This is a genomic window from Mesorhizobium sp. M6A.T.Ce.TU.016.01.1.1 (assembly GCF_003997065.1).
In the GTDB taxonomy this organism is placed as follows: domain Bacteria; phylum Pseudomonadota; class Alphaproteobacteria; order Rhizobiales; family Rhizobiaceae; genus Mesorhizobium; species Mesorhizobium mediterraneum.
Window position 1 is genome coordinate 35459 of record NZ_RZTJ01000012.1, and the last position, 114452, is coordinate 149910.

Annotated in this window: 107 protein-coding genes, 1 tRNA gene, 2 pseudogenes and 1 riboswitch (1 of these 111 cut by a window edge); of the genes and pseudogenes, 73 read left to right on the plus strand and 37 right to left on the minus strand. The window is 62.3% G+C overall.

Annotation, left to right across the window (positions count from 1 at the left end):
• Positions 1-1052: glycosyltransferase (locus EOC94_RS21010; RefSeq protein WP_127293344.1), on the plus strand; the 1052-nt coding region annotated here is incomplete at its 5' end.
• A 188-nt stretch (positions 1053-1240) separates the two neighbouring features.
• On the plus strand, positions 1241-2608 hold the full coding sequence (locus EOC94_RS21015; protein WP_127293192.1) for a Mur ligase family protein: 1368 nt from the start codon (positions 1241-1243) through the stop codon (positions 2606-2608).
• Here EOC94_RS21015 and EOC94_RS21020 read toward each other — a convergent pair.
• Entirely contained in the window at positions 2577-3887 is a 1311-nt protein-coding gene (locus tag EOC94_RS21020) for a Mur ligase family protein (RefSeq protein ID WP_185928293.1), read from the minus strand. The genes EOC94_RS21015 and EOC94_RS21020 overlap by 32 nt on opposite strands.
• Positions 3888-4150: 263 nt before the next feature.
• Between EOC94_RS21020 and EOC94_RS21025 the strand changes: the two genes are divergently transcribed.
• The 7 genes from EOC94_RS21025 to EOC94_RS21060 all read left to right on the plus strand — a co-directional run bounded on the left by EOC94_RS21025 (position 4151) and on the right by EOC94_RS21060 (position 13571).
• On the plus strand, positions 4151-5239 hold the full coding sequence (locus tag EOC94_RS21025; protein WP_127293196.1) for a hypothetical protein: 1089 nt from the start codon (positions 4151-4153) through the stop codon (positions 5237-5239).
• 35 nt (positions 5240-5274) lie between these two features.
• Positions 5275-6420 (plus strand): hypothetical protein, encoded by a 1146-nt coding sequence (locus tag EOC94_RS21030; RefSeq protein ID WP_127293198.1) that lies wholly within the window; start codon positions 5275-5277, stop codon positions 6418-6420.
• Between the two features lie 24 nt (positions 6421-6444).
• A complete protein-coding gene (locus EOC94_RS21035; RefSeq protein WP_127293200.1) occupies positions 6445-8355 on the plus strand; it encodes an ATP-binding protein in 1911 nt (636 codons plus the stop codon).
• 162 nt (positions 8356-8517) lie between these two features.
• Positions 8518-9822, plus strand: a complete 1305-nt coding sequence (locus tag EOC94_RS21045; protein WP_127293204.1) for a DUF6638 family protein — start codon at positions 8518-8520, stop codon at positions 9820-9822.
• Between the two features lie 51 nt (positions 9823-9873).
• Positions 9874-11016: a DUF2333 family protein gene (locus tag EOC94_RS21050; protein ID WP_127293206.1), complete on the plus strand. Its 1143-nt coding sequence runs from the start codon at positions 9874-9876 to the stop codon at positions 11014-11016.
• A 163-nt stretch (positions 11017-11179) separates the two neighbouring features.
• On the plus strand, positions 11180-11575 hold the full coding sequence (locus tag EOC94_RS21055; RefSeq protein WP_127293208.1) for an ester cyclase: 396 nt from the start codon (positions 11180-11182) through the stop codon (positions 11573-11575).
• Positions 11576-11891: 316 nt separating this feature from the next.
• Entirely contained in the window at positions 11892-13571 is a 1680-nt protein-coding gene (locus EOC94_RS21060) for a formate--tetrahydrofolate ligase (RefSeq protein WP_095484189.1), read from the plus strand.
• 174 nt (positions 13572-13745) lie between these two features.
• Here the strand turns inward: EOC94_RS21060 and EOC94_RS21065 are convergent, their stop codons facing one another.
• Positions 13746-14393, minus strand: coding sequence for a cysteine hydrolase family protein (locus tag EOC94_RS21065; RefSeq protein ID WP_127293210.1), 648 nt, complete (start codon positions 14391-14393; stop codon positions 13746-13748).
• 130 nt (positions 14394-14523) lie between these two features.
• Here EOC94_RS21065 and EOC94_RS21070 point away from each other — a divergent pair, with 130 nt between their 5' ends.
• The 3 genes from EOC94_RS21070 to EOC94_RS21080 all read left to right on the plus strand — a co-directional run bounded on the left by EOC94_RS21070 (position 14524) and on the right by EOC94_RS21080 (position 16618).
• Positions 14524-15513, plus strand: coding sequence for a helix-turn-helix domain-containing protein (locus EOC94_RS21070; protein ID WP_126105231.1), 990 nt, complete (start codon positions 14524-14526; stop codon positions 15511-15513).
• A gap of 113 nt (positions 15514-15626) precedes the next feature.
• Positions 15627-16112, plus strand: a complete 486-nt coding sequence (locus tag EOC94_RS21075) for an antitoxin Xre/MbcA/ParS toxin-binding domain-containing protein (protein WP_127204918.1) — start codon at positions 15627-15629, stop codon at positions 16110-16112.
• On the plus strand, positions 16109-16618 hold the full coding sequence (locus tag EOC94_RS21080) for an RES domain-containing protein (RefSeq protein WP_127204906.1): 510 nt from the start codon (positions 16109-16111) through the stop codon (positions 16616-16618). Before EOC94_RS21075 ends, EOC94_RS21080 begins: the two co-directional genes overlap by 4 nt.
• A gap of 33 nt (positions 16619-16651) precedes the next feature.
• Here the strand turns inward: EOC94_RS21080 and EOC94_RS21085 are convergent, their stop codons facing one another.
• Entirely contained in the window at positions 16652-17209 is a 558-nt protein-coding gene (locus EOC94_RS21085) for a sugar O-acetyltransferase (RefSeq protein ID WP_127293212.1), read from the minus strand.
• A gap of 163 nt (positions 17210-17372) precedes the next feature.
• On the opposite strand from EOC94_RS21085, the gene EOC94_RS21090 reads away from it, so the two are divergent.
• The 6 genes from EOC94_RS21090 to EOC94_RS21115 all read left to right on the plus strand — a co-directional run bounded on the left by EOC94_RS21090 (position 17373) and on the right by EOC94_RS21115 (position 25095).
• Entirely contained in the window at positions 17373-17834 is a 462-nt protein-coding gene (locus EOC94_RS21090; protein WP_127293214.1) for a DUF4126 domain-containing protein, read from the plus strand.
• Positions 17831-19207 carry an FAD-containing oxidoreductase gene (locus EOC94_RS21095; RefSeq protein ID WP_127293216.1) on the plus strand — a complete coding sequence of 459 codons (1377 nt, stop codon included), beginning with the start codon at positions 17831-17833 and terminating at the stop codon, positions 19205-19207. Before EOC94_RS21090 ends, EOC94_RS21095 begins: the two co-directional genes overlap by 4 nt.
• A 150-nt stretch (positions 19208-19357) precedes the next feature.
• Positions 19358-20539 carry an MFS transporter gene (locus tag EOC94_RS21100; protein ID WP_127293218.1) on the plus strand — a complete coding sequence of 394 codons (1182 nt, stop codon included), beginning with the start codon at positions 19358-19360 and terminating at the stop codon, positions 20537-20539.
• A 73-nt stretch (positions 20540-20612) separates the two neighbouring features.
• Entirely contained in the window at positions 20613-21686 is a 1074-nt protein-coding gene (locus EOC94_RS21105; RefSeq protein ID WP_127293220.1) for a succinylglutamate desuccinylase/aspartoacylase family protein, read from the plus strand.
• A 257-nt stretch (positions 21687-21943) separates the two neighbouring features.
• A complete protein-coding gene (locus tag EOC94_RS21110) occupies positions 21944-24133 on the plus strand; it encodes an anthranilate synthase (protein ID WP_127293221.1) in 2190 nt (729 codons plus the stop codon).
• A 47-nt stretch (positions 24134-24180) separates the two neighbouring features.
• On the plus strand, positions 24181-25095 hold the full coding sequence (locus tag EOC94_RS21115; protein ID WP_185928299.1) for a cation diffusion facilitator family transporter: 915 nt from the start codon (positions 24181-24183) through the stop codon (positions 25093-25095).
• A 123-nt stretch (positions 25096-25218) separates the two neighbouring features.
• Here EOC94_RS21115 and EOC94_RS21120 read toward each other — a convergent pair whose 3' ends face one another.
• Together EOC94_RS21120 and EOC94_RS21125 are read right to left on the minus strand one after the other, a co-directional pair.
• A complete protein-coding gene (locus tag EOC94_RS21120) occupies positions 25219-26226 on the minus strand; it encodes a glycosyltransferase family 10 (RefSeq protein WP_245465616.1) in 1008 nt (335 codons plus the stop codon).
• A 158-nt stretch (positions 26227-26384) separates the two neighbouring features.
• Positions 26385-27458 (minus strand): hypothetical protein, encoded by a 1074-nt coding sequence (locus tag EOC94_RS21125; protein ID WP_127293223.1) that lies wholly within the window; start codon positions 27456-27458, stop codon positions 26385-26387.
• 96 nt (positions 27459-27554) lie between these two features.
• Here EOC94_RS21125 and EOC94_RS21130 point away from each other — a divergent pair, with 96 nt between their 5' ends.
• The 9 genes from EOC94_RS21130 to EOC94_RS21180 all read left to right on the plus strand — a co-directional run bounded on the left by EOC94_RS21130 (position 27555) and on the right by EOC94_RS21180 (position 38709).
• The gene (locus EOC94_RS21130; protein WP_127293224.1) at positions 27555-27992 is read left to right on the plus strand and encodes a DsrE family protein; all 438 of its coding nucleotides are present in this window, start codon (positions 27555-27557) and stop codon (positions 27990-27992) included.
• Between the two features lie 72 nt (positions 27993-28064).
• Positions 28065-28865, plus strand: a complete 801-nt coding sequence (locus tag EOC94_RS21135; RefSeq protein ID WP_127293225.1) for an SDR family oxidoreductase — start codon at positions 28065-28067, stop codon at positions 28863-28865.
• 45 nt (positions 28866-28910) lie between these two features.
• Positions 28911-29219: a putative quinol monooxygenase gene (locus EOC94_RS21140; RefSeq protein WP_095484177.1), complete on the plus strand. Its 309-nt coding sequence runs from the start codon at positions 28911-28913 to the stop codon at positions 29217-29219.
• A gap of 71 nt (positions 29220-29290) precedes the next feature.
• Positions 29291-30379: an AbrB family transcriptional regulator gene (locus tag EOC94_RS21145; RefSeq protein ID WP_127293226.1), complete on the plus strand. Its 1089-nt coding sequence runs from the start codon at positions 29291-29293 to the stop codon at positions 30377-30379.
• Positions 30380-30556: 177 nt separating this feature from the next.
• Entirely contained in the window at positions 30557-32668 is a 2112-nt protein-coding gene (locus EOC94_RS21150; protein WP_127293227.1) for a TonB-dependent siderophore receptor, read from the plus strand.
• A 637-nt stretch (positions 32669-33305) separates the two neighbouring features.
• A complete protein-coding gene (gene leuA, locus EOC94_RS21165; protein WP_185928300.1) occupies positions 33306-34982 on the plus strand; it encodes a 2-isopropylmalate synthase in 1677 nt (558 codons plus the stop codon).
• Between the two features lie 193 nt (positions 34983-35175).
• Positions 35176-36954, plus strand: a complete 1779-nt coding sequence (locus tag EOC94_RS21170) for a hypothetical protein (protein WP_127293231.1) — start codon at positions 35176-35178, stop codon at positions 36952-36954.
• A 99-nt stretch (positions 36955-37053) separates the two neighbouring features.
• Complete coding sequence (locus EOC94_RS21175; RefSeq protein ID WP_095484171.1) at positions 37054-37857, plus strand: alpha/beta fold hydrolase; 804 nt, start codon at positions 37054-37056, stop codon at positions 37855-37857.
• Between the two features lie 228 nt (positions 37858-38085).
• The gene (locus tag EOC94_RS21180) at positions 38086-38709 is read left to right on the plus strand and encodes a hypothetical protein (protein WP_095484170.1); all 624 of its coding nucleotides are present in this window, start codon (positions 38086-38088) and stop codon (positions 38707-38709) included.
• Here the strand turns inward: EOC94_RS21180 and EOC94_RS21185 are convergent.
• Positions 38699-39613, minus strand: coding sequence for a metallophosphoesterase (locus tag EOC94_RS21185; RefSeq protein ID WP_095484169.1), 915 nt, complete (start codon positions 39611-39613; stop codon positions 38699-38701). The two genes, EOC94_RS21180 and EOC94_RS21185, sit on opposite strands and share 11 nt — an antisense overlap.
• A gap of 53 nt (positions 39614-39666) precedes the next feature.
• Between EOC94_RS21185 and EOC94_RS21190 the strand changes: the two genes are divergently transcribed.
• A complete protein-coding gene (locus EOC94_RS21190) occupies positions 39667-40167 on the plus strand; it encodes an NUDIX domain-containing protein (protein WP_095484168.1) in 501 nt (166 codons plus the stop codon).
• A 1-nt stretch (position 40168) separates the two neighbouring features.
• On the opposite strand, the gene EOC94_RS21195 is transcribed toward EOC94_RS21190, so the two are convergent.
• Positions 40169-41158 carry a glutathione S-transferase family protein gene (locus EOC94_RS21195; RefSeq protein ID WP_127293233.1) on the minus strand — a complete coding sequence of 330 codons (990 nt, stop codon included), beginning with the start codon at positions 41156-41158 and terminating at the stop codon, positions 40169-40171.
• A 274-nt stretch (positions 41159-41432) separates the two neighbouring features.
• On the opposite strand from EOC94_RS21195, the gene EOC94_RS21200 reads away from it, so the two are divergent.
• The 6 genes from EOC94_RS21200 (at position 41433) to EOC94_RS21225 (ending at position 46166) form a co-directional block, all read left to right on the plus strand.
• Positions 41433-41969: an N-acetyltransferase gene (locus EOC94_RS21200; RefSeq protein WP_095484166.1), complete on the plus strand. Its 537-nt coding sequence runs from the start codon at positions 41433-41435 to the stop codon at positions 41967-41969.
• 69 nt (positions 41970-42038) lie between these two features.
• The gene (locus EOC94_RS21205; protein ID WP_095484255.1) at positions 42039-42800 is read left to right on the plus strand and encodes a 3-hydroxyacyl-CoA dehydrogenase; all 762 of its coding nucleotides are present in this window, start codon (positions 42039-42041) and stop codon (positions 42798-42800) included.
• Between the two features lie 20 nt (positions 42801-42820).
• Positions 42821-43993: a CaiB/BaiF CoA-transferase family protein gene (locus tag EOC94_RS21210; protein ID WP_095484165.1), complete on the plus strand. Its 1173-nt coding sequence runs from the start codon at positions 42821-42823 to the stop codon at positions 43991-43993.
• A 39-nt stretch (positions 43994-44032) separates the two neighbouring features.
• Complete coding sequence (locus EOC94_RS21215) at positions 44033-44812, plus strand: HugZ family protein (protein ID WP_095484164.1); 780 nt, start codon at positions 44033-44035, stop codon at positions 44810-44812.
• Between the two features lie 155 nt (positions 44813-44967).
• A complete protein-coding gene (locus EOC94_RS21220; RefSeq protein WP_123149342.1) occupies positions 44968-45306 on the plus strand; it encodes a metalloregulator ArsR/SmtB family transcription factor in 339 nt (112 codons plus the stop codon).
• A 56-nt stretch (positions 45307-45362) separates the two neighbouring features.
• Positions 45363-46166, plus strand: a complete 804-nt coding sequence (locus EOC94_RS21225) for an RNA methyltransferase (protein ID WP_127293235.1) — start codon at positions 45363-45365, stop codon at positions 46164-46166.
• 29 nt (positions 46167-46195) lie between these two features.
• On the opposite strand, the gene EOC94_RS21230 is transcribed toward EOC94_RS21225, so the two are convergent.
• Both EOC94_RS21230 and EOC94_RS21235 read right to left on the minus strand, forming a co-directional pair.
• A complete protein-coding gene (locus EOC94_RS21230; protein ID WP_127293237.1) occupies positions 46196-47365 on the minus strand; it encodes a hypothetical protein in 1170 nt (389 codons plus the stop codon).
• A gap of 148 nt (positions 47366-47513) precedes the next feature.
• Entirely contained in the window at positions 47514-48095 is a 582-nt protein-coding gene (locus EOC94_RS21235; protein ID WP_126105204.1) for a DUF1134 domain-containing protein, read from the minus strand.
• A 355-nt stretch (positions 48096-48450) separates the two neighbouring features.
• On the opposite strand from EOC94_RS21235, the gene EOC94_RS21240 reads away from it, so the two are divergent.
• Positions 48451-49080: a histidine phosphotransferase family protein gene (locus EOC94_RS21240; protein WP_095484160.1), complete on the plus strand. Its 630-nt coding sequence runs from the start codon at positions 48451-48453 to the stop codon at positions 49078-49080.
• A 246-nt stretch (positions 49081-49326) separates the two neighbouring features.
• Positions 49327-49695, plus strand: coding sequence for a response regulator (locus tag EOC94_RS21245; RefSeq protein WP_095484254.1), 369 nt, complete (start codon positions 49327-49329; stop codon positions 49693-49695).
• Between the two features lie 120 nt (positions 49696-49815).
• Here EOC94_RS21245 and ctrA read toward each other — a convergent pair whose 3' ends face one another.
• Positions 49816-50511 (minus strand): cell cycle two-component system response regulator CtrA, encoded by a 696-nt coding sequence (ctrA, locus tag EOC94_RS21250; protein ID WP_006203583.1) that lies wholly within the window; start codon positions 50509-50511, stop codon positions 49816-49818.
• Positions 50512-50962: 451 nt separating this feature from the next.
• Between ctrA and EOC94_RS21255 the strand changes: the two genes are divergently transcribed.
• Positions 50963-51340, plus strand: coding sequence for a flagellar export protein FliJ (locus tag EOC94_RS21255; RefSeq protein WP_029349790.1), 378 nt, complete (start codon positions 50963-50965; stop codon positions 51338-51340).
• 87 nt (positions 51341-51427) lie between these two features.
• Here the strand turns inward: EOC94_RS21255 and EOC94_RS21260 are convergent, their stop codons facing one another.
• Positions 51428-51826: a helix-turn-helix domain-containing protein gene (locus tag EOC94_RS21260; RefSeq protein WP_095484159.1), complete on the minus strand. Its 399-nt coding sequence runs from the start codon at positions 51824-51826 to the stop codon at positions 51428-51430.
• 92 nt (positions 51827-51918) lie between these two features.
• On the opposite strand from EOC94_RS21260, the gene EOC94_RS21265 reads away from it, so the two are divergent.
• On the plus strand, positions 51919-52845 hold the full coding sequence (locus tag EOC94_RS21265) for an NADP-dependent oxidoreductase (protein ID WP_127293239.1): 927 nt from the start codon (positions 51919-51921) through the stop codon (positions 52843-52845).
• 72 nt (positions 52846-52917) lie between these two features.
• Here the strand turns inward: EOC94_RS21265 and EOC94_RS21270 are convergent, their stop codons facing one another.
• Together EOC94_RS21270 and EOC94_RS34145 are read right to left on the minus strand one after the other, a co-directional pair.
• A complete protein-coding gene (locus tag EOC94_RS21270) occupies positions 52918-53193 on the minus strand; it encodes a DUF1153 domain-containing protein (protein WP_006203587.1) in 276 nt (91 codons plus the stop codon).
• An 85-nt stretch (positions 53194-53278) separates the two neighbouring features.
• On the minus strand, positions 53279-53428 hold the full coding sequence (locus EOC94_RS34145) for a hypothetical protein (protein WP_158302530.1): 150 nt from the start codon (positions 53426-53428) through the stop codon (positions 53279-53281).
• Between the two features lie 36 nt (positions 53429-53464).
• Here EOC94_RS34145 and mnmA point away from each other — a divergent pair, with 36 nt between their 5' ends.
• Positions 53465-54655: a tRNA 2-thiouridine(34) synthase MnmA gene (mnmA, locus tag EOC94_RS21275; protein ID WP_127293241.1), complete on the plus strand. Its 1191-nt coding sequence runs from the start codon at positions 53465-53467 to the stop codon at positions 54653-54655.
• Positions 54656-54670: 15 nt separating this feature from the next.
• Here the strand turns inward: mnmA and EOC94_RS21280 are convergent, their stop codons facing one another.
• Entirely contained in the window at positions 54671-55678 is a 1008-nt protein-coding gene (locus tag EOC94_RS21280) for a Gfo/Idh/MocA family oxidoreductase (protein WP_127203791.1), read from the minus strand.
• Positions 55679-56020: 342 nt separating this feature from the next.
• Between EOC94_RS21280 and EOC94_RS21285 the strand changes: the two genes are divergently transcribed.
• The 4 genes from EOC94_RS21285 to EOC94_RS21300 all read left to right on the plus strand — a co-directional run bounded on the left by EOC94_RS21285 (position 56021) and on the right by EOC94_RS21300 (position 58011).
• A tRNA-Met gene (locus EOC94_RS21285) sits at positions 56021-56097 on the plus strand.
• Between the two features lie 727 nt (positions 56098-56824).
• Positions 56825-56959 (plus strand): hypothetical protein, encoded by a 135-nt coding sequence (locus EOC94_RS35090; RefSeq protein ID WP_281032975.1) that lies wholly within the window; start codon positions 56825-56827, stop codon positions 56957-56959.
• 31 nt (positions 56960-56990) lie between these two features.
• Positions 56991-57569 carry a hypothetical protein gene (locus tag EOC94_RS21295; protein ID WP_127293245.1) on the plus strand — a complete coding sequence of 193 codons (579 nt, stop codon included), beginning with the start codon at positions 56991-56993 and terminating at the stop codon, positions 57567-57569.
• Positions 57570-57651: 82 nt separating this feature from the next.
• Complete coding sequence (locus EOC94_RS21300; protein ID WP_127293247.1) at positions 57652-58011, plus strand: hypothetical protein; 360 nt, start codon at positions 57652-57654, stop codon at positions 58009-58011.
• 41 nt (positions 58012-58052) lie between these two features.
• Here EOC94_RS21300 and EOC94_RS21305 read toward each other — a convergent pair whose 3' ends face one another.
• Together EOC94_RS21305 and EOC94_RS21310 are read right to left on the minus strand one after the other, a co-directional pair.
• Positions 58053-58427 carry a hypothetical protein gene (locus tag EOC94_RS21305; protein ID WP_127293249.1) on the minus strand — a complete coding sequence of 125 codons (375 nt, stop codon included), beginning with the start codon at positions 58425-58427 and terminating at the stop codon, positions 58053-58055.
• A 26-nt stretch (positions 58428-58453) separates the two neighbouring features.
• A complete protein-coding gene (locus tag EOC94_RS21310; RefSeq protein ID WP_127293251.1) occupies positions 58454-58660 on the minus strand; it encodes a hypothetical protein in 207 nt (68 codons plus the stop codon).
• Between the two features lie 298 nt (positions 58661-58958).
• Here EOC94_RS21310 and EOC94_RS21315 point away from each other — a divergent pair, with 298 nt between their 5' ends.
• Positions 58959-59171, plus strand: coding sequence for a hypothetical protein (locus EOC94_RS21315; RefSeq protein ID WP_127293253.1), 213 nt, complete (start codon positions 58959-58961; stop codon positions 59169-59171).
• A gap of 42 nt (positions 59172-59213) precedes the next feature.
• The gene (locus EOC94_RS21320; protein WP_127293255.1) at positions 59214-59729 is read left to right on the plus strand and encodes a hypothetical protein; all 516 of its coding nucleotides are present in this window, start codon (positions 59214-59216) and stop codon (positions 59727-59729) included.
• 113 nt (positions 59730-59842) lie between these two features.
• On the opposite strand, the gene EOC94_RS21325 is transcribed toward EOC94_RS21320, so the two are convergent.
• The 3 genes and pseudogenes from EOC94_RS21325 to EOC94_RS21340 all read right to left on the minus strand — a co-directional run bounded on the left by EOC94_RS21325 (position 59843) and on the right by EOC94_RS21340 (position 61769).
• A complete protein-coding gene (locus EOC94_RS21325) occupies positions 59843-60433 on the minus strand; it encodes a hypothetical protein (RefSeq protein ID WP_127293257.1) in 591 nt (196 codons plus the stop codon).
• Between the two features lie 116 nt (positions 60434-60549).
• Positions 60550-60792, minus strand: a pseudogene (locus tag EOC94_RS21330) (helix-turn-helix domain-containing protein); the annotation flags it as partial.
• A 326-nt stretch (positions 60793-61118) separates the two neighbouring features.
• On the minus strand, positions 61119-61769 hold the full coding sequence (locus tag EOC94_RS21340) for a hydrolase (protein ID WP_127293259.1): 651 nt from the start codon (positions 61767-61769) through the stop codon (positions 61119-61121).
• Between the two features lie 153 nt (positions 61770-61922).
• Between EOC94_RS21340 and EOC94_RS21345 the strand changes: the two genes are divergently transcribed.
• From EOC94_RS21345 to EOC94_RS21360, 4 genes and pseudogenes are all read left to right on the plus strand, one after another.
• Positions 61923-62816: a LysR family transcriptional regulator gene (locus tag EOC94_RS21345; protein ID WP_127293261.1), complete on the plus strand. Its 894-nt coding sequence runs from the start codon at positions 61923-61925 to the stop codon at positions 62814-62816.
• A gap of 271 nt (positions 62817-63087) precedes the next feature.
• A complete protein-coding gene (locus EOC94_RS21350) occupies positions 63088-64023 on the plus strand; it encodes a pirin family protein (protein WP_095484147.1) in 936 nt (311 codons plus the stop codon).
• A 101-nt stretch (positions 64024-64124) separates the two neighbouring features.
• Positions 64125-64287 (plus strand): annotated as a pseudogene (locus EOC94_RS34615) (DUF5996 family protein); the annotation flags it as partial.
• 122 nt (positions 64288-64409) lie between these two features.
• A complete protein-coding gene (locus tag EOC94_RS21360) occupies positions 64410-64760 on the plus strand; it encodes an ethanolamine utilization protein (RefSeq protein ID WP_095484146.1) in 351 nt (116 codons plus the stop codon).
• Between the two features lie 156 nt (positions 64761-64916).
• Here the strand turns inward: EOC94_RS21360 and EOC94_RS21365 are convergent, their stop codons facing one another.
• Positions 64917-65198, minus strand: coding sequence for a hypothetical protein (locus tag EOC94_RS21365; protein ID WP_127293263.1), 282 nt, complete (start codon positions 65196-65198; stop codon positions 64917-64919).
• Positions 65199-65517: 319 nt separating this feature from the next.
• Between EOC94_RS21365 and EOC94_RS21370 the strand changes: the two genes are divergently transcribed.
• The 6 genes from EOC94_RS21370 (at position 65518) to EOC94_RS21395 (ending at position 72082) form a co-directional block, all read left to right on the plus strand.
• Positions 65518-66738, plus strand: a complete 1221-nt coding sequence (locus EOC94_RS21370; protein WP_127293265.1) for a sedoheptulose 7-phosphate cyclase — start codon at positions 65518-65520, stop codon at positions 66736-66738.
• 157 nt (positions 66739-66895) lie between these two features.
• Positions 66896-68125, plus strand: a complete 1230-nt coding sequence (locus EOC94_RS21375; protein WP_127293267.1) for a 6-phospho-beta-glucosidase — start codon at positions 66896-66898, stop codon at positions 68123-68125.
• A complete protein-coding gene (locus EOC94_RS21380; protein WP_127293270.1) occupies positions 68122-69198 on the plus strand; it encodes an ROK family protein in 1077 nt (358 codons plus the stop codon). Before EOC94_RS21375 ends, EOC94_RS21380 begins: the two co-directional genes overlap by 4 nt.
• Entirely contained in the window at positions 69140-70249 is a 1110-nt protein-coding gene (locus tag EOC94_RS21385) for an alcohol dehydrogenase catalytic domain-containing protein (RefSeq protein ID WP_245329793.1), read from the plus strand. Before EOC94_RS21380 ends, EOC94_RS21385 begins: the two co-directional genes overlap by 59 nt.
• Positions 70250-70261: 12 nt before the next feature.
• Positions 70262-71158 carry a TIM barrel protein gene (locus EOC94_RS21390; protein WP_095484141.1) on the plus strand — a complete coding sequence of 299 codons (897 nt, stop codon included), beginning with the start codon at positions 70262-70264 and terminating at the stop codon, positions 71156-71158.
• Between the two features lie 15 nt (positions 71159-71173).
• Entirely contained in the window at positions 71174-72082 is a 909-nt protein-coding gene (locus EOC94_RS21395; protein WP_245465617.1) for a hypothetical protein, read from the plus strand.
• Between the two features lie 29 nt (positions 72083-72111).
• Here EOC94_RS21395 and EOC94_RS21400 read toward each other — a convergent pair whose 3' ends face one another.
• From EOC94_RS21400 to EOC94_RS21420, 5 genes are read right to left on the minus strand one after another with little or no spacing between them, the layout of a single operon-like run.
• Positions 72112-73110 (minus strand): NAD(P)-dependent oxidoreductase, encoded by a 999-nt coding sequence (locus tag EOC94_RS21400; protein ID WP_127293274.1) that lies wholly within the window; start codon positions 73108-73110, stop codon positions 72112-72114.
• Complete coding sequence (locus tag EOC94_RS21405; RefSeq protein ID WP_127293276.1) at positions 73107-73985, minus strand: NAD-dependent epimerase/dehydratase family protein; 879 nt, start codon at positions 73983-73985, stop codon at positions 73107-73109. Before EOC94_RS21405 ends, EOC94_RS21400 begins: the two co-directional genes overlap by 4 nt.
• Positions 73982-74899, minus strand: a complete 918-nt coding sequence (locus EOC94_RS21410; protein ID WP_127293278.1) for a sugar phosphate nucleotidyltransferase — start codon at positions 74897-74899, stop codon at positions 73982-73984. Before EOC94_RS21410 ends, EOC94_RS21405 begins: the two co-directional genes overlap by 4 nt.
• Positions 74896-76089, minus strand: a complete 1194-nt coding sequence (locus EOC94_RS21415; protein ID WP_126105189.1) for a glycosyltransferase — start codon at positions 76087-76089, stop codon at positions 74896-74898. The genes EOC94_RS21410 and EOC94_RS21415 overlap by 4 nt, the downstream gene beginning before the upstream one ends.
• A complete protein-coding gene (locus EOC94_RS21420) occupies positions 76089-76952 on the minus strand; it encodes a class I SAM-dependent methyltransferase (protein WP_245457944.1) in 864 nt (287 codons plus the stop codon). The genes EOC94_RS21415 and EOC94_RS21420 overlap by 1 nt, the downstream gene beginning before the upstream one ends.
• Before the next feature lie 417 nt (positions 76953-77369).
• Between EOC94_RS21420 and EOC94_RS21425 the strand changes: the two genes are divergently transcribed.
• Entirely contained in the window at positions 77370-78329 is a 960-nt protein-coding gene (locus tag EOC94_RS21425) for a DMT family transporter (RefSeq protein ID WP_126105187.1), read from the plus strand.
• A 113-nt stretch (positions 78330-78442) separates the two neighbouring features.
• On the opposite strand, the gene EOC94_RS21430 is transcribed toward EOC94_RS21425, so the two are convergent.
• Positions 78443-79672 carry an ROK family transcriptional regulator gene (locus EOC94_RS21430; protein WP_185928294.1) on the minus strand — a complete coding sequence of 410 codons (1230 nt, stop codon included), beginning with the start codon at positions 79670-79672 and terminating at the stop codon, positions 78443-78445.
• Positions 79673-79781: 109 nt separating this feature from the next.
• Between EOC94_RS21430 and EOC94_RS21435 the strand changes: the two genes are divergently transcribed.
• The 11 genes from EOC94_RS21435 to EOC94_RS21485 all read left to right on the plus strand — a co-directional run bounded on the left by EOC94_RS21435 (position 79782) and on the right by EOC94_RS21485 (position 92643).
• Positions 79782-81047, plus strand: a complete 1266-nt coding sequence (locus tag EOC94_RS21435) for an ABC transporter substrate-binding protein (protein WP_127293280.1) — start codon at positions 79782-79784, stop codon at positions 81045-81047.
• A gap of 61 nt (positions 81048-81108) precedes the next feature.
• The gene (locus EOC94_RS21440; RefSeq protein WP_127293282.1) at positions 81109-82044 is read left to right on the plus strand and encodes a sugar ABC transporter permease; all 936 of its coding nucleotides are present in this window, start codon (positions 81109-81111) and stop codon (positions 82042-82044) included.
• Positions 82037-82939 carry a carbohydrate ABC transporter permease gene (locus EOC94_RS21445; protein WP_127293284.1) on the plus strand — a complete coding sequence of 301 codons (903 nt, stop codon included), beginning with the start codon at positions 82037-82039 and terminating at the stop codon, positions 82937-82939. The genes EOC94_RS21440 and EOC94_RS21445 overlap by 8 nt, the downstream gene beginning before the upstream one ends.
• A 10-nt stretch (positions 82940-82949) precedes the next feature.
• Entirely contained in the window at positions 82950-84047 is a 1098-nt protein-coding gene (gene ugpC / locus EOC94_RS21450; RefSeq protein WP_127293286.1) for a sn-glycerol-3-phosphate ABC transporter ATP-binding protein UgpC, read from the plus strand.
• Between the two features lie 49 nt (positions 84048-84096).
• On the plus strand, positions 84097-84825 hold the full coding sequence (locus EOC94_RS21455; RefSeq protein WP_348627398.1) for an SDR family oxidoreductase: 729 nt from the start codon (positions 84097-84099) through the stop codon (positions 84823-84825).
• A 40-nt stretch (positions 84826-84865) separates the two neighbouring features.
• Positions 84866-85867, plus strand: a complete 1002-nt coding sequence (locus EOC94_RS21460; RefSeq protein WP_095484247.1) for a sugar phosphate isomerase/epimerase family protein — start codon at positions 84866-84868, stop codon at positions 85865-85867.
• The gene (locus EOC94_RS21465) at positions 85864-86676 is read left to right on the plus strand and encodes an SDR family oxidoreductase (RefSeq protein WP_095484126.1); all 813 of its coding nucleotides are present in this window, start codon (positions 85864-85866) and stop codon (positions 86674-86676) included. The genes EOC94_RS21460 and EOC94_RS21465 overlap by 4 nt, the downstream gene beginning before the upstream one ends.
• Before the next feature lie 350 nt (positions 86677-87026).
• Positions 87027-88214 carry a magnesium transporter gene (locus EOC94_RS21470; protein ID WP_095484125.1) on the plus strand — a complete coding sequence of 396 codons (1188 nt, stop codon included), beginning with the start codon at positions 87027-87029 and terminating at the stop codon, positions 88212-88214.
• Positions 88215-88624: 410 nt separating this feature from the next.
• On the plus strand, positions 88625-89899 hold the full coding sequence (locus EOC94_RS21475; RefSeq protein ID WP_127293290.1) for a tetratricopeptide repeat protein: 1275 nt from the start codon (positions 88625-88627) through the stop codon (positions 89897-89899).
• A gap of 95 nt (positions 89900-89994) precedes the next feature.
• Positions 89995-90705 (plus strand): FecR domain-containing protein, encoded by a 711-nt coding sequence (locus EOC94_RS21480; RefSeq protein ID WP_185928296.1) that lies wholly within the window; start codon positions 89995-89997, stop codon positions 90703-90705.
• Between the two features lie 15 nt (positions 90706-90720).
• The gene (locus EOC94_RS21485) at positions 90721-92643 is read left to right on the plus strand and encodes an adenylate/guanylate cyclase domain-containing protein (protein WP_127293294.1); all 1923 of its coding nucleotides are present in this window, start codon (positions 90721-90723) and stop codon (positions 92641-92643) included.
• 165 nt (positions 92644-92808) lie between these two features.
• On the opposite strand, the gene EOC94_RS21495 is transcribed toward EOC94_RS21485, so the two are convergent.
• The 3 genes from EOC94_RS21495 to EOC94_RS21505 all read right to left on the minus strand — a co-directional run bounded on the left by EOC94_RS21495 (position 92809) and on the right by EOC94_RS21505 (position 94643).
• A complete protein-coding gene (locus EOC94_RS21495) occupies positions 92809-93006 on the minus strand; it encodes a hypothetical protein (RefSeq protein ID WP_245465618.1) in 198 nt (65 codons plus the stop codon).
• A gap of 192 nt (positions 93007-93198) precedes the next feature.
• Positions 93199-93708 (minus strand): superoxide dismutase family protein, encoded by a 510-nt coding sequence (locus tag EOC94_RS21500; protein WP_127293296.1) that lies wholly within the window; start codon positions 93706-93708, stop codon positions 93199-93201.
• Positions 93709-93866: 158 nt separating this feature from the next.
• Positions 93867-94643, minus strand: coding sequence for a sulfite exporter TauE/SafE family protein (locus EOC94_RS21505; RefSeq protein ID WP_127293298.1), 777 nt, complete (start codon positions 94641-94643; stop codon positions 93867-93869).
• Between the two features lie 339 nt (positions 94644-94982).
• Positions 94983-95095, plus strand: a riboswitch (TPP riboswitch).
• Between the two features lie 129 nt (positions 95096-95224).
• Here EOC94_RS21505 and EOC94_RS21510 point away from each other — a divergent pair.
• The 5 genes from EOC94_RS21510 (at position 95225) to EOC94_RS21530 (ending at position 100968) form a co-directional block, all read left to right on the plus strand.
• Complete coding sequence (locus EOC94_RS21510; protein WP_185928298.1) at positions 95225-96025, plus strand: ABC transporter permease; 801 nt, start codon at positions 95225-95227, stop codon at positions 96023-96025.
• Positions 96019-96780 (plus strand): ABC transporter ATP-binding protein, encoded by a 762-nt coding sequence (locus EOC94_RS21515; protein ID WP_185928301.1) that lies wholly within the window; start codon positions 96019-96021, stop codon positions 96778-96780. Before EOC94_RS21510 ends, EOC94_RS21515 begins: the two co-directional genes overlap by 7 nt.
• Positions 96777-97790: an ABC transporter substrate-binding protein gene (locus tag EOC94_RS21520; RefSeq protein ID WP_127293302.1), complete on the plus strand. Its 1014-nt coding sequence runs from the start codon at positions 96777-96779 to the stop codon at positions 97788-97790. The genes EOC94_RS21515 and EOC94_RS21520 overlap by 4 nt, the downstream gene beginning before the upstream one ends.
• Positions 97787-99082 (plus strand): LLM class flavin-dependent oxidoreductase, encoded by a 1296-nt coding sequence (locus EOC94_RS21525; RefSeq protein WP_127293304.1) that lies wholly within the window; start codon positions 97787-97789, stop codon positions 99080-99082. The genes EOC94_RS21520 and EOC94_RS21525 overlap by 4 nt, the downstream gene beginning before the upstream one ends.
• A gap of 176 nt (positions 99083-99258) precedes the next feature.
• Positions 99259-100968 carry an ABC transporter ATP-binding protein gene (locus EOC94_RS21530; RefSeq protein WP_127293306.1) on the plus strand — a complete coding sequence of 570 codons (1710 nt, stop codon included), beginning with the start codon at positions 99259-99261 and terminating at the stop codon, positions 100966-100968.
• On the opposite strand, the gene EOC94_RS21535 is transcribed toward EOC94_RS21530, so the two are convergent.
• Positions 100938-102053, minus strand: a complete 1116-nt coding sequence (locus EOC94_RS21535; protein WP_127293308.1) for an AI-2E family transporter — start codon at positions 102051-102053, stop codon at positions 100938-100940. The genes EOC94_RS21530 and EOC94_RS21535 overlap by 31 nt on opposite strands.
• Positions 102054-102579: 526 nt before the next feature.
• Between EOC94_RS21535 and EOC94_RS21540 the strand changes: the two genes are divergently transcribed.
• Positions 102580-103449, plus strand: a complete 870-nt coding sequence (locus EOC94_RS21540; protein WP_127293310.1) for a hypothetical protein — start codon at positions 102580-102582, stop codon at positions 103447-103449.
• A 51-nt stretch (positions 103450-103500) separates the two neighbouring features.
• Here EOC94_RS21540 and EOC94_RS21545 read toward each other — a convergent pair whose 3' ends face one another.
• The 7 genes from EOC94_RS21545 to EOC94_RS21575 all read right to left on the minus strand — a co-directional run.
• Positions 103501-105012, minus strand: coding sequence for an aldehyde dehydrogenase family protein (locus tag EOC94_RS21545; protein WP_127203812.1), 1512 nt, complete (start codon positions 105010-105012; stop codon positions 103501-103503).
• 178 nt (positions 105013-105190) lie between these two features.
• The gene (locus tag EOC94_RS21550; RefSeq protein ID WP_095484112.1) at positions 105191-106465 is read right to left on the minus strand and encodes an RNA polymerase sigma factor; all 1275 of its coding nucleotides are present in this window, start codon (positions 106463-106465) and stop codon (positions 105191-105193) included.
• Positions 106462-106836, minus strand: a complete 375-nt coding sequence (locus tag EOC94_RS21555) for a YciI family protein (RefSeq protein ID WP_095484111.1) — start codon at positions 106834-106836, stop codon at positions 106462-106464. Before EOC94_RS21555 ends, EOC94_RS21550 begins: the two co-directional genes overlap by 4 nt.
• Before the next feature lie 111 nt (positions 106837-106947).
• Positions 106948-108048, minus strand: coding sequence for a DNA topoisomerase IB (locus EOC94_RS21560; protein ID WP_127203815.1), 1101 nt, complete (start codon positions 108046-108048; stop codon positions 106948-106950).
• A gap of 147 nt (positions 108049-108195) precedes the next feature.
• The gene (locus tag EOC94_RS21565; RefSeq protein ID WP_126105166.1) at positions 108196-109080 is read right to left on the minus strand and encodes a transglutaminase family protein; all 885 of its coding nucleotides are present in this window, start codon (positions 109078-109080) and stop codon (positions 108196-108198) included.
• A 2-nt stretch (positions 109081-109082) separates the two neighbouring features.
• Positions 109083-111485 carry a circularly permuted type 2 ATP-grasp protein gene (locus EOC94_RS21570; protein ID WP_127293312.1) on the minus strand — a complete coding sequence of 801 codons (2403 nt, stop codon included), beginning with the start codon at positions 111483-111485 and terminating at the stop codon, positions 109083-109085.
• Between the two features lie 6 nt (positions 111486-111491).
• Positions 111492-114452 carry the 3' portion of a transglutaminase family protein gene (locus tag EOC94_RS21575; RefSeq protein WP_127293314.1) on the minus strand. 417 nt of this gene lie beyond the right edge of the window, so 2961 of the gene's 3378 nt are visible here — the last part of the coding sequence; its start codon lies off the right edge, out of view; it ends in the stop codon at positions 111492-111494.

Consider the following 114452-nt stretch of genomic DNA (forward strand, 5'->3'; position numbering starts at 1 on the left):
CCCCGCCGTCCAACATCCGGCACCGGATCATCGAGGCGGCCCGCGGTCGCGGCCCCTGGCAGAAGCGCAGCGCTCATCCGACCGTGCATTTGATCCCGGCCGACGAACTGGCCGAAGCGGCCGCGATCTGGAAAAATTTCGCGCCCGACCTCGTCGTGGTCGAAGACATCGCGCTTTCGCAATTGCTGGCGTTGGCCCCGGAGCATGGCGGTCGGACCGTCGTCGACCTGCACAACATCGATTCGCGCACGCTGGCGGACCGCATCGGCGCGCTGTCCTTGTGGCAGCGTCTGCGGCGTTTTCGCGAGCATCGGGCCAAGATTGCCCAGGCACGCGAAGCCGATATCCTCGCCGCGAAGACGGCCGACCAGGTCTGGGTCTGCTCCGAAGCGGACCGGGCGACGCTGGCACTGGGACCGGCCCCTGCCCCTGACTTCGTCAAGGTGATCGCCAATCCCATCCCCGACGAGACCGTGCTTTCCCTGCCGATTGCCGACTGGCGATACCAGGAAATCCGCCTCTGCTTTATCGGCCACCTCGGTTACTTCCCCAACATCGACGCGGTCAAGCAGATCGGTCGCAAGATGGTGCCGCGCTTTGCGGCGTCCGGCCGCGACTGGTCGATCACCGTCGCCGGCAAGAACCCGCGGGGAATCGTGCGCCACTACTGCGCTAAGCACGGGCTCAATCTCGTCGAAAACCCACCGCGCCTGCCGGACCTGCTGGCCGCCGCCGGCTATGCGCCGATCCCGCTGAGGTTCGGTGGCGGAACCCGCATCAAGGTGCTGGAGGCGATGGCCGCAGGACTGGTCGTCTGCGCCACGAAAAAGGCCGTCGAGGGGCTCGGCCTGGAAGCAGGCACGCACTTTCTGTCCGGCAGCGATGCCGGCGAGCTTGCCGCGACAATCGTGACCTTCGCCGCAGAGCCGCAAAAGGCCGCTAAGATGGCCGCCGCGGGGCGGGCGTTCGCGCGCGACAGGCATTCCTTCGCGGCGATCGAACGGACGATCCTGCAGGCCGTCGACGACCTGTCGGCGCGGCTGCCGGATTGAGCATCGGCCCTTCCGCAATCCCGCCATCATGCGGCGTTTGTGAAGGCCGGCCGCCAAGCCATAACCTCACATTGGCAACGCCGGTGCAGACTCCCTCTGGCGCAACGTTGCAACGGGCTGTGGACAAGGTAGAAGATGAACGCCTGTCCGGTCGTCCCGCCGGGCCGCAGGGGGGAAGCGTCGACAAGATGGAGCAACTTTCCGCACGAGCAAAACGCCTGCTCGGTCTCGACCGCGCCGGACCTTTGCGATCCAATTTGCGGCGACTGAAGGGCAAATATCGCGTAGCGATGGCGCGCTTGCGCCGTCGACGAACGAAAGCCACCGTGATCGGCATCACCGGCAGTTCGGCCAAGACCACGACGGCGGAGCTTCTGGCTCATATCCTTGAAGGCAGCGGTTCCGTCCACAAATTGACGGTGAGCAACACATTCAACCGGCTGATCGAAAAGCTTTGGCGCTTGCCGCGAAATTCAGCCTATGCGGTGATGGAACTAGGGGTCATGGCCAAGGGGGACATGGCGCGGATGGCTTCGGTTCTGAAACCCGACATCGCCATCATGACGCTGATTGCCGACGAGCACCATTCGGCATTCGGCGGCAGAGCTGCTGTCGCCGCAGAGAAACAGGCGCTGGTCGAGTCGCTGGCACCGGACGGCCTCGCCATCCTGAACGTCGACGATGATCTTATCGCGGCGATGGCACTGAACACCGTTGCGCCGTCCGTGACCTTCGGCCGCTCGGAGCGCGCCCGATACCGCGCATGCGACATTCATGCCGCCTATCCCCAGCGACTGAGCATGACGATACACTGGCCAGGCGGCGCACTTGCGCTCAGGACACGCCTCATCGCCGAACATTTCTGGCTTGCCGTGGCGGCAGCGGCTGCGGCGGCGCTTGAGCTCGGGGTCGATGCCAGGATTATCGCCGAAAGGGTCTCTACCTTCGAGCCGATGCCGACCCGGTGCGGCGTATGGCAGGTGCGTGAGGGGCCGACGTTCTTTGTCGACACGGCGAAGACGCCATTTCATTCGCTCGGGCTGGCCTTCGACATGCTTGGGCATGCCGATGCCGGTTACAAGCGCGTGGTGCTTGGTCATATCGCCGACTATGCCGGCAAGCCGGCAAAGGCCTACGGCAGCGCCTATCGCGCCGCGCGCGCGATTTGCGACCAGATTGTCTTCGTCGGCGAGCATGCCCATCGCTCCGGTGCGGCACAAGAGGATCGCGACAGTGGCCGCTTCCTCGAAATGCGCTCGGTCCGCCAAGTCGCCGAGCACGTCAGGGCCACGCAACGGCCGGACGAAGTCATTCTGGTCAAAGGCTCACGCAATCTGCATCTCGAACGCATAGCCCTTGCCGCAGACCACGATGTTCGCTGCTGGGAGCCGGTTTGCGGATATCCCAGAAGCTGTCTGGAGTGCGGGAAATACCTGATTCCATTCGAGCAACATCGGGAGATACGCGCAGCCGAGAAAGATGAACTGCGCGCGGTACGAAAACGCGCGAGCCTCTGGCGGCGCTTCACGCCCTTCCCGCGTCGTCCTTCAACCTGACTGGGCCGAAGACGTCGTCCATGACCGGCTTGATGTCGCCGACATGCGCGCCGAGCACCAGCAGGAGATCGTCCGCCGTGGCGAGGCTGGCCGCCAGCCGCAGCCCTTCCTCGTAACTGCCGGCGTTGTGGATCCGGGTTTCCGCCACGCCGCAGTTCATCAGACCTGCCTTGAGCAACTCGACAATCTTGGCTGGCGGCCGTCCGCGCCGGAAGATCGGCTCTTCGTAGCATATGAAAATGTCGAATCCCGGCGTGATCGCAGCGGCGACCCGTTCGTAGTTGAACCCTGGGCGATTGCCCCAGCAGCTGACCATGCAAAGACGCCGGCCCGAAACCGGGATTCGGGCCACTGCCGCAACCAAAGCCCGCGTGGCGGGCGGACTGTTGGCCCGGTCAACCACGATCCGGAACGGATACTGGTCAAAAATGTTGAACCGGCTGGGCAAATCTTCTGCCGAATTCGATAGCGAAAGCAGCGCCTCGGCAATGACGGCCAAAGGGACGCCGAGGGCGTCGGCAAGTGCGGCCGCAGCCATTGCGTTGGCTATGTTGTGGCGCAGGGCTCCGTTCATCGAGGAAGGCAGTTGCCAGGCGTCGACGACCAAATGGCGTGCGTCGCCCTGGCGGCGAACGATCCATTCGCGGCCCGCTTCATGTTCGACCACGAAAGCGACGTGACCTCCAGCAATGTGACGCCTGACCAGATCGTCTTGTGTCTCGAAGCCGAACAGCGTGACCCGGCCCGGGCGATATTGCTCCGCCAGCAAACGGCACGACGGGTCATCAGCACCAAGCACGACGCGCCGAGCGGCGTCTGTCACCTTGCGTTTCAGCCTGGCCATATCGGCAACGGTTTCGATGCCGTCCATGCCGATCTGCTCGTCCTGCACGTTGAGCAGTGCCGCCACGTCGCAACGTCCGAGGTAAAGCCCTCGCCGGTTAAGGCCGCCGCGCGCCGTCTCCAGAACCGCGGCGGTCACGTCGGGCCTGGCGAGCACAGTGCGCGCGCCGCTGTAGCCAGCGCGGTCGCCACTCTGGATCATCTGTCTGCCGACATAAATGCCGTCGGTCGTCGTCAGGCCGACGACATGCCCCTGACATTCGAGAATACGTGCCAGCATCCGGCTCGTCGTGCTCTTGCCGACGGAACCGGTGATCATGGCGACGGGCATCCTTGACCGCATCAGGCCACGCACTTGCGCGCGCAGCCGCCGCCGGAATTGTTTCAGTCCATTGCCGAAGTTCAAGGCGCCGCCCAGCCAGGTTCCATGCGCCATTGTCGCGTCGGCTGACCAAATGTCCAGTGGCAGCCTGTCGACCGTGAAGAAACGCGATTGGTTGCTTTGTGACGGCAGATATGCTATTGATTTGGGCATGGTGCTGATTGCGCCAACCACCCGCCGCGAGGCGGGTTTTTTGTTTCAGGCTTCGGCGCCATCCTTTATCGGCCTGCTAATCTTCCACCTTCCCTTCCCCCCATGCCACACATATATTCGCGGCGGTTCGCGACACGAAACAGATGCCGAAGCGGGAGGCCCCTATGGCGACATTGCAGAATTTCGATGCCGAAATTGCCAAGACCAAGCAGGTCGTGCAGGACATGCGCATGAAAATCGAGCAGTCCGGCACGGTGCTCGACACGCTCGCCAAGACCGACAAGAAGATCGGCGACGCCAATTTCGACCTCGAGAACGCCCGCATCGAGGATGTGCTGAAGCAGCAGAAGGTGATGGAAGGCAACATCGCCGACCTGATCATCGGACTGGAGGACGCCACCAACGTCTTCGGCGCCGAATTCGAGAGCATGAAGAACTACACCGGCTGGGAAAGCTTCATCGGCATATTTTCCAGTCAGAGCAAGCAGCGCATGCGCACCGACCGTGTCCGCAACATGTCGCTGGCCGGCAATCTGCAGGAGCTTCTGGCGAAGTCCGATACCATCGTCGGCATCCTCAAGGCGCAGAAGCAGGTTCTCGACCAGCGCTATAAGACCTCCGAGGCCAGCCTGTCGCAGGTGATCGAGCGCCGCAAGACCACCATGTCCAACCTCGAGGCCGTGCAGAAGCGCATCGAGGAGCTCAATCCGATGCTGCTCGACATCGAGAACAAGATCGCCGCCTCGACCAGCCAGAAGGAACGCACGCAGCTTGAAGGCGAGCGTTCGAAACTGGCGACGGAATACAACGAGAAGCAGGCCAAGGAGCAGGAGCTGCTGGCCGAAAGCCAGACGCTGGAGCGCTACACCTCGATGTTCCAGACCTTCGTCGATTCGCTCAACAACCAGATCGCGGCGCAGTCGACGCTGATCAACAAGCTGACCATCGATACCGAGCAGCGCATCGTGCTCTACAAGGCGCTGGAAGACTCGCTGAAGACCGCCGCCCAGCAGGACGTCGCCCACAAGATCAACACGCTTGGCAGCCAGGTCGACAACACCGCCGAGGAGACCATGGCCGGCATTGGTGCTGCCTCGCAGAAGCACATTGGCGATCTCCTTGAAATGCACGAGAAGAACATGGTGGCGACCGCCGACATCCAGCGCCGCAAGAAGCTGGCCGACGATGCCTTTGCCCGCCGCTTCGACGACGTGCTTAAGAAGCACAATGCGGCAAACTACGTGCAGTCGTAATTGCTGCGCTCGCATACCTCCCAAGGGCTGGCTGCATGACCCCCGAAAACGAAGCGGCAACGCGTTATTTCTCGGCGATCACGGCAGCGCTCAGCGGCCTCGAAGTGTTCATGCGCGACGATCGCTCGCCGCTCTACCGGCACGGCATCGTCGCCAAGATCGTTGCTGAATACATCGCGCGGCTCGACAACTCCTTTGCCTGCTGGCGCAACCGGCTGGGTTTCATGGAGACGTTCCGCATTTCGCGCGCCGAAAGCGGCTTTCCGGTTTTCCAGAACCTGCTCGAGCTGGAGAACGACCGCCGCCAGGCCGATACGCGTCTCGCCAACATACCGCTGCCCGACGAGTTGCGCGAGGAAATGGCCGACTTCATCCTGCGCCACAAGCAATTCCCCGAAGCGCTGCAGAAGTCGATGGCCGAGCGGCTCTATCTGGAGGGCGTCAAGAGCGAGACGACCTTCGGACCCTTCACATTGGCGCAGACGGCAAAAGTCTCGGTCAATCCGAAGACGGGGCGGCCTTACTACCTCGTCCATTGGGCCACCTTCGACGGCAGCGCCAACCTGCCGCTGGTCTACATGGTGACGGTCGAGGATTCCTCCGAAGAGATGATCGAGCAGCTTGTCGACCGCAACGGCAAGCTCAACGAGAAGGTCGACATTCCGCTTCCCGTTGAAGGGCTGCTCAATCCCGAGCTTGCCCATCGCTTCGATGACTTCACCGAGAAGAATTCCGCCTACACGCTGTCGCCGGCGACGATCGCCGTCAACCTCGACAAGGACTTCGAGCCGCTCCACCCCAAGCAGCTGCGCCGCGTCGTGCTCGGCCCCTTCTATTCGGCAGGGATCACCGACAACAATTCGACGGTGAGCGAGGTTCTGGCCAAGGTGCGCAAGCCGGAAAACGCCTGGCTGCTGACCTGGACCATCCAGGAGGTTTATTCCAAGGCCGAGAAGCCAGGCCGCAAAGGTCTGTTTTCAAGCGAGAAGACGACGCAGGAATTCTTCATCGACACCGACGATCTGGAGGCCGCGCGGCAAGGCGTGTCGAGCTACGAGAACCACGCGCTGATCCCACACGAAGCCTATCAGGCGCTCTACGCCGCCGGCGAGGCGCAGAAGATCTTTTCTGGCTACAAGGTCCACATCCTGTCCAAAGGACAGGTGATCAGTGACGTCTGACCGTCAAACCGCGGAGCATCCTTCATGGACACCGGCCTGACCACCATTTCGGAAGCGGCAATCGAAAAGCACCGCGCCACCGCGCAGAGCTTCATCACCCGCATCGTCGTGCTGGAGGACCCGTCGCGTGAATCCGGCACCGCACTGGCCGGCACCAACCGCCGCTTCGTCTCGACCGTCTCGGTCGGCTCGGTCAGGCGCACGCGCGAGGTCGAGCTTTCCAAGACAGTCGCCGCCGTCCATCCCGGCGATCAGCTGCTGAGCATTGCGCAGCACATGCTTTTGTTTCGCACCCGGCGCGGGCTGGCGATCGCCCTGGCCATATCAGACGTCTTCGCCGAAGGGTCAGACCTCGAAAGCCTGCAGGCGAAAAACGCCCGCGCGCCGCTCGAAGGCGACGAGGCCGCCACATTCAAGAAGCTGCTGTCGGCCTCGGCCTATATTTCGGCCTTCAGCCTCGCCTCCTACCTGTTCCAGCTGATCGACAGCGACGGCGAGGCGCCGAACGACACGCCCGAGCCGGACTTCTTGTTCGACACGCCCCAGGACGCGGTGAAGTCGATCGTGTCCGGGCTCGACAGGGCGATATCAGGCGCGAAGGACGACGCCGACCTGATGACCCGGGCACGCGCCTTCGCCCGTGTCGCCATCGACGGGCTTTTGGCGCGAAAGGGCCGCTTCGACGGCATCGGCCCGTTCGAGAACGCGCATATCCGTATCGACGTCGACGACTTTACCCTGGATGGCTTCGACGTCGCGCCGGGCAAGCGGTCGAAGCCGCTGGTGATGACCTTCAAGAAGCCCGAAGAGGTTGTCGGCAATCACATCGCCAAGTACCAGTCGGTCAAGCTCGCCAAGATGCTGATGGCTTACGACTTCGAGCGCGAGCTGAACCCGTTCGTCGAGCTTGGCGGCTTCCTGTTCACGTTCATCGGCGACGGCGCGCCCGGCACCGGCAAGACGACGCTGATCCAGATGATCGCCGGTCTCGTCAACGGTTACTGCCAGGTCGCCGGATATCCCTTCGCCTATGAGAATTTCGGCGTCGACCAGATCTCCTCCTACCAGGGCAAATCGGGCCAGAACTGCCGTCAGTTCATCAACAATGTGCTGAACCCGCGCGTCATCGGCTTCGGCACCATCGACGACATCGATCAGGTGGCGGCGCGCCGCTCCGACGATCGCGCCTCGGCCGGCCAGCAGGAAATCACCGGTGTGCTGATGGACGCGTTCGCCGGTGCCGGCACCGTGGTGCGCGGCAACTGCTCCTTTGGCATGTTCTCCAACTACCCCGAAAACGTCGACGACGCGTTGCGCCAGCGCGCCGGCGCCCGCTGGCTGGTCGACGGGCCGCAGAGCCGCGACGACTATATCGACATTTTCGTGCTGCTCGCCGGCAAGAACCACAAGATCCCGCTTGGCGACCACAAGCTCTACGCCGCCCAGGAGATCAAGCGCGCGGTGATGGAAGCCTATGAAGAGCACGAGAAGCCCAGGGAAGACGGGCTGATGAAGGTCTACGAGCGCTACATGAAGGAGAATGGCGCGCCGAAGTCGATGGCCGACATCGGCACCTATCTGCACATGATCAAGGAGGCCGAGCCGCGTTTCACCGGCCGCGCCATCAAGAACGTCACCGACGCGATCAAGATGCGCGCCATGGACATCGAGCTGCCGGACGAATGGTTCGAGAAGCCGGAAGTCTTCATGCACAAGGGTTACGACGACAAGAAGGCGATGATCGAGGAACTGCGTGGGCCGTTCTCGATGGACATGGTCATGCAGGAGGTCAACCGCTACGCCGACTCGGAGTTCCGCTACTCCGACAAGTCCGACGACGCGGCGGTGACCAAGATGATCCGCGACACCCGCCTGCGCGACCGCGCGGTGCGCGAGATCGAGGAGCTGAAGGCCAAGGGGAACTGGAATGCGTGAGGTTCTCCGACGCCCCCTTCTCCCCTTGTGGGAGAAGGTGTCGCCGAAGGCGACGGATGAGGGGTGCTCCAGCTTGGCGCGGATGGCGCTCCGTCCAGCACCCCTCAACCGTCTCGGCACGGCGCGCCGATCCACCTTCTCCCACAAGGGGAGAAGGGATAGATGAGCCCCGCCAAGAAATCCGACCTTTTGCGCGAGAACGAGCTGATCTACGGCCGGCTGTTGACCATCGAGGAGCCGCATCTCATCCAGCGTTATAACAAGGCTTTGGTCGCCTTCGGCCTGAAGCCGACGAAGCTGAAGAGCTTCGACATCGACCGCACCGGCTTCTCGCCGCAGGTGGCCGAGGAATGCGGCGACTACAACTACCTCGACCCCAACGAGATCAACCGCCGTTTCATCATCCTGACGCCGTCGCAGATCGATCTGCCGGTGGTGCACACCGCCTTTTCCAACACCTCGCAGCTGATGTTCGAGTTCATGTCGAAGAACCAGCGCGCCATCGACGCGCTGACCATCAAGGATGTCATCTACGGCGAGATCGAGGATTCGGTCCCAAAAGTCGACGACATCGAGGATCTGCTGTCGATCAACCAGGTCGAGTTCAAGGTGCTGTCGGCGGAGGACGTGCTGGGCAAGGCCGCCGAACTTGGCAAGCTCGTCGACCAGTTGAAGCAGGAGCCGGACGCCTGGCGCGACAACGCCATGCTCACCCGCATGGTGGAGCTTGCCAAGATCTGCGGCGACATCCGCGAGAACGCGCTGGTGCCGGATCAGGTGATCTTTCGCCACAGCGCCTATTGGACCAGCCATTTCGGCGGGCTCTATGTGTTCATCGATCCGGACATGACGACGGTGATCAGCGACCCGGCAGCACCCGGCTTCCGTCGCTCGCGGCCGTGGCAAGTGAGCTACCTCTCGATCAACGATGCCGACAAGGTGTTCAAGTTCCTCGCCGCGACCGGCCGCATCGAACTGCCGCGCGCCTCATGGATCGAAACATCAGGCTATCTCGAACATCGCGCCGAGATGGTGGTGCGCGCGCTGATCCGCGACGCCGAGCCCGATCGCAATCTGACCGACGTCGACAAGGTCTGGCTGCAGACCTGGATCCATGGCCATGCCGACCTGATCACCAGGGACGGCAATTTTCCCTTCCTCAACGCCGCCAAGCGCGAGATCGCTCACCTCGGCCGGCTCAAGATTGAGGACGTCTTCCCGCAGCAGCGTTTCCTGGTGATCCGGGCCAAGCCCGACCATCCCGACGCCTGGCTGACCAACCAGCTGATCTCGGATTTCGTGCCGCAGGATTTCGTCTCGCGTTACGTCTTCAACAAACCAGGCTTCTACAGCGACTATGACGGCTTCAGCGACGCCTGGCGATCGCATGTTGTGGACGTTCTGAAAACCACATATCTGAAAGACAAGGTGGCGTTTCGCACACGCCTCTACGGCCTTACTGATTGAATGCCTAACCTTATCGAATTCTTGGCTGACTGACGAGGGGGTGACATCGCCATGCTTGATCCGATCGTGAATTTCTTCACACGGATTTTCCAGTGGATCGGCCGCGGTATCGGCTTCGCCATCGGTGTGATCCTGTGGCCGTTCATGTGGGCTGGGCGCTGGTACACACAGCGCGGCTGGATCCTGAAGGCGGTGCTCGGCCTCGCTCTGCTCTTGCTGGTCGGCCTCTACGGCTACTTCATCTGGAACACGCAGGTCTGGAGCAATTTCAATCCCGCCTATGCGGAGGCGTATAATTTCACCCAGCCGGCCGGAACCGCCCCGGCGCAGCCCGCTCCTCCTGCCGTCGGGGAAACCGCTGGCGTCGAGGGAGAGGTCAAGACCTGCACAAACTCGGCCATTGTCCAGGTCGCGGCCGATCTCATCGATTTCAACGTCAACGAGAACGCCTGGATCTCGTCGATGATACTCTACAAGCTCGGGTTCTTCGGGATGGACTGGGACCGCACGCCGTTTCTCGACAACAAGGCCTCCTTCCAGCGCGGGGTCAATCAGGCCATCCGGCGCACTGCGGTCGAGCTCGTCGACACACTCGGCCGCGTCCGCGGCACCAGCCAGATCGACCAGAACCTGCAGGATGCGCGCGGCGCGATCACCTTCGACGAGGAAACCTGGTATTTCGGCCTCAGGCCCTTTGGTCCGAAAACCCCGACGCCGAGTTTCTATCGCACGGCGGCGACCAGCCTTCGCGCCTTCAACGACCGGCTGATGAAATGCGAGGTTGTCTTCAACGCGCGCGCCGACAATCTGATGCAGTTCGTCGACCGGATCGCGAGCGACATAGGCTCGACATCGGACATGATCCGCGACCGTTCGCAGAACTTCAACAGCGGCTGGTTCGACACACGCGCTGACGACCGCTTCTGGTTCGCCTATGGCCAGCTCTACGGCTATTACGGCATCCTCACGGCGGCGCATCACGACTTCCAGCAGATCCTCGACAATCGCGGCCTCACACCGCTGTGGACCAGCGTGGAAGGCCAGCTCAAGGCAGCGCTCGCCATACGGCCTTTCATAATCTCCAACGGCCGCGAGGATGGCTGGATCATGCCCACCCACCTCACCACGATGGGATTCTATGTGCTTAGGGTGCGATCGAACCTCGTCGAGGTCAGGTCCGTTCTGGATCGGTGAAGGAAGCCAATAGTGAAAGACGTCTTGGCTTGAAATCACCGCTGCCCCTGGTCGAGATCAGCAACGTGCTGACGCAGTAGGTCGGCTGCGCATCGCGTGGAACCGGAACCTGATCGTCTCGTCGTCGTTCAACCGCTGGGCGGCAGCCAGCGAGGGACATGAGATGGATATCCGGGAAGTTGCTCGAAATTTCTATGCCACGATCGACGCGCAGGACTGGGATAAACTGTCCAGTCTTGTCTCTCCAGATCTCGCCGTTCATCTCGGCAGCGCCAATCCGATCGGCTTCGCTGACTGGCGCAAATCCCTGACCGAGTTCTTTGTTGGATTCCCGGATGGACATCACGTCATCGACGACTATGTCAGCGATGCCGATAAGGTGGTCACGCGCTGTCGCTTTGAGGGCACGCACACCGGCATCTTCCATAGCGTCGAACCGAGCGGAAATCGAGTCTCGGTTGGCGTGATTCACATCGATCGTCTTGAGAACGGCGTCGTGGTCGAACATTTCGGCCAGCTTGACGGCTTGGGGCTGATGCACCAGATCGGCGCATTCTAGCGCAACTACCCGAGGCGCAGGCCGGCGCTCGAACCCTGTCGCATTCGGTGCATTCCGCGGCTGTTTTGAGACGGCAAAACGGCGCGTGCTCTGGCTTCTATACGGCGCGACAACCGGGCGCGAAGACCCGGGACAGATCGCCCGGGAAACAGAACCGCCTTTCTCTAGAGGAAACATAGTTGCATGCAAGTTGACGCCATGGCAGCGACAGGGCTAGAACATGCCCTCGCCTGCAGTGCCGGGCTGTCTCGAACAGGCTTGCGACCACACTGATCAAACCCGTCCCCTCCACCGTCCAATCCAGAGGAAAGCCGCCATGGCCGAAGTGAAGTCCGACATCGAGATCGCGCGCGCCGCCGACAAGAAGCAGATCCAGGAGATTGGCCAGAAGATCGGCATTCCAAGCGAGCATCTTTTGCCTTACGGCCACGACAAGGCGAAGATCTCGGCCGAGTTCATCAAGTCGGTGAAGGCGAACAAGGACGGCAAGCTGATCCTCGTCACCGCCATCAACCCGACGCCGGCCGGCGAAGGCAAGACGACGACGACGGTGGGCCTCGGCGACGGTCTCAACCGCATCGGCAAGAAGGCGATCGTCTGCATCCGCGAGGCCTCGCTCGGGCCGAATTTCGGCGTCAAGGGCGGTGCTGCCGGCGGCGGCTATGCGCAGGTCGTGCCGATGGAAGACATGAACCTCCACTTCACCGGCGATTTCCATGCCATCACCACGGCGCATAATCTGCTTTCGGCGCTGATCGACAACCACATCTACTGGGGCAACGACCTCGGCATCGACAACCGCCGCGTCGTCTGGCGCCGCGTCATGGACATGAACGACCGGGCGCTGCGCGAGATCATCTGCTCGCTCGGCGGCGTCGCCAACGGCTTTCCGCGCGAAGGGGGCTTCGACATCACCGTCGCCTCGGAAGTCATGGCGATCCTGTGCCTCGCCACCGACCTGAAGGACCTGGAAAAGCGCCTCGGCGACATCATCGTCGCCTATCGCCGCGACAAGTCGGCCGTCTACGCCCGCGACCTCAAGGCCGACGGCGCCATGGCCGTGCTGCTCAAGGACGCCATGCAGCCCAACCTGGTGCAGACGCTGGAGAACAACCCAGCCTTCGTTCACGGCGGTCCGTTCGCCAACATCGCGCATGGCTGCAACTCGGTCGTCGCCACCACGACGGCGCTGAAGCTCGCCGACTATGTCGTCACCGAAGCCGGTTTCGGCGCCGATCTCGGCGCCGAAAAATTCTTCGACATCAAGTGCCGCAAGGCCGGCCTGAAGCCGGCGGCAGCCGTCATCGTCGCCACTGTGCGCGCCATGAAGATGAACGGCGGCGTCAAGAAGGAAGATCTCGGCAAGGAGAATGTCGAGGCGGTCAAGAAGGGTTGCGCCAATCTCGGCCGTCACGTCGAGAATATCAGGCAGTTCGGCGTGCCAGCGGTCGTCGCCATCAACCATTTCTACTCCGACACCGACGCTGAAATCCAGGCGATGAAGGACTACGTCGCCTCGATGGGCGAAGAGGCGATCCTTTGCAAGCACTGGGCCCACGGATCGGCCGGCATCGAGGAGCTCGCCAGCAGGGTGGTGGCGCTTGCCGAATCCGGCGCGTCGCAGTTTGCGCCGCTCTATCCCGACGCCATGCCGCTGTTCGAGAAGATCAACACCATCGTCCAGCGCATCTATCGCGGTTCCGAAGCGATCGCCGACAAGTCGGTGCGCGACCAGCTCCACGCCTGGGAGCACGCCGGCTACGGCCACCTGCCGGTCTGCATGGCCAAGACGCAATATTCGTTCTCGACCGACCCGAACCTGCGCGGCGCGCCGACCGGCCACACCGTGCCGGTGCGCGAGGTCAGATTGTCTGCCGGCGCCGGCTTCATCGTCGTTATCTGCGGCGAGGTCATGACCATGCCCGGTCTTCCCAAGGCGCCGTCCTCGGAAAAGATCTTCCTGAACGAGATGGGCCAGATCGAAGGCCTGTTCTGAGATTTTGAAGGCCGGAATGACAAGGGCGCAGCGTCGCTACGGCGCCCTTTTGCTTGCCCGAGACAAATTTCCAATGCATGTCGCCCAAAAGTGCGCAGCGGTTTTGGGATAACGACATGCATAAGAACAAGAACTTAAAGCGCGTCGCATGAATCCTGTCAGGCGCGACGCGCTTTAAGCGGCGCTCCGTGCCAGCGCGCGCTGGTTGGAAGCGTAGATCGTGTCGCGTTCGGGCAGCGTGCCGGTCTTCAGGCAGTCGATCCATTCGGCTGTCTTGAGAACGGCGGCGAAGCGCGACTGCAGGATAACAGTCACCACGCGGTGGATGTCCTCGGCCGAAGCATAGCCGGCGCTGTTGGCATAGGGCACCGAGCCGGTGGCGTCGGACAGGAACTCCACCGCAAAGCCCATGTGGACGGCGTGGATGATGGTCGAGAGATCGCAATTATGCGTCATATAGCCGACGACGGTGATCGTATCGATGGCGTTGGAGCGCAACCAGTCCTCGAGGTCCGTGCCGGTGAAGGCGCTCGGCAAGGTCTTTTCGACGTAATGGTCACGGCTACGCCTTGATATCTCGGGATGCAATTCGGCGCCGTGGCTGCCTTTGGCGAAAATCGGCGACGTTTCTGGCGCCAGCTGCTTGATGACCACGACCTTGACGCCTGCCTCGGCGGCCGCGTCCATCGCTCGTGCCGCGTTGACGACGCTGTCGCGAAACGGCGGATATTGGATGGCGAGGTTGCCGCCGTCATAGTCGTTCTGGATGTCGACGACGACGAGGGCACGGCGTGGCGCCTTGCCTTTGACTGGTTCAGACATCAAATTTTCCTTTCTCGTTTGGCTTCGATTGGTCGAGGATAGGCCTGCTGCCGGATTGCAAAAAGTGTCCCAATTGACATTATTCGAAAGAATTGGGACAATCCGGCTCTAACCCTCATTGGTGCTCCTCATGGCCGATCCGATCGTTGCCGCCATCGCCTTCGATGGCATCAGTCCGTTCCACCTCTCCGTGCCATGCCTTGTATTCGCAGAGGATCGCGCCGCGCTCGGCTTGCCGCGCTTCGACTTCCGCATCTGTGCAATCGAAAGCGGGCCTATCCATACCGAAGCAGGGTTGACCGTGACTGCGCCGCACGGGCTGGGCAGCCTCGATGGCGCAGACATTGTGATCGTCCCAAGCTGGCGAGACCTCGACGATCCGCCACCGGCGTTTCTGGTAGAGGCCCTGCTGCGAGCGCACCGGAACGGCGCATTGATTGTCGGATTGTGCCTCGGCACATTCGCTGTTGCGGCGACAGGACTGCTTTCGGGGCGGCGAGCCGCGACGCATTGGGCCTATACCGAGCAGCTACAGGCGCTTTATCCCGACATGATCGTCGACCCGGACGTGCTTTACATCGACAATGGTGATGTCATGACATCTGCCGGCGTCGCCGCCGGGCTTGACTGCTGTCTCCATATCGTGCGGGCCCGCTACGGCGCGGAGGCGGCTCTTCGGCTTGCTCGGCAGATCGTGCTTTCTCCCCATCGGCAAGGCGGGCAGGCGCAGTTCATAGAACGTCCCATCGCTAGGACCGGCAACGCGGATCGCTTCACACAGGCACTCGACAAGGTGCGCAAAACGCTGGACGAGACGCATAGCCTGGACAGCGTCGCCGCCGCCGCCGGCCTCACCCGCCGGACATTCACGCGCCGCTTTCAAAAATCGATCGGCACCAGCTTCGGCGACTGGCTGATTGACCAGCGCGTCGCGCTGGCACAGCGGCTGCTGGAAGCGACGGAAAAATCGATGGACACGGTTGCCTTCGAAGCCGGGTTCGGCAGCGCCACATCGCTGCGCCAGCACTTCGCGGCGCGGCTCAGAACCACGCCCGCGCAGTACCGGCGAGAGTTCTCTAAGAGCACTCAGGAGGAGCGCGTGGCGTACGCGCCGAGGTGAGGCAATCGCTTCAGGTTTGCGCTGCCTTTCTCTGCTCCCGACCCTACCGTCCTTGAAAAGGCTTGCGTCATCTGTCATATATTAAAGTGACAGATGACGCTAAGAGGCACGCCGTGGCGATGGCATTGGAAAAGACTGCACCAGCAGCAAAAAATAGTGAACTTCAGAAGGTGGCCAGGTTGCTCGGCGGCACTCGCATTCTATCGCGGCACCTCAGGAGCGCATTGGATGCCCATGAGCTGCTTGTGCACGGCCTGCCGGGTTCGGCGCTGGACCATCTCCTTGGGCAGCTCGTCTTCATCCAGAAGACTGATTCGCTCGAGAAGGCCGTCGGCATGAGCTTGCGCACCTACCAGCGCCGTAAGGATGCTCCTTCCAAGCCTCTCAGCCAGGACCAGAGCGGACGAACCTGGAAATTCGCGGAGATCCTGTCGAAAGCGACCGATGTGTTCGGTTCGCAAGCGGAAGCGGAGCAATGGCTGGAGCGCCCGGCGATCGGGCTCGACCAGCGCCGTCCCATCGATCTTCTGGCAACCCCGGCGGGTGTCGAGCTTGTAGAGGACTACCTCGAACGGCTTGAATATGGCGTTTATGCATGACGCCGCTCCCGGCCGCGCTTGGCGGCTCCGACCTCGTTGGCTGGCGTCTCGATCAGGCTGCGTTCGCGCCTACATGGGACAGTGGCGAGGGCGCATACAGGGTCGGCGGACGATGGAACAGCAGGGGCGTGCGCGCAGTCTACTGCTCAATCGATCCTTCGACTGCGATTCTCGAAGTCGCAGTCCATAAGGGCTTCAGGGCGCTCGACACGATCGCGCATGTGATGACCGCGGCGATAATCAGCGATGTCACGGAAGTGCATATCGTCAACCCTGGCGCCGTTCCCAACCCTAATTGGCTGCGTCCGGGCATCCCGAGTTCTGGGCAACAGGCATTCGGCGATGATCTTCTCCAACGACATCGGTTCGTGGTGATTCCGAGCGCGGTGTCCCAGAATAGCTGGAACCTGATCTTCGACGTGAGCGTCGCGAAGGGCGCATATGCCATGAAGATCCAGGAGGCCTTTGCGCTCGACACACGATTGCATCCACCTCCTGCCAAATGACCGGGCTTACCTCGCTCTAATACCCGCTCATGCTCAGCCGCGCCTGACCGACTGCGCCGGGTTGCCGACGACCGTGGTGTTTGGCGGCACGTCGCGAGTCACTACCGCGCCGGCGCCGACAATGGCGCCGTCGCCGATGCTGATCCCGCCGAGGATGATGGCACTGCCGCCGATCCAGGCATTGTCGCCGATCTCGACCGGCTTCGCGATCTCCAGTCCTGCCTGTCGACCCGCCGCCTCCTTGTGATGCTCGGCGCAATAGATCTGCACAATGGGGCCGAGCAGCGTTCCCTTGCCGATGCGGACTGGCGCGGTATCGAGGATGGTGCACCCGGCATTGAGGAAGACGCCGTCGCCGAGAACAATGTTGAAGCCATAGGCGCAGTGGAACGGCGCCTCGATCCGGGCGCCCGGGCCTACTACGCCGAGCAGCGACTTCAGGGCCGGTCCGATGTCGCCGCGCTGCCGGGGCGGCAGCGAATTATGCTCGAACACCGCGTCGCGCGCCATGACCCGCAGCGCCTCCAGCTCTGGATCGAGACAAGTATACCACTCGCCCGCTGCCATTTTTGTGCGCTCGCTTGTGTTCAAGGCGATGTCCTCCTGCCTTGCCATGCTGTTTCAACGTGGTGTCAAAGCACAGTCCATAAAGATCGGGTAACGCCACAGATCGCAGGCCTCTGGTCAAATGCCGCGCCTATGCTAGCCTGCTCTGGCAGGGTTGTCCTGAGCCCGGCCATCGAGGGGATCAATCATGCTGTATATTCTCGCACTCCTGATTGGCGTCGTTGCGGGCCTTCGTACCATGACAGCGCCCGCCGTCGTCGCCTGGGGCGCTTGGCTCGGCTGGCTGCCGGTCGCCGGCACCTGGGCTGCTTTCATGGGTCACTGGGTCGCCGTCGGCATCTTCACCGTCCTTGCCATCGTCGAGCTTGTCGCCGATCAGTTGCCGTCGACGCCGAGCCGCAAGGTGCCGCAGCAGTTCGGCGCGCGCATCGTCTCGGGCGCCTTCACCGGCGCTGTGATCGGCGCGACCGCCGGCGCCACCATCGGCGGCCTGATCGCCGGCGCCATCGGCGCGGTGATCGGCACGCTGGGCGGCGCCGAGCTGCGCAAGCGCCTGGCCATCACCCTCGGCAAGGACCTGCCAGCCGCTCTTATCGAGGACGCGGTGGCAATCACCGGCGGCCTGCTGATCGTGGCGGCAGTGGCATGACGGCAAAGACATTCGACACCATCATCATCGGCGCCGGACAGGCCGGCCCGCCGCTCGCCGGCCGGCTGACGGCGGCCGGCATGAGCGTGGCGCTGATCGAGCGAAAACTGGTCGGCGGCACCTGCGTCAACACCGGCTGCATGCCGACCAAGGCCATGGTGGCCAGCGCCTATGCCGCGCATCTTGCCCGCCGCGCCGCCGACTATGGCGTGACGCTCTCCGGTCCGGTCGGCGTCGATTACAGGGCGATCAAGGCACGCAAGGACAAGGTGTCGAACGACGCCCGCGGCAATCTCGAAAGCTGGATTGCCGGCATGGACCATTGCACGCTTTATCGCGGCCATGCGCGTTTCGAATCCGCCAATACGGTGCGCGTCGGCGACGACCTGCTGAGCGCCGAAAAGATATTCCTCAACACCGGCGGCCGTGCCTCGGTGCCTGACCTGCCGGGCGTCAACGACATATCGTTCCTGACCAACTCGTCGATGATGGATCTCGACGAGCTGCCGCGCCATCTCGTCGTCGTCGGCGGCAGCTACGTCTCGCTCGAATTCGCACAGATGTTCCGCCGCTTCGGCTCGGAGGTCACGGTGATCGAAAAGAGTCCACGGCTGATCGCCCGCGAGGACGACGATGTCTCGGCCGCCATCCTGTCCATCCTCGAAAACGAAGACATCACGGTCCATCTCGGCGCCGACGACATCAGCTTCGCCAGGCAGGGCAATGAGATTGCCGTGACCTTCACCGCCGGCAAGGCGCCGGCGGTTGGCTCGCATGTACTGCTGGCAGTGGGCCGGACGCCCAACACCGACGATCTCGGCCTCGACAAGGCCGGCGTCGAAATCGACAAACGCGGCTTCATTGTCGTCGACGACCAGCTGCGCACCAGCGTGCCCGGCATCTGGGCGATGGGCGACTGCAACGGCAAGGGCGCCTTCACCCACACCTCCTACAATGACTACGAGATCGTCGCCGCCAATCTGCTCGACAACGATCCGCGCAAGGTGAGTGACCGCATCGAGGCCTATGCGCTCTATACCGACCCGCCGCTCGGCCGCTGCGGCATGACCGAGACAGCGGTGAGAAAGTCCGGCCGTCGCGCGCTGGTCGGCCTGCGGCCGATGACCCGCGTCGGCCGCGCCGTCGAGAAAGGCGAGACGCAAGGTTTTATGAAGATCCTGGTCGACGCCGACACCAAGGAAATCCTCGGCTGTTCGGTGCTCGGTCCCGGTGGCGACGAGGCGATCCATTGCGTCCTTGACCTGATGTACGCCAAGGCGCCGGTCAGCACGCTCGCGCGGGCAACCCATATTCACCCCAATGTCTCGGAACTTCTGCCGACCATCGCCCAGGAGCTGAAGCCGCTGGCATAGGCCGCTCTGCATTCACCGCAGGCGGCAAACGCGCAACGCAGTCGCGATCCGCTGTCCATTTTTGCAATGCTGCATTGCAGCAATCGCGCTTGTGCACGGGGCAGCTCTGCCGACAGTCTCAATTTTGAACCGATTCAGTCCGGACCTCCCATGCCCCTGCCGATCCTAGCGCTTGCCATTGCGTCCTTCTGTATCGGCACCACCGAATTCGTCATCATGGGCCTGCTGCCCGAGGTCGCCGCCGACCTCGGCGTCTCGATCCCCTCGGCCGGCCTGCTGGTCACCGGCTATGCGCTCGGCGTCGTCTTCGGCGCGCCGGTGATTGCGGTGGCCACCGCACACATGCCGCGCAAGCCGGTGCTGGTTGGCCTGGCAGTGCTGTTCGTCGTCGGCAACCTATTGTGCGCGATCGCGCCCAATTATTGGCTGCTGATGGCGGCGCGCGTCTTCACCGCTTTCGGTCACGGCGCCTTCTTCGGCATCGGCTCGGTCGTCGCCGCCAGCCTGGTGCCGCGCAACAAGCGGGCCAGCGCCATCGCGCTGATGTTCGCCGGTCTGACCCTGTCCAACATCCTTGGTGTTCCCGGCGGCACAGCACTCGGCGAAGCCTACGGCTGGCGCGCCACCTTCCTGGCCGTGGTCGGGATCGGCCTTATCTCGGTCGCAGCCATTGCCTGGCTGGTGCCCGCCGGCATCACCCAACCGAGCGGCGGCGGCCTGCTTGGCGAGGTGCGCGTGCTCGGCAAGCTGCAGGTTTGGCTGGCGATGCTGATCTCGGCGCTGGCGTCGGCCAGCCTGTTTGCCGTCTTCACCTACATAAAGCCCTATCTCACCGACGTATCCGGCCTGTCGACCGCGACCGTGACCTGGGTGCTGCTGCTATTCGGCGGCGGCATGACCATCGGCAACATCATCGGCGGCAGGCTGGCCGACTGGAAATTGATGCCGACGGTGATCGGCACGCTTTTGATGCTGGCGCTGCTGCTCGCCGGCTTTGCCGAATTCGGCGCCATCGCAGCCGTGGCCGTCTTCATCGTTTTCCTGTGGGGTCTGCTCGTCTTCGTCATCGTGCCGCCTTTGCAGATCCGCGTCGTCGAAGCGGCCTCCGAAGCGCCGAACCTCGCCGCCACGCTGAACCAGGGCGCCTTCAACATCGGCAATGCCGCCGGCGCCTGGGTGGGCGGCGTGGCACTTTCGCTGGGCGTGTCCTATGCCAATCTGCCGCTGGTTGGCGCAGCGCTCGCCCTGATGGCGGTCGCCGTGGCAGTGATGTCGCAGACGTTGGACCGCCAGCTGCTGGTGACGCACCCCGCGCAACAGTTGCGCCCATAGCGCAGCAGACTGGACCAATCGACAGCGTATCGGCGAAAGGGCATGTGTCCGGCCTCTTTCCTGGAGGAGTATCATGCAGAAATCGATCGAGCGCATCGCCGGCGACAGCGAGGGCGTTTCCTACGAATTCCCGACCTTCCGCTTTGACGGCAGCGACAAGGCAGCAACCTCAGCCTATCTGCAGGCCGCGCTGCATGCCGGCGAACTGCCGGGCGTCGTCGCCATCGATGCGCTGATGCCGATGCTCGAAAAGGCCGAAGCGGAAGGCCGCATCAAGGGCAATATCACCGTCGTGCCCCAAGCCAATCCGATCGGCCGCGCCCAGTATCATTTCGGCGAGCATCAGGGCCGTTTCCACTTGGGCACGCGCACCAACTTCAACCGCGGCTTTCCGCTGCTGGCGGCGCCGGACACGACGCTCTTGCCGGACACCACGCTTGGCACGGCCGATCAGCGGCTGAAGACGCGGCTGCTGCAGCTGTCGATCGGCCACGACATCGTGCTCGACCTGCACTGCGACGACGAGGGCCTCGCCTATCTCTATGTCCACACCAGCCTGTGGCCTGAAATGGCGGATTGTGCGGCCGCCATGGGCGTCGACGCGGTGGTGCTGTGGGATGAGGACACCGACGGCACCTTCGAAGGCGCCTCGATCACGCCGTATCTGAACGTCCCCGCCGATGTGGCGCGGTTTGACCGGCGCGTCGCCACCACAGTCGAGTATCGAGGCATGCTCGATGTCGATGGCGCTCTGGCCGCTTCCGATGCCGAAGGGCTCTATCGGCTGCTGGTGGCGCGCGGCGTGATCGTGGATCAGGCCCTGCCCGCGCCTGGCAGCCTTGCCGGCCCCAATTCTTTCACCGGTATCGTCGCACCGCTCGAGAACATCGACATGATGCCAGCGCCCCGGGCGGGTGCGATCCTTTATGACGTGAAGCCCGGCGACCGTGTGGAAAAAGGCGCACTGCTCGCCAGCATAGTCCATGCGCCGGGTGAAGCCGGTGGCCGCACGCAGGTGTTCGCGCCGCAAGCGGGCATCATCCTGACGCGGCGGTCCCGGCGCATCATCCGTGCCGGCGAAGATCTGCTGAAGCTGGTCGGCGACAGGAAGAGCGCCGATGCAAGGTCGGGAACGCTGGAGGATTGAGGGCTCATGCCCTTCTCCATGCCCTCCATTGAATCCAGTTGCGCGGCCGTTCAATCGCCGCTATTGGAATCGCCATGAACATGCGCTCGATCAAGACCGTTTGGTGGTGGGCTCGCTGACAGCGGCCTGTTCGAACGCGTGCGCGTGAAAATAGAAGGTGGCCGCAACGGAATGTCCGGGCGGCCATTTGTTTTTTCAAGCCATGCCCGGGTCCGTTGCCCCAAGACGCTGATACCCAGACGCTGATGGAGACGGCAATGACGACGAAAATTCTGGAGAACGGGGCGGAGCGCTTCGTCACGGCGGGTGGCGTGACGATTACCCGCGAGCGCCACGACCGGCCCTATGAAGGCGCGATCGACGGCTATATCGACGGACTGAATGCGCGCCGCGGCGCCGTGTTTTCCTCGAATTACGAATATCCCGGCCGCTACACGCGCTGGGACACCGCCATCATCGACCCGCCGCTGGTGATCTCGGCGCGCAGCCGCGCCATGCGCATCGAGGCGCTGAACAGCCGAGGCGAGGTGCTTCTGCCGGTGATCGGCAAGGCGCTCGGCGGGCTTGACGACGTGACGATCGCCGAGACGTCGAAGAGACTGATCCGCCTCGATGTGGCCAAGCCTGGCCGTGTCTTCACCGAAGAAGAACGCAGCCGCGTTCCCTCCGTCTTCACCGTGCTGCGCGCCATCACCGCTCTGTTCAAAACGGAGGAAGACGCCAATCTCGGCCTCTATGGCGCCTTCGGCTACGATCTCGCCTTCCAGTTCGATCCGGTCGACTACAAGCTCGAGCGCCAGCAAAGCCAGCGCGACCTGGTGCTGTTCCTGCCCGACGAGATCCTGGTCGTCGACCACTATTCGACCAAGGCCTGGACCGACCGCTACGACTATTCGGGCGAAGGGTTTTCGACCGAGGGATTGCCGCGCGACGAAATCGTCGAGCCGTTCAAGACCGCCGACCGCATCCCGCCGCGCGGCGACCATGAGCCCGGCGAATATGCCAATCTGGTGCGCAAGGCGATGGAGAGTTTCAAGCGCGGCGACCTGTTCGAGGTGGTGCCCGGCCAGATGTTCTATGAGCGCTGCGAAACGCCGCCTTCCGCCATCTCCCGCAAGCTGAAGACCATCAACCCCTCGCCCTATTCCTTCTTCATCAATCTCGGCGAGGGCGAATATCTGATCGGCGCCTCGCCCGAAATGTTCGTGCGCGTCAACGGCCGCCGTGTCGAGACCTGCCCGATCTCCGGCACGATCAAGCGCGGCGACGACGCCATTTCCGATTCGGAGCAGATCCTGAAATTGCTCAATTCGAAGAAGGACGAATCCGAGCTGACCATGTGCTCGGACGTCGACCGCAACGACAAGTCGAGGGTCTGCGACCCAGGCTCGGTGCGCGTCATCGGCCGCCGCCAGATCGAGATGTATTCGCGGCTGATCCACACCGTCGACCACATCGAGGGACGGCTGCGCGAAGGCATGGACGCCTTCGACGCGTTCCTGTCCCATGCCTGGGCGGTCACCGTCACCGGCGCGCCGAAATTATGGGCTATGCGCTTCATCGAGCAGAACGAGAAGAGCCCGCGCGCCTGGTATGGCGGGGCGATCGGCATGGTCAATTTCAACGGTGATATGAACACCGGCCTGACGCTTCGCACCATTCGCATCAAGGACGGCATCGCCGAGGTGCGCGCCGGCGCCACGCTGCTCTTCGACAGCATTCCCGAGGAAGAAGAAGCCGAAACCGAACTGAAGGCATCCGCCATGATCTCCGCCATCCGCGACGCCAAGTCAGGCAATGCCGCCGACACCGAGCGCGCCACCGCGCGCGTCGGCGACGGCGTCAACATCCTGCTCGTCGACCACGAGGACTCCTTCGTCCACACGCTGGCCAATTATTTCCGCCAGACCGGCGCCAATGTCTCGACGGTGCGCACGCCTGTCCCGGACGAAGTCTTCGACCGGCTGAAGCCAAACCTGGTCGTGCTGTCGCCTGGCCCCGGCACGCCGAAGGATTTCGACTGCGCCGCCACCATCAAGCGGGCCCGCGCGCGCGACCTGCCGATCTTCGGCGTCTGCCTCGGCCTGCAGGCGCTGGCTGAAGCCTATGGCGGGGAGCTGCGGCAATTGCACGTGCCGATGCATGGCAAACCGTCGCGCATCCGCGTGTCGAAGCCGGGCATCATCTTTTCCGGCCTGCCCAAGGAGGTGACGGTCGGCCGCTACCACTCGATCTTCGCCGATCCGGTCCGCCTGCCCGACGGCTTCATCGTCACCGCCGAGACGGAGGACGGCGTCATAATGGCCTTCGAGCACAACAAGGAGCCGATCGCCGCGGTGCAGTTCCACCCGGAATCGATCATGACGCTCGGCCACAACGCCGGCATGCGCATCATCGAGAACATCGTTGCGCATCTGCCGCGCAAGGCCAGGGAAAAGGCGGCTTAGCCCGAGGGGTTCGTGTTGGGATTTCTTCCCCAGTGACCACAGCTGAAATCAAGTCGACGGCGAAGAAGAGGGTCGCCAGCCTCGCCTTCTCGTCGATCATCGTCGCTTGCGTCGTGCTCGGCCTGAAGCTGGCGGCCTGGCACGTCACCGGTTCCGTGGCGCTGTATTCGGACGCGCTGGAATCGATCGTCAACGTCATTGCCTCGGCCGCCGCCTATTGGGCGATCCAGGTCAGCTTCAAGCCGGCCGACCAGGATCATCCGTTCGGCCACCACAAGGCCGAATATTTCTCGGCTGTTCTGGAGGGCGTGCTGATCGTGCTGGCAGCCCTTCTGATCCTCAACGAAGTGTGGTGGTACTGGCAGCATCCCGCCCCGCTCGAACAGCCCTGGACCGGCCTCGCAATCAACGGCGTCGCGACGGTGATCAACGCCTTTTGGGCCTGGACGCTGATTCGTGCCGGCCGTGCCGAGAAGTCGCCGGCTCTGGTCGCCGACGGCAGGCACATCATGACCGACGTGGCGACCTCGGTCGGCGTGTTCATTGGCCTGGTCGGCGCCGTGCTGACCGGCTGGCAAATTCTCGACCCGGCACTTGCGGTCATCGTGGCGCTGAACATCCTGTGGCAAGGCTGGCACGTGATCGGCTCGTCGATGAACGGACTGATGGACCGCGCCGTCGACACACAGGAGCACATGCACATCCGCGACGTCATCTCGGCCAATTGCAAGGGCGCGCTGGAGGTTCACGATCTCAAGACACGCATCGCCGGCCGCGCCACCTTCATCGAGTTCCACCTGGTCGTCGATGCCGGCATGTCGGTGGGCGCCAGTCACGTCATTTGCGACCGCATCGAGGACGCGCTGAAGGCGGAAATCCCCTCGGTGCGTGTCACCATCCATGTCGAGCCCGATGACGAGGCAAAACTGCCCAAGGGCACGACGGCCGTGCCGTTCGCGTGAGGCGGCGAACGTCGATGGTCCCTTTCAGGGACGATCGCACATCCTAGGGATTGGTCGCACATCCATCCCTTCCTCATCCCAGGCCTGCGCTCCGCTTTGCGTTCGTTCCGCCCTAACTCAGGCTCAGCTAGGCACTCTCTTCCTCCACTTTCGCAGCCGCGTGCTGATGTAGGCTCGCGGACCAAAAGGCAATGTCGGCCGGCCGGCGGGCCGTTCCTGACCGCGCTCGTCGGTCACCTGATGCACGAATTGCATCAGTCGATAAAACACCGGGGGGTCGCGATCCTGCACGAGGCGGGCGAGTTCGTCAGGTAATGGTTTCGAGCGCCAGGCAAAGTATGCCTCGTATGCCTCGGGCGTCTCGATGAGGTATTTCAGATATGCTGCCAGCTCTGCATAGCTGCTGAAGTCTGCAGCGTTGATGTAGGAGCCGGGCGGGGCGAATTCGTGCACGTTCGATGTGCCCAGATAGATCGGCACTGATCCGGCGTCGAAGGCATCGAACAGCTTTTCCGTGACGTAGTCGGTCTCGGTCGAGTTCTCCAATGCGAGGCAGAATTTGTAGCGGGAGACTGTCTCGATCTTCGTCTTGCGGCCGCGATCGGGGCCTTCGACTGTACTGTTGCGGAAATACCGACCGTACGAATCTATCTTGATGTGTTCGGCTAGGCTCTTCAAGAGATCGAGCCGGCCGCTATAGTTCAAGGGCGCCGATTGGAAGGCTACCACCGGAGCCGCTTCTGTCTTGGCGCCTATAGGCTTTGCGCGCACCGCGTCCCACCACCGGGAATTGGGCAAATAGGGGCACCAAATCTCAGAGCTGCGCTCGTGCGACATCGTGAAGTCGAAGTGCCGCATGAGTTTCTGGTCCTTTATGATTTTGTAGTTTGAGCGGGCTTCCATATACCAGGCTATCCAGTACTGGCCCGGATATCGCCATGCGTCACCAATTTCGCGGAAGTTCGGAATGTGGAAGACGACCGCTGTCGCTTCAGCAATTCTGCGCTTGTCTAGGGTAAATTCGCCCGGCAGATCGCATTGAATAGACGCGACGTCGACGGGCTTGCTGAAAAAAGTCGTGTAGAAGAGGACGAGCGGCTCTTTTTTAGGCACGGCAAGCAATGTGGACATCTCAATACTGCGGCCTGGGCTGTGTAGCCGTCGACGCTAAAGGCAATTGCGTGTTGCTTGAGCCACCCGCGCGACGATGGCGGTTTTGGTCTGATCCTGATTGCATCCAGGTCCTCGTCATATCCCGCCAATCCCCAAACCGAGAAACGGACCCCTAATCAAGGCGTGCAGGCAGATTGCGGCATCGGCTCGAGCCGGTAGACCTTGTCGTCGGATGCGGTCTCGCCTTCGGCCGCCTTCGAGCATAGGTCGACGATCGGCAGGCTGCTGTTGGGATTGGCCAGCATCATCGTGCCGTTGGCGCCGCGGCGCAGATAAATCTCCCTGGCCGCGATGTCGCAGGAAAAGTCGCTCGTCTTCGCGCTCGCCACACAGCGCCACTGGTCCGCTTCGCCTTCACAACTGTAGCTCTGCGTGACCTTGGCAGCCTTGTGGCGCGTGGTGACGGAAACGGCAATGTCGGCACCGCTCGGCCAGCTTGCCGGATCGCCATCCCTAGCGAAGGAGGCCAGTTCGATCGGGCCTCGGAAAACCCGGATAGTCTCGGTAGACTGATCGGGATGCGAGCCAAGATGCGCGGCATCGTAGTCGCGCCCGTAGCAGAAGGGTTGATCCGGCTTCAGCCGCTCGCGCAGCGGCGCTCCCAGCGCCGGATCGATCGGATCGATGCGAGCGAATTCGGCCTTGCAGCTCTGCGCCGGCATGGGGTCGAGCCGAAAGCCGTCGTCTTCTGTGCCGAGGGCCTGCCTGGCGTATTCCTCTTCGCCCAGCTCATCCTCGGCGCCGGCATCGAGATAAAGGTTGCGCTGCACGCCGGAGACGATCAGCCGGCCTTTTTCATCGAGGTTGAGTGAGGCCATGGTGCGGTCGCATTCCATGCCGCAGTGGATCTCGCTCGACTGCGGGTCGCCTCTGCCGCACCAACCGCCGACCCACTCGGGCTTCTTCGCGCCGCGCACCGTCGTGGCCACGAAGCCGTTGTAGCCGGACGGACCGCTACTCGGCTCCTCGTTCGGATGGCTGACCGGATAGCTGCCATAGTAGAAGAAGATCCGTGCCACCTTCTGGTTCGGATGCGCCTTGAGATGTGCGGCGTCATAGACACGCCCGAAACAGGCATCCTTTCCGTCCGGGCTGAGTTCGGTGAGCTTGTCGTCGGCAAGGGCCGTGCCGGCAAGTGCGGCAAGCAAGGCGACACCAAGTCCGGCGCCCATAAAGGTCTTCGACGTCATGTGCCCCTCCTCGCCCGACAGGACGTGGCTTCAACTTATGCTAGGATCGGGGCCGAAGCCACGCAATTTGCGAGGCCGGCACAGGAGGATGAAGCCATGCGACGCCGCGATATTTTCCGCGTAGGCCTTGCCGGAGCCGCCGGCCTTTTCGGGCTGCGCCAGGTCGAAGCGGCGGCTGTGGAAGAGGAAAGGCAAAAGGTCGCCTACCACCTCAGCGATCTCGACAAGGTCGGTTTTGTGCTGGGCAACATCAAGAACCACTATGACGGTACCGGCGGCAAGGTCGACATCGTGCTGGTCGTGCATGGACCGGCACTCGCCGCTTTCAAGTCGAAGAGCGCGTCGGCTGGCATTGCCAGCCGTTTTTCCGGCCTCGTTCGCGACGGGCTGACCCCGCATGCTTGCGCCAACACAATGCACGGCATGGATGTTGCGCTCACCGATCTGCTCGATGGCTTCCATGCCGCCGAGACCGGCGGCGTCGTCAAGCTCGCCGAATTGCAGCGCCAAGGCTACGCCTATTTGCGGCCGTGAGCCTCTACGGACTTGAACGCGAGGACTGCGACGGCCTACGAAGAGTAAGTAGAGTCGCTCGGAGGAATAGACGTGCCAGCCACCACAACCAGCCTTGGCCCCCCCACCTTGGTCGTCCCCGACCTCGCCGGCAAGGCGGTGCTGATCACCGGCGCTTCGACAGGCATCGGGGCCGCACTTGCACTGGCTTATGCCGCGCAGAAATGTCGTGTTGCGCTGCATTACAATTCAAGTCGGGCGGCTGCCGAAAACCTGGCCGGGACCATCCGCAACGGCGGCGACGAAGTATTCCTCGTCCAGGGCGATTTCTCGATCCCCGCCGATGTCGAGCGCGTCGTCGAGGACAGCGCGCAACACTTCGGCCGGCTCGATGGCCTCGTCAACAATGCCGGCGGCATGCTCGGCCGCGTGCCTTATGCCGAGCTGACCGAAGCGCATTACGACGCGGTGATGGACCTCAACGCGCGCTCCGTGCTGACTGCCTCGCGCAAGGCGATGCCATGGCTGAAGCGCCAGGGCGGCTTCATCGTCAACACCTCGTCGATCGCCGCGCGCAATGGCGCCGGCGGCGGCGCCGGCCTTTACGGATCGGCCAAGGCCTTCGTCTCCAATGTGACGCGCGGCATGGCCAAGGAACTGATCGGCTTCAACATCCGCGTCAACGCGGTGGCGCCGGGCACCATCGCGACGCCTTTCCATGAGCGCTATTCGACCGACGAGCAGATGAAAGGCATGGTGGCTACCATTCCACAGGGCCGCGCCGGCACGCCCGAGGACTGCGTCGGCGCCTATCTGTTCCTCTCGTCCGCTCTGTTAAGCGGTTACATCACCGGCCAGGTGATCGAGGTGAATGGTGGCCAGTTGATGCCGTGAGCGGCGACCTGCATACTTGTCGCGGAAGCCAACGGAGAATCTGCAATGTACGGTCTGATCGGCAAGATGCGGGCGACGCGCGGCCAGCGCGACGCAATGATGGACGTTCTGCTTGCCAGCACCGGCTCCATGCCGGGCTGCCTGAGCTACATCATCGCCACCGATCCGGCCGATGCCGACGCAATCTGGGTGACCGAGGTGTGGACCGACCAGGCAAGCCACAAGGCTTCGCTGCAACTGCCGGAAGTCCAGGCAGCGATCGCCAAGGCGCGGCCGATCATCGCCGGCTTCGAATTCCAGGTCGAGACCCAGCCCGTAGGCGGCTTCGGCCTGCCCGCCGTCAAAACCGCCTGACGCCTGAGAGCGGACGCATTTTTCGCCATCGCGGGGTTCGCATCTCCCCGCTTCAGGTCTAAGACCGAAAAATGGATTCCCTGCCAGACCAGCCGACCGTCGAACGCATGGCGCGGATGCCCAAAGCCTGGCAGTGGCTGGCCCTCCTGATCTTCTCGATCCTCTTTGCCGGTGCGCTGGAATTCGCCGCCTTGCCGGCGGCGCTGCTGATCGGGCCGATGCTGGCGGCGATCCTGGCCGGCACCAACGGCGCCACGGTGCGTGTGCCGCGCCCTTCGTTCGGCGCCGCCCAGGCGATCATCGGCTGCCTTGTCGCCGGCTCGATCTCTGCCGACATCTTCCCGGTCTTCTACAAGGAATGGCCGCTGTTCCTCGGCACCGTGGTGGCGACCGTCGCGGCATCCAGCCTGCTCGGCTGGCTGATCAGCCGCTGGCGTATCCTGCCCGGCACCACCGCGGTCTGGGGCTCATCGCCGGGCGCGGCCACTGCCATGGTGCTGATGGCCGGCGCCTTCGGAGCCGACCAGCGCCTCGTCGCCTTCATGCAATATCTGCGCGTCATCTTCGTCTCGATGACTGCGGCGATTGTCGCAAAGATGTGGGTCGACACATCGGGCATCGAGATCCCGGCCATCATCTGGTTCCCGCCGATTGATCCAATGGCCTTTGCCGCGACACTTGGCGTGGCGCTCGTCGGCAGCCTCATCGGAAAGCTGCTCAGGCTGCCGTCACCCTTCTTCCTCGGCACCTTCGTTTTCGGCACCGCGGTGCATCTAGGATTAGGCGTGACGATGCAGTTGCCGCCCTGGCTGCTCGCCCTCGGCTATACGATGATCGGCTGGACCATCGGCCTGAATTTCACCAGGGCGATTCTGCGGCACGCGACGCGGGCGCTGCCGCAGATCGTTGGCTCGATCATCATTCTCATCGCCTTCTGTGGCGGCCTCGGCTTCATGATCAGCCATGTGCTCGGCATCGATCCGCTGACCGCCTACCTGGCGACCAGCCCCGGCGGCATGGACAGCGTCGCCATCATCGCCGCCGCCGCACAGCACGTCGACATCTCCTTCGTCATGGCGCTGCAATCGGCCCGCTTCCTCGTCGTGCTGCTGATCGGACCGAGGCTGGCGCGGCTGGTGGCGCGAAGTCTGAGGGAATAAGGACCTGCCGCGTCTTCCCCGGTATTCGTAGTCGGCTTCACCAAAACCGGACGAGTTTTTGCGACCCGGCGACAGCACCGGCCAGCCCGAGCGCGAGCCGCAAAAAATACTTGACTCAAATACTCAAATTTGAGAGCGCGGGACCGCAATCCTGTACCGAACAGTGGAGACGAGTTGATGCGGACGCGACCGACGACATGGCGCTTGGGGATATCATTGCTGGGCAGCGCTGCGATGCTCAGCCAGTTCGGGCCGGCTCGCGCTCAGGACGGCGGAAACATCACCGTCCTCGATAAAATATTGGTGGACGCCGAGAGCGACGAGATTCTGCTGCAAGATGGCTATGTCGCCAAGAAGGACCGCATCGGCACCAAGACCGACACGCCGATCGTCAGGATTCCGCAGGCCGTTTCGGTGGTGACGCAGAAGCAGATCGAGGACCAGAAGCCGCGCACGCTGAACGAATCGCTCGGCTATACAGCCAGCGCCAACCCCAACAGCTTCGGCTTCGACACCCGTTACGACGCCTTCTTCCTGCGTGGCTTCCAAGCCTTCTACAATGGCATGTTTCGCGATGGGCTGCGCCAGTACAATGGGCCCTCGGCATGGTTCAAGACTGAGCCTTACGGCATCGAAGGCGTCACCATCCTGAAAGGTCCCGCATCTTCCCTTTATGGCGTCAGCGGTCCGGGCGGCATCGTCAACGTCGTCACCAAGCGCCCCAAGGAGGAGCAGTACCGCGAAGTCGAAATGCTCATGGGCGAGCATAACCGCTTCCAGGCCGGGCTTGACGCATCCGGTCCGGTGAACGAGGACGGCAGCATCCTCTATCGCTTCACCAGCCTCGGCCGCAACAGCGATACCGACCTGCCCGGCTACCCCGACGACAAGATCTATCTGGCGCCGGCGGTCACCTTCAAGCCGGACGAGGACACCAAGCTCACTATTCTCGGTGAATATTCGAAATCCGTCACCGGCGGCACGGCTGCGTTCTACAATCCGACCTATGGCAATCTGTCGAACGTCTACGAGGGCGATCCCGCCTGGAACGACTTCGACCAGACCCAGGGCCGCATCGGCTACGAGTTCGAGCACCGTTTCAACGACGTGCTGACGGTTCGGCAGAACCTGCGCTACAACGCTGTCGACGCGGACATCGAATACAGCGGCAATTATTCGATCGGCCAGGATCAGCCGCTGCAGCGCTACTGGGGCCACTATACCGAGGACATTAAGAACTTCGTCGTCGACAACATGGCGCAGTTCGAGTTCGACACCGGGCCGGTCAAGCACACTGCGGTAGCCGGCATCGACTACGCCTGGTCGGACTATGATGCTGGTAGCGGGTTGTCCTACGTTTCCATCGACGACATCAAGGCCGCTCCGGTCCCCTACGTCGGCGGGCAGGAGATGAACCAGGTCGGCGTCTATTTGCAGGACCAGATGGAGTGGAACGATTTCACCCTGTTCGCCAGCGGTCGCTACGACTGGGTCGACACCACTTCCACCGCCGCCGACTTCACCAAGTCCAAGCAGGATGACAGCGCCTTCTCCGGCCGGCTTGCCCTGTCCTACCAGACGGAATGGGGCATCACGCCCTATGTCAACTATTCGACGTCGTTCTCGCCCAACATCGGTTTCGTCTATGATGACGTCAACAGCGACATCACCCGCGTCGCCCGCCCGACCAAAGCGACGCAGAAGGAAATCGGCGTCAAATACGAGATTCCGGATTACAACGCGACCATCAGCGCCGCCCTGTTCGACATCGACCAGAAGGATGGCGTCGTGTTCGATGCCTCGACCGGTATCAACAAGCAGCGTCAGCTCGACCTGAATTCGCGCGGCATCGAACTGGAAGCCAATGCCTCGCTCGACAACGGCTTCAGCGTCATCGCCTCTTACACCTATCTGCGCGTGAAAATCGAACGCGGCGCCGAGGGAACCGTGGGCAAGGAACTGTCGGCGACGCCAAATCACATCCTGTCGCTCTGGGGACACTACCAGTTCGAGAACGGCACGCTGGAGGGCCTGGGGCTGGGCACGGGCGTTCGCGTCGCCAGCAGCAGCTACGGCGATGACACCAACACTTTCAAGAACGAGGCGCGCGCCTTCGTCGACGCCTCCCTCTCCTATGATTTCGGCTACCGCAATCCCGACCTCGAAGGCGTGAAGCTGCAGGTCAACGCCAAGAACCTGTTCGATAATCAGAGGACCATCTGCTCGGCCGGCTATTGCTATCGCGACGAGGGCCGCTCGCTATTCGCCAGCTTGCGCTATCGCTTTTGATGTCCATCGTCGCCGGCGCAGTCCTGCAGTGCCGGCCTCGCGCCCGTGCCGATAAAGCCAGGTAATGTCGATGATCTCCCCCGTGGCGAGCGGATTCCGGTCTTCGGAACCGTCGACTTCGACAAATGCCTCGGCACGTGTTGACGGCGAAACATTCGCTCTGGACACGCAGGCAGAACGCCGTGATCTCTTTGGTGACGGCGGAGCACGCCAGGACGCTGCCCACTGGACGCCGCCCACTTGCCTCTCCTTGGCCGCTCCTATATGAGAACCACCATGACTATCCGCGCCTCCTCCGTCGCTTCCCGTCAGACCGGCTTTGCTGGCGAGACCGTGCGCGCGCTTGCTTCCACCCTGCTGCTTCTCGGCCTTATCGGCGATCGCCGGGTTCGCTGAAGGAGCGCCCGGCGGTCGAACCGCCGCTCACGCGCACGCTCCTTGGCCAGTCTCAAAATTGGCAAGTCACATCAAGCGAATGAACATCTGATAAAGGCGCCGCTCGGCACCAAATCCGTCTGAAGGCGGATCCCGCGAGCCGCCGGGAGAGACGACAATGAACGCACGAGAAGAAATCCACGCAGATAGTGGGGAGATGGGCAAGCATGCCGCAGAGGCCATGCCAGAGGCAGGTCGGGGCATGCCAGAGGCAGCCCGGAAATACCAACCTTACCCGACCGTCGGCCTCACCGACCGGATTTGGCCGTCGAAGGTCATCGACAAGGCGCCGATCTGGTGCTCGGTCGACCTGCGCGACGGCAATCAGGCACTGATCGACCCGATGGGCCACGAGCGCAAGGCGCGCATGTTCGCCCTGCTCCTCGACATGGGCTTCAAGGAAATCGAGATCGGCTTCCCGTCGGCCTCGCAGACCGATTTCGATTTTGCCCGCTGGTGCATCGAAGAGGGCAATGTATCAGCCGACGTCTCGCTGCAGGTGCTGGTGCAGTGCCGGCCGGAACTGATCACCCGCACCTTCGAGGCGCTGCAGGGCGCCACCAACCCGATCGTGCATTTCTACAATTCGACCAGCGAATTGCAGCGCCGCGTCGTCTTCGAGAAGGATGTCGCCGGCATCAGGCGGATCGCCACTGATGCGGCCAAGATAATCACCGACATGGCGGCCAAGGCTGGCGGCGGCTACCGTTTCGAATATTCACCGGAGAGTTTTACCGGCACCGAGCTCGAAGTGGCGCTGGAAATCTGCAACGCCGTCACCGAGATCGTGAAGCCGACGGTAGAAAACAAGCTGATCATCAACCTGCCGTCCACGGTCGAGATGTCGACACCCAACATCTATGCCGATCGTATCGAATGGATGTGTCGCAACCTCGACAACCGCGAGAACCTGCTCATTTCGCTGCATCCGCACAACGACCGCGGCACCGGCATCGCCACCACAGAACTTGGCCTGATGGCGGGCGCGGACCGCGTCGAAGGCACGCTGTTCGGCAATGGCGAACGCACCGGCAATGTCGACATCGTCACGCTGGCGCTCAACATGTTCACGCAAGGCGTCGATCCCAAGCTCGATTGCTCCGACATCAACCGGATGAAGGACGTCTACGAATATTCGAACCAGTTGAAGATCCCAGAGCGTCATCCCTATGTCGGCGAGCTCGTCTACACGGCGTTTTCCGGCTCGCACCAGGATGCCATCAACAAGGGCATGAAGGCGTTGCGCAAGGCCAACACGCCGTACTGGGAAGTCCCCTATCTGCCCATCGACCCGGCCGATGTCGGGCGCAACTACGAGGCGATCATCCGCATCAACTCGCAGTCCGGCAAGGGCGGCATAGCCTATGTGCTGCAGGCGGACTACGGCCTCAACCTGCCGCGCAACCTGCAGATCGAGTTCAGCCAGGCGATCCAGGCGATCACCGACGCCGAAGGCAAGGAGGTGCCGGTCAAGCGCATCTACGAGCGCTTTCTCGACACCTATGTCGACCAGCCCGGCGCGCGGCTGAAGTTCCTCGACCACCACACCTATCCGGACATCGAGACCAAGGGCCGGCGTGCGGTAGAGGCGGTCATCCTCGACAGCGGCAAGGAGGTGACGATATCAGGCTCCGGGACTGGGCCGATCGACGGCTTCGTCGACGCGCTGTCGCGCCATGTCGGCGTGCCGATGTCGGTGCTCGACTATTCGGAGCACTCCATGCAGCGCGGCTCGAATGCCTCGGCCATCTCCTATGTCGAGATGGAGCACCCCGACGGCAAGCTGTTCGGCGCCGGCATCAACACCAACATCGTGGCCGCTTCGCTGGAAGCCGTGGTTTCCGCCGCCAACCGCATCATCGGCCGAAAGGTCGACTAGACAAGCGTCGAAAGCTCACAGCTGGAGCAAGATGAACCAAGATGGTATCATCTTGCTCCGGTCTTTCGCACCATTAACCACCGGAGAATTATCCGGTGGGGTACGCGATCGCATAATGGATGCATGCTTGTATGGCAGTGCAGGCTCTATATGATTGCGTCTTAACCTGTGCCGACTTCGAAAGGATCGACACTTGCAGCATGCCACGCCTGCCGCCCCCGCAGTGCGCGAGACGTTGGAACGATTGCTAGCCAGCGAAACGTTCGGACGATCCGAGCGAGCGCGTAAACTGCTTCGCTATCTGGTCGAGCGCGAGCAGGCAGGCGAAGCCGACAAGCTCAAGGGCTTTTCCATCGCGATGGATGTTTTCGGCAAGGACGGCGATTTCGATCCGTCGACCGACGCCGTCGTGCGGGTGCAGGCGGGCAGGCTCCGCGAGCTTCTGCAGCATTACTTCGCCAATGAGGGTGTTGCCGAGCCGATCCGCATCGCCATTCCGCGTGGCGGCTATGTTCCATCCTATGAACTCAACGCGATCCGCCTGCCGCTCGAGCCGGCGCCGGAGGAACACGCCGAGGCGGCGGCCACCTTGTCGGGATCGCTCGAAGAACCAGGTATGGCCGCTCGTGCCGCATCGTTGATGTCCCCTGTCGTTCGCGAGCCGGCGCCCTCGCTGCTGCGCCATCTCCAGTTCTTCTGGTTGGCGATCGCTCTGGTCATCGCCATGCTGGGAGTGCTGATCCTTCGTCAGGGAAGCGGCGCATTGCTGGCGGGAAGCGATACCGCGTCGACGATCGAAAACGCAGTGGCAACCGGCAGCATTGCGCCATGGGCTCCGATTGAAACCCTTCCGCTCGTCTACATTGCAGTGAAAGCCGACAGCGCCGAGGCTGCCCGCGTCGCGGCATCGCTGCGCGCCGGCCTCAGCGGCTTCGATACGGTCAACTTCATCGGTCGGGACGCCGACGGCCCGCCCGATCCGGTCACCGATGCAATCAGCTTCGTATTCGATGTCTTGCCGGGACCAACGGCAGGCGATGTCACCCTGGAGCTTCAAAGCGTGGCGACCGGACGGGTCCTGCTGTCACGCAATTTGACTGCCGCCGACAGCACACCCACCACCGTCGAGGACAGTGTCGCCGGCATTTTGAGTTCGGCCATTCCCGCCTCGGGCACGATCTACAACTATATCGAACAGAGCGGCCTTCAAACCGGCCTGACGGAATGTCTGCTGCTCAACGACAAATACTATCTCGACCAGGGCGCCAAAACCCATGAGGCTGCCTATCGCTGTCTCGAAAACCTGGTCAATCGGGATGCGAAATCGTCGCTCGTCTATTCGGAACTCGCGGCCCTGCATCTCGAGACGGCGACAGATCACTACGCCTATCCAGCCGGTGCAACGATCGAACAGGCGCTGTCGCTTGCCCGTCGCGCCGTGCAGATGGGGCCGACCAGCCCTTATGCGCACCGTGCCTATGGCTATCTCAATTCCCGCCTCGGCAATTCGGAGGAATCGATCCGCTGGATGCATAAGGCCTACGAACTCAACCCTTACGATCTCAGCATGGCGGCAGCTTACGCCTATGGGCTGATTTTCGCCGGTAGGTACAGGGAGGGAACACCGATCCTTGCGCACGCCGCCGAAACCTCCAGCGCCCATCCGACCTGGTGGGACTACGGGCTTTTCGTCGGCCAGTTCATGACGGGCGATATGAACAAGGCCGCGCTTGCCAGCGAGGCGTTGCAAGCGACGCCGACGAAATCGCACTATCTGGCTGCGCGGCTGATCGGCGCGAAGGCAGCCGGCCGCGATCAACTGGCGCACGAACTCGTGAACCAGATGACTGTCAAATTCCCGAAATTCGCTGCCGATCCGCGCGCGACCTTTGTCGAGAGGCGATACCCCGCCGATCTGACCGATCGGCTGGTCGAGGCCTTGCGTGCCGCCGGGCTCGGCAACGCCAGCTAGAAAATTGCACGGCAGATCGCAAAAATTTTACTGGCCATCGTCTTGGACAAGGCGCAATCCAGCCACAATTCGCAATTCGCATAAAAACCATAAATTTTCATGATTTCATCCCTTTACACTGCCGAACGGGGCGCCGGCCCGAGGACAGTTGTCTTCCTGCATGGCTTCGGCGGCTGCCACGACGACTGGCACGAGGTGATTTCGACACTGGCGTTTGGTTCACGGACGCTGGCCTACGATCTTCCGGGCCATGGGCTATCCCTCGATTTCCCGGGTGGCGGTCCGGCCAAGGCGGCCGCTCGGGCCGTTCTTGCGGATCTCGCCGCGCGCAGAATTAAGAGGGTGCATCTCGTCGGCCATTCTATGGGCGGAGCGGCGGCAGTGCTGATGGCATTGGCCGAACCCGAAAGGATAGCGTCGCTGACGCTTCTGGCGCCGGGCGGTTTTGGGACTGAGATCAATGGGCCGCTGTTGCGCCGTTATGCCGCCGCTGCCGGCAAGAGTGAAGTCCGCGCCTGCCTCGCCGCCATGTCCGGACCGCAAAGCCTGCCCTCGGAGCGCATCGTGGATGTTCTTGGCGAAATGCGTGCCCGTCCCGGCCAGTTGCAGAAACTTGTCGACATCGCTGCAGCCATGACCAGGGGCGATCGGCAGGGCGTCATCCCGCGCGAACGGCTCGAAACGCTTGATATGCCGGTGATGGTGGTTTGGGGGATAGATGACGCGGTGCTGCCCTTCACCCAGGCAGACGGTATGCCGACGCATTTCCACCTGCACCACGTGTTGGAGGCTGGCCATATGCTGATCGAGGAAGCGCCCGGCCTGATCGCCGAGATCGTCCGCCGCAATATGAAACGCCGCAGCAGGCCGTTTCGTCCGAAATCCGCCGCCGCGGCGAACTGATCCGCCCCTGCCAAAGCGCGGCTTCCAGCCTGGTTTGTCCGCTCAATGCATGTCGCCCAAAAGTGCGTTGCGGTTTTGGGATAACGACATGCATAAAAACAGGACTTTAATGCGCGTCGCATGAACCCTTTCAGACGCGACGCGCTTTAGACGCCTATCGATCACACAAGTGCATTTTGCCAACGGCTGTGTTAATTCGATGTTAACCAAACCCGCGAGGCAACGCCGATGAAGGACGCAGGCGAGAACATCACACAGATCGATCAGTCGCGAAAACTGTCCGATGCCATCCGCGACGTGAAGAACGCCTTCGCCGACCGCGACGACGTCGTGGTCGACATGCGCGAGGCGCATCGCATGCGGCTCGATTTGCTTGCCGCCGAACTCGCGCCCATCTTTGCCGACGTGCCCGCCGACATGGACAATTTCGACTTCGCCGTCTCGTCCGGGCTGCAGCCGCGCCTGTGGATCGACGCCGTCAGCCATGTCGCCATGGGACGCGACCGCCGCACCTATCGCTTCCTCAGGGATACGCGCATCGGCCGCGTGGTGCTCGCCGAATCGACCGAGATGAAACCGGTTGCCGATCAGGTGACGCGCTACGTCGCGGAGCGTGTCGTCGAACGCCAGAGAATGATGGAAGGCGGGGTCGAGCAGGCTGTCGCCGGACTGAAACGTGCCTTGGTCCCTGAAGCCGAGCCGCCGCTGCAATCCGTCCGGCGCGGCAAGGGTTGGTCGGCCTTCCTCTCCGGTCTCGGCCTGATCGCCGCCGGCGCCTTGGTCGGACTGGCTGTATCGATCGTGTTGTTCTGGGACCGCCTCGTTGCGATGGGACTGAGCTTCAGGCCATAGCGTTCGCGCCAAGTTCCAGAATCTCCAGGTCGGAAGGCGGGATGGCCGGGCCGGTCAGGCCGCGTCGCGTCAGCCTGATCCGCCAGTTGTCCTTTTCGCCATCGATCTCCAACAGATTATATTGCGCCGCTGGGTGCCTGCCGCCTGGCGCCTGCCCTGCGGCGGCGACGCCGACCACCGGAATTTTGGCGCCGCGCCCGCCGATGAAGAACAGCGTCGGCTCGTGCGAGTGGCCGTGCAGCACAAGCTCGGCCCCGTGCCGCTGAACGAGCTTGTGGAAGCGGGCAATGCCAAACAGCCGCTTGGGCTGCGAAACGGCGCCGCGCACCGGCGGATGGTGGATCATGATCACCCGGAACAGCCCGCGCTTGGCGGTGGCATCGAGCACTACGCGCAGCCTTTCCGCCTGATCCTCCAGAAAGAAGCCGTTGGCCATGAACGGAGCCGTGGCCCGCGCCGTCGTCACACCGATCAGCGCGACGTTGCCACGCACGCGCAGATAGGGAAAGGCGTCGCGGTCTACCGGCGTATTGACGCCGTCGCCGGTCATCCACGCCGTCCACGACCGGCAGGCCTTGTCGAAGGCGCCAGGCACATAGGCGTCGTGGTTTCCCGGAACGACCGACACATCATCGGGAGAACCCAGCGTCTCCAGCCAGTGCTTGCCCATCTCGATCTCACCGTCGAGCGCCAGATTGACCAGATCGCCGGTGACCGCAAGGTGATCCGGTGCGCTCGCCTTGATATCGGCGACGATGGTGTCGATGACGGCATCGCGCATGTGGCGGCGGCGGTTGCGCTGCCAGTTGACGTAACCGACCACCCGCTTGGAGGCGAGATCGCGATAGGTTACACCGGGGAGCGGTCCCAGATGGATATCGGAAATATGCGCGAGCCTGAACATCCTCCCTTCATAAGCGACGCGCGCGCTGCTTTCCACCCACGGTTTCGTGGGTGATGACGCGGCCCGAACCGAAGCAGGCCTTCCGCCAGACCGGCTGGCCGGGTCTCAGGGCAAGGCTGTTTCATCTGTATTTCGTGCTGCGGCGGCCGATGACGCTCGGGGTGCGCGGCCTGGTCCACGACCGCACGTCCAATTCCGTCTTCCTCATTCGCCACACCTATGTACCGGGCTGGCAGCTTCCCGGCGGTGGCGTCGAGCTGGGCGAGACGATGATCGAGGCGCTGGCGCGCGAGCTCTCCGAGGAGGCCAATATTGCATTGACCGCGCTGCCGGTGCTGAAATCGATGCACTTCAACCGGCGGGCTAGCCGCCGCGACCATGTCGGACTCTATTTGGTCGAGCAGTTCAATCAGACGGCGCCGAAGCTGCCGGACCGCGAGATCGCCGCGGCCGGTTTCTTTCCGCTTGACCGCCTGCCGGAAGGAACGACGCCGTCCACGTTGCGGCGGATTGCCGAGATTTTTGGCGGCGCGGCGGCGTCGCCCTACTGGTAGATCACGCCGCTTTCCTGAACCGCGCCCGATCATGCGGCCCCGCGTAGTCCAGCTCCGGTCCGACCGGCACGATGCGGGTCGGGTTGATCGTGTCGTGGCTGCCGTAATAGTGCGCCTTGATGTGGTGCAGGCTCACCGTGCCTGCCACTTCAGGGACCTGATAGAGGTCGCGCAGATAGTTCGACAGGTTCGGATAGTCGGCGATGCGGCGCAGGTTGCACTTGAAATGGCCGACATAGACCGGATCGAAGCGGACCAGCGTGGTGAACAGCCGCCAATCGGCCTCTGTAATGCGGTGCCCGACGAGATAACGCTGGCGAGACAGACGGTCCTCGAGTTGGTCGAGCGCCGAGAACAGTTCGCCAAACGCTTCCTCATAGGCCGCTTGCGTGGTGGCGAAGCCGGCCCGGTAGACGCCGTTATTGACTGAGGGATAGACCAGCGCATTGACGGCGTCGATCTCGCCGCGCAGTGCTTTCGGATAGAAGTCGAGGCTGGCATCACCCCATTCGTCGAAGGCTGAATTGAGCATCCGGATGATCTCGGAGGACTCATTGGAGACGATTGTTTGTTCTTGCCTGTCCCATAGAACCGGCACCGTCACGCGGCCGGAATAAGCGGGATCGGCCTTGGTGTAGATCTGATGCAGGAAATCGAGCCCGTAGAGCGTGTCGCCGGTGGCGCCGTCCTCGGCCAGGAACGTCCAGCCATCGGCGCCCATGAAGTGGTGGACGACCGAGACGGAAATCACGTCCTTGAGCCTCTTCAGCGCGCGAAAGATCAGCGTCCGGTGCGCCCAGGGACAGGCAAGCGAGACATAGAGATGGTATCGACCGGGCTCGGCCATGAAGCCGCGCTTGCGGCCCTCGGCTGGTGCGCCATCGCGAGTGACCCAATCGCGCCATTGCGACTGTGCCCGCACGAACTTGCCACCACTGTCCGCGGTGTCGTACCCGCGATCATGCCACCTGCCTTGGACCAGCAGTCCCATACTAAATCTCCTTGCGTCCTCTTCACCATTTAGGCGCAAGGCGGCGTTGCCGAAGTCGTCATGTGCTGAACAGACCGTCACTTGGGCGAAACGGCAGGCGAAAACGGCCGATTGCAGCGGTTGGAAATTGATGCTAGCGGACAATCCGCATGTTCGACTTTGCTTTGATCCGGTTCGACCGACGACGAAAGGGCGCCCGCGCTTGATGAAGCGCTGACTGGCGAACGCTGCCGTTTGCAGCAAACCTTTCCCCGTATACCGGAACGCAAAGACCATGAGCCTTGCCGACGTGAAATACCTGCCGGAAACTCCGGCGCATGACCTCGAAATCGAAGCCATCAACGACGAAGCCTTCGGGCCGGGCCGTTTCGTGCTGGGCGCCTACAAGATCCGCGAGGGCGGCCCGCATGAACGCGCCCTGTCCTTCGTGGCCGTCGATGGCGATATCGTTGTCGCCTCGGTGCGCATGACGCGTATCGCGGCAGGCGCCGGCCGCGCGCTGATGCTCGGACCGCTTGCCGTGCGGCCGGCCTTCAAGAATCTCGGTATCGGCCGCCGGCTGGTGGCAATCGCGCTGGAAGCCGCCGCCAAGGCCGGCATGCCTGCCGTGATGCTTGTTGGCGACGAGCCCTATTACGGCCCGCTCGGCTTCAAGAGAATCCCGCGTGGGCAAATCTCCATGCCGCGCCCGGTCGATCTCGACCGGCTTTTGTCGCACGAGATCGTGCCGGGCGCGGTGTCAAGGCTGGTGGGGGAGGTTTGCCACGCCGATCAGGCAAGGGTTGCCGCGCACGTCGCCGCGATGGCGTGACATCCGGATGCTGTTGCGCCGTTCTGTCGGGCTTCGTAGCATATGGCCGGCAGGATGGAGGACGCCGGCATGAACCCTAACGGCCAGATTGCGATCGTCACCGGCGGTGGCTCCGGCCTCGGCGAGGCGACGGCGCGGGCGCTGGCCGCGAAGGGCGCCGGCGTTGCCATCCTCGACCTCGGCATCGACCGTGCGGCGAAGGTTGCGGCTGATATCGGCGGCATCGCCGTCCAATGCGACGTGAGCAGCGCCGACGGCGCTGCTGCTTGCGTGGCGGAAGTGGCAAAAACGCTCGGCGAGCCCCGTATCCTGGTTAATTGCGCCGGCATCGCCATCGGCGTGAAGACAATCGGCAAGGACGGCCCGCATCCGCTCGACCAGTACCGCAAGGTGATCGAGGTCAATCTGATCGGCACCTTCAACATGATCCGCCTCGTCGCCGACCGGGCCGCGAAGCTTGCGCCGCTGGAGGGCGGCGAGCGCGGCGTCATCGTCAACACGGCATCGGTCGCCGCCTATGACGGTCAAATCGGCCAGGCGGCCTATTCGGCCTCCAAGGGCGGCGTCGTCGCCATGACGCTGCCGGTGGCGCGCGACCTCGCCCGGTCGGGCATTCGCGTCTGCACCATTGCGCCCGGCATCTTCAAGACGCCGATGATGGCCGGCATGCCGCAAGAGGTGCAGGATTCGCTGGGCGCCGCGGTGCCCTTCCCGTCCCGTCTCGGCGAGCCTTCCGAATATGCAGCCCTTGTGCTGCACATCATCGAAAACCAGATGCTCAACGGCGAGACCATCCGCCTCGACGGCGCCATCCGCATGGCGCCGAAGTAGCCGACCATGAGTGCCCGACCATGAGTGCCGAGGTCTCCCCGCTGGCGAAGACCGGCCCGCTCGCCGGTCTGACGGTGATCGAGATGGCCGGGATTGGACCGGTGCCGCTGGCCGGCCTGATGCTGTCGGAGATGGGAGCCGAGGTGCTGCGCATCGAGCGGGCTGGATCAACCCAGCCGTTTCTGTCGCTACCGGACGAATATGACATCGACCGTCACGGCCGCTCTATGCTGCGGATTGACCTGAAGCGCCAGGAAGGTGTCGAACTGGTGCTGCGCCTCGCCGAAAAGGCCGACATGCTGATCGAAGGGTTTCGTCCTGATGTCATGGAGCGGCTTGGTCTCGGGCCCGATGCCGCAGTGGCGCGCAACCCGGCGCTGATCTACGGCCGCATGACGGGGTTCGGCCAGAACGGACCGCTATCTGGTCGTGCCGGTCACGACATCACCTATCTCGCCTATTCGGGTGTGCTGCACGCTATCGGCCAGGAAGGAAGCCGGCCAGTCCCACCGCTCAACCTCGTCGCCGACTATGGCGGCGGCGCCATGATGCTGATTGCCGGCGCGCTGGCCGCGCTGTTTGAGCGTTCGCGCTCCGGCAAGGGCCAGGTGATCGACGCCGCGATGACCGAGGGCGCTTCGATGCTGACGACACCTATGCACGCCTTGATGGCGGCGGGCCTGTGGAGTGACAGACGCGGCGCGAACCTGCTCGATTCCGGGGCGCCCTTTTACGACACCTATGAGACGGCGGACGCACGGCATGTCGCCGTCGGCTGCCTTGAACCCCGGTTCTTCGCCGAATTCGCAAGACTGCTACCGCTCGACGAGCGTTTTGTACGCGGCCAATACGACAGGACCTTGTGGCCAGAGATGCGTGCCGCGATTGTCGATCGGGTCCGGCAGAAGACACGGGACGACTGGGACCGGCTCTTTGCTGCGACCGATGCTTGCTTTGCGCCGGTTCTGTCGCTGAGGGAAGCCAGGGATCATCCGCACAATCGCGCTCGCAACGCCTTTGTGACGTCGGGTGCGCTTGAGCGCCCCGCCCCAGCGCCGCGCTTTTCGCGCTCCCGGCCGACGCTTGCCGCCGTGCCGGCCGTTCACGATCGTCAGGCGGCGACCGTGCTGGCACGCTTCGGCCTTTCGGCAAGCGAGACTGAGGCCCTTGTCAAATCCGGTGTGATAGGTTGATAACTGGAGAGCAAAAATCAGCTTAAGACGGTGAGCATTTTGGGCGACCGAAAGAAGGACGTGATTCGCGAGACCGACGCCGAAGCGATCAGGCTGGCGAAAACGCTGATCCGCAGGGCCCGTTTCGGCGCGCTGGCGGTGATCGAGCCTGGGACCGGTTCGCCGCTGGCCAGCAGGGTTGGTGTCGCCACCGATATCGACGGCACGCCGCTGATCCTCGTATCGATGCTGTCCGCCCACACCGGCGCGATCCTTGCAGACCCGCGCTGTTCCCTGCTTGTCGGCGAGCCCGGCAAGGGCGACCCGCTGGCGCACCCGCGGTTGACGCTCGTCTGTCGGGCAGCACGGCTTGAGCGCGGATCCGACGAGCACGCCCGCGCCGAACGGCGTTATCTCAACCGTAACCCCAAGGCGAAGCTCTATGCCGGACTTGGCGACTTCTCGGTCTTCCGCCTCGAGCCGAAGCGCGCCAGTCTCAACGGCGGCTTTGGCAAGGCCTACTTGCTCGAGCGCACCGATCTGGTCATGACCGCGCCGATCGTCGAAGAGCTTGCCGCTGGCGAACAATCCGCCCTCGACCACATGAATGCCGACCATGGCGATGCAATTGCCGTCTACGCCCGCCATTTCGCCAAGGCCGCAGGCGACGGCTGGATCATCACCGGCTTCGACGCCGACGGCATGGACCTGGCGTTGGGCGACGATGTCTGCCGGGTCTTTTTCCCCGAGCCACTGAGGACGGCGCGTGAGCTCAGGCATGTTCTGGTCGACATGGCAAAGACCGGCCGAGTGGCAGACGAAACACAGTCCGACAGTTAATCGCGTCGGGTCGAAAGCAAGTCTTGAGGTTTGAGTAAAATGTTCTACCCTTTCGCGGTAGCGTTGAATCGTCAGCGCACATTCGCGAGTGAGTCTATGGAATCAGACGCTATTGCCCCCATAGCGCCGGATGAGCAGGAAGGTATGGGGGATCAATGGTCTCGAAAAAGCTAATCGCCAACGCCGAATCAGCGGCTGCGTTTCTGACGCTGATGGGCAACGAGAAACGACTGTTGATCATGAACTATCTGGCCGATGGTGAAATGTCGGTCGGCGCTATCGCCGAGAAGGTTCTGCTCAGCCAATCCGCCCTGTCACAGCATCTGGCCAAACTGCGGGCGCTCGATCTCGTCGAGACCCGGCGCGACCGGCAGATGATCTACTATTCCTGTAAATCCGATGCCGTGCGCGAACTTCTCAACACGCTGGACGGGATTTTCGGCGAGGGTGAGTTATCGCAGATGGCGTATCGCCTGCGTCGCTCCGGGACTTGACCGGCCGGCCCAAGTTCTCCTTCCCTCGCTGACCTTTTTCGTCTGCCGAGGCAAGCATGCGTCCCATTCATATCGACGACCCGCAAGACCCGCGCGTCTCCGCCTATCTCGATATCCGCGAGCGCGATCTTGCCGGCCGGCAAGGCCGCTTCATTGCCGAAGGCAAGGTGGTGCTCGAAATGCTGTTCGCCGCCGAACGCTTCACGGCCGAATCGGTGCTCATACTCGAAAACCGGCTGGCCGGCCTCGATGCAACCCTGCGCCGGGCGCCCGCGGACCTTCCGATCTATGTGGCGACCAGCGAGGTCATGGACAGGATTGCCGGCTTTCACATGCATCGCGGCATATTGGCGATCGGCCGCAAGGGTGCGGCGCAGCCTGCCGAGGCCTTGCTGGACACCCTGCCCGCCCGTGCGTTGATCGTCGTGCTGGTCGGCATCGCCAACCATGACAATATGGGCTCGATCTTTCGCAATGCCGCTGCTTTCGGCGCCGATGCGGTGTTTCTGGACACGACCTGCTGCGATCCGCTGTACCGCAAGGCGATCCGCGTCTCGGTCGGCGCCGCGCTGAAAGTTCCCTTCGCCTCCTTCACTGAGACCGGCGGCTTCACCGCAGCGCTCGACCGGCTGGGCTTCGGCCAGTTCGCTTTGTCGCCACGCGGGCGAACCGAGATCCGTAATGCGAAAACGACTGAACGGCTGGCGCTCTATCTCGGCACCGAAGGCGAAGGCCTGCCTGAGAGCCTGCTCGCCCGCCTGCGGACGGTGCGGATCGATATGGCAGAAGGCTTCGACAGCCTGAATGTCGCCGCCGCGTCAGCCATCGCCTTGCATCATTTTTCGGCAGGCAGGACCTGAGCCGCAGAGGTCAGCATCACTGCCTGGGTTCAATGCGCCGACTCGGCCTTCTGCAGCGCCCGCACGCGATCGGCAAGGCTGCGTTCACCGCTTCCCGATTGCTTGGGTGCCGCAAGAACCTTTGCGATCGGCGAATCCGGCCCGTCGAGCTTCGCCGTCAGGGCGACGACCTGCGCCGCCAGGTCGCTCATCTGCTCGCGCAACGCAGCGCTGGCGCGGCGCGCATCGCTGCCGCCTTCCGATTTGGACGCCTCGAAGGCGGCAATATCCGTTTTCAGTTTCTTGTTCTCGCGGGCCAGTTCCGTCAGCCTCGCCTCCAACCGCTCCCGGTCGCTGTCGAGCTTGGCGATGGCTTTTTCGATGTCTTGGTCGCCCTTGACGGCCGCATCGACCTGACTGCCTTGCACTCCGACGAGACGCACCGCCGACGCGTTTTCCACGCTTTCGCCTTTCGACTTTTCGCGAAGCCGCGCGATTTCCTTTTCGCGGCGGTCAAGCTTGTCCTCGCGATCGGCAAGCGTGGCGAGCAGACGCTCGACCTTCTTGACCAGTTCGCCGGTCCTTTTCTTTTCGGCCTTCAACGCGTCTCGCACGGCCTTGCTCTCGGCCGCGATCTCCTGTTGGCGCCTGTCCGCTTCCTTGCGTTGGCCGCGCAGCACCGAAATGTCGTCGGCCAGCTTTTGCAGCTCGGATTCGCGCGCCACAAGTTCGATCTGACGGCTGCTGGAAGAAAAGCTGGCGTCGTCATACATGTGCTCCAGCTTTTTCAGCTCGAGCACACGCCTTTCCAGGGCATGCTCGGCTTGAGCGAGCCGATCCGACAAAAGCTGCAACTGGTCTTCGCGCTGCCGAAATTCTCTGCCCTTGGCCTCGAGTTCGGAAAGGGCCTGTTCCTTGTCCTTCCGCTCGACCGCCAGTTCCTTCAGTGCCTCGCGGCCGCGGCCGATCTCTACAAGCTGTTCGGCCGATTTCTCGCGCAGCGATTTGACGCTCATCTCGAGCCGGCGCGTCGACATGGCGAACTCGGCGCGGATGCGATCCTTCTCCGCTTGGATCTCGGCCAGTGTCAGCGGCATCGAGCCCTCGACGCGCTTGCGCGTCAGCATCACGGCCCGCCGCCAGATGGCCGGGGCAATCATCAGCGCCAGAAAGCCGGCGCAGAGAAAGCCGAGGACAAAGAACAGGACCGACTGAACCAAGGTGACTATCCGTTATGGACGGCAAACAACCGTTATGGACTGTGCCACGTTCGCATGACGGAATTCCAGTGCTGCGGCAAGGGTCTGCCGCAGCAATGTCCAGATCGTCAACCCTGGAACCAATCGAGATCGCGAGGCAACCGCTTGCTCAGAACGGATTCCAGGTGGCGCGCTGGGTAAGCTTGAGGTAGCCGAGATTGACACCAAGCCGGGCGCCGACGCCGGTACGGATCGGCACCAGCAGCACATTGTTGTTCTTCATCACGTTGAAGCCGACGCCAGCCACGATATAGGCCGAACCGGCAACGCCGCCGAAACGATTGTAGAGGCTGTTCACATCATCGAGATTATAGACCAGCATCATCACCCGCGAGCCTTCGCCGCCAAAATCCCAGCCAAGCGACGGACCCTGCCAGAACACTTTGTGATCGCCGGCATTCTTGGTGTAGAGGGTGCCTTCGCCATAGGTCAGGCCACCGATCAGCGCGCCCGAGCCCTCTTCGCCAAGCAAATAGCCATTGGGCAAGCCGTAGGAGGCGAAAATCTTCTCGACGACGGTAGCGAGCCCGCCCGATGTCGCGCCGAAGAATTTATGACCGGAATCGACGATCTCCTGAGCGGTGTACTCCTGGGCCCGCGAAGCCGAGGTTGAAAAGATGACAAGGCCCATGAGAGCGATCGCCATCGAGATGACACGGAAAAAGCTCCGGTCGTAGTATCGGGAATACATGCTTCCAATCTCCGTCAGGGAGCACCTTCGCCGACGCCTCGCATCCGTGCGGCTCTTTGGCGGCCGTTAAGGATGACTGTTATGGGCAAACTATGCCGTAATCCTTTTTCAACCATTAAGCTTTCACATGAAGATGGCGGTTAGAAGGCTGGTTCGAGCCGGTTTCGCGTCGCCCGCGCAGTATCCGCACCCTGCGTGAACACACCATTTTCGATAACGACAATTCCGGATTTGTTGCTGCACGCTCAGGCGCTGTGTATTCAGTAGGCCTTGGGAGAGAGCGTGATTCGTGTGGGCAGGCGTGATCATTGATCGCGCGGCCATTTTTAGTGAAATTTTGCAGGGACTTTCGCCGATGGCCGAGCTTTTCACCCTTTCCGCACCCGATCTCGCAGCGCTTTTGTGCAGCCGGGTCTGCCACGACATCATTTCGCCAGTCGGCGCCATAAACAACGGGCTCGAGCTGCTCGATGAAGGCGGCGCCGACGAAGACGCCATGAAGTTGATTCGCCAGAGCGCCAGAAACGCTTCGGCCCGCCTGCAATTCGCCCGCATCGCCTTCGGCGCAGCCGGCTCTGCCGGCATGATGATCGACACGGGGGACGCCGAGGCCGTTGCGATCGCCTTCCTGAAGAACGAGAAGCCGGAACTGGTCTGGAACGGCACCCGTGCGCTGCTGCCCAAGAACAAGGTCAAGCTGCTGCTCAACCTCATTCTCGTCGCCAACGCCGCCATCCCACGTGGTGGCAAGCTTACGGTCACGCTTGAAAACCTCGACACCGAACCACGCTTTGCGCTTGCCGCGAGCGGTCCGATGCTGCGCGTGCCACCCAAATTCCTGGAACTTCATTCCGGCAACAAGCCTGAGGAGCCGATCGACGCGCATTCGGTGCAGCCCTATTACACACTGCTTCTGGCGCGCGAGGCCAATATGACGATATCGATCCACGCGACCGCGGAAGAAATCGTGCTTTCGGTTGCCTGAGGCAGCCAAGCTGGCCGAAAAGAACAGATAAGTATTTTTCTAGACAATATTTACTACTCCACCACAGCCGAACGAAATGAGTCTTCCCACCTAGATCGGATGAAGCATCGACCAAGTAGTTTCTGTATAAGCCGTTCTTGCAAAAATTTTACCTAATGGCTTTTCGGCTTCTTTACCGGATTGACCTACAGTGCCCTTCAGTACCGCGACGCTGCCGGATTGCCGCATGGCAAAGAGGGCCCGGAAATGAAACGCTGCATGTTCATCGACGATTCGAGCGTCATCAGGAAGGTTGCAAAGCGCATCCTGGGTGGATCCGACATGCTGGTCATCGAAGCCGCCAGCGGATTTGATGCGGTCGAGATGTGCACTGCCGACATGCCGGACATCATCGTCATCGACGGCGCCTTGCCGGACATGCAGGCGGTGGACGTCATCCGCCGCGTGCGCGCCATGGAAAGCCCGGTTCAGCCCCAGATCCTGATTTCGCTGGTTGAGGTCGACGTCGCTTCGATCATGCGGGCAAAGCGCGCCGGCGCTCAAGGCTATCTGCTGAAGCCGTTCAATCGGCCGCAACTTCTCGAGCGCTTCCGCACCTTGACCGTTGCAGCCTGATTCGCCGAACCCCTCGCGCATGATCCCGGAAATCGGCGCTCTAATATCTGCGACATGAACGCAAAATCCGGCCGAAGCCGGATTTTTGTCGGAAAAATCGATCGGATCGGCGTTGTCGGCTCAGGCGCTGACGCGGATATCTTCCGGCTCGCGCAGCACATAGCCGCGACCCCAAACCGTCTCGATGTAATTCTGGCCGCCGGAAGCAGCGTCGAGCTTCTTGCGCAGCTTGCAGATGAAGACGTCGATGATCTTCAGCTCCGGTTCGTCCATGCCGCCGTAAAGGTGGTTGAGGAACATTTCCTTCGTCAGCGTGGTGCCCTTGCGCAGCGAGAGCAGCTCCAGCATCTGATATTCCTTGCCGGTCAGATGCACGCGCTGGCCACCGACCTCAACGGTCTTGGCATCGAGATTGACCACCAGGTCGCCAGTGGTGATCACCGACTGGGCATGGCCCTTGGAGCGCCGCACGATAGCGTGGATGCGGGCGACCAGTTCGTCCTTGTGGAACGGCTTGGTCATGTAGTCGTCTGCGCCGAAGCCGAGGCCGCGTACCTTGTCCTCGATGCCGGCCATGCCGGAGAGGATAAGGATAGGCGTCTTCACTTTCGAAAGGCGAAGTGTTCTCAAGACCTCATATCCCGACATATCGGGGAGATTGAGGTCGAGAAGGATGATGTCGTAGTCGTAGAGCTTGCCTAGATCGACACCTTCTTCACCAAGATCGGTCGTATAGACATTGAAACTTTCCGATTTCAGCATCAGCTCGATGCTTTGTGCGGTCGCACTGTCATCTTCTATCAGCAGAACACGCATTTCATTCCCCTTTTCTGCTGCCGGACCATTTCACGACCCGTCCAGGACCGGAGCAGTGATTGCCTGAGCAGAGGCTGCCATCGAATGGTTAACAAAACCTAATTCCGTGCCGTTGACGGTACCAGATTTTTTAACCCCTTTCTACACCTTGTTGAATCTAATAATGAATCACAGAACCAAACCGCTAATGCAGAACATTAAAAAGCCAGACTAAGTGACTCCAGGGACTCGTCGGCCGCGTTTCCGTATCGAGAGCCGGAATTTTTACCCGGCCTTAAGTCCTGAGCCGTATGATTAACAATGCCCGTAAACGAATGGTTACCGCCGGCAAAAAACTTTAGGAATTTGTTTCCCATAGTTCCGGTAAAGTCGGTGGAAACGGGTGAAGCCTGAGGTTTGCCAGGTGGATTGGGCGATATGTGCAGGTGTGCGTTTCCAGGAGTACCGAATCATGAAGTCACGTGAAAACCTCGTTCGGCTGAAGCAGTTTCAGGTGAACGAGAAGAGGCGGCAATTGCTGCAACTCGACATGATGATCGCTGAATTCGAGCGCATGGCTGTCGAACTGGAACTTCAGATCACTGCCGAAGAAAAGAAAGCCGGCATCACCGACATCAACCATTTTGCCTATCCGACCTTCGCCAAGGCAGCGCGCCTGCGCCGCGACAACCTCAGAAATTCGCAAAGCGACCTCGCCCAGCAGCGAAGCGTCGCCGAATCACTGCTCGGCGAAGCCGAAGCGGAGCTTTCCAAAGCGGAAATGCTCGAATCGCGCGACACCAAGATCCGCGACGCCGAGACCGGCGGCCGCAGCGCCATGATCGGCTGAAAACAGGCTTTAAGGGCCAATCAAAGCCCAGCGAACCGGGCGTTGCTCATCTGGAACGTCGCCGCTCATACCGGGCCGTCAGCAGGCTTACGCCACCAAATCCCCTTCATGTTCCGCGACCGCCCGCGCCCGGGCATCCTTGATGTCGGGAGCATGCTGCTCTGACCAGGACCTGATCTGATTGAGCAGCCCCGCCAGGTTCTGGCCGAGCTCGGTCAATTCATATTCGACCCGCGGTGGGATAACCGGAAAGATCTCGCGCCGCACCAGGCCATCGCGCTCAAGCACGCGCAGCGTGTGCGTCAGCATTTTCGGAGAAATGCCTTCGAGCTTGCGCGCCAATTCGCCGTTGCGCAGCCGGCCCCGGCGCAACGCGCAGATCACCAGATAGACCCATTTGCTGGCGAGCATTTCAAGCACGGTGTGCGAGGGGCACGTCCGCCGGAATGCGTCGTAGCCAAATGGGGATTTATCTTCGCTATCCATAAGGTGCCTATATATCGAAAAGGTACATACTAGACAAGCGGATATTACTATCCAAATGATAGTGGCACACCAACAAGCAGGAGAGCCTCCCAATGCGTGCCGTTATCCAGAATTCCGTCGGCGGACCCGAAGTCCTCGTCATGGCCGACCGTCCGGCACCGTCGCCCAACGCCGGCGAGGTGCTTATCCGCGTCGGCGCCTCCGGCATCAATCCGGTCGATGGCGCGGTTCGCGCCGGCCGCTATCCGCTGCTCGGCGAGCCGCCCTTCATCCTCGGCTGGGATGTTTCGGGAACCGTCGAGGCGCTGGGGTCTGGCGTAACCGGCCTAAAGGTCGGCGACGCCGTATTCGGAATGCCGCGCTTTCCCAAGCAGGCGGCCGCCTATGCCGAATTGGCCGCCGTCCCGGCGGACGAGATCGCGCCGAAGCCGAAAGGCATCGATCACCTCCATGCCGCGGCACTGCCGCTGGCCGGCCTGACGGCCTGGCAAGGTCTGGTTCGCCATGGCGGGCTCGAACAAGGCCAGCGCGTATTGATCCACGCGGCGGCCGGTGGCGTCGGGCATTTGGCGGTGCAGATCGCCAAGGCGCGCGGCGCTTATGTCGTCGCCACCGCGAGCCCTGAAAAGCTCGACTTCGCACGCTCGCTGGGAGCCGACGAAGTGATCGATTACACAAAGGATGATTTCGTCGACAAGGCCCATGACATCGACCTCGTCCTGGAGATGTTTGGCGGCGATCATGCGCAGCGCTCGCTGAAGGTTCTCAAGGCCGGCGGCGTGCTGGTGTCATTGCTCGATGTCAGCGACACCACAAAGGCAGAAGCCAAGGCGCAAGATATCCGCGTCGAGCGGATGTCCGTCGTGCCCGACCGCGCAGGCCTTGTAGAACTTGGCAAGCTTATCGAAGCGAAAAAGCTTGCCGCCCATGTGGCAAAGGCCTTTCCGCTCGAAGAAGCAGGCGCTGCCCATGCCTTTCTCGCCACCAGGCCGATCGGCAAGGTGGTGCTGACGGCCTGAAGCAGAGAAAACCGTTCCGGCAAAACAAAAAGGGCGCGGATTATCGCGCCTTTTGACGTCCTCGAACCAGCCTTAATGCCGATATTGCTGGATGCGCGTCGTGCGCAGCCCGGCAAGGCCATATTCGTCGATCGACGCCTGCCAGGACAGGAATTCCTCGGTGGTCAGCTTGTAGCGCTGGCACGCCTCTTCGAGGCTCAAAAGCCCGCCGCGCACAGCCGCCACCACTTCCGCCTTGCGTCGGATAACCCAGCGGCGTGTGTTCGTCGGCGGCAGATCGGCAATCGTAAGAGGGCTGCCGTCAGGCCCGATAACATATTTGACTCGCGGTCTAACAAGATCGGTCATCGTACTCTCTACTAAAAACTCAAAGACCCAATCCCCACCACATTACCGCCACAGCTTTAAAAATTGCCTAAGCAGACCCTAATAGCTAGGTAAGGATCATGAACGCCGCGTTAGTCTTTTCGTCGGCATTTGAGATATCTGCCGGCAAGCGCCGCATCCGTTCAAAAAAATCGGCCAGTTCGCGAAGCTGGCGTACCTGGAAAGCTTGACCTATATTCCGGCCATTGGCATTCAAGCGCCGTCGTCCAGGCGCATGCAGAACGAAAGAACCATGAACAGCCTCGACCTTCCCCGACGTCCCGAAGATACCCGCATCGTTGTCGCCATGTCGGGCGGAGTCGATTCGTCGGTCGTTGCCGGCCTTTTGAAGCGCGAAGGCTATGATGTCGTCGGCGTAACGCTACAACTCTACGACCATGGCGCGGCAACGCACCGGGCCGGCTCGTGCTGCGCCGGCCAGGACATCGACGATGCCCGTCGCGTCTCCGAGACGCTCGGCATTCCGCATTATGTGCTCAATTACGAGGAGCGCTTCCGCAAGGCGGTGATCGACCCCTTCGCCGAGAGCTATGTGGCCGGCGAAACGCCGATCCCTTGCGTTTCCTGCAACCAGACGGTGAAGTTCGCCGACCTTCTGACGACCGCCAAGGAGCTTGGCGCCGACGCGCTGGCCACCGGCCATTACATTCGCTCCGGCGCCAATGGCGCCCATCGCGCACTGTACCGGCCGGTCGACGCGGACCGCGACCAGAGCTATTTCCTGTTCGCCACCACACAGGCGCAGATCGATTATCTGCGCTTTCCGCTCGGCGGCCTGTCGAAGCCGCAGGTTCGCGCTATCGCCGAGGAAATGGGACTGACCGTCGCCGCCAAGCAGGACAGCCAGGACATCTGCTTCGTGCCGCAGGGCAAATATTCAGACATCATCGCCAAGCTGAAGCCGACTGCTGCCAATCCGGGCGATATCGTCCATATCGACGGCCGCGTGCTCGGCCGCCATGAAGGCATTTTGCGCTACACGATCGGTCAGCGCCGCGGCATCGGCATCGCCTCGGGCGAGCCGCTCTACGTCGTCCATCTCGACGCCGACCGGGCCCGCGTCGTCGTTGGCCCGCGCGAGGCGCTGGAGACGCACAAGATCTATTTGCGCGACATGAACTGGCTGGGCGACGCTGCGCTGTCCGACATCCAGGCGGCCGGGCTGGAGCTTTTCGCCAAGGTCCGCTCGACACGCCCGCCGCGCCCGGCGGTGCTGCATCACAGCGCCGGCGTCACTACGGTGGAGCTGGTCGACGGTGAGTCCGGCATCGCGCCCGGCCAGGCCTGCGTGCTCTATTCCGACGACGGCAACGAGGCTCGCGTGTTCGGCGGCGGCTTCATCGAGCGTTCCGAGCGTGGCGCCGAGGCCGAGGCGATGCTGACGCGGCTGGCGGCCCGGCCGGCGCAGGTTCCCGCCGAATAGACGATGATTCCGATTCTATCGGGATGGATCAGGCTCTAATACAGCGGCGCTTTTCTCTCGGGAAGACGATCCGGTGTGGGTAATCGTGCCAGCAGTCAGGATGCGCAGCACCCTGATGGCTTCCTCGCCGCCGGTGCGCGGTTCTGCCCGCGTCTCGATGCACTGGATGAAATGCTCGAGCTCTCGCGTCAGCGGCATGCCCTCGCCCACCGCCACGTAGGACGGCTCGTTGGTGGTGAAGGCCCATTGGCCGCTGTCTTGCCACACCGCGTGGCGGTAGACGGCGAGCTTGCGCTCCCACGGCTCGACATCGTCGAACACCGCCATCGCCTTGGTGCCGACCACGGTCAGCCGGCGCTCGCGGTAAGGGTTGAGCCGTGACGCGAAGAGGTGGCTGCGCAGGCCGTTGGGAAAGCGCATATGCAGATGCGCGAAATCACTGAGATTGTCGAGGAGCGCTGCCCCTTCGCCGCGCACCTCGATCGGCTCCGTGCCCGTGATGGCGAGAATCATCGACAGATCGTGCGGCGCCAGGTCCCACAGCGCGTCGTTCTCGGTGTGGAACTTGCCGAGCCCGAGCCGGTGCGAATGTATATAGCGGACCTCGCCGAGCTCGCCATTGTCGATCAGCGCCTTCAACGTCTCGAAGGCTGGATGAAAGCGCAGCACATGGCCGACCATGAAGACGCGGCCATTGTCGGCCGCCGCCTTTACCGAACGCTCGGCATCCGTCACCGTCAGCGCGATTGGCTTTTCCACCAGCACGTCCTTGCCGCCCTGGACGGCGCGCACCGCCATATCGGCGTGGAACTGCGGCGGCAGCGCCATGACGATGGCGTCGATGTCTTTTCGAGCAAACAGCGCCTCCGGCTCGATCGCCAGGCAATCCTGTTCACTGGCGAAGCCTTCAGCGCGGGCTGGGTTGACGTCCGAGACCGCGTGAAGCGCGCCGAGCGCCTTGAGGGTGCGGATGTGGTTGCTGCCCCAGTATCCGCAACCGAGGACTGCAATGCGCGGTTTCATCAATTCCAACTCTAGAATTTCGTGGCCGAGACATAGCGGCGCACTCCGCCGAACTCAACCCCGGCATTTCAGCTCAAATTCCTGCCCGGTAGAGCTTTTCGGCCATTGGAGCGACGCACGTCCGCTTGGACGCACAAAGTTCTCACCTCATGACTTTGACCCTTCGCACCGTGCTTTCCGAAATCGATTCCGATATCCGGCCCGAAGCGATAGAATATGCCAATATGCCGGCTGCATCGATGCTTGACAGGCTTGGCCTCCCAACCTTATATCCGCCCGACCTTGGCGAACGCTTCGACATGCCTTCTGATTTAAGGCGGATTTCGGGCCTTTCGCCGCCCTGGCGGGGTAGCTCAGTTGGTTAGAGCACGGGAATCATAATCCTGGGGTCGGGGGTTCAAGTCCCTCTCCCGCTACCAAAATTCTCTCAATAAAATCAGCGTCTTAGGCGCGACTGAGGGTAGCTAAACCGCTATCTTCATGTCGCGCCATGTTGCAAACCACTACCGTTGATTTCCAAGGGTTTCCTGCGACTATCGGCAGGTCCACGCGACATGGATGCGACATGGAAGAGCCGATATTAAAACCCTGCCCCTTCTGCGGCGGCGACGCTGTGATTTCCCGCAATGTTAGCCCTCCGGGAAATCGATATGTATGGAATGTGGCACGCATTTCTTGCTCTCTTTGCAGTGTGATGCAGTGCGACGAAGTTGAGCCCGCAATAGCAATCCGCGATTGGAATCGTCGAGTTCCGATGGACGAATAAAAAGCCCGCCACCAAGGGCGATCGAAAGGCTGGAAAATGAGGGCGGGATCGTCGGTGAGGATGATGTGTAAAGGGCGATCGACCATCCCGCTGTCCGCGATATTGCTTGCGGCCGCAATCCTGACGGGCTGCGGTGACTCACCACAAGAGGCAGCCGGCTCGGCATATCGGATCGTTGACGCGGTGAGCGCTGATGCATCGTGCGATGCTGGCGAACTCCTGCTGAGCGCATACTGCTTCTCTGATGCCGGCCGAAGCATCTCAGCGAGTGGTCCGGCACTCCAACCAGATGCAAACGGCAGGATTGTAGCAACATGCCTCACGGGCGGCCGCCATCTGCGTCTGTTCTGCATCAAACAGCCGTGACATGGACGCCAGCAATGATGACTAAGGGGCGAATCGAGTTCATCGCCGAGAACGGTGGCGGAGCCGGGGTGAGGCTTAAGAAGGTGTCAGCGCCGGGCGCTCAGTTGCGCGACGGCGAGGCTGGCATCATCGAAAACAACGAGATGTAGGACGATCTACCAATTTTGGGTGACAACTCCGATGGTTTCTCAGCCTGCATATCTGACCAATCTCAAAAAGTACGCGAAACTCCGCTTCCGCGGCGACGAGGAAGAAGACGCGAGGATAGCCGTCCGCGACCTCGACAATGAAAGCGACAGAGGAGCAATCATTCTGGCCGCAACAAATGTCGAAGACATGCTCGAATTGAAAATTCTGGAGAGACTACCGACGCTCCAGGCTGACGAGCCGGCGCGCAAATTTGTGTTTGAACAAGACGGCCCGATATCGACGTTCTCACGCAAAATATTGATGGCATATGCAATGGGCATTGTTGATAAGCCCTACCGCAAGCTGATCGATCTTGTTCGCGAAAGCCGTAACGCTTGCGCGCATTCTCGACAGCCAATTTCCTTGCAAGTTCCGGAGTTGCAGGATGCGTGCAAGGTCGTCATTTCGGACATATGGCCCGATATTAAGGATCACAATCCCAAAACGATCAGAATGGCATTCGTTATGAAATGCACATTCATTCAGCACTACATACTTCACGGTGAGAAGCTGGAAGGCAGGGATGCGCATCTCGCGCACTGGGAAAAGCTCAAGCGTGGCGAAGCATAGCTGCGAAAAACCGCGACATGGTAGCATGACGGCTTGCGTGCGCCTGCCAGTTGCGTCACGCTCAACTACTGGGGGAATGACGATGCGAAATGGCGCCGGCCTCCTACTGGCAATTACCAGTGCGTTGGCGATCATCTCGCCTAGCCGTGCTGAAACCTTGGTCGAATACTGCGACGCCGCACGCGAGATCGCCCGAACTATAATGGATCAGCGCCTCCACCCAAAGGAGATGATGACCAATATGTTTGCCGCGGCGAAAATGTCAGAGGTTATCGACAACTCCACGGAAGGAATCCGTGCCGAGCATAAGTCTCTTGCCCAGCATATATTGGGCTTGGCGTACTTCGAACCATTCAGGGACGGGGAACAGGATAAGCAAATTGCGATTTCTTTGTTCGAAGTGCAGATCGGGATTGATTGTCTACGCTCGAACTTGCAGTGACGCCTGGAAGCCACCAGCGCGCGTTCGTGCTGACCGCTGTCTTACATCGCCGAAGCGCCTCGCGCGTCCTGGCGCCTCTTGCTGGCCTGAATTAGCCGCTCCATTGCCCGCGCCTGCGCTCCAGCGCGGAACCTTTCTATCGCGGCCTGCTGTTCCTGCTCTCGCGCCAGCCTGTAGACCTCGGGCAAAGGCCGCCAGTCGGCCGGCTTCAGCTTCATGCACCATTGGGCCCGGCGAAAGCCCCAATGCTCGATTCCGACGAGATCCGAGCCGTCGAACCAGCATGAAACGTTCAGCTTGGCGAAGTGCAAGACCCTTGCCGTCCACCAGATTCTCTCAATATCGAGCTCGCCGGTGCCTTCCTTCCATGGGGTGAAACCGCGGCCGGGCCGCTCGGTTAGATCGCTGTCGCGCAAGATGGGCCTCTCGCGTTCACTTTCGGCTAATCGTCGCCAAGGTATTCCACCACGATGCCGAAATCTGGTGTCCCGTGGACATAATGCCATTTGATTCGCCAAAGGCCAGTATTTTCCATACTCTCGAGAGCGTGGACCAAGCCGCTGCCGGTTCGGAATTTCTTTGTCACCAGGTCGTTGACCGCTCGGATCCCGCCTGATCGATTCGCCTTCACATGCTCGTCGTCAGCCATGGCCAACCCTCCCGCTTTGGACTGGAAGCTAAGCCATTTAGCGGTGGATTCACATAGGACGCGCTTCCAGATGATGACCTCTTGACTGTCCGAGCAGGTTAGATGATTCTTGCTGCGTGCCTTGAGAGAAGCGGCCCTAGGCACCATGGTTCAAGCCGCGTGATAGCCGACGATGGGGGAGCCCTTACGTCGTAGACAACGAGCAGCACGGCTGCCCAGCACAACTCTTCTTAAACATCAACAGGCTCGAGGTCCCGCTCACGCGCGTCCGCAGCCCCAATGGTATTGGAAAGAGGCTATGCCCAAATTTGTTGAATATCAGGATGGCGACGTTGCGGTGACTTCACGCAAGCCGCTGCGAGGCACATTGGAGTTGATCACAGACGACGACGATACGGTCGAGCTTTTGCTCGATCGCGTGAACACTGAGTGGCTGATGGGCGCGCTTTGCGAATTCCTAGTGCAAGGCGAAGGCGACGACATGCCGAAAATATCAATTGGCCGACGGTGACCCGGCTTGCCCTAGCGAGCTAATGGCGGCATCCTCCTTACGATGGGGGATGCCGCTCCGAAAAAGCCGAAGGTTGTCTATGGCGTCGGCGTGACGCCATTCGGCATGTACGTGATGGCTCAAAACTATCGGGCGACAGCTGATGCGCTTGAGAACGTGGTCGTTCTCCCGCACTTGACGGATCACCCGCGGCGCTTTCTGTACTACCAGGCTCTCGAACATTTCCTCCGGGCATTCCTGCGCCTGAACAGCCAGGACCTGGAGAAGATCCAAGATTTCCGACACAACTGGGGTGAGATGCTGGACTGCTGCAAAAGCTACGGCCTGCGGTTGTCCGTCAAAGCCGAAGAGTTCATCCGATCAAGCGCGCTCAACAATGACCTCGTCCGGATTCGGTATGAGCTCGTGATCGAAGAGGATGTAACGAAAGGCCGCAAGCCGCGCTCGACCCTGCCCCTTCAAAAGACCATCTACGCGCTCGAACTGGCAGTCGGCGAAGCGATCGAGGCAACAGGCAGAGAAGTGTTCAAGCGGCCAAGACCGGCGATCTGGTCATGATGGCCGGACACTAGGGTCCGAAGCTGATCGCCCCACCGACAAAGGTCTTCGAGGTCGAGAGCGTGAAGGTGAAATCGTCCGTCGATGTTGCGATCCAAGAAATTCGATCGGCGTCATGTGTCGACCTCCTCGCCGCGTGCGACGGCGGCGCCGTTGCGTGGTCCAGGCGGAGGGAGGCCGATCTCGCGGTACAGCTCGTCGAGGTCAGTGCTGGGGATGCAGCGCGGCCGGTATTTGTCCAACAAGCGGTTGACGCCGACGCATTCGGCCTCCGTTCTGTATAGCAACGCCGACCACGACGGCCGGCCGAACTTGGCTTCCAATCCGTCGTGGAAGCTCTTGTCGCCCCAATGAAGATGCCGCCGCCAGGCCTCGTCAGCATCATTGATGGTCAAGGCTGCCGCCACCTGGATCGGCACTGCGGCGTCGACCTTGGCGGCACCGCGGAACAGTTCGACAGTGATCCGGCGCAATTCGGCGGTCGCCACATTGAGTGCTCGCGTTGCTGCCATTTTCGAGCCATTTTCGGCCGACTTTTCGGCTTCCCGCAAATAGGTCAAGCGGGCTTCCATGCGCACGACTTCGGCGATCAAACCTGCCCTTGCGAGAGCGTCAACACCGCGATCTGTAAGGCGTTGCGCTAGGATCTTGAACGCCTTGCGCTCTTGCCTATTGAGGTCAACGGGTGGTGCCGGCATGGTCATGTAAAATTTCCCCTGAAAATTCGAGAAATCTGCGCATGACCCCGAAGCGGTTCCAGGGGCATTTTCCAAACTCGAAAGTTGACCTCCCCCCGGAGGGGGCTGGCGACGGCCGCCTGCTTCTTGGTTGCCACGATCGTCCGCTCGATCTGATTGGGCAACTGGTTGGCGTAGCGCACCGGCCGCCGCGAGCGGTCGGTGAGCGCCTCCAGGCCATCATCCTTGTAGCGGTTGAAGATCTTGTAACCGGTCTTGCGCGAAATCCCGAATTCCCGGCACACATCGCTCATGCCTTCGCCGTCCAGAAGACGGGCCACGAAGCGTAGACGTTCCTCCATCACCGAACACTCTCTCCACGGCATCAACACCTCCGGCCGAAAGCCAAAAGTGTTACCCATGTGTCCGGTACAAAACGTCACCTATGTCCCAGGTCGGGCAAATAAGATCAATCGGTTATGCAAGCAGCCGCTACCATCGACCACTTGCCGGTCGTCAACATCCGTCCGCGCCTCGCAAGCTCTGGTGGCTTGCGGAGCAGTCGGACGACGTGCCAGGCTCCGGGCGCATAGCCGCCGAGAACCACGAGCTTCACGACCACGTAGGTTGAAGCCAGAAGGGCGAGGATGGCGAGGCCGGCAAAACGGATCGATCCCGACCCTCACCGAAGTGCTCGCCATCCCGGCCGGGATCAGCCTTCGCTCGGCACTGGCGTGTTGAGGAGCTGCTGCTCCCAAAGATACGCGATGCCGCTGCCGCCGAAGTGCTGGATGAGAATCTCGGTCAGCTCCTCGACATGCTCGGTGCGCGCCCAATCGCGTTGCCATTCGCCAGCGAGCGCCATCACGGTCATCACGTTCGCGCCGGCCGCGATCATTCGCTGGATGGCAACTTCGTGAGACTCCGTCGAAATCCCGCCCGACGCGTCGGTGATCACGGTCACGTCCCAGCCTTCGCCGGCGGCCTGGATCACAGGCATTGCGACGCAGACCTCGGTCCACAGGCCGGCGATGATCAGCTGCTTGCGGCCGGTCGCCTTGACGACGTTCACCACATTCTCGTCCTGCCAGGTGTTCACCCAGGTGCGATCGATGACTTCCTGGTCCGGAAATACGTCGGTGATCTGCTTAAAGAGAAGTCCACCGCGCGCCGCGATCACGCTGGTGAGAATGGTCGGAACATTGAAGGCTTTTGCTAGCTTCGCCAGCGCGGTCGTGTTGTTGACCACCATGTGCGGATCGTGGCTGTTCAGGCTTGCGAGCTGATAGGGCTGGTGGTCGATCAGAACGAGGACCGAGTCTTCAGGACGAAGAAGCGAATCGAGGCCGTTACGAGGGGTCATCAGGACTTCCTTTCTCTGCCGCTATGGACGGCGATGGGTTTACGGGAGACATGCGCCAGCGGGCGACGTTGCCTGACGCAATTTGCTGTTCCTTTTGGTGATGCGGTAGTGCCATAGTCAGGCAAGCTGTGTCGCGAAACGAGGAACGCCGAATTGGACATCGAAGATCTACAGACGTTCGTCGCAGTGGCCGATGCAGGGGGCGTATCGGCCGCCGCGCGCCGGCTCGGCGTCTCCAAGTCAATCGTCAGTCGGCGGCTCTTTCGGGTTGAAGCGGAGCTTGGCGTCCAGCTTCTTGCACGAACGACCCGCGGCGCCGCGCTCACGGAAGCGGGAATCACGTTCAGAGACCATGCGGCCCGAGCCAGCGCCGAGATCGATACGGCCAGGGAAACGATCCTGCCCAGCGGTGAGTTGCGCGGCCGCCTGAGGGTTGCCATGCCGCTTTCTTTCGGCCCGACCCACTTCGCCCCCGTGCTTGCGGAAATGGCGCAACACCACCCGCAGCTCCACATCCATACCTCCTACAGCGATCGCTTCGTCGATCTGATCGCCGAAGGTTTCGATTGCGCGATCCGGGTCGGTTACCTTCAGGACTCCAACCTGATCGCCAGACGTGTCGGGCCGATCTATGGAAAGCTTGTCGCAAGCCCGGATTACATCAAAGCGCACGGTTCACCTGAGACGGTAGAGCAGCTCGTCAACCACCAGGCCCTCATGCAAGGAACGGAAGCCTGGCAGTTCATGGATGGCGACAAGATCGTCACGGTTCAGCCGCAGGGCAGGTTCAAGGCTGACAACGCCACGGCGCTCGCCGCCGCCGCGGCGGCAGGGCTCGGCATCGCTTGGCTCCCTGATTGCATCACGTATGACCATGTGACCTCCGGAGCGCTCGTTCCGATTATGACACGCTATCCCCCACCTTCGGCAGGCGCGTATGTCGTCCGACCGCCGGGTAAGCACCCCACACGGAAAGTCCGGGTCCTCACCGAGATGCTGATCGAGTACTTCGCACGAAATCCGGACGTTTGGGGTCTCGACCGTTAAAACACGAACGGGGCGAAGCCTTATTAAAGAATCGCGTTCGACGGTCGCTCTACTGCGAGCCGCTGAGCTCGACGACATTGCCCGCACGTTCCACTTACTGCGACACAGCTTGACGTATCACAGGACTAGTTGGGCAGACGATCGCTCGCCAGTTTAGGCATTCGTCGGGCCGAAAGCGCTGTTCCCGCTCGCGCGGTCCGGATTAATCGAAATCGGGCATTCGCATCGGCATGGGCGAGGCCCCCCGGAAACCCAAGAGAGGATGAGGCGCATGAGTTGGAACCCGGCAATCGAACCGGGCTGTCCCGATGAGGTTGGCCTCGACGCGATCGAAACGCTCATCGTCCCGCGCGCTCGAGACCTGGGCGGCTTCGAGGTTCGGCGCGCCCTGCCCGCACCCAAGCGGCAGATGGTCGGACCGTTCATCTTCTTCGATCAGGCCGGCCCGGCCGAGCTGCTGACCGGGCAAGGCGTAGATGTCCGACCGCACCCGCATACCGGTCTCGGCACCGTTACGTACCTCTTTCGCGGCGACTTCCATCACCGGGACAGCACCGGGGCAGACCAGATCATCCGTCCCGGCGAATTGAACTGGATGGTCGCCGGGCGCGGCGTGACCCATTCGGAGCGCACTTCCTCGGCCGCCCGGAGCGGTCCGAACAGCCTGTTCGGAATACAGACCTGGGTTGCGCTGCCCGACCGCCACGAGGACATGGCGCCCATGTTCGAGCATTATGGCCAGGAGGCGCTCCCGGTGATCGAGGATCGCGGCGTCTCGGTCCGGCTGATCCTCGGGGAGGCCTATGGTGAGAAGGCCCCCGCGACAATGTACTCGGAGACGTTCTATGCCGACGTGGCGCTCGAAGCAGGAAGCCGATTGCCGATGCCGCACGATCACGAGGACCGGGGCATCTATATCGTCGAAGGCTCGATCTCCATCGCCGGGCAGGAATACGAGGCATCTCAGATGATGGTCTTCCGCCCCGGCGACAGGATCACGGTCGCGGCCGGCGACAGAGGCGCGCGGCTGATGATCCTCGGCGGCTCGACCCTTTCGGGTCCCCGCTACATCTGGTGGAATTTCGTCGCCTCATCCAGGGAGCGCATCGAAGAGGCCAAGGCCGAATGGCGCGCTGAGGACTGGGGCAAGGGACGTTTCGATCTTCCCGCCAATGACCGGGATGAGCACACTCCACTTCCGGACTGACCGGTGTGCGGACAAGTCGATCGCCCATATGCGACCGGGGCGATCGCAGAAGACACGAACGACGTCGCGTGCCGGCTGAATGCTGGATGGAGACAGGGAAAATGAGCAACAAGTGGCCCCTCCTCGACTGCCTCAGTTGGCGCGAGACGTGTTCTGCCTGCATCTATACTTGCAGATCGCCGGCAAGTATCGGCTGACTCATACCCGTGGCTCAACTATTCCTGGAATGCGACCTTCTATGTCACGCCTAGTGGCCTGACATCACGGGTCACAGTCGATCCTGGTGGATGGCGGCGTGACAATCCCAAGGCCGCGCTGAGGACGTCGCGTTGACACGCAGGAGTTCAAGTTAGCCACTCAACCACACCGCTAGAGGAGCAATTCCCATGAAGGTTCGCAAGTTCACCATCACCGACGCAGTGCTGGAGCGTTCCCCGGGACAGGACGGAGACGTGTTTGTGGGCAATCTGGTCGACCAGCGCCATGCCTCCCCGATCACCATCGGGTACGGGCGCTATGGACCGGACCAGACACTTGAGGAGACAATGGCCGTCGATGATGTGATGGTCGTCCTCGAGGGGCGGCTTTCGGTGTCCGGAAAGTCAGGCAGCGTCACCGCAGGGCCGGGCGAGATCGTCCATATGCCCAAAGGGCAGAAGGTGACGATCCGCTCGCACGAGCAAGGCGCGCTCACCGCCTATGTCACCTATCCCCACTGGCGGGAGGCACGCCAGTAAGTCCTCCCCGCAACGCCGCAGGCTCGACGTCCACGCGGATCATGCTCAACCGAGTAGGCGTTGAGGTCTTGCCTGTGCAGATCTGGCGCGTGGCCTCTCCACTTTGTCCCAGCGACGCCTCGCGCCCGCAGGCTCAAAGCTGTGCAAATCCGCCGTTCACGAACACCTCGCGCCCGTCTGGAAGCTGCTGTCGTTGCTCGCGATTTGCAGCCCACATGCCATGCCGACACAGCCGGCAACCCAGTCCCAAGCATCCCGATAGCGCCCGATCGTTTGCAAGCCTTGAAGAACTTCGATCGCAGCGGCGGTCAGAATGAGGAGCACGGTCAGCTTTGCCCTGTGATCCGGCCAAGCAAAATATCCGATGGTCGCCAGCACGACAAACGCAGCCGCGTGATTGAGTTTGTCATGACCAAGGGTGATGGCGATGCCAAACATCTGCAAAAACCACCCAGGCGAAAGGGTTAGCAGGAGAATGCCAGCCAGCGCGGCCAGAAAAGCAGTCCTTGCTGTGACGATATGTGATCTTACATGCGACAAAGGTTTTGTCAGTCTTTCATTAAAAAGCGCAGGCTCTCAGGCTCACGGCCGTGCTTGCTAGTTGTAAGTTCACTTCCCAACGACCTGGCGCATCGGTCGAACGGATGAAGCCTAATAAATTCCTACACAGTATACGGGTAGAGAATGCGGAACGACTTTTGATGGGTTGCTCTCAAGCATGCCGGTGAGTTGTTCTGCCCGAACATCGGGCTCGATCATGTGGATACCCAGCCAAGAGCAGCTTTCCCTCCGGTCTTCCAGTGACCACACCTTCAATGTCACCCTGTTTGAGGGTCTGCACTCGTCGGATTTCTGCGGGTGGATCGAGGCCCATGCTCGTAATCGGACTGTGCTGGCGGTCACCACTCCTACTGTCGAGAGGCTCTATGGAAACGAAATCCGTGCAGCCTTCGCAAGTGTCGGTTTGAAGCCGTCCTGGCTCGTGTTGAACTGCACCGAGCGGACGAAGACCATGAAATCCGTGTTGACCGTTTGTCGCGCAGCCTCAGACGCCGAGATCGATCGCCGGGGTGCGTTGGTGGCAATCGGGGGTGGCGTCTGCTCAGATATCGTTACGCTGGCGGCTTCGATGCTACGCCGGAGTTTGTCTCACCTTCGCATCCCCACCACCTTGATTGGGCAGGTGGATGCCGGAATCGGACTGAAGGGTGGCGTCAATTTCGGAGAAGGCAAGAACTACCTTGGTTGTTTCCACCCACCGGAAGCTGTCGCGGTGATCCCGTCATTACTCAAGACCCTGGGCGTCGATACGGTCAGGCAGGGGGTGGCCGAGATGATCAAGGTCGCCTGCACCTCCGACACAGATCTCTTCCGGATGATCGAAGAGATTCGCGGAGGTGGGCTGCAGTCCTGGGTCCGAAACGGCGACTCGTTGGCTCACGAGCCCATCCAGCGCGCCATCGCCGCCATGCTGGGAGAGCTTTCGAAGAACCCCTTCGAGATTACATCCTACGAGAGGGCGGTAGATCTGGGTCACACGATCGCCCATCCGCTTGAAGCTTCGACCCATTACGAGCTCCACCACGGCTTTGCCGTCGCGATCGACCTCGCTTTTTCCAGTGTTCTCGGTTGGCACCTCGGTTGGCTCAGGGAGCAAACGGCCCTGCGCATAGTGGATCTGTTGGTGGCAGTTGGCTTGCCGATCTGGCACGAGCATCTGAACGAAGACTTGGTTTCGAGGTCGTTCCGGGCCGCCGCCAAGCATCGAGGTGGCAATATAAATATGGTGGTGCCGACCGACCTTGGCCGCTATCGCTTCCTCAAGCGGGAAGATCAGTGTCCGCCGGGATTGATACCCGAGGTTCTCAGCTATTTGCGCGCTCGGAGCTGGCAGGAAGCTGTTTCCAATAGCGGTTCGGCTCAATATGGGGTGGAACTTCCTGTTGGGGGAAATCCTGCCAGGATTGGCCTGCAATGAGCGTAGGGCCTTTCCTTTCAAGGCCAAGTCCGGACCGAATTTCAGTTCATGCTGAGGCGCTTGCCGGCGAACTGCTGGCGCTGCCGATTCGGCCGTGCATGCCCGACGGGGAGATCGCCTACGTTACCGCGATCGTCGGCTCGTCCCGGACGTACTGATGACGCGGGTCTGCGTCCTTGGCGGGAGCTCGCCCTTCACGGTAGCGCTCGTCGATGCGATTGAGGGAAGCAAGGCGTTAAGCCACCGGCTGGGCGAGTGGGTATTAGTCCTCCAAGGGCGCAACGTGCAAAACGTTGATGCGGTTGCACATTATGCCCGGCACCGGCTGGGAGCATTCGGAACGTCGGTCATATCCACGACGGACCTCGATGCGGCCCTGGCCGATGCGGAGATCGTCGTTGTCCAGACGCGCTTCGGCGGGCTTGAGGCGAGGGCCGATGACGAACTCTTCGCAAGCGAGCTGGGATGCATAGCTGACGAAACGTTGGGACCCTGCGGCCTGCTCTCTGCCTTCCGTCAAATACGGCCGGTAGACGATCTCGCGATCCGCATGAAGGCAATATGTCCCGGTGCCTTCGTCGTGAACATGATCAACCCGCTGAGCCTGACGACGGCCATGATGCTCCGCCGCGGCTTGGCTGCGGTCGGCATCTGCGAGCTTCCCCTTGCCACGCTCCAGGCTTTCGCGCGGGCGCTGCGCATCGATCCGACCGAACTTTGCTGGAGTTACGAGGGCCTCAATCACAGAGGCTTTATCCCCATCGCCAGGACCCGTGACGGGGAGGATCTCCTGCAGCGCGTCCTCCGGTTGGCCCCAGATAGCGCAACGCAGAAGTACCGGGACGATATTCTTCGCCTTGGCGCAATATCCACGAAATACTTCGCTCTTTTCGACGGCGGGGCTTCGCACAACAAGGGTCGGGCGGTCGCGCTGATATCTCTGCGAGATGCGATTGCCAAGGATCTTATCGCAGATCCTACACAGTGCCCGGCGCAAATAGCAAAGCGTGATATGCCTTGGTATGCGCAAGCTGTCGTGCCGCTCGTCGCCGCACGCGTCGGAGCGCAGGGCTACGATGCCACCATAAACGTCGCAGTGGATGGACCTCTCGTTCACGAGCGACGAGTCCGCGTCCTCGGTGATCGCATCGATATTCTTGAATCCGAACCAGCCAACGGTCCATTCCGCGACTGGCTCGCGGCGTTCGAACATCACGAACGATTGTGCCTGGCAGCGCTCGCCGATCCTACGCCGTATACGATCGGCGCAGCGCTTGAGGCCGATCGGATCACGCCTTCCGACAAAGTTCAGACTGCAGCTGCGCGAATTTTCCGGACCTGGCGCGATGCTGCCGGCAATCCGCCAACCGTGCGAGGCCCGCAATGATCAATAAGGACATTGCTGTCTTTGATATCGGCGGCACGCATTTTCGTTCGGCGCTGTGGACAAATGGAAGGCTGGGTCCAGTAAAGCGACGACCTGCGATCAACTACCTTAACACGGCCCACCACAGCCCCGTCGAACTCCAGGAAGCGTTGGCCGACTATCTGGTGGCCGAGACTGAGCGTCTGCAACTGGAGAGCGGAACCGCGATAGATCATGCCGGCATCTCACTTGGAGCACCCTTGAATGCTCGCAGCGGTCGTGTGCTGCAATCTGGCCCACTCTGGGGCCCGAGATCAGGACCCTTCGAGCTCCAGGCGGCGTTGACACGCCGTCGGCTGGACACCCGCTGGACGATCGCGAATGACGTGACCGCTGGACTGGCATCCTACATACAGACCTGCGATCCGGGGAGCCATTCGCGTATCTTGTTCGTCACGGTGAGCACCGGGATCGGGGCGAGGCTCTACGATTTCGCGCGAGGCGGCGTGCCGGTCGATCCCGTACACGGGATACAGGGCGAAATTGGCCATATCAAAGTAGAGGCTTTCTTCCGCGGCACGCGTCTTAAGTTTACCTGCGATTGCGGTGGATGCGACCATCTGAACGCCTATTCGTCCGGACGCGGCGTGTTGAAACTGCTGCGCGAGTTGTCAGCCCGTTCCCCGGACGCGCTGGCAGCCTCGACGATGGCCGCAGCACGCGACGGTGACGATGATGCCATACTCGCGGCGTTCTCGCGTGGGGTGGCGGCCGCTGATGCCCTCGCCTTAGACGTCCTCGCTACGATCACGCGACCGCTGGCAACTATTTTCTCGGCGCTCCTGACGCACGATCCGCTACTCGATTCAATTGTTCTCACCGGGGGTGTCGTGGATGCACTCGAACCGGCCTATTCGGCCAGCCTTGATCGGCAATTCCGCGACCATGGATTGTTCCAGATCACTGAATGCGATTCGTCCTATTTCGCCCGCCGGCTCCGTGTCGTCGCGCCGGGGGACCTGTCTGGACTTATCGGTGCTGGCCATCTCGCCGAAATGGCGGATGAGGGGCGAAGCATCCATGTTTTCCGGTGATCGGATCAGCTTGACCGGATCGAAGTCGCACCTCGCTCTTGTGCGGCCGTCGGGCATGGGTGCCCCAAGACTGGAGCAGGTCCGGACACCCGTGGCGCTACCGGGCGATTTTGTCTGCCGGACCCTCATTGCCGGCGTCTGCGGGACCGACCTCCAGATTCTACGCGGCGTGCGCGACGATCCAGCCCGGATCCTTGGCCATGAGGGCGTAGCGGTTGTCGAGGAAGTGGCCGCGAAAGCGGATCAACGCTGGCTAGGTGCGACGATTGCGGTGAATCCAACGCCTGACTGGGGCACCGCTGAACTTGGCCATACTCTCGACGGGATGATGCAGCAGCGCTTCCTCGTGCCTGCTCGGTTGCGGTCCTTGGTCGTTTCGTCGCCCGCGGAACTGGCTGCCGATCTCGCTATTCTCGCTGAGCCGCTCGCATCCGTCCTAACTTGCGGAGGCATTCTCAAGCGGGTCGCGGAGCCGATCCGTGTATTGGTGGTGGGACGAGGTACGATCGGCCAACTGCTTCGTATTGCGCTCAAAACTGCCTGCGCGTCGGTTCGGGACGTAGTCGTCATAGGGACGAAAGAGACGGCCGGTGTTGAGAACGGAGCATTCGACACTGTGATCCTATGTTCCTCGCGCCAGGATGTAGCGGCCGCCCTCAGTATCGGGCTAGACTCCTTGTGCGACGGCGGCATCCTCCATCTCTTCGGAGGTCTCCCCTCTGAGGGTCGGGACCCGCGTCTGCCCGGGGTCAATCTCAGCGAGATCCGCGCGCGAAATACCGGCGGACGTGTCGGTTGGCCGCTTGCCGAGCAATGCCAGACAACTATCGGCCACAAGCGGGTGGCGATCACGGGGCACCGCGGTTCTTCCAACGCGATGCTGACACGGGCAATGCTCGAACTCAGCGCCCGCCCCAATACCTATCGGCCGCTTCTTACGATCGTGACAAACCCGGAGGAAGCTATCCATACATTACGCGACGCTGTCGGCTATCCGCCGGTTAGATCCTGGACCAAGCTTGGGATCGACTTTCGGAGGTGGCGAACTTGAGGGGAACGTCCGTTGACGAGTAACGCGCCTTTGACTGTCTCACAGAGTAGCTATCGACCACAGATCGGGGTTGCGCTGTGGAAGGTGGGCGATCGGGGCCTGACCGGCTTTGAAACCGCCGCCGCTGCGCATCTCGATCACGTTCACGTCGACTTGGGTGGCCCGAACCGCGGTCCCGATCTCACAGATATCGGAATACTGGCGGCGTTCGACACAACGTCACGCCGTTTCGCGCTTCCGATCACCGCCCTTGCAGTCAATCGGCTCAACGATCTCGGCCTGACCGCGCCAAAGGGCAGCCAGGAAGCATTGGAAGTCCGGCGAAGTATCTTGCATGCAATTAGAGTGGCGGACCGTCTGCGGGTGCCCAGGATCATCATTCCGGGTTTTCGCCAGAGCCTCGTTCGGACGTCGCGGGACATGGCTAGAACGGCTGAAGTGCTGCGTTTCGCGCTTGGTCCCGCCCAAGCCGCAGGGATTACTTTGGCATACGAAAGCGGGCTTGACTCCGAAAGAACCCTCCAGATTCTTCAAGCTGTTGGCCAGCCGGGCATCTGCGTACAGTTCGACACGGGAAATCCCGCTATCTACGGGCATTCTGCGGCCTCCAATTGGGCGCGACTTGCTGACGTCGCCTCGCCGGACGTCCACCTTAAGGATGCTTTGTCGGTCGAGGGGGATGTGCCGCTGGGCGACGGTGTAGCCGAACTAGAGCTTACGTTCATTGCATTCGCACACCAGCCGACGCCTACATCCTTCACACTCGAGGGCGACTACAGCGACGATCCTGGACCTCGCATCAGTCGCGACCTCGCTCGCCTGAAGACACTCATCAGAAGGTCGATGTTGTCGAACTGCCTGGACTGCCCAGATGAGCGACGGCACGTCTCTGCTTCAATGTATCGATAGATGGGTGGCTGTATAATGAAACCTGCCATTGCGAACGCCTACAGGCTGATTTTTTTCGGCGGCTCGATGATTGCTCGCATGGGCATCCTGTGCGTCTCAGCCCTGCTCATTCTATTGATTTATGGCCAAGCCAAACTGTCAGCAGAGGAGAATGGCATAACCCTGCATTACACCTCTGGCGGTTCGGCTGCTGCAATCGCGGCCGCGGGCTTCAACCTCGCTGACGTGCAATATGTCGAGCAACTCAATGCGCTTCCTCCCGGGATGAAGGGGCTGATCTGGCTTGACGAGAGCAGCGGCGTCACGCCGCGTTTCATCGCCAAGGTCAAGCCGTTCATCGGCAACCCGAAGCTGTTCGGCTTTCGCCTCTGTGACGAGCCTGACATCACCGGCAAGTACCACTCCCCGGCAGTCAGCCCGGCAGCCCTCAAAGCCGAGGCTGACTGGATCAAGGCCAATGTGCCCGGGGCCGTGACGTTCGTCACGCTGATGGACATGGGGTCTTTTGAAGCCCCCCACTTCATGAACACCTTCAATCCCGCCAACACCGGGATCGATCTCTTCGGCCTCGATCCGTATCCGGTACGCGGCAAGATTTTCGATTTGGACTTCATCGACAGGACGGTCGAGGCAGCCGTTGCCGCGGGCATCCCGCTCAACAAGATCGTGCCTGTGTTCCAAGCCTTTGGCGGCGGCAACTGGAGGACCTATACCGGCGGGGTCAGAGACGTTTATAAACTGCCGACACCGGACCAGGCCAACCAGATATTCGCGCGCTGGGCAACCTACGCTCCCAATCCCGTGTTTGACTTTGCCTACGCGTGGGGATCGCAGAACGGGGACACCAAGCTGGGCAGCGCCAGTCCAGAGGCACTAAGCCTTCGCGCGGCGTTCAAGGCACACAACACGGCGCATTCGCGGTAGGCCCGATATCCGTGGACCCGTGTCCACGGTCACGTTTGAGTCTCCAGTTCGAGATAATAATGCATCACGTCGCCGAGGCTCTGCGGAAGATCGACACGGGGCTGCCAGCCGAGCGCGCGCAACCGGCTGACATCGACCACCTGCCGCCCGATATCCACCGCCCGTCCCGGCAACTGCGCCAGCGCCGGATCGGCAATCCCAGCCGCGGCGACGAGCAGATCGTAGACTGTGGCGATCTGCGTCTCGCGCCCTGAGGCGACGTTATAGAAAATATCGCCGGCCCCGGCAAAACCGATCGCGACCAGCGCACTCGCCACGTCGCGCACGTCGATGAAATCGCGCCAGGCGGTCAGCGGACCGAGGGCGATGCCATTGCGGCGCCCCACCCTTAGCTCTGTGAGTTGGCTGGCGATGCGGCCGGCGACATGGCGCTCCTCCTGGCCCGGACCGACGACGTTGAAGATGCGCGCCACACGGCCGTCGATCCTTCCCGCGCGCGTTGCGATCCGCACGATGTCCTCGCTGGTGCGCTTGGTCGCGGCGTATAGGTCAATCGGCTCTGTCGCGCCGGTTTCGACCAGCGGCAAACCCCCACCGCCGAGTTCGCCATAGATCGAGCCCGAGGATCCCAGCACCAGCACCGCGCCCCGCCCGGCCAGCGCATCGCAGAGATGGCGCGTGACGACGATGTTGTTGGTCACCAGCCGATCGAATGGTTCGTCGCGCAACGATCCGGCAAGATGGAAGACGATATCAGGCGCGGTTTCCGCGATCAGCCGCGCCGCTGCCGCCGCGTGCGACAGGTCGGTAGCGACATAGGCATAATTCGGCCCGTCGGGCACCAGAGCATTTGGCAGCGGCGCAGCGTGCTCGGCACCGCCGGGATGGATGTGGTGCGTGAAGCGTGTCGCATTGCCCGGCGAACGGCCGGCGCCGATTACCCGGCAATCGCCGCGATCGCACAAAGCGCGCACCAGATAGCGGCCGATGAACCCTTGTGCGCCGGTGACCAGTATCGTCCGCGTCACGTCATATCACCCAGGCAATCGCGCACGCCGTCGGCCAGCGCGATCTCCGCCCGCCAGCCTAGCGTCTCGCGCGCCAGCGAGACGTCGGCGACGAGATGCTCGATGTCGAGGGCGCGCGATCGGTCGCCCTGTTCCTCAACGATAAGCGCGTCCGTTCCGCCGCCGATCCTCGCGAAGGCGGCGGCGAGCGCGGCGACGTCGGTCCCGATGCCGGAGGCTATGTTGAGCGTCAGGAGGCCAGGCTCGTCGCGCGCGGCGGCCATCAGCAATCCCCGCGCCAGATCGTCGACATGCAGGTAATCGCGCGTCGTATCGGCCGAGAAGACGCGCATCGGCTGTCGCAGGCGCGCCTGTGCCGCCAGACGGCCGACCAGCCCGTTCGCCCGCATCCCCGGGCCGTAGACCGAGAAGGGCCGAACAATGATTGCCGACCCCAGCGTCCCTCGCCGCACCGCACCCGAGACGAGTTGCTCCGCCGCCGCCTTTGCCGCGCCATAAGGCGAGAGTGGCAGGAGCGGCGCGCTCTCCGATACGCACGCGGTGTCCGGGCGACCATAGACCTCGGCCGACGACACATGGACGAAGCGCCGCACGCCAATCCGCTCGGCGGCGGCGAGCAACGTCGCCGTGCCCAGCACATGTGCGCGGGCGAATGCCGCCGGCGCGTCGAACGAAGCCGCAACGGAACTAGGCCCGGCAAGATGAACGATGGTGTCGATCCCGGCGAACAATGCCTCTAGCGCCGGCTGGTCGCAAATGTCGATCGCTCCCGCTTCCCCGTCGATCGGGCCGACATGCGCCACGCATGCATCCTCGCCGATCCGGCGCAGCACCGCCCGGCCGATAAAGCCGTTCGCACCGGTGATGCCGATCACGCCTCGTACCCCCGTGCGGCGAGGCGACGGCGCACTGGCTCCGGCAGCTCGTCGCTACTGAGCGCACCTGCCGCGCCGACATGGACCCGCAGCACGCCGGCTTCCGTCATCGCGTCGCAGACATAGTCTTCGTTGCCGCCCGCGACCCGGATCTCGCGCGCGACCTCCCCCGGCCACCATGCTTCGAAGGCGGTATCGCCCAAGAGCAAGGCTTCGGCGGCAGCCAGCTTGGCGGCGTCATTGACGTCGATCCATGAAGCCTGGTGGCGATATAGCCGCACCACCGCACCAGCAGCTATCAACAGATTGGCGGCATCGACCAGGCCGAGCGGCGTGCGCTGCGGCAGGCTGCCCAATGCGGCAGCGGTCACCACCGCAAGCCCGCTGCCGACCAGGATCGGATAGACCGGCTTCTCGCGATAGGCGGTGAGCCGATCAGGATCACCCGCGTCCACCTCGAGCGCGCCGTAGGGCATGCGGAATGGCTCGTCATGCGCCGCCAGCGTCATCGCCGCGCCGGACGCACGATGCGCAGCGGCCAGCGCCGCCAGATCGAGCGTGGTGAGATTGTCGGCATACACCACCAGCACGTCGCCGGCGTCGCCCGACAGCATTGTCGCCGCGCCGAAATTGCCCTGCGGCACTTCCTCGATCAAGGGAGCTAACGCCACGCCGATGCCGGCGGCGCGTGCGGCGAAATCGGCGATCCTGTCCGCCTCACGCGCTGCATCGGCACGGGTCAGCGCAATGAAGATGCGCCGGCATCCGCCACGCGCCATCATCCAGATGTTGCGCTCGAGCAGGCTGACCCCGCCGACTTCGACCAGCGGCTTGCGCCCGACTACGCCGGAGCGCGCCATGCGCTCGCCCTGCCCGCCGGCCATGATCAGACCGGTCCATGCGCCACTGCTCATCGCGGCGTCTCGATGCCGGTGCCGCGCATCGCTGCCAGCGTCGCCTCCACCATGTGCTGCCGAGTGAAGCCGGACAGGAATCGGGCATAAGCTGCGGTCCGCAGCCGCTCGGCGAGGCCGGGTTCGCGGATCATCCGCTCCAGCGCATCGGCCAGCCGCGCCGGCGCGTGCGGCGGCACGACCAGTGCGTCGATTTCGGGCCGCAGGAAATCGCGCACCCCGACATTGTCGCACGCGACAATCGGGCACCCAGAGGAGGCGGATTCGAGCAAGGCGGTCTGCAATCCCTCGCGATACCACGATGGGATGCAGGCGATGTCCGCCCCGGCGTACAGCGCAGTGATGCTCGGCTGGTACCCGATGAATGCCACATCGGGATAGGAGCGTGCCCGCGCCAGTTCCGCTTCCGTCAGCGCGTCGGCGCGGCCGCTCATCGGGTTCGAGGTGAACACCATGCGATGCGCCACGCCGCGCTCGGACAGGAGGCCCGACGCGGCGGCCGCGTCCAGCACGCCCTTGTCGCGCAACAGTCGCCCGGGAACGAGTATCGTCGGCCGTGCGCCGACCGCGCGCGCTTGCTTGTAGGGGAAGTCCTCCGGCATGACGCCGCAGCCGCCGGTGACGATCACGCGGTCCGCTGCGACGCCGGTGCGCCTGATCAGTTCGGCCTTGTCCTCGTGATTGTGGACGATGACGATCGCGCGACGGCTAGCGAAGGCGAAGCGATAGACAATGCAGATCAGCCGGGTCGTCAGGCTGCCGCGCTGCGACTCCGAGAAGGACGCGCCGAGTCCAGTGACCAGATAGATCGCATGCCGGTTGCTGAGCCTGACCCACGGCCCGGCCAGCAGGATCGACAGTGCCGACCACAGGATGAACACACTGCCCGGACTGAACAGCGCCGCTCGCGCCGCCATCAAGCTGGCGCGCGCCAGCCGCAATAGGCTCGGCCGCCCGCGATTGCGCGAGAACGGCATCGTCCGCGTCGCGATGTCCGGCGCCAGCGCATCGCGTGCGGCATCGATCGCCGGCCTGGAATCCCAGCCGGCGGTGGCGAGCCCGTTGTCGTCCGGCGACCACACTTCCACGGCGTGGCCCGCCTCGGCCAACGCGGTGCTGACGTGGTTGAAATCGGAAATCCAGCGCGGCAACGCGGTGACGACGACGATGATGCGGCGTCCCTTGCGCATCACGCGCTGTCGGTCTTGTGCCGTGCGGCGACGAACGCGGTTTGCGGACCGCCCATCGGGAGCCACCGGCCTATCCCGTAGCGCAGGAACATGTGCAGCCGGTAGTAAGGCGCGGCCGCCCAGCCCTGCGCGAGAGGGGCGTGGCTGTCCGGTGCCGCTGCGACGCGCCGGCTGCCCAGCACCGTGCTGAGCGCGGTCGACAGCCCGACCGGATAGCGCCGCATCGCGATCATCTTGAGCCCGGCTGCGTCCAGCAACCGCTCGATCGCCGGCGCATCGAAGAACCACATATGCGTCGGCATGTTCGGCCGCCCGACAAGCCGCTGCCAGAAAGGCGACAGGTTGGAAAACAGCCCGACCTCGAAGCAGACCGTGCCGCCAGGCGCCACCTTCGCCGCGATCGCCCTTAGCGCCGCCACCGGATCGGGGAAGTGACTCAGCAGATCGACATGGAAGCTGGTGTCGTAGCGCCCTTCGGGTAGACGGCTGTCCTCGATCAGAGCGCGCTCCACCGTGATGCCCAGCGTGCGTTCCAGGCGCGTGGCGCGTTCGTCGGACGGCTCGACCGCCTCGACCGTGAAACCGGCCCGGATCGCCGCCGCGGTGAACTCGCCGTCACCGCAGCCGATCTCAAGCAGCCGTCCACGCTGCGTGAACGCCTTCACCCAGCCGACCCGCGCGCGCGCCGGCGCGGAATAATAGACGCTGTGGTGATGATCGATCGACGCGTCCACCGGATGGGCCGGCAACGGATCGATATAGATGACCCCGCACACGCACTGCCGGCCGCTATACTCCCCTTCGCGCAACGCCACCGGACCGGCATTGGTCCGGCAGATTGGACAGGCGCCCGATCGTTGCAAGTTGCTTCCCTCCATACTGCCATCATCATACAGGCAGCGTGACGCTTCTCTGACATCTATCTGGATGATGCCGTCGCCTATAAAAGGCGTCTCTATCGGCGGCGTTCAGACGAGCCCGATCCTGGCCAGGTGCTTCATCATGCGCAGCCGGAACATCAACGGCCGCAGCCTGTGAATTGAAAAGCCCGCGCCTCCGGGAGAGGTCGCGGGCAAAGGTCTGTTGGGATCAGAGGGACTGATCCAGCTGTAATGTGGGTACCTTCCATGATCAGCGCATCGGTCAAACGGATGAAAGCCCGCGCCCCTGTGTTCCACACGGAAAACAAAACCGTCGCACAAGGATTGGTGAAATAGGTGGCGCTGCTGCTCGGCAAGACGCAGCAATCTTGCTAAAGTCGGCGGTGGGAGGAGACGAACATGCAATCGCTGCCGATAGCCCATCCAGGCGTAGCGAAGGCGACAGCCGGCGCATCGCTTCCGCTGGCCTATTCCACCGCGACGCTCTGCTGGCTTCTGTCCGCCGGCGTCTACATCGCAGCCAAATGGGTTGCCCCCGAGATGCCGCCTTGGGCGCTCTGCTTCTGGCGGCTGGCGCTCGCCTGCGCGATCCTGCTGCCTATCGTCCATCGCCATCATGGGGCGATGCTCGCGCTGATCCAATCCCGGGCGATCGAGGTGCTGGCCATTGGCGCCATCGGGCTGACCCTCTGTCAGGGCATGATCTACACAGGCCTCAGTTACACCAACGCGACGACCGCCGGCATCATCATGGCCTTGTCGCCGATCATGACCATGGTGCTTGCCCGCTTCGTGCTCGGCGAGCCCCTCGGCGTCTGGAAGGCGCTTGGCGCGCTGCTCGCCGTGGTCGGGATGGTGGTGATCGTGGCGCGCGGCGACCTTGCCGCGCTGATGCGGCTTCAGTTCAATCCCGGCGAGTTGTGGATCGTCGGCAGCGCGTTTTGCTGGGGCCTCTACACCGTGCTGCTGCGTCGTTCCAAATTCGCTATCGAGCTTCTGCCGATGGTGGTCCTGCTGCTAGCAGCCGGCGCGCTGGCCGCACTGCCCCTCTATCTCTGGGAACTGTTCTCCGGGGAGCGTTCGGCGCTGCATGCGAACGGCCTTCTGGCACTCGCCTATGTCGCTGGCCCGGGAGGCGCTCTGATGTATTACCTCTACAACCGCAGCGTCGAGACGCTTGGCGCCGGGCGCGCCAGCATGCTGCTCTATCTGCAGACTGTCTTCGTCGCCGTGCTCGCTTACCTTTTCCTCGGGGAAAGCTTGCACGACTACGACCTCGCCGGCGCTGCCTTTATCGTCGCCGGCCTGCTGCTCGCCACCGCGATCAAGCCCAGGCAGCGCACAGTGCATGTCGCGTAGGGACTTGCTGACCACGTACTCGGTTACATCTGCACGATCAGGTCGATTTCCGTGCGATAATGCTTGATATGGCGCTCTCCCGCTACTCCAGATAAATTGAGAGCAAGGGCAGATCATTGCAGTCGGCTGTTGTGTCGTAGCACGAGGCCGACCGCGCCGAGCAATGCGTCGTTCTCTGTGTGCTTGCCAACAATTATCCGCGTCCGCAGGGCGGGGGCGATATCGCGGGACTTGATGAGCGTGTGGCGTTCATATGACGCGATCAGCGGTGCCAGGAGAATGTCGCCTGCCAAAGCCATGCGGCCACCGATGATGATGAGCGGCGGATTGATCACAGAGCCGATCAAGCCAAGACCACGGCCGGCGAACTCGGCGGTGTCCTCGATCATCCGCAACGCCCCGACGTCGCCCTGTTCTGCCATCATGATCACGTCGTCCATCGTGACCGGCCGCCGCACGATGCGCGAAATCTGCTCGAGCGGCCGGGCAAAACTGGCATAGAGCTCCAGGCATCCGCGATTGCCGCACCGGCAAAGATCGCCGCCGGGATCGATGCTGATGTGCCCGAATTCGCCGGCGCCGCCAGCGATGCCCGTCACTAGCCGGCCGTGCTGGACAATGGCCCCGCCGACGCCCAGATCGATCTTGAACAGGACGAAATCGTCTTGGCCGACGGCCGCGCCCCACATCAACTCCGCAATGGCCGAGCAGTTGCTCTCATTGTCGGCGAAAATCGGCTGTTCGAGGACCGGCCCGAACACATCGCGGATGTTGACCCCGGCCCAGGTCGGAACAATACTCGCACGCAGCACCACTCCTTCGCGGCTGACAGGGCCAGAGACGGAAACCCCAACCCCCAGGAGCCCCGCCATCGGCAGACCGTTCTCGTCGTAACATTGGGCAATTGCTGACTTGGCGAGCTGGGCCGCCTGTTGCGGCTGGTAGTCCAGCCCCATAGGAATAGTTTGTTCGACAATGACAGAATGCGACACGTCCGCGACGACGCATCGTATCTCGTCGAGGCCCAGGTGGATTCCGACGCAGGTGCCCGCAGCGGGATTGAGCGTCAATGTCGCGGCAGGCCTGCCGATACCCCTGATCCCGTCATGATGGGCCGAGGATTCGATCACCATTCCGGATTTTCTCAAGCCATTGAGCGCGGTTGAGACCGTCGACCGCGCCAAGCCGGTGATATGCGCGATTTGCGACGCGGAAAGCACGCCACGCTCACGCAGGCATCGCACGATCAGGCTCTCCGGTGATGCGGAGGGCTGGTCGATCAGCCAATTTCTAAGCGAAGGTTTGTTCATGGTGAGCACAAAGGACGTTGACTGATAGCCCAAATATGTCATCTTGGAAAGAACAGAGATACCTGCATCTCACCGGCGGCGGCTTCAAATCGCGGTCACAAGCGGTCGATACGAACCGTACAGCACATATGGGAGTGAAACGATGGAATATCTGAGGACGGTCCTTGCGGCCGCTACGGCGTACACTCTTGTTGCGGGAGCCGCATTCGCAGAGCCCAAGACCAATCTATTGCATCAATGGGCGACCGGATCGGACGCCCAGGCTATTGCAAAGCTCGGCGAGATGTTCACCGCGAAGGGTGGCACCTGGCAGCAGACTTCCATCGCAGGCCACACGGCCAACACGCTGGCGAAACTGCGCGCCGACGTGATCGCCGGCAACGCACCGCCCGCGGTGCAGCTCAAGGGGCCCGAGATCGCCGAATGGAACGAGACCGGCATGACAGCCAATCTCGACGAACTGGCAAAGGCGGAAAATTGGGAGAAAGTAGTCGCTCCCGAATTGCTGCCGGTGATGAAGCCAACCGGAAGCTGGGTAGCGGCGCCGATGAACATCCACCGCATCAATTGGCTGTGGGCATCGCCGAAGGTCATGAAGGACGCGGGCGTCGCCGAGGTGCCGAAGACATGGGTGGAATTCAACGCCGCCTGCGACAAGGTCGTGGCGTCAGGCAAAATCTGCATCTCGCACTCGACCGCCGACTGGACCGATTCGACGGTCTTCGAGGTCGTGGTCTACGGAATGGATCTCGATCTCTTCAAGAAGGCCTTCGTCGAGGGTGACGTCGAGGCAATGCGCAGCGACGGCATGGTCAAGGCTTTCGAGCAATTCCGCACCATGACGACGAAGTACATGGACCCCGGCATGAACGGGCGCGACTGGGATACCATGTCGCATCTGGTCGGCCGCGGCGAGGCCGCCTTCCACATCATGGGCGACTGGACGCTCGGCCTGCTCACAGCCGGCGGCTTTAAGGAGGGCACCGACTATGTCTGCGCCCAGGCGCCGACTGACTGGGGCAAGCCGGGCTTCATCCTGAATTCCGACTCGGTCGTGTTCTTCCAGCAGAAGGACCCGGACTACGCCGAGGGACAGAAACTGCTCGCCAGCACGATCCTGTCGCCCGAGTTCCAGACGATTTTCAATCAGACCAAGGGCTCAATCCCGGCCCGTCTCGACGTCGATCTTTCGAATGGCTTCAATCCCTGCCAGCAGCTCTCCCAGAAGGATCTGCAGGCGTCGATCGATGGCGGCACGCTTGTCCGTTCGATGGCGCATAACATGACGATCCCGCAGAAGGTGCGCGGCGCGATCATGGATACCGTCACCGAATTCGTAGCGACGCCGGACATGACCGCGCAGGACGCAGCTAGTGCCATGGCTGATGCGGCCGAAGCGCAGATGTGAAGAAGCTGCCGATGATGGCCTGGCGCGCGTCGCCCCGGCCTGACCTTCGCTGGAGCAGCCGATGTCCACGCATGACCTGACTGTACCGGTTGCAGCTCCCGCAACCCCGTGGCGGGAGCGCCTGGGCACGATGGTGCCCATTCTGGTGCTGGCACCGTCACTTGCGGCGAGTTTCATCTACGTTTTCGTCTTCACACTCTGGACGCTCTATCTATCGCTCTCCAATTCGTCGCTGATGCCGACCTATGGGTTCGTCGGTCTGGACAATTATGCTTCGCTCTGGGCGAACCGGCGCTGGAACATCGCCTATACCAACCTCTTCCTGTTCAGCGGCTTCTATATCGTCGGCTCGATGGCCATCGGACTGCTTCTCGCGATCCTGATCGACCAGCGCGTTCGCGGCGAGGCGGTTTGGCGCACGATCTTCCTCTACCCGCTGGCAGTGTCCTTCATCGTCACCGGCACGGTGTGGAGCTGGCTCTATAATCCCGTCGACGGCATCCAAGCCTTCGTGCGGGGGCTCGGCTGGACCGACTTCAGCTTCGCCCTGACAGCCAACCGCAACACTGCGATCTATGCGGTGATCATAACCGGTATCTGGCAGTCATCCGGCTTCGCAATGGCGCTTTTCCTGGCTGGCCTGAGGTCCGTCGATCCGGATCTCGTCAAAGCGGCGCAGATCGACGGTGCGTCGGTTTCGCGGATCTATCGGAGGGTCATCCTGCCGACGATCGCCCCGATTTTTCTGGCAGTGGCGGTCATTCAGATCCAGTTCGCCATCAAGACGTTCGACCTGGTGGCAGCGTTGACGCGGGGTGGGCCAGGTGTGTCCACCACCTTCCCGGCGATCTACGTCTACGACCTCATGTTCCAGCGCGGGCAGATCGGCGAGGGCGCCGCTGCGGCGATGATGATGCTCGCGGCCCTTGCGGTTGTGCTGGTGCCCTATTCCTTATGGATCGTTTGGCGCAGGCGGGCGGAGGGCCGCAATGGCTGAAATTGCCCTCACCGCCCGGCATGATCCCGAAGCGGCCGCGGCTACGCGGCGATATTTCTGGAACCGCTTTCTTATCTATGCAGTGCTGACGCTTTTTGCTGTCATCTACCTTGCCCCGCTTCTAGTCGTGGTCTTCAACTCGTTGCGGGAGCAGTCCGAGATTGCCCGCAACGGCCTCATCTCCCTGCCGCGCAGCTTCCGCCTCGATGCATGGGCGGAGGCTTGGGGCACTTATTGCGTCAGCGGCACCTGCGAAGGCATGAAGCGCAATTTCTTCAACTCGCTCTGGATGGCGATCCCCGCGACGGTCATCTCCACGCTCCTCGGCGCCATGAACGGCTACGTGCTGTCGAAATGGCGCTTCAAGGGCTCGGAAATTCTGTTCAATCTGATGTTGCTCGGCGTCTTCATGCCCGGCCAGATATCGCTAATGCCGTGGGCGTTCCTGCTCGGCAAGCTCGGCCTAACCAATTCGACCTACGGGCTGGTCTTGATTCACGTCGTCCAGGGCATCTCGTTCACGACCCTGTTCTGCCGCAACTTCTACATCAGCATACCGGACGATCTTATCAAGGCGGCACGCATCGACGGCGCCGGCTTCTGGCGGATTTTCCGCAAGATCATCCTGCCGCTGTCGCCGCCGATTTTGATTGTCACCGTCATCTGGCAATTCACCGGTATCTGGAACGAGTATCTGTTCGGCGTTGTCTTCACCTCCGGCCAGCAGCAGCCGATCACGGCGGCATTGGTCGCGCTCACTGCCGGCGGCACGACCGCCCGCGCTTACGACGTGATGAGCGCAGCCGTGCTGATCGGCGCGCTGCCACCGTTGCTGATCTACCTGTTCGGTGGAAAATACTTCGTGCGCGGCCTGACACAGGGCGCCATCAAATGAGGCGTCGCCCGTGTCCACACTGACCATCCGCAACCTTCACAAGAGCTATGGCGGGCTCGAGATTCTGGCCGGCATCAATCTCGAGGCGCAGACCGGGGAATTCGTCGCGCTCGTCGGCCCCTCCGGCTGCGGCAAGTCAACCTTGCTCGCCATGATCGCCGGCTTGGAAACCGTCACGTCGGGCGAGATCTGGATCGGCGACCGGCTGGTGAACTCCGTGCAGCCCAAGGACCGCGACATAGCGATGGTGTTCCAGTCATACGCCCTCTATCCCACGATGACGGTGCGCGAGAACATCACCTTCGGCATGGAAAGCCGGGGCGTGCCCAAAGCGGCGCAAGAGGAAGCGGTAAAGCGGGTTGCCGCACTCCTGCAGATCGAGCAGTTGCTCAAACGCAAGCCCGGCCAGCTGTCGGGTGGCCAGCGGCAGCGCGTTGCGATGGGGCGCGCGCTGGTACGCGACCCAAAGCTGTTTCTGTTCGATGAGCCCCTGTCCAATCTCGACGCCAAGCTGCGCGTCGACATGCGCACCGAAATCAAGAAGCTTCACCACCGCGTCGGCAAGACCACGGTCTACGTCACCCACGATCAGGTCGAGGCGATGACGCTCGCGTCCCGCATCGCGGTGATGAACCAAGGCTCGGTGCAGCAGTTCGACACGCCGAAGCAGATCTATGACCGGCCAACCAACATATTCGTGGCCGGTTTCATGGGATCGCCGGCGATGAATTTCATCCCCGCCAGGCTTACGGGCTCAACCAGCATCGCGGTGCGCGCCGCCGACGGCAGCGACGCTACTCTCACCCTTGCCGCTCCGCTGCCCGCCGGCGCGCCAGAAGACGTAGTGCTCGGTGTTCGGCCAGAACACATCTACCGTTTCACGACGGACCTGAAGTCGCGGAAACCTGCTGTCGAGTCCATGCAGGCGCCGGTCGAATTGGTCGAGCCAACCGGGGCCGAGACGCTTGCCGTCCTCAAGCTGGGTGACCTGGAGATCACCGGCCGTTTCGAGCCGGATGAGGCTCCCATCATGGGCGAGACGATAACGCTTGGCATCGACATGTCGCGCGCCTGTCTGTTCGATCCAACAACCAAGGCGCTTCTGTGATCTGATGTCCATGCAATTCGCGACTTACCCGAGCTTGACCGATCGCGTCGTGCTGATCTCCGGCGGCGCCTCCGGGATCGGGGCCGATATGGTCCGCGCCTTCGTCTCGAATGGCGCGCGCGTGGGCTTTCTCGATGTGCAGGATGGACCCGCGGAGGCGTTGGTGCGCGAGCTTGATAGCGTCGCCGGGCGGCCCCCATTATACCTCCGTTGCGATGTGACCGACGTCGATGCACTGCAGGCGTCGGTCGAAGCCGTGCGTGCGCGGCTTGGTCCGGTCGCCGTCCTGGTGAACAACGCTGCCGACGATCAGCGCCATCCCGTTGACGCGGTGACGTCAGAATATTGGGACCGCAGCTTCGACGTCAATCTCCGGCATCACTTCTTCGCCGCGCAAGCGGTGCATCCGCATATGAAGGAACTCGGCTTCGGCTCGATCATAAACTTCTCTTCCATCGCCTGGCGTTTCGGGGCGGACCAGATGGTGGCCTATGCTACCGCCAAGGGGGCTGTGGTGGCCCTGACCCGCGCACTGGCGCGGTCGTTTGGACCTGACAACATCCGCGTCAATGCAGTCGAACCCGGCGCTGTCATCACCGAGCGGCAGCGCGAGCTGTGGTTCAAGACGCAGGACGCGATCGACCAGACGGTGCAGCGACAATTGATCCGCCGCGTCCTCTTGGGCGAGGAGATTGCGCGGACCGTGCTCTTCCTTGCCGCAGATGACAGCCGCATGATCACCAAGCAGTCCATCGCCGTCGATGCCGGTCTGCGCTGATGCGATCGCTTCCACATCTTTCAACGGGACTGTCACGCTGATGCTTCGTCTCGGCCTCAATCCTTACGGACTGACCTACTATCTCGGCCTGCAGGGTCGCGGCACGCCGCGGCACAATCCGGATGGGGCGGGGCTGGAAGGCTTCATGGCGCTCGCGCAGGAACTGGGCGCACGCACGCTCGAGATCTATGAACCGTGGTTGACCGACTTGCCGGACGCCGAGGTCGTCGATCTGCGCAGGCGTCTGGCCGCGCGTGACATCGTCCCGGTGGTGAGCGGCGGTCTTATCGTGGCCGGTCCCCTGGATAATGCGTTTCGGGCGGCGCGCCTGCTCGAGGCGACAACGATCCGTATCGCGCTGACCCCCGTCCTGTGTGGCGACCGCAACGCATGCGGCCAGAAGTGGAGCGAGTTCAATGCGACGATCCGCGCTGCCTTGACGGAATGGGGACCGCGTGCGGCGGCTGAGGGCCGGGTGCTCGGCATCGAGAACCATCAGGACTTCGGCAGCGATGAACTGGTCGCGTTCTGCGAGCTCGGCGGGCCCGGTGTCGGCATCACCTACGATACAGGCAACACGTTCCCAGTCGGCGAGGCACCGCTTGCCTTCACGCGGCGGATCGCGCCGCATGTCCGCCATGTCCACCTCAAGGACTATCGCGTGCAGTTCACGGATGAAGGCTACCGTCTGGTCCGCTGCGCGATCGGCGACGGCGCCGTGCCATTCGCCGAACTGGCAGCCATCCTCGCCGAGCACCACGACACGCTGACGGCCGTGCTCGAGCCGGGCGCGCTGGAGGCCCGCCACGTTCGCTGTCTTACCGACGACTGGTGGAACGGATATCCGCCGAAGACTGCGCGCGAGTTCGCGGCCTGCCTGAGTGCTGCGCACGTGAACCGCCTTGCGGACGATGCCGACTACCGGACGCCATGGGAGCGCGGCGATGACGGCGCGCTCGTTTCGTATGAGCTCGACATGATCCGGCGCAGCGCCGCCAACATGAAGAAGCTCGATTTCATTGCAATGGAGAAATCAGCATGACTGCCCGAGAACTCAGCGGCCTGACTGCCTTCGTGACTGGCTCGGGACGCGGCCTCGGCCGCGTGATGGCCGAACGCCTGGCCGAGCTTGGCGCAAACGTCGCGATCCACGATCTCGATTGGACCCGGCCATCCCAATATGGCGAATTCGCAGACCTCGGCGAATCCGCAAGGGGTTTGGAAAAACATGGGACACGGGTGACCGCGGTCACGGGCAATATCGGCGACAAGCAAGCCGTCGCCGAAATGAAGCGGAAGATCGAGGCGGACCTCGGCGATGTGCACGTTCTGGTCAACTGCGCCGGCGGCGACATCGGCGCCAAGGGAGTAAAGCCCAGTCCCAACAACGCGCTCGACATCGACTATGACGACATCAAGGTGCTGACCGAGAACAATCTCATCGGCACGATGCTGGTCTGCCAGGCGTTCATTCCGCCTATGGTCAAGCGCGGCTCTGGCTCGGTGATCAACATAGCCTCGGCGGCAGCGCATATCGGATGCTCGCCGGAGGTGGTCTACTCCACGCTTAAGGCGGCCGTCGTCCATTATACGCGCTGCCTCGCCAAGGAATTGATCGACGATGGCGTGCGCATCAATGCGGTGAGCCCCGGCGCCACCAAGACGGCACGGTTCCAAGCGAGCCGCGTGGTCGATCCGGAACGCATGGATTCAAGCAAGAAATCGCTAAACCGGTATGCGGAGCCTGAAGAGATCGCCGAAGCCGTGGCCTTCCTCGCCGGTCCGCGCGCGCGCTTCATCAACGGGCAGGTCATCCGCGTCGATGGCGGTTTCACAATCTTCCCAGGTTAAATCGCGGCCGTTCACACGGCGAATTGTCGGGCTGAGCGCACCCCAATGAGCAGGGCCACCACGGCCCATTGCCGACCTTACTTCGTTGATGGGTTGCAACCTGCTCGCAGAGCCCACGAAGCGACGGGCGAGTTCGGCAACCGAAAATTCTCTTGGCGACACGCTGACGTTACAGCCCGCTTGTATGCACCCACGCAATGGCTCAGATTGTTTGGGTCCGGTCTACTCTGCGCCCTGAGAAGGCGAAGATTTCCGGATCGAGGCGCTGGGGCACTGCGCGCCACGGCAGAGCGGGCGAACCGCTCCCGTCTACACGTTCAGAGGCGGAACATTAGAGGTTGGGGGCACAGATGAGGCAAGAGAACGACGTTGAGAAGTGGGTGCGCACGCTGCGTGCTCGAGCACCTGACGACGCGGCCGAATTGCTTGCCCGAGAGTCTCCCGAGTTCATCCGGGACCTATTGAAGTTGTTGCCGGATAGGCACGCCCGGAAGGTGGCGGAGCATTTGCCATCGCATATGAGGCCTGTCACGCCTTATGGCGACGGCAAGGATATCGCGTTCCCCGGGTCTGTCATCGAGCTGATGGACCCGATCCCCGCCAGCGTTCCTGTCGGAACGACGGTAGCCGCCGCGGTCGAGGCCGTCAGGCGCGCGCAGGTGCCGACCGAGTTGACTTACCTCTACATCACGGACGCGGGCGACAAACTCGTTGGCCTGGTGGTCCTGCGCGATCTGATGCTGAGCGAACCGGCCGCCACGGTCGATCAGATCATGCTGCCGAAACCGTTCGCCCTTCACGTCGATATGCCTTTGGGTGAAGCCTGCACGGCGGCGGTACGCCGTCACTACCCCGTCTATCCCGTGGTGAACGTGGAGAACCGGCTGCTCGGGCAGGTTCGCGGCTGGCGGCTGTTCGAGCAGCAAATCATCGAGATTTCTGCCCAGCCTGGCCAGATGGTGGGTGTCCAGAAGGAGGAGCGTTCTTTCACGCCCCTGGTTTCAGCCTTCTTGAAACGTCATCCGTGGCTGCAGCTCAACCTGCTGACGGCCTTCATAGCCGCTTTCGTGGTCGGGTCGTTCACAGGCACGATCGAGAAGATCGTCGCTTTGGCGGCGTTCCTCCCGGTGCTGGCCGGGCAAAGCGGAAACACCGGCTGCCAGGCACTGGCCATGACGTTGCGTGGTCTCGCCTTAGGGGATGTGGACAAACGACCAAAGCTGCACCTGGTGCTGAGGGAGGGGGTGCTCGGGATCGCCAACGGCGTGCTCGTCGGTCTCGTGGCGGCCGCGGCCATGTGGTTCTACGCGTCGCGGCAACCGGAGTCGGCAGCCCAGGCGCCCATGCTGGCGCTTGTGATCCTGCTCGCAATGTCCGGATCGTGCCTCATGTCCGGGATCTCCGGCGTGCTGATCCCGTTGGGCCTGCGGCGGGTCGGCGCCGATCCGGCCGTGGCTTCCGCGATCTTCCTTACCACGGTTACCGATATTGTAGGCATGGGCCTGATGCTGGGGCTTGCCACTACGCTCGTGCTGTAGTGGCGCACATTTACGCAGCCCGTCCTGAGAAGCATCGCCCGCCAGCTCTCCGAGCGCTTGCGCAACGCGGCGGAAGACCTTCGGATGAGCTGCATGCGACCCTGATGCGTCAAGCGGCGACCAGATACGTGCAGAATCGCGCAAACAATATTGATCTTGTCGGCTGCGCAATCCACGGCTCATTATGATTTGGCTTAGTTGCCGTTTGTAGCGAATACTTAATCGAAGTCCAGCAACGCTGAGAAGATGTTTGACCAACCAGCGTAGGCGAAATGCGAATGAACCCGATAGTTTGTTGCGCAGCTGCAACAGCTACTGAAGACTCGGAGATCTCGTGACAGTTCCGTCGCTTTTTTTCGTGCAGGCGTGCTAGATCCGCTGCACTAGTCGGGTTGGGTGGGGTTCTCGGCATGCATTCCTCGTTTTCAATGATCTTCGGCTTCGCCGCGGCGCTGCTCTGTGCCGGCATATTGCCGGCCGGCGCACAAGGTCTCTATCCGGCCTACGACGATGCGTTTTCGGCCCGCGTTGCCAATCCGACCGACAACGGGACGCTAGCTCAATTCGTCACAGTTGCCGTCAACGCAGGGCAGTACGATCAGGCGATCTCGTCGATCGAGCAGTATCTGATCAAATATCCTCGCGATGCGCGCGCGCGCCTCGCGGCCAGCCGATTGTACTATTATGTCGGATCCTATGAATTGGCCCGGCGGCAGGTGCAGTACGGCCTCGAGGTCGGGGACCTGCCCGCGGATGAGCAGCTGGACGCCGTTCGCCTGCTCGCCCGCATCGAGCGCGCGTTACTTGGCGTCACCTGGGAACTCGCTCTGACTGGCGGCATGTTCAGCGCATCCACCGATTTTGAGCCGGGCGGGGCCGAAGACGACCGCACCTTGGTCTCGCCCTATGGGCGGGCGGACGGCTTTGTCCGGTGGGATCTCGGCACGCCAAGTGCTGATGCACTTGTCCTCTCGGGATCGTTGACGGCGACACAGCGCTTTTTCACAGAAGACCTGTCGGTTCCCGGTGCCGAGGAGACTTTTATCCACGGTAACGCCGCCATTACCCTGGACAAGGGGCTGCCCAACAGCGGGATCGATTCCCTGCGGCTGCTACTTTCCGCGTTTACCGTTACAGATCGCTTCGACAACGATGTCCACGAGACCGGCGTCGGCCTCAGTGGACGCTTCCTCGTTCGCCCCACAGTCGAGACGACGCTTTTCGCAGGTGCTGGCTACATCGATCTAAGCGGCTCGAAAGGCATCTTCGCCGATAGCAGGGTCTTCTATGAGGCAGGCGGCAGCTACCGCTTCCGCAATGGCCAGGCGCTCGGACTGCGCTTGGTCGGCTCGAATGACTTCGCCTCCGGATCTGGCGAAATCGGCCGCAGCTATATGGGAGAGGTCCGCTACGGCGGCGTACTGATGGAAGTACCGGACCTGTTCGTATGGTCTCACCAGGTCGCCGTCTCGGCCGGCCACAGCGACACTCCCGACTTGTCCGTCGGCATCGGCACGAACATAGAAAGTGACTTCTGGCGCATTGCCTCGGAAAGCGATTTTCAGCTCACTGACTGGCAGAAGGTCAGTGTCGACCTCGCCTATCGCGAAACCGACTTCGATATCGCTAGCGGCGACCGGAATTCATTCGAATTGCTCGTGAGCTACACGTTGACGCTCAACTGAAAGAGGCCGCGATGAGGACCCTGTATCGTCAGATAGCCACTTGTATCGCCTGCCTTGCCTTTGCGGCACCATCTGTCGCTGAAACGGTCGGGTCCATGACGGCCTACCAGACCAACATCATCCGTAATGACGGCGAGGCGATGAACGTCGGCGCTGGCGTCGAACTCGGCGACCAGCTGCGTAGCAATGTCACCGGTCTCGGAATGCTCGTGTTCCGGGACGAGTCGAGCGCCAAGATTGGTCCGAACACCAGCCTGACGATCGATGAATTCGTCTACAATCCGGGGTCCCGATCAGGAAAGATCGATATCAGGATGAACAGCGGCCTGGCCCGTTTCTACGGCGGTCAGGTTTCGAAGGGCGGCGACATGCGAGTTGCGACGCCACACATGGTGCTCGGAGCCAGAGGCGGCATCATTGAAGTGCTTGTGATAGCTGGTCAGACCGTCGGCATACTGCGCGCCGGCCGCATGACCTGCATGATGAATGGCCGCAAGCTCGTGGTCACAAACCCGGGCCACGCCTGCACGTCGGACAATGACAAACTGCTGACCGGCTACGGCGGTATCGACGCCTTCCCGATATTGGACAGCATCGAGCGGATAGCCGGCACCGGCCTCCCAGGCAAACCGGGTCCGGGGCTGGACGTAAACGCGATTTGTGCGTCAGCACTCGGCAACTCGCTCAAGGCCTGCAAGTCCACCGACGGCGCATTGCCCGGCGTGGCCATGGAGTTCCCTGACAGCCCAGCGCCCCCTGTAGGCAGCGGGGTGGATGAGGATGACTGCTATCCCGACTGCCGGTAGGCCCGGCCGGCCGGCATGAGCCCCTTGGCTGATTGGCGGCGGGCTGCCCGGCGCAAGCTTCCGGGTCTTGCGGTCGTACTCTTGCTGCTCGCTTGCCATTTTGCTTTCGACGGGCCGCTATCGCGCCTGCGCGAGCGTACGTATGACTTCTACCAGTTCCTCGCCCCGCGCGAGGCGACGAGCAATCCTGTTGTCATAGTCTCGATAGACGACGCGAGCCTTAAGGCATATGGGCGATGGCCCTGGAACCGTGGCCTTTTGGCCGATCTGGTCGACGGTGTCGCCGAGTCCGGTGCCGCGGTGATCGGGCTTGCGCTGGTGCTGCCCGAGGCTGACATCTCTCCTGATGGTATCGCCGGAGACAAGCGCCTCGCGAGCGCACTGGCGAAACATCGAACGGCGCTCGCCGTCAGCCTGGGCAATGAGGCGACCGTATCAGAAGCAGAGCCCAAAGCCGGTTGGTCGATCGTCGGGCAAGTACCCGAGACGCTTCCTGGCTTCACCGGTCTGACTGGCTCGCTTCCGGATTTCTCGACCGCCGCTGCAGGCCTCGGCGTCATTCGCGCTTCGCCGGATCCCGACGGCGTATTACGCCATGTGCCGCTGCTCTGGCTCCGAGATACGGCTCAAGGCGTGCAGCTCTGGCCGTCCTTCGCGCTCGAACTCCTGCGCCTCTACGCCGGAGAGAACGGCTACGTGGCCCGGATGAATGCCACCGGGTTTGACGCGCTCAGGATGGCCGGCACCATTGTGCCACTCGAGCCGCAGGGCAGCATCCGTCTCTGGGAAACCGACACCAATACGCCTCGCATATCTGCCAGTAATATCCTTTCGGGCCGCGGCGATCCGCGGCTGCGGAACGCGATCGCCATTGTTGATCTGTCAGCCGTGGGATTGACGCAGTATCTGCCCACCCCGACGCGTCCGGCGCGACCAGGCGTGGACATCCACGCTGATGCAATCGGCCAGATGCTTGCCGCGCGCTATCTTGTAGAGCCAACGCAAGCGCGTACGCTGGAGCGGCTGTGGTTGGTCCTCAGTGGCATCGTTTTCATCGGACTTTCGGGAGTTCTCGCCGAGCGTGTCGCGCTTGGCGCACTCGCTCTGGCGCTCCTGGCTGCCACACCCTTCGCGTTCGGCGCTCTCGAATACAGCCTGGAGGGTGCACTCTATGATCCATTGCAGCCGGCGCTTGCGACGATCCTCGTAGCCGGCTTCGAAGGCTATGTCCTCTACAGGCGCAGCGAGCAGCGTCGGTCCACCCTGGCACGGCAGTTTTCGCAATATCTGTCGCCCTCCGTGGTGCAGCGCCTCGCAAATTCGGATACCGAAGCGATCCTGTCCGGAGAGAAGCGCGAGATCACAATCCTGCTGAGTGACATACGCGGCTTCACGACGATGAGCGAACAACTCGGTGCCCAAGAAATCGGAAAGGTGGTCAATCACTTTCTCGGCCTTGCGACCGATGAGATACTCAAGCGCGACGGGACGATCGACAAGTTCATGGGCGATGCCGTGCTAGCCTTCTGGAACGCGCCGCTTGATCAGCCAGATCATCGCGAGCGCGCGCTCGAGGCGGGGCTTGCCCTGATCGAACGGGTGAAGCGCGAAAATGCCGGTTTCGCCGCGCGCGGGCATCCCTCCATCGAAATCGGCGTCGCCATCGAGACTGGCATCTGCTCCGTAGGGAATTTCGGCTCCGAACGGCGCTTCGATTACACCGCGATCGGCTCGCCGGTGAACCGCGCGGCACGGCTCGAGTCAACGACCAAAAAGCTGAGGATCCCTCTGGTGCTTGGTCCCGGATTTGCGCAGGGAGCATCAATGCCAGTTGTGCAGGCGGGTGTGTTTGAACTGCAAGGCTTCAAGGGCGAGGTGTCGATTTTCACCGTTCCGGAGATGTACGCCTCGTCGCGATCTGCCGAGGAAGTCGTATGATGTTTGGCACCGGCTCAACTCGCTACCTCATTGGCAGCCGGCGAGCGAAAGCCAAGAGCGGCGGAAATCCGATGGGCGGCCTAGGCTACCATGTCGCCCAGTTCGCTTATGCGTTCTTCCGGCACCCGGTTTTCCGGGGCGGCGATGTTCAGCGCCGCGATTATCTTACCCGGTGCCACGAAAACCGGTGCGGTGATCGGCGCCGTTCGGGCCCAGGATGGCGAAAATCATGCCGCGCGGCACATCGAGATCGATACCATCGACCGCGCGCAGCTTGCCGAAGGTCTTGACGAGGCCGCGGGCAGAAATGGCTGACTGGGCAAGACCCGTGGAGGGCACACCCATGGGAGAAGTATCGTTCATGCAATCATCCGGCAGTCACAGAATGAACGCCAATTTCGGCGTGATGGCTGCGTTGTCAATCCTCTTCAGGCGCACGAGCGTCCGGCCTATCCTCATGCCAGAGACCCGACCGCGCACGGTGACCTAACCCTCGAGGGTTACGAGCCAGTCAGATCATATGTCGGAGAGGCCTATTACTCGTCTCGGGGCTTTTCACTCGATCACGGCGCAGGCCTGACGATTTCCGGCATCACCGGCAGGCTGGCTTTTGTAGTCGTCCTGTCCGCCGTGGATCATCAATGCCTTGCCTCGTATTGCCGTTTCTCCACCGTCCAGTTTGACCATGCTGTTGAAAGCCTGGGCACGCAAAACGCCGTCGGCGCCGACTCGCTGATTTGGCATGTCGCCCGCGTGCGGGCCTTTTCCAGTGAGATATCCATGTTCGGCATTCGTCGGATTGAAGTGCCCACCTGCCGAGTCATGGCCGGTCTGATGGTCGCACTTTCCGGTTTCATGAACATGGAACGCGACCCATTCACCCGCCGGCAGTCCTGTTACCTCCAACGCGATCAGCACACCCTGCGCCGTCTCGGTCAGCGTGGCCGTTCCGTTCTTCTCGCCAGCCATGTTGACGAATTCGGCTTTCGCGGTCGCGGTGTCCTGAGCCGCTGCAGGCATCGCGACCGCCAGCGCCAATCCTGTTGTTGCAAGCAATTTTTTCATCCACTCAGCCTCCGGTTGTCCAAGGACCCCAAACAACAACGGGGCCTCTTCGTTCCATTTGGGAATGGAGTTTGTCTCCGGCGCGGCCGCCAGAGAAGCGGGGGTGATGCGTGGAACTCGATAGTCTCCGTGTCATGGAGTGAAGTTTCACGACGTGATTACACCAATTCGAAGAGTTCCGCGGTTTGCCAACCTGCCAGCAGCATGATGACAACGCCAACGAGCCTGAGAAGCGTCTTTTCTGCGATTGACTTCACTACCAATCCGGCCATCGGCGCTGCGACTACGCCGCCAACGATCAAGCCGGCAACGGAGAGTAGATTTTCCGTTAGCTCTCCTGCCTCCTCCCAATGGCCCGTTAGTAACGCAAACAAGAAGGTCAGAGACACCGACAACGTGATGAGGAACTCGCTGGCATTGACCGTGCCAATAACGTAGCGGGGCGTGCCGCCAAAACCGAGAAGGCCCGTCGTTACGATGGGTCCCCATCCGCCGCCCCCTGCGGCATCGAGAAATCCACCACCTAGTCCAAGGGGAGGTACCACGCCTGGAGGGACCGGATTGCTTGGGATCCGCCGGAATGACCGGAACAGGAGCCAAGCTCCGACGAGCGCAAGGTATGTGGTCACATACGGCTTCATGACGGCTCCTTCAAACGAGGTGAGCACAAAAGCGCCGAGAACGCCGCCGATCACGCCAAATGGCATCAGCCGCCAGAAAAGCTTCCAGTCAATGTTGCGGTGATAGAGGTGAGCCGAACCTGAGGCCGCAGTGGTAAACAGCTCAGCCGCGTGAACTGAAGCCGAAGCGTGTGCAGGAGACACGCCAAACCCCAGTAATGTTGTCGAGGAAACCACGCCGTAGGCCATGCCGAGAGCCCCGTCCACAGCTTGAGCTACAAACCCCACGAACGCAAAAAGAAGGAATTCTTGCATTTGGCTCTCCAACAAAGTGCGGGTCGTAATTGGCGATAGAGAAACTCGCTACCTACAACGTATGCGATTATATCTTCACGCTTCCACAATTCACCAAACGCGTGGCATCGATAATGGTGACGACGAACGGAAAACGATCCGCTCGACCGACGCCTTTCCCATACCTTCACAGTCATTTAGTTTCTCAGAATATTGAGGGCGATCTCGGACAGGACGCCGGATTGGCATTCTTTTTCTGTTTTGCTCAGATGCCCCTGCGGGTACCTGAACCTCCTCTGACCCTGAGGTTTCACGGGCCGGACGCAGACTTGCAGCTCCACCCTTTATCTGTTTAATTGCCGCCATCCACAGGGGTGCTCCGTATCGTCGGGGCTGAGAGATGGGCTGCAAGCCCGTAAACCCTAGAGCTGATCTGGATAATACCAGCGGAGCGAGGCGGGCGATGTTTTCTGGCGCACAGATTTTTCTTTTTCCGATGTCCGGCGATTTCGTGGGCCCGCCCGAGGACCATATCACGATCGACCTCACGGTCGCGGCCAACGGCCCGACCCCGCGCTGATCTTTCGCGCCGGAGGTCTCGCATGTCTCAGCTCTTCTCCGCCGCGCCGCGAATCGCAGCCTTGTTCGCCAAGGTCGGACCGGCCTTGCTATCGGTCGGCACGCTGGTTTTGGCTTGGGAGCTCTATGCGCGCATTTCGGGCATCTCGCCCACCACGCTGCCGGCGCCGTCACGAGTCCTCGCCCAAGCCATCCAGCAGCGCCAGGCGCTGTTCGACAACACCGTGCCGACCATCAGCGCCACATTGGCGGGTTTCGCCTGCTCGCTGGCCGTTGCCTTCATCCTTTCGGTGCTGATCGACTTCTTCAAGCCGCTGCGCCGCGCCCTGTTCCCGGTATTCATTATCAGTCAGATCCTGCCGCTGGTGGCGATCGCCCCGCTGGTCGTTCTTTGGTTCGGCTTCGGGCTGACGCCGAAAATCATGCTGGTCGCGCTCCTGACTTTCTTTCCCATGCTGGTCGCGCTGGTGCAGGGTTATGAATCGACGGATCGGGACATTTCGGCGCTTCTGAGTTCGATGGGCGCTTCCCGCATGCGCATTTTCCTGCTGGCCCGCCTGCCCTCCTCGCTGCCCTATTTCTTCGCCGGGCTGCGCATCTCGATCACCTATGCCGTGGTCGGCGCCATCTTCGCGGAATATGCCGGCGCGGCCAAAGGGCTCGGCATCTACATGCTCAACGCCAAGAACAATTTCCGACCCGATCTCGTGCTCGCGGCCGTGCTGGTCAGCGCGTTGCTCACGCTGGCCCTGTTTGCCGCCACGGTGCTGATCCAGCGCGCCGCCATGCCATGGGAACGGCTCGATGCCGCGCGAAAATCATGAACAGGCGGCTGGAATTGCGCCAGATCAGCAAAAGTATTGGCGATGTCGACGTGCTTGCCGGCATCACCCTGCATGTCGAGCCGGGCGAATTCGTTTCAATCCTCGGCCCCTCCGGAGCCGGCAAATCCACGATCTTCAGGTTGCTGACGGGCGGTCTCGAAGGCCACGACGGCGGCATCGACTTCGACGGGCGGCCACTGGCCGACGCGCGCCGACCGTTTGCCTTCATGCCGCAGCACGACGCCCTGATGCCCTGGCGCACGGTTATCGACAACACCGCGCTCGGCCTGGAAGTCCAGGGCATGTCCCGTAAGGCGGCGCGCGACAAGGTGGCGCCGCTCTACGGCGAATTCGGCCTTGCGGGCTTCGAGCAAAAGTATCCGGCGCAGCTTTCGGGCGGAATGCGCCAGCGCGCCGCGCTGTTGCGTACCGTCGTTCAGGACCGCGCCATGCTGTTGCTCGACGAACCGTTCGGCGCACTCGACGCCCTCACGCGCACCGGCATGCAGCGCTGGCTTCAGACGATGTGGGACCGACACCGCTGGACCGTCCTGCTGATCACCCACGATGTCCGCGAGGCGGTCTTCCTGTCCGACCGCATCTATGTGCTGAGCGGCCGCCCTGCCCGCGTGCTGCGCGAAGTCGCCATACCTCTTCCGCGCCCGCGCAAGGATCTTGCCTCGCCGGAAGCCAGCGCCATCGAAGCCGACATCCTTCATACGCTTCTCGATCCACAGCCCGCCCAAAGGACATGACCATGCTTTCAAGACGCCTCTTCATCGCTGCCGCATTGATCACCGGGCTCGGACCCGTCACATCCGTCTGTGCCCAGCAGACTGTCACCGTCGCTCTCGACTGGACGCCGAACACAAACCATGTCGGACTCTATGTCGCCCGGGCGAAAGGCTTCTACGCTGAGGCCGGGCTCGACGTGCAGATGCTGCCCTATACCGACACTGCGGCCGGTACGCTGATCGCCAACCGCGTGGCCGATTTCGGTATACTGGGATCCATAGGATTGTTCACCCAACGCACGGCCGGCGCCGACCTCGTCGCCACCTACGCCATCATGCAGACGGAAACCGGCAGGCTGGCCTTCAATGCGGACCGCGCCGATATACAATCCCCCAGGGACCTGGACGGCCTGACCTATGGCGGTTTCGGCAGCGCCTGGGAGAATGCGCTGATCGGCACCATCATCCGCCATGACGGAGGCGAGGGCAAATTCGAAACGGTGACGCTTGGCACCTCTGCCTATGAGGCCTTGGCCAATGGCGCAGTCGATTTTACGCTCGAAGTCTACACTTGGGAGGGGATCAAAGCGGAGCTTGACGGCAAGGCCCAGCGCGCCTTCCGCTACGCGGATTTCGGCGTGCCCGACCAACACACCAATTTCATTGGCTCAAGCCAGGCCTACCTCGAAAAGAACAAGGACACGGCAACTGCGTTCATCGCCGCGACCAGGCGCGGCTACGCCTTCGCCGTCGAACATCCGAAAGAAGCGGCTGATATGCTGATCGGAGCAAACAGCGACGTGCTGACCAACCGTCCGTTGATCGAGGCATCACTGAAGGCGCTGGTCGACGGCCACTATCTGCAAAGCCCCGCCGGGGCGATCGGCACGATCGATCCCGCAAAGATGGAGGCTATCGGCGACTACCTGTTCAAGGCCGAAATCCTGCGCGACGGCGATGGAAACCCGGTCAGCGAACGACCCGATTTCGCAGCCTATTACAGCAACGCCTATCTGACCGACCAAAAATGAGCCCGCCGCGGCTCATGCATCTCAATGCCGTGATCTTCGGCCTCGGCAGTCACGAGGCCGGTTGGCGCATGCCCGAAAGCGACCCGCTTGCCTCGACCAGCCTGGCCTACTGGGTCGATATCGCCCGGCGCGCGGAGGCTGCCGATTTCGACGCTCTGTTCCTCGGCGATGTGCTGGCCTTGCAGGGTGGTGCCGATCGGCATCTTTCCGACGCGATGGATCCGCTGCTGATCCTATCGGCGATCGCTGCCGTCACTAGCAGGATCGGACTGATCGGGACTGCATCGACCAGCTTCGATCACCCTTTCCACCTCGCCCGGCGCTTCGCCTCTCTCGACCACATCAGCAAAGGCCGTGCGGGCTGGAACATCGTCACCTCGTCTAACGTGCTCGAGGCCCGTAACTTCGGACTGGACGCCATGCCGGAGCATGACGAGCGCTATGCCCGCGCAGCCGACGTGGTCGACGCAGCCATAGCGCTCTGGCAAAGTTGGGCTCCCGATGCGCGGACGCCGGACAAGGCCGCCGGGCGATACTTCGATCCTGACAAGGTCCGGCCCGTCGATCACGCCGGTCCGTTCGTGCGCACCGCGGGCCCGCTCAACGTGCCGCGATCGCCCCAAGGTCGGCCGCTCCTGGCGCAGGCCGGCTCGTCGGAAGCTGGCCGCGCCTTCGCCGCCCGTTACGCCGACATCGTGTTCACCGTCCAGGCGACGCTGACGGAAGCGCAGGACTTCTATCGCGACATCAAATCACGAGCGGCCGCCGTCGGGCGCGATCCAGACACGGTCCTGGTCTTTCCGGGAATCGTTCCGATCGTCGCTCATACCAGGCAAGCAGCCGAAGAGCGGCTGGCCGCGCTGAATGGCTTTACCGTGACCGACCATGTCCTTGCCAAGCTCGGCGAATTCCTCGGCGAGGATCTAGCCGATGCCGAGCTCGACGCGCCGCTACCGCCCCTGTCGAGCGCACGGCCGAACCAGTCCAGCCAGAGCCGGGTCGGCGTGCTGGTCGGAATCGCAAGGCGGGACAGGCTGACACTAGGCCAGTTGCTCATGCGCCTCGCAGCTGGCCGCGGTCATCTGCTCGCCGTCGGAAATGGCCGCGACATCGCCGACACGATGCAGCAATGGTTCGCGGGCCGAGCGGCCGACGGCTTCAATGTCATGGCGCCCGTCATGCCCGCCGACCTGCAAAGCTTCGTCGACGAGGTAATGCCTTTGCTGGAGCGTTCGGATGTTTTCGGCGCCGGGCGCACTCTTCGCCAGCGATACGGTCTTCCGACGCTTTAGGGTCCAGAGTCCAGATCCAATCCCGTTCGTCCGATCAGAGCGCCGTAAGCCGCCAGGCGCTGCTTTGCTGCGCGGACAGGTCATCACCGTCCCGCCCTTTCGAGCATGCCGGAATTGACACCCTCGCACAGGCATGCTCCTGGCAATCCAGACCTTCGAACAGAAAAAACGTCCCAATGCTTCGTAGATTTTTCTCATACTACCGCCCCTGGAAGCGCCTGTTCATCCTGGATTTCTGCTGTGCGGTTCTGTCTGGCATGCTGGAGCTCGGGTTCCCGATGGCGGTCAAGGTGTTCGTGGACGAACTGCTGCCGAGCCAGCAATTGCTGCTGATCCTTGCTGCGTCGGCCGGCCTGCTTGCCATCTATGTGCTGAACACCGGGCTGATGGCGGTCGTGGTTTACTGGGGTCATATGCTCGGTATCAACATCGAGACCGAGATGCGCCGGAAGAGCTTCGATCACCTGCAGAAGCTCTCGTTCCGCTTCTATGACAACCACAAGACCGGCCACCTCATCGCCCGCGTCACCAAGGACCTGGAGGAAATCGGCGAGGTCGCCCATCATGGTCCCGAAGACCTGTTCATCGCGATCATGACCTTCCTCGGCGCCTTCGCACTGATGTTCCTGGTCAATCCGCAGCTTGCATTGATCACAGCGGCAATTGTGCCGCTGGTCGCCTGGGTGACAAGCCGCTATGGCGCGCGCATGACGCGCAACTGGCAGGCGCTTTACGGGCGGGTCGGCGATTTCAATGTTCGCATCGAGGAGAATGTCGGCGGCATGCGGGTGGTGCAGGCGTTCGCCAATGAGGACCACGAACGCAATCTTTTCGCGCGCGACAACGCCAGCTACCGCAAGACCAAGCTCGATGCTTATCGCATCATGGCCGCCAGCACGTCGCTGAGCTACATGAGCATGCGGTTGATCCAACTGGTGGTAATGATCGCCGGAAGCTACCTCGTGCTGCGTGGCGAACTTTCCAGTGGCGGCTTCGTTGGCTTCTTGCTCCTGGTCAATGTGTTCTTCCGGCCGATCGACAAGATCAATTCGGTGATCGAAACCTATCCGAAAGGCATCGCCGGATTTCGCCGCTATGCGGCTCTCCTCGACACGGAGCCGGACATTGCGGATCGGCCTGGCGCAGTTGATGCACCGACGCTCAAAGGTGACATCAGCTACCGGGATGTCACCTTCGGCTATAGCGGCGAACGGCCGGTTTTGAAGAACATCGATCTTGACATAACAGCAGGACAGACCATCGCCTTCGTCGGGCCGTCAGGCGCCGGCAAGACGACCCTGTGCTCGCTGCTGCCGCGTTTCTACGAGGTCGACAGCGGCGCCATCACAATCGACGGTTTGGATATCCGCGACATGACGCTGGCCTCGTTGCGCGGCCAGATCGGCATCGTGCAGCAGGACGTGTTCCTGTTTGGCGGCACGATCCGCGAGAACATCGCCTATGGCCGGCTGGACGCGGTCGAAAGCGAGATCGTCGAGGCCGCGCGCCGCGCGCGCCTCCACGAACTCATCGCTTCCCTGCCGGAAGGCCTCGATACGATCATTGGCGAGCGTGGCGTAAAACTGTCGGGTGGTCAGAAGCAGCGCCTGGCAATCGCGCGTATGTTCCTGAAGAACCCGACAATCCTCATCCTGGACGAGGCGACGTCGGCACTCGACACGCAGACCGAGCGGGAGATCCAGCAGTCGCTGGCAGAACTTGCGCAGGGCCGGACCACCTTGGTGATCGCGCACCGGCTGGCGACGATCCGCAATGCCGATCGCATCGTGGTGGTCGCCGAAACGGGCATCGTCGAACAAGGTCCCCATGATGAACTGGTCGCGCGCGGCGGTGCCTACTCACGGCTGGGCGCGGCTCCGGACTGACGTGATGGCTTTGTGTCGCGCTTTGACGCCGGTTCCGCCTCGGGTTGGTCGTTCAATCGTTTCTTGAGGATGTCAATGAGGCTGATGGTGACCGCGATCACCGCAGGGCCAAGGACGAGCCCGGATGCTCCAAAGAGAACGATGCCACCGACCGCGCCGATAAAGGCCACCACCGTGTGGAGCCGCAGCCGGCTCCCGACAAGCATCGGATAGAGCAGATTGTCGATGCCGGCGACGATGACGCCGCCCCAGATGGTCAGTATCGCCGCGCTCGCCCAAGCCCCTTCCAGCGCGAGATAGATCGCTGCCGGCACCCAGATCACGAATGCGCCGAGCACTGGCACGATGGCAAGAAGTCCCATTACCAGACCCCAGAAGACCGGAGTTGGCAGGCCCAGCCACCAGAACATCAGGCCGCCCAGCGTTCCCTGCACAGCGGCGACAAACACGGTGCCTATCAGGATCGCATGTACCGTCTCGGCAAGGCGGGACAGTATGTATGCCGTCTCCGGTGCACGCAGGGGCGAGAGACCCTCGATCCCCTGTAGAGCGGGTTCGCGGTCCCGCAGGAAATAGAACAGCAGATAGAATGTCAGCACGAACATCACGGCCTGATTGATCGAGCCGCGCAAAAGCGATGCGCTTTGTCCCGTCAGCCATTGTACCAATGCGGCGACCGTACCGGCCGGATCGACTTGGTTCTCGATCCACTGGGCAACGGCCGAAAGCCTGGGATAGTTCGACATGAAGCCGTCTGCGTTCCAACCCCGGATGACCTCCTCCAGATAGGTAGCGCCGTTTACCGCCTCGCGAACAAGCTGCTGTGCCACGAAGATGAGCGGCAGGCCGACGGCAATCGCCGCGACGCTCACCGATATCAGTGCAGCCAGGTTTCGATTCCTGAGCCTTTCCTCGACCCGCCGATGAGCCGGATACAGGATGATTGCCAACACCAGCGCCCAGGTCAATGCGGGCAAAAAAGGCAACGCCAAGAGATAGCAGACATACAGACCGATCGCCGTCGCAGATACGATGCCGAGCAATCTCATCTGTTTCATATCGGGTATTTGTTTCAGGTCGGGCATCTCTCGCCGCCTCGCAAACCAGACGAGCCTAGTGGATTTCCTGACAGAATGGCAGCTGCCGTTGCCGTACCTACGGCTAGGTCGCTGTCGAGTGTGACGAAAATGGCCCGGCCATTTTCTCGCTCTTCGGGCTCATTATGCTGATTGGGCGCCCGTGCGCGCTGGCTTCACAGGACCAATAGAAAAAAGGCCGGACTGTAAAAGTCCGGCCAAGCATGAAGGTTCAAAACCTCCAGAGGGGAACGCGCCGGATGCAATGGGAGGAAAACATCCGACGCAATCGGTATATGGGTCGGCACAGGTGACGTTTCAACCACATACTGTGGGCCACGTCAGCCGCTGCATAGAGCCACCAGCGCCGATTAAAAGTGCTCACGGCCCGCGTATCAGTTTTAGCGTGACAGCCATAACGGTTGGCAACTTTTTGCGCTATATGGCAGTTATCCGCCAGCCTCTGGACATAGCCGTGAAGGCTGAAGCCGTGATCGGTGTTCGCCATTGGAAGGCTTGATCGGGCTCGGCGAGGATGGCGCTAAACTTGGAAGATATTGCCTGCCGTCCGGCATTTCATCGGTCTGTTCGGGCTCAGTCGCAGATGCTGCTCCAGACCTACGAAGCCAACCCGCGGCTCGCTTCCGTGTTCGCTACGCAGCAGCGCTGGCTGATGGCTCACATCGGTCTTGCCTTGCACTTCAGACGGCAACCACATGACGATCGCACCAGACTGACGACCACACGTTTTATCGACATGATACACCGCTGTTCGGTGGCCAGCCGCAACACCGCCGACGCTTTCATAAAGGAGATGCTGCACTACAATTTCATTCGTGATCTGTCGACGAATAGAGACAGAAGGGTCCGCCCCCTGCAGCCGGCTGCGACCACTCTGGAAACGCTCGCCGGATGGGTCTTTGCCCATCTGAGAACGCTGGACAGTCTCGACGGCGGAAGTCGACTGATCACATTCGCCGCGAGACCGGACGCGCTTGCCAGATTGCAGCCGCTGGTGGCGGATGGCCTGCTTTCGTCCCACGCCGTGCGCGAGCCGAAACAGACCTTTTCCCTGTTCACCTGGCTTAACAATGGCGGCGTCGTCATGGATTGGCTGATGTCCGGCGTCGATCCCGACCATGCCGGCCTCGACCGAATTCCGACCGGCATTGTCTCGATCGGAGACTTCGCAAACTGGCTCAAGCTTTCCCGCACCCATCTTTCACGCAAATTGCGCGACGCCGAAAACCTCGGCAGCATCGGCTGGCTGGGTCAGCGGGGCCATTCGGTCATGTGGGTGTCGAACCATTTCTATCAGGAATACATGACCGCACAGGCCGTGAAGCTCGCGATCATCGATGCGGCCTTCCAGAATTGCTTTCACAATCCAGGAACCCCGGAATAGAGAGCAACATGGCGATCGTGGCGGCCATTGCGACCGCCACGATCGGAGTTCTCAGTCGATGTCGAAGGATACGCCTTGGGCCAGCGGCAGCGCCTTGGAATAGTTCACCGTGTTGGTGGCGCGCCGCATATAGGCCTTCCAGGCATCGGAGCCGGATTCACGGCCGCCGCCGGTCTCCTTCTCGCCACCGAAGGCACCACCGATCTCGGCCCCCGATGTGCCAATATTGACGTTGGCGATACCGCAGTCGGACCCGTCGACGCCGAGGAAGCGCTCGGATTCCTGCAAGTCGCGGGTGAAGATCGACGACGACAGCCCCGCGCCGACTGCATTGTGCTCGTCGAGCACGGCGTCGAAGTCCGAATATTTCATCACATAGAGGATTGGCGCGAAGGTTTCTTCGGTAACCGGTGAGACCTGCTTGGGCATCTCGACCAGCGCCGGATGCACGTAATAGGCGTCGGGATGGCCGTTCTCCACCCGCGTGCCGCCGGTCACCTTGCCGCCGTGCGAAGCCGCCTCCTGCAATGCCTTCTGCATGGCATCATATGCTGCCTTGTCGATCAACGGTCCGACCAGCGCTGATGTCTCCAGCGGATTGCCGACCGAGACGCTTTCATAGGCCTTCTTCAGGCGCGGAACCAAGGCATCATAGACGCTGTCATGCACGAACAGGCGCCGCAGCGTCGTGCAGCGCTGGCCGGCCGTGCCCATGGCGCCGAAGGCGATGGCGCGCAAGGCCATGTCGAGATCGGCCGTCGGGCAGACGATGCCGGCATTGTTGCCGCCGAGCTCCAGCACGGCGCGGGCAAAGCGCTTCGCCAGCCGCGGACCGACATCCCTGCCCATGCGGGTCGAGCCGGTGGCCGAAACCAGCGGCACCTTGGGATGATCGACCAGGATTTCGCCGACGGCGCGGTCGCCGATCAGCACCGACGTCAGGCCTTCCGGAGCATCGCCGAAACGTTCTGCCGCACGCTTGAAGATCGCCTCGCAGGCGAGCGCCGTCAGCGGCGTCTTTTCCGACGGTTTCCACACCACCGCGTCGCCGCAGACCAGCGCCAGTGCCGCGTTCCACGACCACACCGCGACCGGGAAATTGAAAGCGGAGATGACGCCGACGACACCCAGCGGATGCCAGGTTTCCATCATGCGATGGCCGGGCCGCTCGGTGGCGATGGTCAGGCCGTACAATTGCCGGGAGAGGCCGACGGCGAAATCGCAGATGTCGATCATCTCCTGCACTTCGCCGAGCCCTTCGGACGGGATCTTGCCGACCTCGATCGACACCAGCCGGCCAAGCTCGGCCTTGTGTGCGCGCAGTTCCTCGCCGAGCAGCCGCACCAGTTCGCCGCGTTTCGGCCCTGGCACCAGACGCCACGCCTGGAAGGCCATATGGGCCTTGTCGATGGTCTTTGCCGCATCGGCCGGCGAGATCGTCTTCAGCGCGGCAATCTGCTCGCCCGTGACCGGGCTGCGCACGATTAGATCACCGCCCGAAAGCGCGGCCTCGGCAACACCCAGTTTCGCCAGTAGCCCGGCTGTTTCCTTCGCAATCGTCATTCTCTGTCCCTTTCAGATGCCGTCGCTCATGTGGCGTCGGTTAAAGCCTTGTGCCATGCCGTCCCTGTGCCGATCGGCACATCAGGCGCTGTCAAGGCGTGGCATTACTCGTTTCAGGGAAAAATCTCCACCCCGGCATGGTCTAAGCCAAGGTCGGACCGTTGAACCAGCGAGTCGTTCAGCGCGCTGTCTGCGCGGTTCCCCGCGCGGCGCCTTCCTTCATCAACCGGTCGATATGCATGCGGATATGCGCGGCCTCGGCTGCCGTGTTGGCAAGCGCGATGGCACGGTCGAAGGCGATGCGCGCCTCCTCGCCACGACCAAGCTGCATCAGCAGGCCGCCCTTGAGGCCGAAGAAATGGAAATAGCCGGAAAGCCTCTGTTCCAGCGGCTCGATCATGGCAAGTGCCGCTTCCGGCCCGCGCACCTTGGCGACCGCGACGGCGCGATTGAGCGTCACCACCGGCGACGGCTGCATCTGTTCAAGCAGGCTATAGAGCAGGTCGATCTCGTTCCAGTCCGTATCCTCTGGCCTTGCCGCCCGCGCATGCAGGGCAGCGATCGCCGCCTGCACCTGGTAGGGACCGGGCTTCTGGTGGCGCAATGCCTTGTCGACCAGCGCTAGCCCCTCGTCGATCATCTTGCGGCTCCACAGGCTGCGGTCCTGGTCCTCGAGCAGTACGATCTCGCCGCTCTCGTCGAAGCGCGCCGGCGCACGCGCATGCTGGAGCAGCAGCAGCGCCGTCAGGCCCATGATCTCCGGCTCGGTCTGGAACAGCCGCAGCAGCAGCCTGGCCAGCCGGATCGCCTCTTCGCAAAGCGGGGCGCGGGCGGGAGCCTCACCGCTGTTGGTCGAATAGCCTTCGTTGAAGATCAGATAGACCATGGCGGCGACGGCGGCGAGCCGTTCCGAGCGCTCGACCGCACCGGGCGTCTCGAATGGCACGCCGGCATCCGCAATACGCGCCTTGGCGCGGGTGATGCGCTGCTCCATGGCGCTTTCGCCGACGAGGAAGGCGCGGGCGATCTGCTTGACGCTCAGGCCGGAGACGATGCGCAATGCCACAGCGATCTGCTGCGTCGCCGGCAGGTCGGGATGACAGCAGATGAACAGCAACCGCAAGATGTCGTCGCGGTAGTGCGCGCCGTCCAGCCGTTCGGCGATGTCGGTCTCGGCATCCTCCAGATCGGAGATCTGGTCTTCCTCCGGCAGCGGCGCCTGCTTGGCGCGCTTGCGCACCGCGTCGATGCCGCTGTTGCGCCCGACAAAGATCAGCCAGGCTGCCGGATCGCGCGGCGGGCCGTTTGTCGGCCAGTTCTTCAGAGCTCGCAGGCAAGCGTCCTGGAAAGCTTCCTCCGCCGCATCGAGATCGCGGAAGTAGCGCAGCAGCGCGCCCATCGCCTGTGGGCGGGCGGTACTGATCGCCGTGCTGATCCAGGTAAGATCGGTCATGCGGAAACCTTGGCGGGATTGAAGAGCGAAACCGGCCGTATCTCGTAGGAGCCGCCGCTCGGGTTGACCTCGGAAAGCTCGCGCGCAAAGTCGACCGCCTCGTCGAGATCGGCGCATTCGAGCGTGTAGAAACCGAGGAATTGTTCCTTGGTTTCGGCAAACGGGCCGTCTATGACGACCGCTTCGCCCTTGACCTTTCTCAGCGTTGTCGCAGCGGTCGTCGGCAGCAGCCGCGCCACCGGGCCAAGCCGGCCCGCCTGAGCGTATTTTTCCTGCACGCCGAGGAGTTTTTCCATGACAGCGTCATCTTGCTCCTTGCTCCAGGAGCAGACGACGTCTTCGGAGGCATAGCAGAGGATCGCGTAGAGCATGGGTGGTCCTTTTCTCTGTCAAAGGACGAAACACTAGGACCTATCCCGACAAGACGTCGACAAAAAATTACGTCCTGCACGGATCACGAAACTGCGGCTGCTCTGTCCAGTTCAGCTTTCCTGCGCCTTCAGCCATCTCAGTACGAGAGCCTCTTCGTCATCAAGGCCGGGTATCGATCGTTTCCGCTTGTTCGCATCCGCTATCTCGCTGAGCAGCCGTCCTTCGGACCAGGCATCGAAAACTTGCGGGTGGATATAGCATCTGCGGCAGATGGCGCGCGTGTTGCCCAGCCGCTCGGCGACCTTGTCGATGAGGCCGTTCATCACCCGCTTCTGTTGTGCCTGGCTTTCGGGTCGTCCGGTTTGCGCAAACAGTGACGCAGCATGGATGGTGCCGCCCCAGGTTCGGAAATGCTTGGAGCTGAAATCGGCCTCTGCCATCTCCCTGATGTAGCGGTTGACGTCATCGGAGCGGATCGGTCGCCTGCTTCCGTCCTCGTCGAGATACTGGAACAGCTTTTGGCCCGGCAGGTCCTGCGCCCCGCGCACGATCCTGGCAATCCGGCGATCGACGAGCTTCAGCTTCCATTCCTTGCCGGACTTGCCTTTGAAAGCGAAACGCAGGCTCGAGCCATTGATGTCGACATGGCGGTCGCGCAGCGTGGTCAGCCCAAAGCTGTTGTTATCGCGAGCATAGGCGGCATTGCCGACGCGGATCATCGTGTTGTCGAGCAGCCAGACCACAGCAGCGACAACCCGCTCCAGCGGCAGGCCGTGACGGCGCAGATCGGCATCGATCTGGCGTCGCAGCTCAGGCAGGCTTTCTGCAAAGGCAACCAGGCTCGAATATTTTACGCCGTCACGCTCCTCCGCCCACAGCGCATGGTAGCGATATTGCTTGCGTCCGCGCTGGTCCCGGCCGGTCGCCTGGATGTGACCGTCAGCAACGGGCGAAATCCACACATCTGTCCACGCCGGTGGAATGGCGAGCGCCTTGATGCGGGCCAAAGTGTCCTCGTCGACGCCCTGCCCGTCAGGCCCTTTGTATGAAAATCCCTTGCCAACCCTCAGACGGCGGATACCGGGCTCGGCGTCAGTGATGTAGGTGAGTGAGGCTCGATCGGCAGAGGCTTGCGACCCATTTGTCGGCGCCCCTGGAGCAACCTTCCTGCTAGCCGACCGGCCAGGCGACGACCCGGATTTGTCCAGCATGTCCTCTCCACGGAATTTCCCGTAGATAAGCGACGGATCGGCCGCTGGTTCCGCCATGGCTTCCACAAAGATACCAGGCTCACCACATCCGCGTTCGAGAAGCAGCCTTCTGCCGATGTTCAAGATCGAGTGTGGCCTCGCTTGCCGTCATGCCTTTTCAAGCACGACCGGAATGACGTCGACTGCCTGCTCGCCGACCTGTCCGCCCGTCGTCTTCAGGACGCCGACGATCGGCGCTACATCCGAATAGTCGCGGCCATGGCCGACGGTGATATGGTCGTTGCTTGCCCGCATGCCGTTGGTCGGATCGAATTCCTGCCATCCGGTGTCGCGCCCACACCACACCTTGACCCAGGCATGCATGGCGTCGGCCCCTTCGAGCCGCGGTTTGCCACGCGGCGGAATGGTGCGCAGGAACCCGCTGACATAACCGGCGGGAATACCGAGGCCGCGTAGGCCGGCGATCATGATGTGCGAAAAATCCTGGCAGACGCCCCGCCTCAGGTCGAAGGCATCGCTCGCCCGGGTCTGCACCGTGGTCGCCTCGCCATCATAGGTGAAATCGCGATGAATGCGGTTGCACAGGTCCACCGCAGTGCTGACAGCCGAGCTGCCGGCACTGCCGCGCGCGTAAGCCGTGATCGCAGCGTCGATGCCCGCGTGATCGCTGGCGGCCAGGAAATGATGCGGCGATCCGGGCGACAGCGACCGTACCGCGTCGAGTTCCTCGCGCAGCCGGCGAATGTCGGGCGACACGTCAAGCCCAGGCTCCGGCCGCGAGACGGCGACGCGCGCGCTCATCCTGATATCGAGCGCATCATGGGCATCGCGAAAGGCGATCGACGTGACATTGTTGCCAAAGAAATCGGAAAAGTCGGAGCGTTCGCTCGGCGCCGGCGCGAAGGACAGCGAAGCGGCGATAACGCGCTGCACGCCCGATATCGTCGGCGGCAGCACGCGCACCTGATGGCGGCCGCCGCCCGCCGCCGCATCGTAATCGTAACGCAGATTGAGCCTGATGTCGTAGAGCATGCTTACCCGAAATAGGCTTTGGCGAGGCTGTTGTAGAGACCGCTGATCTCGGTGGCGAGATCGTCCAGGGCCTTCGCCGTCATGTCCGAGGGCTCCTTGATGGCGATCGCCGTGTTGAGCTGCAGGATCTCTTTCGCCGCTGGCGACATATGCCCCTCGCCGACAGCAGGCAACAGCGCGATTTCGGCCTTCAGCCGCTCGAGCTGGAACAGGATGGAGCGCGGATTGAGCGGATCGAGCACCAGGAGATCGATCACCGTGCGCCGGCCGGCCTGCACCGGATACTGCCGCCGATGGGTCATGACGCTGTCGCCGATCTCCAGCATCATGTCGAGCGCGCCATCCGGCGCCGCAGCCCTGGTCAATCGGGCGAGCGTGCGGGCGATCTGGATGCCGCGTTCCAACCGCCGGCCGATCTCCAGGAAGCGCCAGCCGGTGAAGCGGTACATATTCTCATGCAGCAGGCCCGAAAACCCGGCGAGCTTGCGCAGGATGACTGTCATCGCCCGCGTCGCATCATCGCCCGGCGCCACCGTCATCGCGAATTGATGAATGGTCTTCGACAGATCCTTCAGCGCCAGCCAGCCATCGGGCGAGAAGCGGTCGCGGATCTGTCCGGCGCTGTAGACGGCGCTGTCCAGCGTGCCGATCAGCCCCGGCGGGATCGCCGTCGCGACGTCGATGCCGAACGGTTCGAGATAGTCTCTGATATCGGCAAGCAGCGGCATGTCCGGGTCGGAGGCCTCGGCCAGCCGCACGTGATAGGCGCGCAGGATGCGCACGGTGTCTTCGGATCGCTCGATATAGCGGCCGAGCCATGTCAGGTTTTCGGCCGCGCGGCTGGGCAGGCTGCCCGGCAAGGTGCGGGTGAAGCTGTCATGCTCCTGCGGCAGCAGCGTCTCGCGCTCCACCGGTTTGTCGCTGACCACCCACACATCCGCCGCCTGGCCGCCGCGCTGCATGGCGATTGCCGTCGGGTCGAGTGAAAAGCCGACTCGGGCAAAACCGCCGGGCATCACCGTCCAGCCTTCCGGTGTTCGCGCCAGATAGACGCGCAGGCTTGCCGGCCGCGGCTCCAGCCAGCCGCCGACATAGACCGGCGTGGTCGAAAGCGTTACCGCTTCCTGTCCGACGAAGTCGCCACCGCCGCGTTCGATCTGGGCTATCAGCTCGGCCCGCTCCCCGGCAACCAGCGCCGAGCCCAGCCTGGTGCAATCGTCATCCTCGAAGGCAAGCCGCGTCGACAGCGCCGGACCGATCACCATGTGGTCGAGGTTAGCCAGCACATGGTCACGGTCCGTGTCCCGGCCGCACCACCATGTCGCGACGCTCGGCAGCAGAAGCTCCTCGTTGCGCAATTCGCGCGAAATCTTCGGCAGGAAGGCGGACATCGCCCGCGTTTCCATCAGCCCGGAGCCGAGCGCGTTGACGGCCGAAACGGCTCCCCGGCGGATCGCCTCGACCAGCCCTGGCGTGCCGATCTGCGACTCCGGCCGCAACTCCAGCGGATCGGCGAAGGCGGCGTCGAGCCGTCGCCAGAGCACGCTGACCGGCATCAGTCCCGAAACGGTGCGTACCATGAGCCGGCCGCCGGAGACGGTCAGATCCTCGCCTTCGAGCAGCATGATGCCGAGATAGCGGGCGATATAGGCATGTTCGTAATAGGTTTCGTTGAGCGGCCCCGGCGTCAGGATGGCGACACGGCCGCCTGATACCTTGGCCATGCCGTTCAGCGCGTCGCGAAAGCGGCGGAAGAAGCCGGCAAGACGGTGCACATGCATCTCGCCATAGATGTCGGACAGCGCGCGCGTGGTGGCGACGCGGTTTTCCAGCGCAAAGCCGGCGCCCGACGGCGCCTGCGTGCGGTCGCCGAGCACCCACCAGCGGCCGTTCGGTCCACGGCCGAGCTCGAAGGCGCAGAAGTGCAGGAAATGGCCGCTGGCCGGCCTGGTGCCGACGACCGGCCGCAAATATTCCGGGCTGGCGGCGATCAGCCCCGCCGGCAAAATGCCTTTCTCGACCAGCCGGTTCGGCCCATAGATGTCGGCGATCGTTTCCTCGAACAGCTCCGCCCGCTGAACCAGGCCGGCACTGATCGCAGCCCATTCCTGCTCCTCGATCAGCAGGGGCACATGCGCCAACGGCCATTCGCGCTCATTGGCGCCGGCCTTGTCGTAGACGCGGTAATAGACACCGGCGTCGCGCAGATACTGGTCGGCGCGAGCGAAGCGCTGGGCGAGCTTTTCAGGCCCCAGCTCTTCCAGTGCCTCGATGAAGTCCTTCCAGACCGGACGAGGATTGCCTGATGCGTCGACCATCTCGTCGACGACACCGTCGATCGGCTGGTAGTGCTCCAGCAGGTTATGCGGTCTGCCGCGTATTTTCCTGTGATTCCCCTTTGCCATGGCTGATCAGAGTCTTGCAGGCCGCCGCAGGTCAAGGGTCATCGGGAAATCCTCAGAGGCTTGTTCGTCGCGCAGCACGTAGCCGGACGGCGTATGGCCGCGCGGCTCGAAGCGGGCGAGCCGCCGCGCCTCCGCTTCGTTGCCGTTGACCGGGAAGGTGTCGTAGCTGCGCCCGCCGGGATGCGCGACATGGTAGACGCAGCCGCCGACCGCCCGGCCCGACCACCGATCGTAGATGTCGAAGACCAGCGGCGTGTTGACCGGCAGCGCTGGATGCAGGCCCGATGCCGGCTGCCATGCCTTGAAGCGGACGCCCGCCACCGCGATCTCTCTGGTGTCGGTCACCTTCATTGGCACGATACGGCCGTTGCAGACGACGGCATGACGCTCCGGGTTAAGCCCTTCCGTCTTCACCTGCAGCCGCTCGACCGAAGAATCGACAAAGCGCACGGTCCCGCCGATGGCGCCCTGCTCGCCCATGACATGCCACGGCTCCAGCGCTTGCCGCAGCTCCAGCTTGACACCGGCATACTGAACCTCGCCGCAGAACGGAAAGCGGAATTCGAGCTGCGCGTCAAACCATTCGGGGCGGAATTCAAAGCCGTTCAGCTTGAGGTCGTCCAGCACGTCTAGAAAGTCAGCCCAGACATAGTGCGGCAGCATGAAACGGTCATGCAGCGACGTGCCCCAGCGCACGAAGCGGCCGTCGAGCGGGTTTTTCCAGGCGCGGGCGATGATGGCGCGCACCAGCAATTGCTGCGCGAGGCTCATGCGCGCATTGGGCGGCATCTCGAAGCCGCGGAATTCGACCAGCCCCAGCCGGCCGGTCGGGCCGTCGGGCGAAAACAGCTTGTCGATGCAAATTTCCGAACGGTGGGTGTTCCCCGTCACATCGGTCAGAAGATTTCGGAACAGCCGGTCGACCAACCACGGCAATGGCGCATTGCCCTTGTCTGGATGCGGCACCTGCGCCATCGCGATCTCGAGCTCGTAGAGCGAATCGTGGCGCGCCTCGTCGAAGCGCGGCGCCTGGCTGGTCGGGCCGATGAACAGGCCCGAAAACAGATAGGACAGCGACGGGCGGCGCTGCCATTGCAGGACAAGGCTTTTCAGCAGATCCGGACGGCGCAGGAACGGGCTGTCGTTGGGCGTCGCGCCGCCGACGACGACATGGTTGCCGCCGCCTGTGCCGGTGTGGCGCCCGTCGATCATGAACTTGTCGGCGCCAAGCCGTGTCTGCCGCGCCTCCTCGTAGATCGCTGTGGTCGTCGCCACGCAGTCCTGCCAGTTCGCAGCCGGATGGATATTCACCTCGATGACACCGGGATCCGGAGCCACACGGATGACGTTGAGGCGCGGATCGTGCGGCGGGCCGTAGCCCTCGATATGCACCGGCAGGCCGATAGCCTTTGCCGCGTTCTCGGCCGCCGCGACCAGTTCGAGATAATCTTCCAGCGCCTCGACCGGCGGCATGAACACACAAAGCCGTCCGTCGCGCGGCTCGACCGACAGCGCGGTGCGCACCGCGCCGCCGATCTCGGTGATCTCCTGTTCGACACGGTCCTGCTGGCCGGTCGCGGCGGTGAAGAACGCCGCATGCTGGCGGCGCGCCATTTCGTCGGCGCCTTCCAATTCGGCCGGGGCAGCGTCCGGCAACGGAGCGGCCTCAGGCAAAATAGCCTGGCGCGCCGGCAGTGGTCCACGCGGCAGCGAAGGATCGACCGGCACGATGTAGGGGAACTGCGCCGGCGGTACATGGGGCAGCGTGCCGAGCGGCAGGCGGTAGCCGACCGGCGAATCGCCCGGCACCAGGAACAGCTTGCCGCGCCGTGTCTTCCATTTCTCCGAACGCCAACGCGGCCCCGACGCCTGGCTGTTCCAGCGCTGGACCGGCAGCACGTAGCCCGACGGCTTGGTCAGGCCGCGTTCGAACACTTTTGCCAGGCGGCTGCGCTCTTCCGGGTCTTCCAGCTTCGAATTGGACGGGTCGACATTGTCGGGCAGCTTGCCTTCCTTGAGCAGCCACTCGGCCGGGTCCTCATAGGCTTCGCTGACCATGGTCTTGTCGATGCCGAGTTCATCGGCAATCGTCGTCAGCAGGCTTTCAGCCTGCTTCGGTCCGACATCTGCTTCGCTGTTTTCCCGTGCGATCAGCGACGGGTCGCTCCACACCGGCTCGCCGTCGGTGCGCCAGTAGAGCGAGAATGTCCAGCGCGGCAGACTTTCGCCCGGATACCACTTGCCCTGACCGTAATGCAGGAAGCCGCCGGGCGCGAAACGCTCACGCAGCCGGCGGATCAGCGCATCGGCCTTCTCACGTTTTGTCGGGCCGACGGCGGCGGTGTTCCACTCCTCCGCCTCGAAATCGTCGATCGACACGAAGGTCGGCTCGCCGCCCATGGTCAGCCGCACGTCCCCGGCCTCGAGCGCGGCGTCGACCTGGACGCCCAGGGCATCGAGCGCCAGCCAGCTTTCGTCGGAGAATGGCTTGGTGATGCGCGGGTGCTCGGCGATGCGATCGACCCGCATGTCGAAGCCGAATTCGACATTGGCGAAGCTCGCCATGCCGGAAATGGGCGCGGCGTTGCGGAAATGCGGCGTTGCGGCGAGCGGCACATGGCTTTCGCCGGTGAGCAGGCCGGAGGTCGGGTCGAAGCCGATCCAGCCGGCCCCCGGCAGATAGACCTCGCACCAGGCATGGAGATCGGTGAAATCAACGGCAGTGCCGGGCGGCCCGTCAAGCGCGACGAGGTCGGGCTTCAGCTGGATCAGGTAGCCGGAAACGAAGCGCGCGGCGAGGCCGAGGTTTCTTAGGATCTGCACCAGCAGCCAGCTCGTATCGCGGCAGGATCCCTTGGCGGCGGCCAGCGTTTCCTCGGGTGAGAAGACACCGGTTTCCATGCGCACGATATAGGCGATCTCGCGCTGCAGCCGCGCATTGAGGTCGACGACGAAATTGACGGTGTT

What these genes read in the sequence shown, in the direction of transcription:
- EOC94_RS21015 (WP_127293192.1), top strand. Translation starts at nt 1,241, where the DNA reads ATGGAGCAACTTTCCGCACGAGCAAAACGCCTGCTCGGTCTCGACCGC.
- EOC94_RS21020 (WP_185928293.1), bottom strand. Translation starts at nt 3,887, where the DNA reads ATGGCGCATGGAACCTGGCTGGGCGGCGCCTTGAACTTCGGCAATGGA.
- EOC94_RS21025 (WP_127293196.1), top strand. Translation starts at nt 4,151, where the DNA reads ATGGCGACATTGCAGAATTTCGATGCCGAAATTGCCAAGACCAAGCAG.
- EOC94_RS21030 (WP_127293198.1), top strand. Translation starts at nt 5,275, where the DNA reads ATGACCCCCGAAAACGAAGCGGCAACGCGTTATTTCTCGGCGATCACG.
- EOC94_RS21035 (WP_127293200.1), top strand. Translation starts at nt 6,445, where the DNA reads ATGGACACCGGCCTGACCACCATTTCGGAAGCGGCAATCGAAAAGCAC.
- EOC94_RS21045 (WP_127293204.1), top strand. Translation starts at nt 8,518, where the DNA reads ATGAGCCCCGCCAAGAAATCCGACCTTTTGCGCGAGAACGAGCTGATC.
- EOC94_RS21050 (WP_127293206.1), top strand. Translation starts at nt 9,874, where the DNA reads ATGCTTGATCCGATCGTGAATTTCTTCACACGGATTTTCCAGTGGATC.
- EOC94_RS21055 (WP_127293208.1), top strand. Translation starts at nt 11,180, where the DNA reads ATGGATATCCGGGAAGTTGCTCGAAATTTCTATGCCACGATCGACGCG.
- EOC94_RS21060 (WP_095484189.1), top strand. Translation starts at nt 11,892, where the DNA reads ATGGCCGAAGTGAAGTCCGACATCGAGATCGCGCGCGCCGCCGACAAG.
- EOC94_RS21065 (WP_127293210.1), bottom strand. Translation starts at nt 14,393, where the DNA reads ATGTCTGAACCAGTCAAAGGCAAGGCGCCACGCCGTGCCCTCGTCGTC.
- EOC94_RS21070 (WP_126105231.1), top strand. Translation starts at nt 14,524, where the DNA reads ATGGCCGATCCGATCGTTGCCGCCATCGCCTTCGATGGCATCAGTCCG.
- EOC94_RS21080 (WP_127204906.1), top strand. Translation starts at nt 16,109, where the DNA reads ATGACGCCGCTCCCGGCCGCGCTTGGCGGCTCCGACCTCGTTGGCTGG.
- EOC94_RS21090 (WP_127293214.1), top strand. Translation starts at nt 17,373, where the DNA reads ATGCTGTATATTCTCGCACTCCTGATTGGCGTCGTTGCGGGCCTTCGT.
- EOC94_RS21095 (WP_127293216.1), top strand. Translation starts at nt 17,831, where the DNA reads ATGACGGCAAAGACATTCGACACCATCATCATCGGCGCCGGACAGGCC.
- EOC94_RS21100 (WP_127293218.1), top strand. Translation starts at nt 19,358, where the DNA reads ATGCCCCTGCCGATCCTAGCGCTTGCCATTGCGTCCTTCTGTATCGGC.
- EOC94_RS21105 (WP_127293220.1), top strand. Translation starts at nt 20,613, where the DNA reads ATGCAGAAATCGATCGAGCGCATCGCCGGCGACAGCGAGGGCGTTTCC.
- EOC94_RS21110 (WP_127293221.1), top strand. Translation starts at nt 21,944, where the DNA reads ATGACGACGAAAATTCTGGAGAACGGGGCGGAGCGCTTCGTCACGGCG.
- EOC94_RS21120 (WP_245465616.1), bottom strand. Translation starts at nt 26,226, where the DNA reads ATGTCCACATTGCTTGCCGTGCCTAAAAAAGAGCCGCTCGTCCTCTTC.
- EOC94_RS21125 (WP_127293223.1), bottom strand. Translation starts at nt 27,458, where the DNA reads ATGACGTCGAAGACCTTTATGGGCGCCGGACTTGGTGTCGCCTTGCTT.
- EOC94_RS21130 (WP_127293224.1), top strand. Translation starts at nt 27,555, where the DNA reads ATGCGACGCCGCGATATTTTCCGCGTAGGCCTTGCCGGAGCCGCCGGC.
- EOC94_RS21140 (WP_095484177.1), top strand. Translation starts at nt 28,911, where the DNA reads ATGTACGGTCTGATCGGCAAGATGCGGGCGACGCGCGGCCAGCGCGAC.
- EOC94_RS21145 (WP_127293226.1), top strand. Translation starts at nt 29,291, where the DNA reads ATGGATTCCCTGCCAGACCAGCCGACCGTCGAACGCATGGCGCGGATG.
- EOC94_RS21150 (WP_127293227.1), top strand. Translation starts at nt 30,557, where the DNA reads ATGCGGACGCGACCGACGACATGGCGCTTGGGGATATCATTGCTGGGC.
- leuA (WP_185928300.1), top strand. Translation starts at nt 33,306, where the DNA reads ATGCCAGAGGCAGCCCGGAAATACCAACCTTACCCGACCGTCGGCCTC.
- EOC94_RS21175 (WP_095484171.1), top strand. Translation starts at nt 37,054, where the DNA reads ATGATTTCATCCCTTTACACTGCCGAACGGGGCGCCGGCCCGAGGACA.
- EOC94_RS21180 (WP_095484170.1), top strand. Translation starts at nt 38,086, where the DNA reads ATGAAGGACGCAGGCGAGAACATCACACAGATCGATCAGTCGCGAAAA.
- EOC94_RS21185 (WP_095484169.1), bottom strand. Translation starts at nt 39,613, where the DNA reads ATGTTCAGGCTCGCGCATATTTCCGATATCCATCTGGGACCGCTCCCC.
- EOC94_RS21190 (WP_095484168.1), top strand. Translation starts at nt 39,667, where the DNA reads ATGACGCGGCCCGAACCGAAGCAGGCCTTCCGCCAGACCGGCTGGCCG.
- EOC94_RS21195 (WP_127293233.1), bottom strand. Translation starts at nt 41,158, where the DNA reads ATGGGACTGCTGGTCCAAGGCAGGTGGCATGATCGCGGGTACGACACC.
- EOC94_RS21200 (WP_095484166.1), top strand. Translation starts at nt 41,433, where the DNA reads ATGAGCCTTGCCGACGTGAAATACCTGCCGGAAACTCCGGCGCATGAC.
- EOC94_RS21205 (WP_095484255.1), top strand. Translation starts at nt 42,039, where the DNA reads ATGAACCCTAACGGCCAGATTGCGATCGTCACCGGCGGTGGCTCCGGC.
- EOC94_RS21210 (WP_095484165.1), top strand. Translation starts at nt 42,821, where the DNA reads ATGAGTGCCGAGGTCTCCCCGCTGGCGAAGACCGGCCCGCTCGCCGGT.
- EOC94_RS21220 (WP_123149342.1), top strand. Translation starts at nt 44,968, where the DNA reads ATGGTCTCGAAAAAGCTAATCGCCAACGCCGAATCAGCGGCTGCGTTT.
- EOC94_RS21225 (WP_127293235.1), top strand. Translation starts at nt 45,363, where the DNA reads ATGCGTCCCATTCATATCGACGACCCGCAAGACCCGCGCGTCTCCGCC.
- EOC94_RS21235 (WP_126105204.1), bottom strand. Translation starts at nt 48,095, where the DNA reads ATGTATTCCCGATACTACGACCGGAGCTTTTTCCGTGTCATCTCGATG.
- EOC94_RS21240 (WP_095484160.1), top strand. Translation starts at nt 48,451, where the DNA reads ATGGCCGAGCTTTTCACCCTTTCCGCACCCGATCTCGCAGCGCTTTTG.
- EOC94_RS21245 (WP_095484254.1), top strand. Translation starts at nt 49,327, where the DNA reads ATGAAACGCTGCATGTTCATCGACGATTCGAGCGTCATCAGGAAGGTT.
- ctrA (WP_006203583.1), bottom strand. Translation starts at nt 50,511, where the DNA reads ATGCGTGTTCTGCTGATAGAAGATGACAGTGCGACCGCACAAAGCATC.
- EOC94_RS21255 (WP_029349790.1), top strand. Translation starts at nt 50,963, where the DNA reads ATGAAGTCACGTGAAAACCTCGTTCGGCTGAAGCAGTTTCAGGTGAAC.
- EOC94_RS21260 (WP_095484159.1), bottom strand. Translation starts at nt 51,826, where the DNA reads ATGGATAGCGAAGATAAATCCCCATTTGGCTACGACGCATTCCGGCGG.
- EOC94_RS21265 (WP_127293239.1), top strand. Translation starts at nt 51,919, where the DNA reads ATGCGTGCCGTTATCCAGAATTCCGTCGGCGGACCCGAAGTCCTCGTC.
- EOC94_RS21270 (WP_006203587.1), bottom strand. Translation starts at nt 53,193, where the DNA reads ATGACCGATCTTGTTAGACCGCGAGTCAAATATGTTATCGGGCCTGAC.
- mnmA (WP_127293241.1), top strand. Translation starts at nt 53,465, where the DNA reads ATGAACAGCCTCGACCTTCCCCGACGTCCCGAAGATACCCGCATCGTT.
- EOC94_RS21280 (WP_127203791.1), bottom strand. Translation starts at nt 55,678, where the DNA reads ATGAAACCGCGCATTGCAGTCCTCGGTTGCGGATACTGGGGCAGCAAC.
- EOC94_RS35090 (WP_281032975.1), top strand. Translation starts at nt 56,825, where the DNA reads ATGATGACTAAGGGGCGAATCGAGTTCATCGCCGAGAACGGTGGCGGA.
- EOC94_RS21295 (WP_127293245.1), top strand. Translation starts at nt 56,991, where the DNA reads ATGGTTTCTCAGCCTGCATATCTGACCAATCTCAAAAAGTACGCGAAA.
- EOC94_RS21300 (WP_127293247.1), top strand. Translation starts at nt 57,652, where the DNA reads ATGCGAAATGGCGCCGGCCTCCTACTGGCAATTACCAGTGCGTTGGCG.
- EOC94_RS21310 (WP_127293251.1), bottom strand. Translation starts at nt 58,660, where the DNA reads ATGGCTGACGACGAGCATGTGAAGGCGAATCGATCAGGCGGGATCCGA.
- EOC94_RS21315 (WP_127293253.1), top strand. Translation starts at nt 58,959, where the DNA reads ATGCCCAAATTTGTTGAATATCAGGATGGCGACGTTGCGGTGACTTCA.
- EOC94_RS21320 (WP_127293255.1), top strand. Translation starts at nt 59,214, where the DNA reads ATGGGGGATGCCGCTCCGAAAAAGCCGAAGGTTGTCTATGGCGTCGGC.
- EOC94_RS21325 (WP_127293257.1), bottom strand. Translation starts at nt 60,433, where the DNA reads ATGACCATGCCGGCACCACCCGTTGACCTCAATAGGCAAGAGCGCAAG.
- EOC94_RS21340 (WP_127293259.1), bottom strand. Translation starts at nt 61,769, where the DNA reads ATGACCCCTCGTAACGGCCTCGATTCGCTTCTTCGTCCTGAAGACTCG.
- EOC94_RS21350 (WP_095484147.1), top strand. Translation starts at nt 63,088, where the DNA reads ATGAGTTGGAACCCGGCAATCGAACCGGGCTGTCCCGATGAGGTTGGC.
- EOC94_RS21360 (WP_095484146.1), top strand. Translation starts at nt 64,410, where the DNA reads ATGAAGGTTCGCAAGTTCACCATCACCGACGCAGTGCTGGAGCGTTCC.
- EOC94_RS21365 (WP_127293263.1), bottom strand. Translation starts at nt 65,198, where the DNA reads ATGTTTGGCATCGCCATCACCCTTGGTCATGACAAACTCAATCACGCG.
- EOC94_RS21370 (WP_127293265.1), top strand. Translation starts at nt 65,518, where the DNA reads ATGTGGATACCCAGCCAAGAGCAGCTTTCCCTCCGGTCTTCCAGTGAC.
- EOC94_RS21375 (WP_127293267.1), top strand. Translation starts at nt 66,896, where the DNA reads ATGACGCGGGTCTGCGTCCTTGGCGGGAGCTCGCCCTTCACGGTAGCG.
- EOC94_RS21380 (WP_127293270.1), top strand. Translation starts at nt 68,122, where the DNA reads ATGATCAATAAGGACATTGCTGTCTTTGATATCGGCGGCACGCATTTT.
- EOC94_RS21395 (WP_245465617.1), top strand. Translation starts at nt 71,174, where the DNA reads ATGAAACCTGCCATTGCGAACGCCTACAGGCTGATTTTTTTCGGCGGC.
- EOC94_RS21410 (WP_127293278.1), bottom strand. Translation starts at nt 74,899, where the DNA reads ATGAGCAGTGGCGCATGGACCGGTCTGATCATGGCCGGCGGGCAGGGC.
- EOC94_RS21415 (WP_126105189.1), bottom strand. Translation starts at nt 76,089, where the DNA reads ATGCGCAAGGGACGCCGCATCATCGTCGTCGTCACCGCGTTGCCGCGC.
- EOC94_RS21425 (WP_126105187.1), top strand. Translation starts at nt 77,370, where the DNA reads ATGCAATCGCTGCCGATAGCCCATCCAGGCGTAGCGAAGGCGACAGCC.
- EOC94_RS21435 (WP_127293280.1), top strand. Translation starts at nt 79,782, where the DNA reads ATGGAATATCTGAGGACGGTCCTTGCGGCCGCTACGGCGTACACTCTT.
- EOC94_RS21440 (WP_127293282.1), top strand. Translation starts at nt 81,109, where the DNA reads ATGTCCACGCATGACCTGACTGTACCGGTTGCAGCTCCCGCAACCCCG.
- EOC94_RS21445 (WP_127293284.1), top strand. Translation starts at nt 82,037, where the DNA reads ATGGCTGAAATTGCCCTCACCGCCCGGCATGATCCCGAAGCGGCCGCG.
- EOC94_RS21460 (WP_095484247.1), top strand. Translation starts at nt 84,866, where the DNA reads ATGCTTCGTCTCGGCCTCAATCCTTACGGACTGACCTACTATCTCGGC.
- EOC94_RS21465 (WP_095484126.1), top strand. Translation starts at nt 85,864, where the DNA reads ATGACTGCCCGAGAACTCAGCGGCCTGACTGCCTTCGTGACTGGCTCG.
- EOC94_RS21470 (WP_095484125.1), top strand. Translation starts at nt 87,027, where the DNA reads ATGAGGCAAGAGAACGACGTTGAGAAGTGGGTGCGCACGCTGCGTGCT.
- EOC94_RS21475 (WP_127293290.1), top strand. Translation starts at nt 88,625, where the DNA reads ATGCATTCCTCGTTTTCAATGATCTTCGGCTTCGCCGCGGCGCTGCTC.
- EOC94_RS21480 (WP_185928296.1), top strand. Translation starts at nt 89,995, where the DNA reads ATGACGGCCTACCAGACCAACATCATCCGTAATGACGGCGAGGCGATG.
- EOC94_RS21485 (WP_127293294.1), top strand. Translation starts at nt 90,721, where the DNA reads ATGAGCCCCTTGGCTGATTGGCGGCGGGCTGCCCGGCGCAAGCTTCCG.
- EOC94_RS21495 (WP_245465618.1), bottom strand. Translation starts at nt 93,006, where the DNA reads ATGAACGATACTTCTCCCATGGGTGTGCCCTCCACGGGTCTTGCCCAG.
- EOC94_RS21500 (WP_127293296.1), bottom strand. Translation starts at nt 93,708, where the DNA reads ATGAAAAAATTGCTTGCAACAACAGGATTGGCGCTGGCGGTCGCGATG.
- EOC94_RS21505 (WP_127293298.1), bottom strand. Translation starts at nt 94,643, where the DNA reads ATGCAAGAATTCCTTCTTTTTGCGTTCGTGGGGTTTGTAGCTCAAGCT.
- EOC94_RS21510 (WP_185928298.1), top strand. Translation starts at nt 95,225, where the DNA reads ATGTCTCAGCTCTTCTCCGCCGCGCCGCGAATCGCAGCCTTGTTCGCC.
- EOC94_RS21520 (WP_127293302.1), top strand. Translation starts at nt 96,777, where the DNA reads ATGACCATGCTTTCAAGACGCCTCTTCATCGCTGCCGCATTGATCACC.
- EOC94_RS21525 (WP_127293304.1), top strand. Translation starts at nt 97,787, where the DNA reads ATGAGCCCGCCGCGGCTCATGCATCTCAATGCCGTGATCTTCGGCCTC.
- EOC94_RS21530 (WP_127293306.1), top strand. Translation starts at nt 99,259, where the DNA reads ATGCTTCGTAGATTTTTCTCATACTACCGCCCCTGGAAGCGCCTGTTC.
- EOC94_RS21535 (WP_127293308.1), bottom strand. Translation starts at nt 102,053, where the DNA reads ATGCCCGACCTGAAACAAATACCCGATATGAAACAGATGAGATTGCTC.
- EOC94_RS21540 (WP_127293310.1), top strand. Translation starts at nt 102,580, where the DNA reads ATGGCGCTAAACTTGGAAGATATTGCCTGCCGTCCGGCATTTCATCGG.
- EOC94_RS21545 (WP_127203812.1), bottom strand. Translation starts at nt 105,012, where the DNA reads ATGACGATTGCGAAGGAAACAGCCGGGCTACTGGCGAAACTGGGTGTT.
- EOC94_RS21550 (WP_095484112.1), bottom strand. Translation starts at nt 106,465, where the DNA reads ATGACCGATCTTACCTGGATCAGCACGGCGATCAGTACCGCCCGCCCA.
- EOC94_RS21555 (WP_095484111.1), bottom strand. Translation starts at nt 106,836, where the DNA reads ATGCTCTACGCGATCCTCTGCTATGCCTCCGAAGACGTCGTCTGCTCC.
- EOC94_RS21560 (WP_127203815.1), bottom strand. Translation starts at nt 108,048, where the DNA reads ATGCTGGACAAATCCGGGTCGTCGCCTGGCCGGTCGGCTAGCAGGAAG.
- EOC94_RS21565 (WP_126105166.1), bottom strand. Translation starts at nt 109,080, where the DNA reads ATGCTCTACGACATCAGGCTCAATCTGCGTTACGATTACGATGCGGCG.
- EOC94_RS21570 (WP_127293312.1), bottom strand. Translation starts at nt 111,485, where the DNA reads ATGGCAAAGGGGAATCACAGGAAAATACGCGGCAGACCGCATAACCTG.